The organism is Amycolatopsis sp. NPDC049688, assembly GCF_040674975.1.
Classification (GTDB): Bacteria; Actinomycetota; Actinomycetes; order Mycobacteriales; family Pseudonocardiaceae; genus Amycolatopsis.
The window spans coordinates 56,905-169,052 of the sequence record NZ_JBFANY010000006.1 but is presented as its reverse complement, the minus strand read 5'-3'; the positions used below and the strand labels follow the sequence as shown (position 1 = coordinate 169,052).

Here is a 112,148-nt window from a genome sequence, read left to right as displayed (position 1 = left end):
TCAACTACACCCTCTACACCGACAAGGGCGAGCAGTACACGGGCGACTCGGAGAAGTCCCTGGTGGAGGCCGTCGTCAAGGGCCAGGCCCAGCCCGCCACGCCGTACGACGGGAAGGTGATGGCGGCGGCCCGTCTCGCCGCGAACGGCGACGTCGACCAGGCGAGGGTCGCGATGATCACCGCGTCCGACAACGCCCTGGGCATCGGCTTGAGCCCCGCCGAGGCCGACAAGGCCTGGGCGGCCGCCCAAGCGGAGACCGCGGAGCTGTTCCGCAAGATGGGCAAGCCGGTTCCCGCGCCCAAACCGCGTCCGACGGGCAAGGACCTGGAAAACCTGATCGGCAACCACCTGTGGAGCAACGCCCAGCACGCGCTGTTCGCCAACGCCGCCGATGCGGAGGTCCGCGCGGGCGTGCTGAAGCTGTACGCGACCATCCCGGACATGGTCGTCGGCAAGACCGACGTCGACGGCCAGGCCGCGCTGACCCTCACCGCGCCCCCCGCCATCCTGGACGGCGGTGCGGACGTCCTCACCATCAACGCCGGCAACGGCCTGCCGATCCGGGAGGAGATCACCGCGGCCGGATCGTCCAAGCGTTACGTGGTGAACTACAAGTCCCTCCGCGTGACCCTCGCCGACGTGGCCGCGGGCAAGATCTGATCCTCGTACCGGGCTGTCCGGGGAGGGCCGGGAGCATCCCGGCCCTCCCCGGCACCGATGCGCCGGTGCAGGCGGTTCCTCTGGGCCGGCGTCGTGGTCTCGACGATCGACTCGCGGACCAGGTCGGGGGTGAAGCGGAACGAGAACGGGTCGTCGGGAGCAGGGGCGAGCAGACCGACGGTGCCCAGCGGTTCCAGGCGGTCCAGCAGGGTCGTGACGTCCAAGCCGGCGGCTTCGGCGAGGCGGTCGAGGCCGACCTCGGGGCCGATGAACGCGGCGAGCCGGAGGAGATCGCGGGAGTCCTCGTCGAGGGCGGTCATGCTGTCGCGGACGATGTCGTGCACGGTGGGAGGCACGCCGGTGCCTTCGGCGAGCGATCGGGACAGTTCCCGGACGTAGAACGGGTTGCCCCCGGTGCGTGCGTGGAGGTCCCGAGCGGCAGCCGGACCGGGGGCCTTGCCGGTCTCGCGGCGGACCAGCTCGGCGACCTCGCCCTCGCCGAGCGGGCCGAGCCGGATGCGGCGGTGCCCGGGCACGCGACTGGCCGCGGCGAGCAGGCGCGCCAGCTCCCCGTGGTGGCGGGGTGCATGATCGCGGAGCGCGCCGATGACCACGACACCCCGGGGCGTCCGTGCCGCCAGATGACCGAACAGCCGCAGTGACGGAAGCCGGCGTGGATGAGCCGGGCGGCGACGCCGTTCCAGCCCGAGGCGTCGGCGAACGCACCGTGCACGAGCACCACGGTGGGCTTCGGCGAGCCGGGCCGTGGACGTGCCTGCGCGGCGGGCGCGCCGAACACGGCGCCCGCCACGGCAACGGCGGACCCGGCCAGCAGGCTTCGGCGAGTTGTGGTCATCGGTGTGCACCCCTTGGTGTCCGTCGTTCGCGGGCAGCGACCGCGGATCAGTGTGGAACCGGGCACTTGACGGACACTGAACGAATCCGGACGGCGGACGCCTTCGCCGTTCCCTCTTCGTCAAGTGCGCCGGCCTAGCCTCGGCAATTCGTCCTTCGCCTCCGAGGAGAACCGCCATGCCCACTCCCACGGTCGTGCTCATCCACGGCGCCTTCGCCGACGCGTCCAGCTTCGCCCGCGTGATCCCCGAACTGCTCGCCGACGGCATCCCGGTGGCCGCGCCGGCGGTGCCGATGCGGTCGCTCAGGGGCGACGCTGCCTACATCGCCTCGGTCGTCCGGCAGATCGACGGCCCGGTCGTCCTCGTCGGACACTCCTACGGCGGCGCGGTGATCACCGTCGCCGGTGTCGAAGAGAACGTGCGGGCGCTGGTCTACCTCGCCGGTTACGCCCTCGAGGAAGGCGAAAGCCTCGGCGAGCTGCAGGGCCGGTTCGCCGCCTCCGACCTGGCCGCCGCCCTGGTGACGACGTCGTTCCCGATCGAGGGAGCGGAGCCGGGCACCGACGTGTCGGTCGACGTGGCGAAGTTCCCGGCGATCTTCGCCCACGACATCGACCCGGACGTGGCGAAGGTGCTCGCGGTCTCGCAACGCCCCTTGGCGGCGGCGGCGTTCGCGGAACCCGCCCCGGCGGCGGCGTGGAAGACGAAGCCCGCCTGGGGTGTGGTGTGCGCAGCGGACCACACGATCAATCCCGAGGTGGAACGGTTCGGCTACCAGCGCGCGGACATGAAGCAGGTCGAGCTGGACTCCTCACACCTGGTGATGCTGTCGCATTCGAAGGCCGTCGCGGACGTCATCCGCGAAGCGGTCCGATCGGCCGGCTCCTGAGCTCCGAGCGCATCGCGTGCCGCAGTTCCCGGGTGTGAGCAGGCGATCCGGCCTGTCCGAGAGGACAAGGGGTGTCAAGGGGCCGCCTCGCCGGCCGGCGTGGGCGGATCCCCTTGACACCCCGGTTCCGCTGAGTTGCGCGGCGGTCACCAGGACACGGGGCCGAGGCGATCGATGAAGATCCCGGTCGGTCCGTCGGCGTCGATCGTCGCGAGCTTGATGATCGGGTCGGTGCCCTCGGTGACCGTCAGCTGGCCGGTGTGGTGGTTCATGTCGGTGGCGGCGAACTTGCGGTTGGCGACCTCACCGGGGGTGATGGCGTTGAACTTGATGTTCGGGAACGCCTGGGCGTACCGGACGGTGATCATGTTCAGTGCCGCTTTCGACGAGCTGTAGGCGAGCTCGTGCATTTTCGAGGCGGGCTGCGTCGGATCGGCCATGACCGCGAAGGAACCCACGGCGCTGGACACCATCACCACCCGCGGGTTGTCCGCCGCCTCCAGCAGGGGGAGGAACGCGTGCGTGACCCGGACCGGCCCGTACACGTTGGTGTCGTAGACGGAATGGATCTCCTCGGCCGTCGCGTCCGCGGGTGGGACGGCGTTCCCCGGTGCGCCGGCGTTGTTGATCAGCACGTCCAGCCGGTCGGTGTGCTTCCGCACGAGCCGGACGGCGTCGGCCACCGACTCCTCCGAGGTCACGTCCAGCGGGACCATGACCACGTTCGCGCCACCGGCGGCCAGCTTGTCCGCGGCCGCCTGGCCGCGGCCTTCGTCCCGTGAACCGAGGAAGATCGTCCAGCCCTGCTCCCCGAGCCGCCGGGCCGCTTCGAAACCGAGTCCCTTGTTGCCTCCGGTGATCAGCACCGAGGTCTGTTCCTTGTTCGTCATGCCCACCAGACACCGCTTTCCGTTCGGCTGTGACCACCTGTGAGCGGCCTCACAACAGGTCCACAGCCTTGGCCAGACCGGGGTCGCGGCCCGCGGAAAGGTCGGCCGCGGTCACCGGTGCGTAAAGATCGGGCGCCACCCCGATGGCGTCCACGACCTGCTTGTTCGCGGCGAGCTGGTGGTATTTCGGCAACAGCAGGCTGGTTCCGTTGTCGAGCTGGTAGGCCCATGCCGGACCGGACACCGCACCGGCGGTGCGGGTGCCGACGAGCGTGCCGAGTTTCAGGTCCTTCACCGCGCTGCCGAACACCTCGCACGCCGACGCGCAGCGGCGGTCGGTGAGCACGACGAACGGCACGTTGAGCAGTTTCACCGAGTCGTCGGTGCGGTTGGGTGTGCACCTGTCCCGCACGTCACACCAGTAGCCGATGGTCTTGCCGTGGGTGAGCGCGCCGAGCAGCGTGCCGGCCGCCTCCAGGGTGCCGCCACCGTTGCCCCGCAAGTCCAGGATCACCCCGCGCAACTCGGTCTGCGCACGCAGACCGGCGACGGCCGAGAGCACCTGGCCGGCCAGCTCCGGAGCCATGCTCGGCAGGGTGACGTAAGCGATGTTCCCGTCCACCAGCCTCGACTCGACCGTGCGAGGCGGCGGCCGGTGGGGGGCCGCGGTCACCGTGGCCGTGAACGTCTCACCGGTGGCCGGACGGTGGGCGGTGAGCTTCACGACCGCGCCCGGCCGGGCTTTGAGGAGCGACGACAGCACACCCGCGTTCAGGATCCCGCCGACGAGAAGCGGCGCGCCGTCGACAGCCAGGATCTCGTCCCCCCGCTTGATTCCGGCGGCCTCGGCCGGACCTCCGGCAGCGATCCCGTTGACGTACATCGGCCCCGTGGCCGCCGGGTCGACGTCGCCGGACGCGGCGATCCCGGAAAGCGTCAGCCCCACCGGATTCTCGCTGGGCGCGCCCAACCACCGGGCGTGGTCGTCGTTCAGCGCGGCCACCATGGCCTGGATGGCCGCGGCGCCGATGGCCGCGCGCGCCGCGTCGTCCGGCAGCGCGTTCACGATCCGTCGGTACACCTTGCCGAACGCCGCCCAGTCGGCGTCCCTCCGCCCGGTGAGCGCCGGCAGCGTGGCGTCGGGCTGGTCGAGCCGACGGTGTTGCATTTCCCGGGTGATCGCGGCGAACGCCGGTACCAGCAGGGTGCGGCTGTCCAGCACCGGCCCGCTGTAGTAGTTGTCGAAGATGCAGGAGTACGCCTGCCCGACCGTGGTGACCGCGGCCGGAGCCTGTTGCGGCGGCGGTTGGCCCTGCGCGGGCGGAGCGCAGGCCGCGAGCCGTTCGGTTTCCGGGCCGGCCGTGCCCACCCCCGTACCCGCGAGCGTGGCCGCGACGGCCAGTGCCACCGTGGCCGCCGCGAGTGCGCGCCATCTATTGTCCACGAGAAACTCCGTCCGTGTCGGGGAAACGTGGTGCCGGTTTTACGCAGGCAGCGGTTTCGGCAAGGTTTCGGACGAGGGCCGGCAAGCCATGAAACCGCGCCGAAACCGGCCGGTCGGGATACTGGGCGGCGTGCGGGTTCTGGTGGTGGAAGACGACGAGGAGATGGCGCTCACGGTGGCCGCCGGGCTGCGCCGGGCGCGGATCGCCGTCGACGTGGCACTCGACGGCGCCAGTGGCCTGGAACGGGCGCTGTGCAACGACTACGACGTGATCGTGCTGGACCGGGACCTGCCCGCACTGCACGGCGACGACGTGTGCGCGGAGCTGATCGCGGCCGGGTGCCGGTGCCGGATCCTGATGCTGACCGCGGCGGCCACCACTGAGGACCTGGTCGACGGGCTCGGGCTCGGCGCCGACGACTACCTGCCCAAGCCGTTCGACTTCCGGGCGCTGGTGGCGCGGATCGGGGCGCTGGCGCGGCGGGCGCACCCCGCCGTGCCGCCGGTCCTGCGGCACGGTGACCTGGTCGTCGACACCGCACGACGGCGCGCCACGCGCGGAAACCAGCCGCTGGACCTGGCGCCGAAGGAGTTCGGTGTGCTGGAACTGCTGCTGGCGGCCCAGAGCCGGGTGGTGTCCGCGGAGGAACTGCTGGAACGGGTGTGGGACGAGGCGACCGATCCGTTCACCAACGCCGTGAAGATCACGGTCAGCCGGCTGCGGGCGAAACTCGGCGAACCGGCGGTCATCGAGACGGTCGCCAAGAGCGGGTACCGGATCTGATGCGCTGGACTGTGCGGCTGCGGCTGACCCTGCTGTACGGCGGGCTGTTCCTGGTGTGCGGCGTCGGCCTGCTGGCGGTCACCTACTTCCTGCTGCGGCGGGCGGTGAAGCCGAGCGACGTGTGGTTCCTCCAGCTGTTGCCCGGCAGTCCTCCGGCACCGGGTCCCCTGGGACCGCCGGCCGCCGGCGAGGCCGGGCAGGTCGCCGAGCAGGCGCGGCGGGCACTGGCGGCGCAGCGGGAGGAGGTGCTGCACCAGCTGGTCGTCCAGTCCGCGATCGCGCTCGCCATCACGGTGGTGCTCGCGCTCGTGCTGGGCTGGTGGGTGGCGGGCCGGATCCTGCGCCGGCTGCAGACGATCACCACGGCGGCCCGGGACATCTCGGCGACCAGCCTGCACCGGCGCCTCGCCCTCGCCGGCCCCGCCGACGAGCTCAAGGAGCTGGGCGACACCTTCGACGAGCTGCTGGGCCGGCTGGAGGCGTCATTCCGGGCGCAGCGCCAGTTCGTGGCCAACGTGTCGCACGAGCTCCGCACGCCGCTGGCCCGCCAGCGCGCGATCGGCCAGGTCGCGCTGGACGACCCCGACGCCACGGTGACGTCGCTGCGTGAGGCGCACGAACGCGTGCTCGCGGCCGGGGTCGAGCAGGAACGGCTCATGGAGGCCATGGTCACGCTGGCCCGCGGGCAGGTCGGCATCGACGTCCGGCACCCGTTCGACCTCGGCGAGGTGACCCGCGACGTCGTCCACGCCCACCCGTCCGGCCGGGTGACGGTCCACGCCGGGATCGAGCCGAGTCCGGTGTCCGGCCACCGCGCGCTCGCCGAGCGCCTGGTGGACAACCTGGTGGACAACGCGATCCGGTACAACGTCGCGGGAGGGACGGTGGAGGTGTCGTGCCGGGACGGGGTGCTCACCGTCGCCAACACCGGACCGGTCGTGCCGGCCGACGCAGTCGAGCGGCTTTTCCAGCCGTTCCACCGTCTCGGGCCGGCCCGCACCGGCAAGGGTCTCGGGCTGGGCCTGTCCATCGTCCGGGCGGTCGCCACCGCCCACGGCGCGTCCGTCGACGCCGCCGCGCGTCCGGACGGCGGGCTGGCCATCATCGTGGCCTTCCCCCATGCCGGGCCGCGATGACGGCGACGACCACGGGTGGCCCGAAGAGGCGGTGCCACCCCGGGGACGGGGTGGCACCGCCCACGGTCAGCTTCCCGCGGCGCAGAAGGTGTCGTCCGGCCGCTTCCCGCTCACCAGGTACTCGGTCACGATTGAGTTCCCGCACTTGCCGGTCGTGAACAGGTAGGCCCCGTGCCCGCCCTGGTCGATCGTGATCATCCGGGCGCGCTCCCCGAACGCCGCGCGCAGCTTGCGGGCCCCGGACAACGGCGTGCCCGGGTCACGCCGGTTCTGCACCATCAGCACGTTCGCCGGGCCGTGGCCGGTGATCCGCACCCGCGGCTCGGCCGGCGGAGCCCAGTACGCGCACGCCGAGATGTTCGCGGTCGCCGCGCCGAGCAGCGGGTACCGGATCCGGTCGACCGCGACGTTCAGCTGGTAGCTCGCGATCGAGCGCGGCCACGCCGAGTCGCCGCAGATCACCGCGAACCGGGACGCCAGCAGGTTTTCCACCCCGGTCACCGGTTCCGCCGGCGGTTTCGGGGCCCGGCCCTGATCGAGCCCCTGCCAGTCCTCGGCCAGCTTCGTCAGGTCGGTCGAGTACAGGCCTTCGAACGTCAAGCCGCGGAAGACCGAGCCCGTGACGCCCTCGACCGGGGTGCGGTCCAGCCGCGCGGCCAGCTCGTGGAACTTGGCCGTCACCTGCGCGGGCGTCGTGCCGAGCCGGTACTCCGGGTGCTTCGCCGCGAACGCCGCGAAGTCGGGGAACCGGTCCTCCATGCCCCGCCCGAAGCCGCGCATCGCGTCGATGTCGTACCCGCCCGGCCCGAGGTTGCTGTCCAGGACGATCCGGTCGCTGCGCTCGGGGAACAGCGTCGTGTAGACCGCGCCGAGGTAAGTCCCGTAGGACGCGCCCAGGAACGACACCTTCGGCTCGCCGAGCGCCGTCCGGATGCGGTCCATGTCCCGCGCGGTGTTCGCCGTGGTGATGTACGGCAGCATCGATCCGGTCTTCGACCCGGCGCACTGCGCGGCTTCCCGCTTCGCGAGCGCGGCCTGCTTCACGACGTCGGCCGGGCTGTTCGGGTAGGGCAGGTTGCCGACCGCGATCTGCTCCGGCGTCAGGTCGCACGTCACCGGGGTGCTGTGCGCGACCCCGCGCGGGTCGAACCCGATGATGTCGTAGGCGTCGAGCACGTCCTGCGGCATCCGCACGAGCTTCAGCAGCTGCGGGTAGTCCAGGCCACCGCCGCCGGGACCGCCCGGGTTGGTCAGCAGCACGCCCCGCCGTTTCGCCGGGTTCTTGCTCGGCAGGCGCGACACGGCGATGTCGATCGCGCGCCCGTCCGGATCCCGGTAGTCCAGCGGGACTTTCATGGTCGTGCACTGCAGGTCCGGTGTCGGGAACGCCCCGGCGCGGCACGGTCCCCAGTCCAGGGTGGTCGGTGCGGCGGACGCCGCGGGGACGGCGGTCGTCGCGCCGAGCACGGCGATCGCAGCCACCAGCAAGGCTTTGCGCATCGGAATTCCTTTCGTTCGCGCCGCGCTCAGCGGCGCGGTTCCCAGCGGAAGAGCCGCGTCGCCAGCACGACCGCGACGAAGACCCAGGCCAGGGTCGGGGCGAACAGCAGCAGGGAGTCGGCGGCCGGTTTCCCGCCGTTCCACGCGTCGAGCACGAGCTCGGCCGCCGAACCGCCGGGCAGCAGGCGCTTGAGCAGCGTGAGCTCGCCGGTGCCGGTGAGGCCGACCCAGCCGGCCACGGCGATCACGCCGACGCTGATCGGCAGCGTGGTCACCTGCGCGTGTTCCGGCGAGTTCGTCAGCCCGGCCGTGGCCAGGCCCAGCGCGAGCATCATCACCACGGTGGCCACGACGGCGGCGGCCAGCAGCAGCGGGTTCGCCGGCTTCCCGGTGACCACGGCCAGCACCGCGAGCAGCACGGCGATCTGGACCACCGCGATCGCGGTGACCGGCAGCAGGAGCCCGCCGAGGATGCCGGCGTCGCCGGCCGCGGTCGAGCGCAGCCGCTTGAGGAACAGGTTCTGGCGGCGGGCGGCCAGCGTCGTCACCGTCGTGGTGTAGAGGCCGATGCCCAGCACGAAGAACAACGTCAGCGTCGCGATGTAGCCGAGGCTCCCCATCTCGGCGAAGACGTCGTGCCGGGCGATGAAGAACGCGCTGAGCGCGGCCGGCAGCACCAGCGCGGTGACCAGCACGAGCCGGTTGCGGAAGAGCTGGAGCAGCTCGCCGCGAGCGATCGTCAACATGGGCTTCTCCTCAGGAGTGTTCGATGGCGCGGAAGACGTCGTCGAGCCGCGTCGGCCCGGCCTGCAGGTCGAGCAGCTCCACGGCCTGGTCCTGCGCCCAGGCGAGCAGCGTGTGCAGGTCCTTCTGCAGGCCGAAGGTCTCGACGAGGAACTTGCCGTCCGCACCCCGCGTGGCGAGCAACGGCGGCGACGGCGCGTCGGCCGGGAGTCCGAAGTGGATGGTCGCGGGCAGCGTCCGGGTCAGCTCGGCGACGGTGCCTTCGCGGTGAAGGACGCCCTGGTGCATGAGCCCGATGCGGTCGGCGCGCTGCTGGGCTTCCTCGAGGTAGTGCGTGGTGAGCACGACCGTGGAGCCGTCCTCGCGCAGCCGGTCGACGGCGTCCCACAGCGCGTCCCGCGACTGGATGTCGAGGCCGGTGGTGGGCTCGTCGAGGAAGACCAGCTCGGGCGTGCCGTAGACGGCGGTGGCGAAGTCGAGCCGCCGTTTTTCCCCGCCCGAGAGCTGCCCGACCTTGGTACCCGCCTTGCCGGTGAGGCCGGCCACGTCGAGCACGCGCCCGACGTCGTCGTGCCGTCCGGTGAGCCGCCCGACCAGCCCGACGGTCTCGCGCACGGTCAGGTCGGCGGAAAACCCGCTCTCCTGCAGCATGATCCCCAGCCGCGGGCGGACGGCGGCGCGGTCGCGGGGGTCCTTCCCGAACACCCGGACAGCACCTGAGCTGGGCGCGCGGTGGCCTTCGACCGTCTCCAGGGTCGAGGTCTTGCCGGCGCCGTTCGTGCCGAGCAGGGCGTACAGCTCCCCGCGATCCACTTGGAACGAAAGGTCTTTCACGGCGGGGAAGCCGCCGTAGGTGAGGGTGAGGCGATCGACGTCGATGACCGGTGTCGTGGACATGCCCCGGATTCCAGCGTGGATCGCCGCGGCCCGGCAGTGCGGCGGCGTCATTCGGATACGTGACGTGGTGTCACTGGTGCGGCCCGCTCAGCCGGATACGCTCGGCTGGTGGAGGTGCCGACGATCACGCGCAGGACGTCCTGGACCGGCGGGAAGGTCCAGGAACGGCTGCGCCGGCTGAACCTGATCACGACCGTCCCGCCGCTGGCGATCGTCGGGGTGCTGTTGCTGCTGCTGACCGCCCGGACCTGGTGGCACGTCGTGCTCCAGGTCGTCGGGCTGGTCGCGGCGCTGGCGACCGCCGAACGCTGGACCGCGGGCGACTACCTGCGCGTCGCGCGGCCGAGCCTGGCCGTCACCGCGGTGGTGTCGCTGGCCGGGTCGCTGACCGACGACACCGCCGCGTTCTTCAGCCTGTCCGTCGTGGGGTCGTACCTCATCCCGCCGCTGCCCCGCCACCGGCTCGCCGCGCTGGCCGGGCTGACGGTGCTGATCGTGGCCCTGGGCGCGACGAACGCGCTCGTGCACGACGACCGGATCGGCTGGCGGCTGTTCCAGTTCGCCGCCGTGCCCGCGGCCGCCATGCTGGTCTCGACCGCCTTCATGTTCGTCAGCCAGCGCTTCTTCGACCTGATCGCGGAGCTCGAGCAGTCTCGCGAGCGCGAAGCGGACCTCGCCGTCACGAGGGAGCGGGTGCGCTTCGCGTCCGACCTGCACGACATCCAGGGGCACACCCTGCACGTGGTGAAGCTGAAGGTGGCGCTGGCCGAGAAGCTGCTGGACCGCGAACCGGATCGGGCGCGCGAGGAACTGCGTGAGGTGCACGACCTGGTCGGGGAAACCATCGTCCGGACCAAGGAACTCGCCTACGCCCAGCGGCGGCTGAACCTGTCCGCCGAGCTCGAGAACGCCAAGAACCTCTTCGAGGCCGCGGGGATCCACGTCCGCGTCACCCGCGAGTCCGAAGTGGACAACGCCGCGGGCGAGCTGCTCGGCCAGGTCCTGCGCGAGACGACGACCAACATCCTGCGGCACGCCGAAGCCCGCCAGGTGGGGATCACGCTCACCCGGCGCGGGATCGCGATCGTCAACGACGGCGCCCCGGACACCGGCCCGCTTGAGCTCGGCGGGCTCGCGGTGCTCCGGCAGCGCTTGGCGGAGCACCGCGCCGAGCTGGAAGTCTCGCACTCCGGCGGCCGCTTCCGCACCGCGGCGGCCTTTCCCGCGCCGAAGGAGGCCCGGCGATGACGACGGTGGTGCTCGCCGACGACGAAGCCCTCCTCCGCAAGGCACTGGCCGCGCTGCTGCCCCTGGAAGGCGAGATCACGGTGCTGGCCGAGGCCGACGACGGCGAGACGGCGATCGCGGCCACCCTCGAACACCGGCCGGACGTGCTGGTCATCGACCTCGAGATGCCCCGCGTGGACGGACTCGGCGCGGTCGAGGAGATCCGCCGCGCCCGGCCGGAGCAGGTGATCCTCATGCTGACCCGCCACGCCCGCCCCGGCGTGCTCCGCAAGGCGCTGAAGCTCGGCGTCCAGGGTTTCGTCAGCAAGGCGGCGGAACCGGCCCACATCACCTCGGTGATCAAGACCCTGCACGCGGGCAAGCGCTGGATCGACCCGGACGTCTCGGCCCTGGCCGTCGTCGACGACTGCCCGCTGACCGACCGCGAGCTGGACGTCCTGCGCGCAACCCGCGAGGGATTTTCGGTGGCCGACATCGCCGGGCAGCTGCACCTCGCGGAGGGCACGGTCCGCAACTACCTGTCCAACGCGATGCAGAAGACCCAGACCCGCACCCGCCACGAAGCGGCCCGATACGCCCGTGAGCACGACTGGCTGTAGCGGACAGCCAGGAAAGCGGCAACGAGCGGCTCAGGAACTTCGATGCGCGTGCCGGAGGTTCAGCCCTCCGCGGCCCAGCGGCGGACGGCGAACCGGCTGCCGTTCCGGCGGACTTCCGCTGCGCCCGGTCCGGCGAAGTGGGCGGGGATGACGAGCTCGCCGGTGTCGGCGGCGCGTTCGAGGGTCGCGCGCCGGGTGGTTGCGGCTTGCCGTGGGTCTTCGCAGAAGCAGCTGCTGTGTTCCGGGGCCAGGATCTGGGCCGGGCTGTGCAGCAGGTCTCCGACGAACACCGCCCGGTCCGCGCCGGAGGACACGCGCAGGACCGACGAGCCGGGGGTGTGGCCCGGGGCGGCTTCGAGGATCAGGTTCCGGTCGAGGCGGTGGCGGTCTTCCCACAGTTCGGCCCGGCCGAGCACGGGGGCGACGCTGTCGGCGTAGACCAGCAGGCTGCCTTCCCGGCGAAGCTGCTCGTGCGGGGTGCGCGGGGTGGGGCGGCGGTGGGAGTTGGCCGGGTCGAAGTACACCTGGTCGACGCGGGGGATGAGGTAGGTGGCGCGAGGGAAGGTGGGCACCCAGTCGCCGTTGCGGAGCTCGGTGTTCCAGCCGACGTGGTCGTAGTGGATGTGGGTGTTGACGACGACGTCGACGTCCTCCGGCCGGACGCCGGCCGCGGCCAGCCGCGCGAGGAAGGGAGTCGAGAGGTGGTCGAACAGGGGGATCTGCGGCCGGTGCCGGTCGTTGCCGACCCCGGTGTCGACCAGGATCACCCGGCCTTCGCTGCGGAGCACCCAGGTCTGCACGGCTCCGCGGTAGCCGCCGGTCTCGGGGTTCCAGTGGTCGGGAGCGAGCCAGCCGGCGTTGCCGGTCCACAGCTCGGGCGGGCTGCCGGGGATGATCGTGCGCGCCGGGGCGATCTCGCCCTGCCACTCGACGACCTTGGTCACTTCGACGTCACCGATGTGCATCACACCAGGCTAGGACGCCCAGCTGAGCGTTTCCATGCGTGATCTGCTTGCTTTGATGCTCGATCGTCTCAGAGCTACGCTTTCGGCGTGGACGTGCTGAGTGACGCGATCGCCGCGGTGCGAGTGGGGCAGCCCACGTCGAACCGGCTGCAGGCCGGTCCGGACTGGTGCTACCGCTTCGCGCCGTACGAGGGTGCGGGTTTCCATGTGCTGCTGCGCGGCAGCGGCTGGCTGCTCCCGGACGACGGGGAGCCGGTGGCGCTCGGGCCCGGCGACGCGATCCTGGTGCCGCACGGCAGCGCCCACGTCCTCTCCTCGACGCCGGACGCGGCCGGCGCGGTGCCGTTCGAGACGGCGGTGGCCGAGCCGGCGGGCCGCACCGAGTTCCTGTGCGGGAAGTACCGGCTGTCCCACGCTCGGCGGCACCCCCTGCTGGCGAGCCTGCCGGAGCTCGTCCACCTGCCGGCCGAGATCGGGCGGCACCCCGAACTGCGTGCGGCCATCGACCTGCTCGGTGGCGAGGTGAGCGAGCGGCGGCCGGGCGCGACCACGGTCCTCACCGCCCTGCTGGACCTGCTGCTGGTCTACCTGATCCGGGCCTGGCTGGCCGGCCACCCGGACACGGGCTGGCCGCAGGCGTTGCGGGACCCGGAAGTCGCGGCCGCGCTGGAAGCCCTGCACGAGCACCCCGAAGCGCCGTGGCGGATCGAAGACCTGGCCGCCCGGGTGGGCCTGTCCCGGGCCACCTTGGCCCGCCGCTTCGCGGCGCTGACGGGTCAGCCGCCGATGACGTACTTGACCTGGTGGCGGCTGACGACGGCGGCACGTCTGCTGCAGGAGACCGACCTGGCCTTGCCGTCGATCGCCGGGAGGGTCGGTTACACCTCGACGTTCGCCTTCTCGCACGCGTTCAAGCGCCGGTTCGGCATCGCGCCGGGCGGTTTCCGGGGCGTCCACCGGCACTGATCGGTGCGCCTCGGCACGTCGGTGCGGCCCCGGTTCCGGAACACCGGCCCGGTCGGCTGTGGACGGACTGGCACACTCGGGCGGTGATCCTCGGATACGTCCTCGCCGTGCTGGCCGCCGTCGCCTCGGGTAGCGGTTCCATCCTGGAGTCGGCCGGGGTCCGGCGGGCCGGTGCCTTCGGCGGCTCGCCTCAGGACCTGGTCGCGCTGCGCCGGCAGCCGCTGTACTTCCTCGGGGTGGGGGTCGATCTGCTCGGGTTCGGCTTCGCCGCCGCCGCCCTGCATCGCCTGCCGCTGTTCCTGGTCCAGTCGGTGCTCGCGTTCAGCGTCGGCGTGACCGCGACGATTTCGGCGATCCTCGGCGTCCGGCTGGCCGGCGCCGGGTGGGCCGCGCTGGGGGTGGGGGCGACCGGTTTGGTGCTGCTCGGCCTGTCGGCGGATCCGGGCCCCGCGCGCCCGTTGCCGCCCGGCTGGCAGTTGCTGCTGGTGGGAGTGGCGGTGGTGATCGCGGTGATCGCGTTCGTCGCCCAGCGCACGGACGGCCGCTGGTCGCCGATCGTGCTGGGGTTCTGCGCCGGGCTGGGGTTCAGCACCGTCGGGATCGCCGCGCGGACGCTGGAGGTGTCCGGGCCGGTCTGGCACCTCGCCCTGGCACCGGCGCTGTGGGCGATGATCGCCAACGGGCTCGTCGCGGCGGTGGCGTTCGCGATGTCCCTGCAACGCGGCCGGGCAACCGCGGTCACCGCGATCATGTTCACCACCAACACGGCGGTGTCCTCGCTCATCGGCGTGGTGGTCCTCGACGACCGCGTCCGCGAGGGCTTCACAGCCGCAGCAGCGGCGGGGTTCGTCCTGGCTGTCGCCGGGGCAATCGGCACCGCGCATTACGCGGCCGCCCACCGAGCGGAGCACAGTAATTCTGCTGCGTGAGCGAAGCCGGCGGCTACCTGGTCTTCGGTGAGCAGGCTGCACGGGTCGGTGTCGAATTCGGCCAGGTCGAGGGCTTGTCGACCTGGTCCAGGGGCAGCGGCGCTGCGGTCTGCGCGGGGGCGGGTGGCTATGTCAGCACGCGCTCGGGTGCCAGCGGGCCGCACCCGCTGAGCAGGCTCACCGACGCGAGTGCTGCGCAGCCGAGCCTTCGCATTCTCATACGGGGGCCGCTGACGGGTCGATACGCCGTTGCTTTTCGTTGTGCCGGTCCGCCGGCGGGGCGTCGTCAGAGGCCGAATTCGTGGGTGATCCAGGTGAGGATCGTGCGGATGATGCCGGAGACAGCACCGGTGATGAGGACCTGGCTCAGACGTTCCACGGGCGAGCACCGCGTGCGACAGCGGCGAGCCCGTGCCCACCGGTTCCGTCCCCCGCACCTCTGCGATTCGCGGTGACGCCAACGACGGTATACGAGCCGAAGAGTTCCCATCATGTGCCCCTGTTCGGCTGGCGCTGGTACCGGAGTGCCGGTGATCGGCTCGCTACGAGCCGATCACCGGCACTCCACCTCCCCCATTCCCCCCCCGCTCTGTGGCTTGTTCTGTCGGCGCTGGTTCCGCTTGGTGTGGTGGACGGAGATGCGGCTCCGAACCGGCCGACCGGTGGCGGCCGCAATCGGAGCGTGGTGAATCTTGCGGGTGGTTGCCATGCCTGTGTACGGCGTGTGGGTTGTTCAGTGTCCGCTGCTGGACTCTGGACAACGGTCGCTGAACAATGGCGGCGGAGGTGGTGGCCTTGCCGCGTGGCGAGCGGCCGCTGGAGGGCGGGGACGGCGTGGTGCTGCGGTTCGCTCGTGACCTGCGGTTGTTGCGGGAGAAGGCCGGGCGGCCAACGTATCGGGAGCTTGGCGGGCGGGCGCACTATTCCGCGGCGGCGCTGTCGGAGGCGGCCGGCGGCCGCAAACTGCCCACCCTGTCGGTGACGGTGGCCTACGTCGCTGCCTGCGGCGGCGATACGGCCGAATGGGCGACGCGGTGGCGGGCGGTCGCGGCCGAATTGGCCGCGACGAACACCGAACCGTCCGACACGAATGACGAGGCACCGTATCTGGGCTTGGCCGCATTCGAGCGGGAGGACGCCGACCGGTTCTTCGGCCGGGACGAACTGGTCGCCGACCTGGTGAAGAAGGTGACCCGGCACCGGTTTCTCGGAGTTTTCGGACCGTCCGGTTGCGGCAAGTCCTCGGTGCTTCGTGCGGGATTGGCCGCACACCTGGCCGCCGGGCGCGAAGAGGACGATCCTCCGGTCGTGGTGTTCACTCCCGGGGAACGCCCGTTCGAGGAATGCGCGGTCCGGTTGGCGCGGTTCCTCGGGGAAGCGCCGGGAGTCCTGCGGGAAGAATTTTCCGAAGATCCGCGTAATCTTCATCTGCGTATTCGCCAGGCTGTAGTCGACACCGCTGCCGAAACCGATGTCGTGCTGATCGTCGACCAGTTCGAGGAACTCTTCACCTTGTGTGGTGACGAGTCGCAGCGCGGGCGGTTCATCGACGCGCTGGTGACCGCCGCGACCGACCCGGCCGGCCGGGCCAGGGTGGTGCTCGGTGTCCGGGCGGACTTTCTCGAACATTGCGGGCGCCATCACCGGCTGGTGTCGACCCTGTACGACGCGCAGGTCCTGGTCGGCCCGATGAGCACTGATGAGCTCCGTCGGGCCATCGTCGGACCGGCCGAGCAGGCTGGGTATCGGCTGGAAACGGCCCTGGTCGCTCGGTTGGTCGGGGATGCCACCCGCCAAGCCGGGATGCTTCCGCTGGTCTCGCACGCTCTGTTGCAGACGTGGCTGCGTCGCCAAGGCGCGGTCATGACCGTCGCCGGCTACGAGGCAGCCGGGGGTATCGAGCACGCGCTGGCCCGCAGCGCCGAACAGACCTACCAGGCGCTCGATACCAGCCAACAGCACATCGCCCAGCGGATCTTCCTCCGCCTTACGGCTTTGGGCGAAGGCACCGAAGACACCAAACGCCGAACTGCCCGGGAGGAGTTCGGCATCGGTGACCCCGACACCGTCGTGGTGCTGGACACGCTGGCGCGGGCGCGGTTGATCACGCTGGGGGACGACAGTGTGGAGATCGCGCACGAGGCGCTCATCCGGCACTGGCCTCGCCTGCGCACCTGGCTGGCCGACGACCGTGACGGGCACCGGATCCACCGGCGGCTCACCGAAGCCGCTGCCGAGTGGGACCGGCACGAGCGGGACGCCGGCCTGCTGTACCGGGGAGCACGTCTCGATACCTGGGAAGAGCGCCCGACCAGCCCGCTCAACGACCTCGAGCGCGCATTCCTGGACGCCGGCCGCGACGCCGTGGAACGGGAACGCCGGGCTCGGCGGCGCCGGGTCCGGTTCACCGTCGGTGGTCTGAGCACGGCCACTGTCATCGTGACCGTCCTCGCGGTGGTCGCGCTGGTGATGGCTGCTCGGGCTGATGATCAGCGGAAGCTGGCGGTGGGCCGTCAGCTGGTCACTGACGCCCGAGCGCAACTCCAGGTCGATCCCGAACTCGGCTTGCTGCTGGCCCGCGAGGCGTACCGCACCGCGCCGTCCGAGGACACCGAAGCCGTGCTTCGGCAGGCCACCATCGGCTCGCACATCCGTACCACGCTGAGCAGAGGCGGGTCTTCCGGTGCGGTCTTCAGCCAGGACGGGAAGCACGTCCTTACCAGCGACTTCGACGGCACGCTCCAGGTGCGGACCTGGGATACCGAACACGGCGCAGGAGCCACGACGCAGACCCTGCGCGCCGACGGATCGCCGTTGTCCAGTCCGGTGTTCAGCTCGGACGGCCGTCGGATCGCTGCGGTCGGCTTCGAGGGCTTGTGGGTGTGGGACTGGGGGCAGGTCCTGGCCGGAGGAGCGCAGCCGATGTTGCTGCGCAGGAGCGTCGACCTGCCGTCTCAGCGGGGCAGGATTGCGCTCAGCTCGGATGGCCGACGTGTGGCCAGTGCCAATCACGACGGGACCGTCCGTATTTGGAACGCAGCCGGCGACGATCACCCTGCTGTGCTCCGTGGCCACGACGGTCACGTTTTCGACGTGGCGTTCAGCCGCGACGGGAGGTGGCTGGCCAGCGCTGGAGAGGACGGCACAGTCCGGCTCTGGAACCTCGCCGACGGCGGGAGTCCGGCGGTGTTCCGTGGCCACGAGGGCGCGGTGGATGCGGTGGCGTTCAGCCCGGACGGCCGCCACCTGGCGTCAGCGGGTGCCGACGGCACGGTCCGGGTATGGGACCTCGCCCGTACGGCGGACGCGGTGGTGCTCGGCCGACATGACGGCGGCGCCTTCGACGTGGCCTACAGCCCCGACGGGCACTCGATCGCGAGCGCCGGCCACGACGGCACGGTGAAGATCTGGAATGCCGATCTTGCTGCCGAGCCACTGGTGTTGCGGGGGCACCTCGGGTCTGTCGGGTCTGTCGCGTTCAGTCCCGACGGGCACTCCGTCGCAAGCGCCGACAATGACGGGACGGTCAAGATCTGGGACCTCGACGAGGTCGTCGACCTGACGGTGCTGCGTGGTCAACGCGGACGTGCCGTCAGCGTCGCGGCCGGCCAAGACGGGCGCGTGGTGGTCAGTGGGGGCCAGGACGGAACGGTCTGCCTGTGGGACGTTTCTGTCAGCCGCGCGCCGATCTTGCTGGCCGGCAACACCAAACCGGTGGTTCACGTGGCCATCAGCCCGACCGGGCGTCAGGTCGCTGCTGTCCACGAGGACGGCACCGTCGACATCTGGAAAACCGGGCAACCTGCTGCGCCGATTCGGCTGAGGGAACCGTCCTCCGGCAGCCTGGTGGTGCGGTTGGCTTTCAACGCGGACGGCAACCGGCTTGCCGGCGTCGCCGAGGCGTACATCGCGTACGTCTGGAACACCCCCGAAAGCTCATCCGCTCAACCGGTTCCGGAAACAGTTCTCATTGGTGGTGCGGCGTCCTGGTCCACGCTTCGTTCCGGGTGGTGGAGTCCCGATGGACGTCGCTTTGCCACCCTCGATGGCGGAAGAATCCTGCTTTGGGACCTCGAAGCCCGAGGCAGTCTCACCGCGTTGCCCCGCGACGTCCGACGCCCCCGGACGCTGGCCTTCAGCCGTGACGGAGCCCACCTCGCCGTCGGATCCGATGACGGCACCCTCCACCTCTGGAACGTCGCAGACATGGCCAAGAGCGCCGGCCCGGTCGCATTGCACGGCCGTCACCAGGACGCGGTCCGAGGCGTGACCTTCAGCCAAGACGGTCGCCTGCTGGTCACCGTCGGCCTTGACGCCACCGTCCGTTTCTGGGAAACAGCCGATGCCAGTGAACCGCTGGTACTCAGTGGGTTCCGTGCCGCCGCATCGACCGTCGCTTCACTCGCTGACGGTCGATATGTCACCACACATGACGACGGCACCATCCGAATCTGGCGCTGTCCCGCCTGTGGATCCATCACAGAAGTCCTCGCTCAGGCGAACCGCCACATCACCCGGGAACTCACCTCCGAAGAACGCCGGAGGTATTTACCCTCAAGCGAAACCTGACCGGCTCCGGCACCAGTGTTCAAGGCCGCTCATCGATGCCGGAACTGTTCTGCTGATCCCAGGGGCGCGGCCGGCGAGCTGGAGAGAGCCGGCGCCGTCACAGTCGTGATGCTGTCCGGATCAGCTCGGCGAGGACGCGGGACCGGCTGTGCGCCGGCCAGACGATGTGGGTCGTGACCGGCGGAGCGTCGCGCAAGGGGACGGCCGCGTGCTCCTCCCACAGCCACGTGCGGGCGGACTCGGGGAAAACCGCCACCGTGCGGCCGAGGGCGATCAGCTGGGCCAGCTGGGTTTGGTCGTGGATTTCGGGTCCTGGGCCGGGCTGGTAGGTGCCGTTGCCGGCCCAGCGGGCGAGCGGAAGATCGGGTACGTCCGCGATGTCGTTGAGGGACAACGTTTTCCGCTCGGCCAAGGGGTGTCTGGCGGGCAGGATCGCCACCTGCGGCTCGGTCATCAGTGCGACGCTGTCGAACCCGGTCAGTGAGTTGTACGGCGTGTGCATGAGCGCCACGTCGGCGCGGCCGTCGCGCAGCATCTCCTCCTGCTCGCACGTTCCGCTCGGCAGGACCTCGATCTCGGCGGCGCCGGGCTCGGCCGCGTAGGCGTCGAGGAGCTTGTTCAGCAGTTCGTGGAACGCGCCCGCCTTCACCGCCAGCACCAGCCGGTCGCGGGAGCCGTCCTGGTTGCCGGCGCGGCGGGTGCGACGGACCGCGGCGGCCGTCGCGTCGAGCGCCACCCGGCCCTCCTGCAGCAGGATTTCCCCGGCGCCGGTCAGCGAGACACCGCGGCGGTTGCGCTCCAGCAGCGTGACGCCGAGACGCCGCTCGAGCTGCTGGATCGCCCGGGACAACGGGGGCTGGGCGATGCCGAGGCGCTCGGCGGCCCGGCCGAAGTGCAGTTCGTCGGCGACGGCGATGAAGTACCGCAGCTCACGGGTCTCCACAGTGTCCATGCCACAGCGTAGCCGGCTGTGATACCTCGCGAGTATCACAGTGCACCGGATCGGTGTTGGCCGCCGCGCCCGCAGGCGGGTGAGGATCGACGGCATGAGCACTGATCAACTCGAACTTTCCCTGCCCGGTGGCACCTGGTCCCTGGGCGAGCTGACCGTGACCCGGTTCGGCTACGGTGCCATGCAGCTGGCCGGCCCCGGGGTCATGGGCCCGCCCGCCGACCGCGAAGGCGCATTCGCCGTCCTGCGCAAGGCCGCCGACCTCGGCATCACCCACATCGACACCTCCGGCGCCTACGGCCCGCACATCACCAACGAGCTGATCCGCGAGGCGCTGCACCCCTACCCCGAAGAGCTGCACATCGCGACCAAGGTCGGCGCACGCCGCGACGAACAGGGCGGCTGGCCCCCGGCACGGCAGCCGGCCGAGCTGCGCCGGGCCGTTCACGAGAACCTGGAGACCCTCGGCGTCGAGCGGCTCGACCTGGTCAACCTCCGCCTCGGCAACGCGCAGGGACCGCAGCCCGGCTCGCTCGCCGAGGCGTTCGAAACCCTGGTCGAGCTCCAGCGTGACGGCGTGATCCGGCACCTCGGCGTGTCCAACGCCACGCCGGAGCAGGTCGCCGAAGCGCGGGCGATCGCGCCGATCGTATGCGTGCAGAACGCGTACAACCTCGCCCATCGGCACGACGACGAGCTGATCGACGCCCTCGCGAGCGACGGCATCGCCTACGTGCCGTTCTTCCCGCTCGGCGGGTTCAGCCCGCTGCAGTCCTCGGCGCTGTCGGCCGTCGCCACGCGAACGGGCACGACGCCGATGTCGGTCGCCCTGGCCTGGTTGCTGCACCGCGCGCCGAACATCCTGCTCATCCCGGGCACCTCGTCGGTCGAACACCTGACCGAGAACGTCGCGGGCGCGGCAACCACCCTGTCCGCCGACGATCTGGCCGAGCTGGACCGAATCGGCCGGCCGTGATGACGCGCCAGGTCCTCTCGGGCAACGTCTTGCGGATGGACGGCGCGAGCGACCGGCCGGTCGCTCGCGCCGAGCGGCGTTGGTGCAGCAGACATGGCCAGGCTGTCAGCGTTCGCTCATCGGCGTGACCGGCCGTTGGTGTGGGGGCGAGGCGAAGGCGCTCATGGCCGCGCTGGCGCTCGCCGGCATCACCGGCATGTACCTGCGTCAAGTCCGGCAGGCGGGGATCCTCGGCTTCCTCGGCTACGTCCTGTTCGCCGCCGGCTACCTGCTGATGTTCGGCATCGAGGTGGTCGCTGCCGCCGTCCTGCCCGTGCTGGCACCCACGGCGCCCGGCTACGTCGCCGATGTCCTCGCTGTCGCCTTCGGCGGCACCGCCATCCATGGCATCGGCGGCATGCAGACCGTCATCGCGGTCAGCTCCGTCGGCTATCTCGCGGGTGGGTGCCTGTTCGGCATCGCGTTGTTCCGGGCGCGCGTCCTCGCCCGGTGGGCGTCGGCGCTGCTGGCCGCGGGCACCGTCGCCACGGTCGCGCTCGCGGTGCTCCCGGAGTCGTTCAACCGGCCGTTGGCCGTTCCGACCGGAGTGGCGTTGATCGGCTTGGGCATCTCGCTGTGGCGGGCCCGGCCGGCCACGGGCAGCGACAACTCGGCGCCTCCCACTGTCGAACACGCCGCCGCGCAATGACCACCCGGCAGCCGGATGCCGCGCTTCCGAATGATCGTTTCTACGGCTCACCTGTCGATCGGCGGCATGACAGTGCGTTCAGGGAAGCGGCTCCGTGCGACATGGTGGTTCGGTGTTGGTTCATGTGGAGAGGCGCACAGGCCCAGCCCGGTGCCGCCGTGGCCGCGCTGCCGAGACGCGTCGAGCCGCTCGAAGATCCGCTCCCGGTCGGCTTCCGCGACGCCGGGCCGGTGCACTGAGGGGGGCTTTGAATGCCGGAGGGGAATCCGCTCGTTGCGCAGGCGCGCCGATGGGATTGGGAACCGGGAAGCTTCAAGCCACTGACGCAAACCGAACGCAGCCAGGTGGCCGGCGCGCCGCAATCCCGGGTGGACGAACGGTTCTGCTCGATCATCACCGACCTGGTCGGCGCACCCAGCGAGTTGATCGACGTTTCCGGGAACATCGCTTGGCGGGCGGGCTCCACCATCTGGGGCCGCGCGCTGACGGAGCCCGCAGCCGGACCGTCGACGCCATTGCGGTTCCCTGGTCAGTATTTCGACGCCGAGACGGGGTTGAACTACAACGTCCACCGGTACTACGACCCGGACACCGGCCGGTATCAGAGTGCGGATCCGCTCGGACTTCTTCGACAGGCACGGCCCAGAGGTGACCCAAGGCATCGAGTACCAGTACCGCAGGATGAACGACGAGATGTCCGCGCTGCCGGAGGATCGCAACCACTGGATCCGCGACATCGGTGACGATCCGCACGCGCTGGCCGATTACTTCGCGGGTTTCAAGGGGAAGATGACCCACGTGGATGCCGAGACCGGGGCACTGGTGACCTATGACCGGGCGCGTGGCGTGCTGATCGTGGAGAAAGGCGGCATGATCCACGGGTATCACTAGGTACACGGCGAGAACATGATCGACCGGGTGAAGGTGAAGCGCGGGACGCCGAATTCCGTGGAGCTCACGCGGCAGCAGGTCCGGCTGGCCGTGGAGGCGCTGGCGCTGGTGGAAACAGATGTCCCGCTGGTTTCGGCGGTGCGGGTGGGTGTCGAGGTCGCCGTTGTCCGGGAGCTGTGGGAACGGTTGCAGCGGGCGGTGCGTGAGTACGACGAGGCGCCGCGGTCTCGCCGGATGACGATCGCACTGTCCGATGTGGAACTGCACGTCGTGCACACCGCGCTGGTGCTGGCGCCGCGGATCGTGGCTTCCGAGGAGGCGTTCCACATCCGGACAGGGGCTTTCAAGGAACAGATGTCGTCCTTGGCCGACGGCCTCATCGCCGGCGTGCACGCGGCTGAGGTCGGGTAGCCACGACCACTACGTGGGTAGCACGCGGGCCGAGCTACTTCGGTCACGCTGGGAACGGCGCCCGTTGTGAGGAAACCCGGTGGGTTCACCCGCCGGGCGAGCCCAGGAGCAACCGGAAGACCGCGCCGACGCCTGCCTGACAACGATCGCTTGACTTCCAGCGGGGCATCAAGCTCGCCATCGGCCACCGAGCAGCAGATGCCTCTCGCAAGGTCGTCGTAGCCAGTGCGGGGTGACGGCCAGAACAGGCACTGACCGCTTCAGCCGACCCGAAAAACCGGCCAGCCGATCTCGGTGCGCCACGCCGCGGGATCGCCGGCGTCACGAGGGCCGACAACGTAGACCTCCCGCACCGGCCCCGGCCACCGACATCGCGTTCTCCACCACCCAGGTCCCCAGTTCGCCGTAGGTGACCTCGACGCCGTCGTGCTCGCCGACGTGGGTGGTGACGGCCAGTTCCGCGGCCGGAAGAACCACCGGGTGCACGCGTCCGGTGCGAGGCGGCGCCGCGGTCGGCAGGTAGACGAGCGCGTGACCGCGTTCCTGTTCGAAAAGGGCGTTGTCGTAGCAGCCGCCCGGTGGTCCGGTCACGGCGGTGCCGACGGCCGCCTCCAGTTCGGCCATCGCGCCGGCGAACCAGGTCTCGACGTCGCCGTGCCCGACCACGGCCTCCACCGCCGCGACCGTCCGGGCGGGTTCCGCACGCAGCTCGACGTCGATCGGCGCGGGGTCGGGCCGGAGCAGGCGCCGCAGCGACACGACCGCGGCCCGGGTGCGGTCGAGCACGTCCTCGAGGCGTTGCAGGTGGTCCGCGACCAGGGCCGCCCGCACATCGGGGTCAGGGGTCCGCAGGATGCGCTGCACGTCGCTCAGGGGGACGTCGAGTTCGCGGAGCCGGTGGATGACCTGCGCGGTCGGGATCTGGTCGACGCCGTAGTAGCGGTAACCGGTGGTCTCGTCCACCACGGCGGGCTCCAGCAGGGCCGCCTCGTGGTACCGGCGCAGGGTGCGCACGCTCAAGTGGGTCAGCCGGGAGAACTCGCCGATGCTCAGCACCCCTCCATTCTGGACTCTCTCCCTGGGGGAGGGTCCACGGCTTGACCCTCCCACGTCGCGAGCTCACACGATGGGCTCATGACACAGCACACCGATTTCCCGTCCGATCTGCTCCCGGCCAGCGTGCGCGGGTTCTTCGCCGCCCACGTCGTGCGCGACGCAGACACCGCCTTGTCGTTCCTCACCGAGGACGCGGTCATCGTCGACCAGGACGAGACGTTCCGCGGACGAGAAGAGGTCCACGCGTTCCTGCGGGACGCCGGGTCCGAGTTCGAGTACACGACCGAGCAGATCGGCGCTCACCGCGTCGACGACGCCCACTGGGTGGTGACCGTGCGGCTCGAGGGCACCTTCCCGGGTGGCGTCGCCGAGCTCGACTACCGGTTCACGGTGCGGGACGACCTCATCGCCGAGCTCGTCATCGCCAACCACGCAGCCTGACCTACGCCGACTTCAACGGAGTAAGAAATGTCTGGTTCACATCGTGATCGTCTCGACGGTCGCCGGGCCCTGGTCACGGGCGGTTCCAAGGGCTCGGGCAAGGCCGTCGTGGAGAGGCTGCGGGAGATGGGTGCCGACGTGTACGTGACGGCGCGAACCATGCCTGACGGGTACGAGTACCCCGACCGGTTCATCGAAGCGGACGTGACGACGATCGAAGGCACCGACGCGGTGGCCGATCGCATCGCCGAGACCGGCGGCGCACTCGACATCCTGGTGCACGTCGTCGGAGGTGCGTCGACGCCGGCCGGTGGATTCGCGGTCATCACCGATGATCAGTGGCTCACCGAGCTGAACCTCAACTTCCTGGGAGCGGTGCGGCTCGATCGGGCTCTTCTCCCGGCGATGATCGAGTCCGGGGCGGGGGTGGTGGTGCACTTCACCTCGATCCAGCGTGAACTGCCCCTGTACGACGCGTCCCTGGCGTACGCAGCAGCGAAAGCCGCTCTGCGCACGTACAGCAAGGGGCTCGCCAACGAGGTCGCGCCGCGCGGCGTGCGGGTCAACGCGATCAGCCCCGGCGGGATCGAGACCGAAGCCTACGAGAGGTTCGTGGATCGGATCGCCGAGGGCAACGGGATCACCCGTGAAGCAGCCAAGCAGACCATCTACGACTCTCTCGGAGGAGTACCGCTGGGACGATTCGCGAACACCGCGGAAATCGCGGACCTCGTCGGGTTTCTGGTCTCGGACCGCGCTTCGGCGATCGTGGGCGCCGAATACGTGATCGACGGCGGAACTGTTCCGACGGTCTGAATCAGGAGAACCGATGACTACGCAAGCCGTTGCCCGGTCCTCCGCCCTGCCGGTCGGACCACCACCACCCTTCGATCCGGAGCTCGCTCCCGTCGTCGAGATGCTGACCAGCCTGCGCCCACCCGACGCGTACCGTTCGGACAACATCGCCGAGATGCGCAAGCCCGTTCCCGGGGTGGAGCCCCCGACCGACGAGATCCTCGCGCGCGGTGGCGCCTACAGCGTGGAGGAGCGGACGGTGCCCGGACCGGACGGGGCACCGGACATCTCGCTCCTGATCTGTTTCCCGAAGCATGCGGCGGCCCCGGCCCCGGCGATCTACCACCTCCACGGAGGCGGCATGATCGTCGGGGACAACCGGTTCGGCCTGGCCGAGATGGTGAACCTGGCCGAACCGCTGGGGATGGCCGTGGTCTCGGTCGAGTACCGGCTCGCACCCGAGACACCCCATCCAGGTCCCGTCGAGGATTGCTACGCCGGCTTGGTGTGGCTGTCGGATCACGCCCCCGAACTCGGTATCGACCCCGCCCGCATCGTCATCGGCGGTGCGAGCGCGGGCGGCGGCCTCGCGGCAGGTGTCACCTTGATGGCACGCGACCGCCGCGGCCCGGCCATCCTGGCCCAGTTGCTCCTGTCACCGATGCTCGACGACCGCAACGACTCACCCTCTGCACAGCAGATGCGCGGCGTCGGTATCTGGGACAGGTCCTCGAACGAGACCGGATGGAACGCGCTCCTCGGCGACGGCGTTCGCGGAGGACCGGACGTGTCTCCGTACGCTGCCCCTTCCCGGGCCGCAGACCTCTCCGGCCTGCCGTCCACGTTCATCGACGTCGGGTCGGCCGAAACGTTCCGGGACGAGGACGTCGCCTACGCAAGCCGCATGTGGCAGGCGGGCGGCCACGTCGAGCTGCACGTCTGGCCTGGCGGGTTCCACGGGTTCGACGTCGTGGTTCCCCAGGCCGTGCTCTCGCAGGACGCCATCGCTGCTCGAATGGCATGGATACGCCGCCAGCTGGGGCGCGTCTGACTATGCCTTCGTCGGGGTGACCTCGGTAGGAAAGACGTAGCTCGACGATCTTGAGCACCGCTGGCACGTCACCGCCAGCGTCGTCACCGAGCGTGGCCGGCGGTTGGTGCCTGACGCCGGTCGACCCCTCGTCGCCACGGTGGGGGGACATCGGTCGGCCGGCCCCGCGAGAGCAGCAGGAACACCGCACCGACCCCCATATCGAGGGCGGGGTGGTGCTCCGGTTCTGCCCCACGAGCGCAAGATCGCGCCGCGAGCCGACCACCGAAGATCGAACCCGGAACGCAGAAACCCCTTCGGTTCAGCCCAGAAGGCTGAACCGAAGGGGTTTCTTTCGATGTGGAGCTAAGGGGACTCGAACCCCTGGCCCCCTCACTGCCAGTGAGGCTCGATCATGGTCCTGACCTGCGGCGATGGAGAATCGCCTGATGAAATGATGCGCTTGATCGCCGTTGCAGGCAACTGTGTGTTGTTGAGTGCAGTTGTGACAGGGGGTTTGCCCCAGCTGTGCCCCAGTGAAATTGGTGAGAGGACCGCCCGCGTTCGTTTCGAACAACCATGCGGTCGGCACATGACGGTGGGCAGGAGCCAGCCGAGCGGGATCAAAATCGAGCAGCGCCGTGTAGACGGAACCTGCACTGACGAGCTATGTCGGTGGTTCGGCCGGTCCCCGCGTTGAGCTGCCGAGCGCCGCTTGTCGAGGCGCACGCTCTACGGCATGAGGGTGAACTCCTCATGCCGTGGAATCGGCGTGTCCGGTAGCGGTTGGCCGTGGCGCGCGACCAGTGTCGTGCTGCGGTCGACGAGAGCCCTCGACGACGGGCTGCCTTCGGGCCGGGGGATTACGGTGTCGAGACGAGCTCGACCCGACGGTTGCGCTTACGGCCCGCCGGCGTGTCGTTGGTGTCGACCGGCTCCGACTCGCCGCGCCCGGACGCGTGCAGCCGTCCCGCGAGCGACGCGTCCGCCGCGACGAGAACCGCGACCACGGCGTGCGCCCGTCGTTCCGAGAGCCTCTGGTTGTACTCGTCGGTCCCTCGGGAGTCCGTGTGCCCGACGATGTTCGTCGAGGGTCTCGCCCGCAGCGCCGGCAATGTGGCGGCCAACGCCGATCGGGCTTCGGGGCGCACTGTCGCCGAGTCGAAGTCGAACAGCAGGTCACCGGTCAACGTGGGGAGTGGCGGTGGCGGTGGCGGGGGTGGAGGCGCGGGCACCCAGCGGTGCTGCACGCGCCAGTGCCACCACATGTACTGGGTCGCCTGGCCGCTCAGAACCGCCAATTTGGCGAACTGCCCGAACGACTTTCGGCTCATCTCGTTTTGCATCCAGATGTTCACCGTCGCGGTCCCGGCGGCCTGGTCGATCGCGTCGACCGTCGCGCGCAGGACGAACGACCCGATCGCGCACGTGTGCAGCTCCCACGTCTCGATCCGCGGGAGCGGGAGCGGCTGCCACGGGTTGCGGCGCGCGGCCTCCCCGGCGAGGTACGGCAGGAACGCGTTGCTGCACGTTGTCGGGTCCGTGCCCGGAGGGTTGTTGACGGGGTTCGACGCTGCAGCGGGGTCGTGGCCCGTGGTGCCGGGGCGCCACCCCGGCGTCGTGCGGTGCCTGGCGGCCCAGTCCGTCGCGTTCTGCTCGAGGTGGGTCAGGAGCCACGCCTGGCCGTCGATCACCGGCTGCCACCCGCGGACGAGGACGGTGTAGGGGTCGGTCTCCTCCATGACCCAGACCTGCGGAGAGGAGAACGGCGAGAAGTACTCGTCGAGGATCGGGCCGACGGTCGTCCGCTGCACCACGGGAGCAGACCCCGCGGCCGTCTGGGCGCGCTGGACGGTTGCCGCGCCGGTCGCCTGGCGGTGCGCGGCCGGCGTGGCGGGCTCCACCTCCGCGGACGCGTCCTCGGCACGGCACGGACACTCGTTGGGTGGGATCGAGCCGCACCGCTGCACGGAGGCCGCTGAAGCGCCGGTCAGCGCCGCGACGCTGCCGGCCACCGCGGCGTTGCCTGCCGCGCGCTGCAGCTGCAGGAGCGACGCGCGACGCAGCGCCGCGAGTGGGGGGAGGTTTCCGCGGGGCGAGGGCTGCTCGACGACCGGCAGCGGTGCTCGCGCTGCAGGCGCGCGGGTGGCCAGGGGCTCGGTTCCCGCCTCACTCTGCGGTTGGGCGGTTCGCAACGTCATGGGACGGCCTCTCACACAGTCACTCCATGGTGGCACCCGCGTGGGTGCTGCGCCGGCACCCAGAGGGCAGCCATTCGTGCGCAAGCACGGGGCCCTTCGGGCAGCGAAGCTCGACGTGAGCGAGTCCGGGTTCCGTGGCGCTGGCGGCCCGCGACCGGTCGAGCGCCTGCCGGCGGCACGGATGCGGGTCGCCGACGCGGACCCTGCGGCAGCAGCGCCTAACCTCCGCTCATCGGCATGAGGGCGCACTCAGGGCGGCGCACGGCTGCCGGTGGTGACATGCGGTGTTTCGGTGTGACAATACCGCTGTGCTCGCACCATTCGGAGAGCTTTCGGACGTGGCCAAGGCCGTCCTGGTCATCAGCGCCGGCGCCTTTGCGACGGGCGAACTTGTGCAGGCGTTCCGCAGGCGCCACGACGCGAAACTCGTCGATGTCCGCGCGGAGGTCCTCTTCCGTGTGATGTTCTTCGTCGCGATTCTGCTCTGGCCGGTCGGTCGCGCGGTTTGTCCGGCTGCCGGCATCGGCGGAGCGTGGCTGTTCCCGCTCGAGACCGCGATCGTGTGGCTCGGGCTGCTCCTGCGCTGGTGGTCTTTCGTCAGCCTGGGAAAGTTGTTCACCGTAACAGTGCGGACGAACGAGCAACAGCTCGTCGTGGACCGTGGTCCCTACCGAGCCCTGCGTCATCCGAGCTACACCGGCCTGCTGCTCATCTTCTCCGGCGGCGGCCTGATCGCGGGCAACTGGGTCAGTGCTGCGGGTGCCCTCGCGGTGTTGCTGGTCGCGTTGATCTACCGCCTCCGCATCGAGGAACGTGCCCTCGAGGAAGCACTGGGCGATCACTACCTGCGGTTTGCCGAGAACCGGGCCCGGCTCGTTCCCTTCGTGTGGTGATCTGATGACAGATCGCCCGCTCGTCGGCATGAGCGGACGTGCTCACCGACGGCCGATCAGTGGTGTTCACTGCTGTGAAACATACTGTGATTTATGTCGGTGCTGGTGCATGACGCCGCGCACCGCCGAGAATGGCTCCTGTGGCATCGACTCGCTCGAACCTTGAGTTTCGGTACTCCACAGCTTCGAGCGGTGCATCCGATATATCAGTGCCGTGCAAGTAGCTCTTTCCCTTCCAGTGTACTCCAAAGGCCCGGGCGGGACCTTCGCGGTAGAGTCCGACCAATTGCGGCGGGCCACCCGTAGAAGGATCGTTTCCGGAAAGCAACGCGTCGCAGAAGGCGCTGAATACCGCACGGCTCGTTCGATCCTGTTTGAGACCGTCGGGTTTGACCCATCTGCGGTAAGCTTGCTGAAGTTCCGTGCGGCCACTGCCGAGAAATTCGATCTTAGAGCTGGTTTCTGGGATTTCGAGGGCAGTGGCTGTCCACCGGTTGCTTCCGGCTGGCAAGCGCAGGAGTTGAATTCCGAATTTGGACTCTTTCACTCCAGTGCCTACCCTTGTGCAGTGAACTACCTCACTGTCCAATCGGACACCGGTAGGCGCGTCTCTCCAAGCTGCCTGAATTAGATTGAGTGCGCGCTCTTGAGCGTTCTCGATCGAATCCTGCTGTCGAGCTTCATCTAGTTGAGCTGCCACGGTTGGAAGTGCGAGGGCTGGGAATAGAACGTCGCCGACAAAGCCCATGATGTTTGGGCTCACTGTAGTCGCGTAAGTTTTACGTGCATAATTCCATCGAGGTGTGCCACTTGAACCCGAGGGCCAACTGATCCGACTGTCGCTCGCAATATAGATTGCGGCGGGTCCACGAGAATCCACCGCTATCCAGGCGGCAAGGCTGGTCAATGCATCTCCTTGACAATCGGGGCCCGTAGGTGATCAGATCATGCTGCAACTCCGGGGGCCTCCATCACAAGGGGGCGGCGAGGTGCCCACGGTGGTCTCCTGACGGGGGCCTGCAATCCGTGCCTCCGGTCTTCGAGGTGTCGGGCCGAGTCGTTCCAGGTCCGGCACCTCACCGGACCTCTCATCGGCAAACGCGGATGTTCAAGCGAGGGCGTGACGCTCGGAGAAAGCTGCAGCCAGATGGCAACTGCAATCTCTGTCACGCGCAGAGATGGGCGCGCGTTGCCCGTCGTCGAGAACCCTTTCGAGCACGTTGGCGGGCTCGACCGCAATGACCTTCTGCTGTCACGGGCAGAGGTGCAGCCGGGGCCAGCGCTGGCGAACGCCGACTAGGTCGGGTCAGGTCGGTGAGCCGCATCGCTAGGTGCGACCCAACTCGAGTGATCTTGAGCTAGATCTCCCGACCGCCGACACGGGCTCCGCCGCGGTCCGGCTGGAGCGTCGCGTTGCTTGGGCCACTCGTATGGGTGAACTCCTGCGTCAGAAAGTGCCTGCAGGTAACTGTTCTCGGTTCCGGCGCAACGAACAGGCGCTCAACCGCGAGCCGAAGCTATCTTCAGAGGCGTACGTATCGCACGGCCTGGCCTCCGCAGCATGACCGGATCACCGCCGGAGTCAATTCCACCGGCGCATCCTGAAAGAAGCGGCGCACCGCCGGCGTCGAGACCTGCGGCTGCGCTTGCTGGTCGGGCTGCTCGCCGTGGTCGCCGCGACGCTCCTTTCCCGCGTGCGCCCCGCAGCTCACCAGCCCATGCTTGTCGTTCAGGCGTGTAACGCTGCGCCTGGAGCAATCCGACACTCTGTTGGATGAACACTCCTTCACCCGCCCGTGAACCGCCGCACGCCGGCGGATGGGCACGGACGCCTGGACGGATGTGATGGACGGATACCACATGCGATCGCACGCCACGGACCACGAGCAGCGCGAGGATGGAAGAAGTCGGCGGTCACGTGGAGTTGTGCCGGCCGACGGGAGTCCGGGTGCCGAGCAGCTGATCCGGTTACAGCAGACGGTCGGCAATGCCGCGGTGTCAGACATACTCAATGTGCAACGGCAACGTCACCGATCCCGTCGGGGCAGTGTTCAGCTGATTGGTGTCACGGTTCTGTGGCGTGCCAGCAACGTATTTGTGCAACAAGGTCCGACCTGTAGCGCGGCGTCGGTGGTCGCGGAGCTCGCGATCCGCGACAACGACCGCGCCGACCCGCAGCACCACCTGATCGGCAGAGCAATGGCCAGCGTCGCGGCTTACGCAAACGCCCACCGGGCGCAGATGCTTCCGGCGTTGGAGCGATTTATCATCGATGGCTCGAACCGACGCGGTGAACGACTGGAGGACCAGGTGATCCGCCAAGGCGCCGCGCATCTGCTCACAAGCCGGGTCCTCGACCCTTTGGCGGGAACCGGCGGTCCGGTCGGCGATCGGGCTGCCGCGTTGGCTACGCTCAGCCAGGCCCTGTTCTACGCCTTCTTGAGGCCTGACGGGCAGCCGCCTTCCACGGCCGAGGTTGGTCGCATGCTTCAAGCTATCGGCTTGCCTCAACCGACCGGCGGTGCAGTCGACAACATCAGGTTCAGCCGGTTCGATGAGATTTTCAGCAACAGTCTGACGGTGACGCTGCCACCAGGTGCCGCGGTCCGCACCACATGGTGGGTTCGCCGCAGGGACAATGCCCACGTGCGGCACGTGTTCACCGTCGGCCGGCGACGGTCGTCCGGCAGCTATTACCTGTATGACCAAGGCGTGGGTTATGGCAGGGAAAGCGCTGACCTGGCAGACCTACGCGCCGCGGTCATGGCTGACATTCGAAATGGCGACTACTGGCTGGCAACATTCCAGGTCACGCCCGAGTTTGACGGTGAAGCCAACTTGATTCCAGCCTCGCCTCCGTGACAGGTTCAGCGCCGAGCCAGCGGTATGAACTGCTGGCGGAGGGTGTGGTGCTGCTCGACGATGCCGTCCAGGACGCCAAGCGGTTGTTCGTCGTGTCGGGGGTGTCCCTATGACGCTGCTATGTGGCGTCAAGGGATTGCAGGCGCGGTGCTGTGGTGTTACTGGAGAGTGCGGAAGAGCTGGCGGGCGATGATCCGTTTGAGGCAGCGTTTGACCTCTCGGAGGGTCTTGCCTTCGGCCAGTCGGCGGGTGATGTAGGCGCGGGTCGCGGGGTCGATCCGGCTGCGGGTGAGCACGATGGTGTGGACTGCTCGGTTGAGTTGACGATCGCCACCTCGGTTGAGGCGATGGCGGTTGGTCAGGCCTGAGGAGGCGGGGATCGGTGCGGCGCCGGCGAGGCTGGCGAACGCGCGTGCACGGTCCGGGACACGCGGGGGCAGGAGATCGCCGCCGCTTGTGGTCAGCTGGCCGCTGAAGGCTGATTTTTGTTTCAGTGATGGAGAATTTGTCGTGATGTATGCCCCCAGCCTGCTGGACCCGGCTGCGGAATCGTTGAAGCTGACCGACTTCACCGGCGCGACGGACTTGGCCCGTGAGGCGCGGACGTTGCTGAGTGAGCGGTTCAGCTCGGTGACGTTCATGTACGTGCTGATGCGCGCGTTCGAGGTGGAGTACGCGGCGGCGTGTGACGCGGCGCGCTGGCACGAGTTCCACGGCGGCCGCGGGCGTTGTCGGATGCCGACCTGGAGAAGCTGCTCGCTCCCTGGCTTGGCCACTGAACGCGGATGTGTCCTACACACGTGACGCGACGAATCGGATCACCCGCACTACTTCCGGATCTGACCCGGCTACCGAATCTGGCTGCGCATCTGCTCGGCCATCCGCTCCAGTTCGGCTGTCGCCGCGGGCGAGGCGACGGCGAGCCCGCTGTAGGCGGCCGTCGGGCTTCGCAAGAAGCGGCGCAGCATGGCTACGAGCAGTCCCTCCGGCAACGTTCGCAACGCAGCGAACGCACGGGGGACCGGTGGCGTCGGCATGGTGGCGAGGTTCTGCCGCATGACGCGGACCATGCTGCGGACCGCGGCCGGGTCGCCGGCCAGCACTCCCGGGCCGCCCGCCGTGTGCACCGCCTGCTCGAGGGGTACCGCGAACGCGGCGTGCGTCTTGAGCCAGGCGTCCATCCGCGGTTCGGCCCTGGCGTTGATCCCGGCCGTGCGGAAGGTCCGGACGATCCGGTCCACTCTCGGGGTGGTCCGGCCGTCGGGTTCGCCGATCGGTACCGGGGTCAGGCGGGTCAGGACAGTGGCCGCGCGGTAGCGGACCACGTCGCCGTCCATCGTGCCGCCGTCCGTGGGGAAGCCGAGCAGTACCCGCTCGTGGCCGATCGCCGCGCCCAGTGGCTCCGCGCCGGCCGCCCAGTTGAGCAGGAACAGCACGTCGCCGGCGACGGCGGTGATTGACCGCAGCACCTCGTCCACCTGGTGGGTGCGGACGAGGACGGCGATCAGGTCGTACCCGCCGGCCGGGCGCTCGACCACCGGCACCGGTACCCGCCGGACCACCGGGCTGTCTTCCTCGGCGAGCTGCACGCCGTGCCGGCGCAGGGCGGCCAGGCGCTCGCCACGGGCGACGAGCGAGACGTCGTGCCCGGCGTCGTGCAGGCGCGCGGACAACAGGCTGCCGGTGACGCCGGCGCCGTACACGAGCACTTTCATGGCCGCCCTCTCCTGTGCGGGGATGTAACTCATACGTTCGTTTGAATCGAACGTCTGTATAGTACGCCGGGTGGCCGACACCCGTACCCAGATCCTGGACGCGGCCGAACGGCTTTTCGGCGAGCGCGGTTTCCACGGCACCTCGGTCCGCGCGATCACCGAGCTGGCCGGGGCGAACCTCGCCGCCGTCGGATACCACTTCGGCTCGAAGGCGGAGCTCCTGGCCGCCGTCGCCCGCCGCGTGATCGAGCCCATCAACGCCGCGCAGAACGCCGAGCTCGACCGGCTGCTCGCCCGGACTCCGGACCCGCCGGTCGCCGATCTGGTGGCGGCGTTCGTGGGGCCGCTGTTCGACGGGATGCCGGACGGCGACGAGGGCGGCGCCCGAACATCCCGGCTGATCATGACGATCCTCGGCGATCCGGCCGAAGAGGTCCGCGCCTGGACCGGCGCCGCCGAGGACGCGGTCCGCGACCGCTACGTGGCCGCCTTCGGGCGGGCGCTGCCCGGCCTTTCCCCGGAGGAGCTGGGGTTCCGGATGCGGGGAATTCTCGCCGTGGCGGCCGTGGACCGCGCCGAGGTCCACCACCGGCCCGTCCCGGGCTGCCCGGCTCCAGTGCCGGGCGAGGCGGCCCGGCGCTGGGCGATCACGTTCCTGGCGGCGGCGATGAGCGCGCCACCGGCCGGGACCTGACGCTCGCGGGCCGGCGCTGTGGACCGTGCGGCCGGGCGGCGCCGGTGGAGTAGCGTGCACCGTGCGGGACACCCGCGGCCGGGAGATCGGCGTCGTTTTTCGTTTCGGTGATGGAGAAATTGTCGTGATGTATGCCCCCAGCCTGCTCGACCCGGCTGCGGAATCGTTGAAACTCGTCGACTGCAATGGCGCGACCGAGGTGGCCCGTGAGGCCCGGACGCTGCTGGGCGACCGGTTCAGCTCGGTGACGTTCATGTACGTGCTCATGCGGGCGTTCGAGGTGGAGTACACGGCGGCCCGGGACGCCGCGCGCTGGCACGAGTTCCACGGCGGCCCGCGGGCCCTGTCGGACGCCGACCTCGAGAAGCTGCTCGCGCCCTGGCTGACGCCCGCCTAGGTTGCGAAGCCCGGCCGAGGTCTGCCCGTCGGGGCTTCTCGGGGCGGACTTCCGGGCACCACTGCGGTACGGCGGCATCCGTGAACAACCTGATTCCCTTTCCGGCGTCTTCGGAGACAAAAGCTGCGAAAGGGGAACGGGAATGGGATTCGCTGCCGAGAAAACAAGCAAATTCGCCGTTGTTGCCGGAGCATTCGCCGTCACGGCGCCGCGCCGGGCGGTGACGTCGACTGCAGCCGGCTCGGCGGTCAGGTCGCGGCGCCCGGGCGGTCCGAGATGGACCTGATCGCGGTGGCCGCCACCGACGGGACCACGCCGGGCTGCACCGAAGCGTTCAACGTGATCACCGAGTACTACGCGAAACTGCCGCAGGCCGAAGGCCCGGGCGAGCGCGTCCTCGAAGTCCGGGGGAAGTGGACCTGCGCCCGCCAGGCGGGGGCCGCCGGCAGCCAGGGCGCCGTGGTCTGCGGCGTGCCCGGCAGCTCCCTGCAGCTGGAAACCAGGCCCTCGGCCGCGCCCGTCCTCAAGTTCCCGAACACGACGCAGACCGTGGAGTTCACCGGGTACGACACCGGGGTGCGGATGGTCCGGTTCCAGCTGGTCACCCGCCGGCCGGGTGGCCCGGACAACGGCCACTACGTGCCGGTCGACGGCAAGACCTACCGGCTTCCGCTGCAGCCGGGCGGCACGGTGCTCAGCGCGGCGAGCCTGTGCCCGGCCGGATCGGTCACCATCGACGGCCAGGGCTACGGGAACGGGCCGTGCAGCCAGGAACAGCTGCTCCGGCAGCTGCAGGACGGGACTTCGGTGCTCGCGCGGATCAGCGTGGACGGCAACGACCGGATCGCCACGGTCAAGGAGATCTACCAGCCCTGACGGCCGAACTGCCCATCCGGGCGGTGAAATCCGCCCGTTCCGGCGCCTTCATCCGCGTGCCGCGGCTCCTGCTCTGCTCGTAGCGTGAAGAGTCGTGGGTGGGCGAGAGACCGCTAAGGGCGACAGCTCGGCTCCCGATCACCCCCTGCGGTCCGGAGGCGGGCGGGAACGCCGGCAGTCCGACGCCGTCCCCGCGGCGCTGCCCGGCGATGCTGCGCGCCTGAGTCCGGCCCACGTCCTCGGGCTGCAGCGGCTCGCCGGCAACCGGGCTTCGTCTTCGCTGCTGACGCCCGTGGTGCAGCGGCAGGAAGCCGGCACGGTGAGCCCGCCGGCGCCGTCCCGCGAGCCCGTTCCGGCCGAACCCGTGCCGCCGGCCCCGGCGCCGCCCGCGCCGGCACCTTCTCCGGCCGCGCCGCCCCCGGCGCCGGTGGCGGACCAGGCGCCGGCCGAGACGCCGGTGCAGGAGCCCACCGGGCCGGAGCAAGCGGCGCCGGAGCCCCCGGCCGTCACCGAACAGGGGCCCGGCCCGGCCGCGGGCGTCTTGGCCGGGTTTCGAGAACGCATCGAGGCACTCCGCGGCCGCCTCGGTGAGAGCGCCGAGGCGCGCAAGCGCGAAATCCGGCGGTACGCCGACGCCGAAAAGCTGAAGCTCACCGACGCCGTCACCGCGGAAGCCCGGGGTGTCGACACGGCCTACGCCGACGCGATCGCCGCCGTCGGCCGGAGCTTCGGGGACGCCCGGGACGCGATCACCGGGCAGCGGGACGCCAAGATCCGAGCGGCGCGGGAGGCCGCCGACAACGGTCTCCGGACCCTCGACGACACCGTCGCCGCGAAGCAGCGTGCCCTGCGTGACGCCGCCGGGGAGAACGCGACCGCCGCCACCGGCTTCGGAACCGAAGAAGCCCAGCGCGCGGTCGGCACCTCGCGCGTGCTGGCCGCCGACGCGGTCGCCGTCGGGGCGCGCAAGGCCGCCGAGCTCGCTCCGCACAAGCGTGGCGACCTGAGCAGCCGTGAGGCGCGGGAAATGGCCGGGCAGCTCGCTTCCGACCTCGTGAAGAACGGGACCGACCTCGCCGCGTCCGCGCGGCAGGATGCCGGCGCGCTGGCCGCGAAGTTCCGCAAGGAGGCCGAAGACGGCGCCGCGAAGTTCGGTGAGTCCAAAGTGGACGCACGGCGGAAGATCGAGGGGACGCGCGACACCGCCGTCCGGGACCTCACCGAACTGGCCAGGGAACCCCTGGCCCAGCTGGAAACCCGGGCGAACGACCTGCAGCGGGACCTGCGGGCGCAACGGCAGGACGCCGCCGCGCAGGTGCGGGCCGCGGCCGGCGCCGGGGTGCGTGGGATCGACACCGCCGCGCAGACGGCGACGCGGAAGGTCGACGACGAAGCCGCCGGTGCGCGGCGCAAGCTCGACGACACCGCGACCCAGCTCGCCGGCCGGCTCACCGGCGTGAGCCGCCGCGCCGCCGAGCGCGTCGTCCACCGCGCCGAAGGGGACCTCGCCGCCGCCGTCGACGCCTTCGACACCGCGATGGGGAAGTTCGCGACCGACACCAAGACGGCCTTCGAGGGCGGCTCGGCGCAGGTCGGTGCCCAGGTCTCGGCCCAGGCGAGCCGGCTCGTGACGCCCGTGAACGACGCCGCGACCCGCTATGCGGACACCGCCGCGAACTCGGCCACCGAGACCACGCGGGCCATCGACGACCGCGCGGGCCGGGCCGCCACCGACATCGGCGACGTCGTCACGAAGGTCGGCGACGAGCTCCAGAAGACCGTCGACACCAGCCGTCGTGATTGGACCGATCAGCTCGGCCAGGGCAAGACCGAGATCACCGCCAAGGTCGACAAGGGCCTGGCCGAAGAGCGCAAGCAGGTGACCGGGCTCGCGGCGAAGATCGACGAGCGCGCCAAGGAAATCGAAGAGGAGAGCTGGCTTTCGCGCGGCCTGAAATGGCTGGGCGGCGTAGTCGTCGGGTTGCTGAAGGCCCTCGCCATCGCCGTCGTGGTGATCGTCGCCGTCGTCCTGGTCGTGCTCGTGGTGGCCGCGGTCGTCATCGGCATCGCCTACGCCATCGGCGGGCTCGCTGCGGTATTCGCCGTCATCGGGTTCGTGATCGCGGTGGCGGAGGCGCTGGCCGGCGTCGCCGCCTTCCTCCTCGTGCTGGCGGCCGCGGCGATCGTCCTGCGCGCGTTGTGGCTGATGTACAAGTCGTTCACCAAGGACGGCCTCACCGACTTCGAACGCGGCGAGCTCTTCGGCGAGGCCCTGTTCGACATCCTCACCGTGGTCTTCGGCGAGGAGATCGCGAAGTGGTTCGGCGAGTGGTTCAAGGGCCTCGAATTCGCGGGTGAAGGCGGTGAACTGGCCGAGCTGCGCAAGCTCGTGCCGGACGAGGAACTCCTCAACCGCTTGCTCAAGGCAGTCAACGGCGACGCGAAGGAGGTCAAGGCCCTCCTCGGCCTTGTCGGCAACGACGGCGCCAAGCTGGAAGAACTCCTCGTCCTCACCGGCAACGACACGGGGAAGCTGCGGGAGCTGGCCGGCCTCGCCGGCGGGGACGGGACACGGGCGATCGGGCTCGTCCGGAAGGCCGAGGGCAACGCCGAGCGGGTGATCGAGCTGCTGCGGGCGGAACACGACGTCGCCAAGGTGGAGGCGGCCCTCGACGCGGCCGCGGACCTGCGCCGCGCCGGCGTGCCCCCGGCCCGGGTCGACGCGATGGACGCCGGGCGGTTGCGCGCCGCCAAGGACCTCCTGCCGGCGGTGGGCAACGACGGGCGCAAGCTCGACGAACTGCTCACGCTGGTCCACGACGACCCGGCCAAGGCCGCCGACCTGGTCCGGAAGGCGAACGGGGACGTCGACCGCACCCTGGCGTTCCTGCGGAACGCCGGCGGGGACGTCGCCAAGGCCGAAGCCGCGCTCGACACGGCCGTCGAGCTGGAGCGGGCCGGGATGGACCGCGCGTTCGTCGACGCCTTGACCGCCGACGACCTGGCGGCTGTGAAGAAGCTGCTGCCGCTGGCCAACCGGGACGGCGCGGCGTTGCAGCGCGTGCTGAACCTGTGCGGCAAGGACCTCGCGCGGGCCGAGCGGTTCCTGAAGGCCCTGCCCGGCCAGCCGGCCGACCTCGAGCGGCTCATCGGCGAGGCAGGCACTGCCCCGCCGGCGGGGTCCGGCGCCGACCGGATCGCGCGGGTGCTCGACCGGATCGGCGAGGGGCCGCACTCGCTGCCACAGTTCGAAGCCGAGGTGCGGGCGCAGGTGAAGATCGACACCAAGATCCTGCGCGGTGAGGTCAATGCGGGCGGCAAGCTCATCGGCGGCCACTCGCCGGAGATCCTCACCTCGCCCGACTTCCGGATCGTCGGCACGCCCACGACGAACGCGGACGGCACCGTCGTCGCCAAGTTCCGGAAGGTCCTCAACCCCGGACCGCCGGAGGTGCTGTCGACGCCGAAGAAGAGCACCCTCGCCCCGCGCGGCTGGACCGACGCCGACGTCCTCGCCGCGGGTGACCAGGTGGCCCGCACACCCGCGGTGCAGACCCGGATCTCCGACCACGCGACCCTGCACACGGGCACGGTCAACGGCGTCGACTGGGTCGTGATCAAGGACGCGAGCGGCCGGGTCACCTCGTCGTTCCCGACCGGCGGACAGGCCTTTACGCTGTGAAAGTGATCCGGGACGACCTCGAGCGGCTGCTCCGCCGCGACTACCACCCCGACTACTGGGCGGACGACGTCGCCGGGCGGGCGGCGGAGGTGGTCGCGAAGCTGGAGCCGGCGGACTGGGCCTGGCTCGGTGCGGCGTGGCCGTCCTGGCCGGCGGCGCACCAGCGGCAGCTGGCCGACGCGCTGGCCGGAAGCGGCCCGGCGGGGTGGCCGATCCTGACGGCCCTGCTGCGTTCGGCCGACGCAGAGGTCGCGATGCAGGCCGCGGAAGCTTTGCAGCCGGACCCGGCATGGCCCGGCGACGAGTCCCTGGAGCCGGACCTGCGCCGGCTGCGGGACGTCGTGGAGCCGGAGCTGGCCGACATCCCGGAGGACCTCATCCGCCGCGGGCGCACCGCTCGCTGACCGGCGTCTCGAGCGCGGTGAGCCTGCGTCGCGAACGCGTCACCCGCAGACCGCAGAGAACTCTTTGCAAAGAATGCTCTGTGGTCTAGGGTAAGCGCATGACGGAGGACCGCCGGGATCAGGCGTCGCGACCGCTCGACGCCCGGATGCTCCGGGCCCTGGCCCACCCGTTGCGGATGCGCATGCTCGAGTTGTTGCAAGCGGACGGCCCCGCGACGGCGACCGGCCTGGGCAAGCGGGTCGGTGAAAGTTCGGGGACCACCAGCTGGCACCTGCGGCTGCTGGCCGACGCCGGCCTGGTCGAAGAGGACAGCGAACGCGGGAACAAACGGGAACGCTGGTGGCGGTCGGTCCAGAGGGCGACCCGCATGCGAGCCGCCGACTTCATCGACGACCCGGACCTCGCCGCGCCGCTGGACATGTTCTTGCGATCGGTGATCGAGCAGCGCTACCAGGCCGAGTCGCAATTCGCCGGCGAACTCCCGCGGTGGATGGACCAGTGGCACGACAAAGCTGTTTTCACCGACGCGCGGCTTTCGCTCACACCCGAAGAGGCGGCGGCGATGAGTGCAGAGGTCGACGCGGTGATCGACCGCTACCGCCGGGATGCGCGGCCGGGCGACCACAACGTGATCGCGCACTGGTCAGCGTTCCCGCGGCAAACGCAACCAGAGAAACCGGATGCAGCAACGTCCGGCTGAGGGGACAAACATGGTGCACTTTCTCATGGCGGAAGACCTGGTCCGCGAACGCGAGACGGAACTGCGGCGTGCTGCAGTCCATGCGAAAAGCCTTCGGCGGCAGGGAACACGGCGGCAACGTCTCGGATGGATCCTCATCGAAACCGGCCTGAAACTGGTGGCGAACAACGCCTCACCCGCGCGCCACACCATCTGATTCGACCACGAAAATGATTTGCGCGGTTCGCGCTCAGGCAAGGGCTTCCCGGACGACTTCGCACAGCGACGCGCGCAGCGGCGAACTCCCGCTCACCGGGTCGCTCGGTCCCTGGCTCAGCACCAGGTTGAGGTTCGCGCTGCCGTCGCCGGTGACCGGGTAGCCCGGGCTGCCGAGGCCCGCCGCCGGTTGCCACCAGCCGTGCTGGCCGCACACCACCGCCGGGTCGAGGTTGACGTTGAACTTCGCCCGGGCGCGGATGCTGCCCTGCGGGGTCTCCAACCGCACCCAGTCGCCGGCGGTGATGCCGCGGGCCGCCGCCGTCTCCGGGTGCAGCTCGAGCTGGGGGTCCGGGGCGGACTTGCGCAGGCTGGTGACCGCGCGGTGCTGGGTCTCGCAGAAGAACAGGGACTTGGCGCAGGTGAGGATCAGCGGGTAGCGGGCCGCCAGGTCCGGTCGCGAAACCGGGCTGAGCGACGGCTCGTCGTAGCCCGGCAACGGCGGGTAGCCCTGCCGCAGCAACGTCTCGGAATACAGCTCGACCACGCCGGAAGCGGTGCGGAAGCCGCGCTGCTCGTACTTGCGGTGGACCGTCCGCAGCGGCAGGCGGATTCCCTCCGCGGCCGCCCGCAGCTGCTCGAGCCCGAGGCCGGTGGGCGCGAGCTGGTACCGCCACGCCGCCTCGACGTCGCCGCCGAAGAAGTGCTCGCCCAGGCCGAGCGCGACCGCGAGGTCGAAGATGATCCGCAGGTCCGGACGCGCTTCGCCGCGCGGGGCGACCAAGCGGCGTCGCAATTGGACGGTCGACTGCGCGGCTTGGCTCGTCTCGAAACCGATCCGCAGCGCTTCGGCTTCCCACGCGCTCGTCGCCGGCAGCACGATGTCCGCCTGCTGGGCGGTCGGGTTCATGAACAGGTCCGTGTGCACGAAGAAGTCCAGCGCGCCGAGCGCGTCGCGGCCCCGCGCGCTGTCGCCGTGGGCCAGCACCAGGTTGGCGCCGAAGTTGACCAGCGCCCGGGCCCGGTACGGGACGCCGTCCAGCGCCGCCCGGTAGAAGTCCTCGCCGGTGACGAACTCGAACCGCGCCGGGCCGAGCGGTCGTTCGGCGGCGCCGATGGTCTTGGCGCGCTGCCCGGGCGACAGCAGCTGCGCGCCGTCGACCGGGTTCGACGGCACGGGCGTGAACAGGACGTTGCCGCCCGGGACGTCCAGGCACCCGGTGAGGGCGTACAGCTGGCCGATGGCGCGGACGGTCTGCGTCGCGTTGCTGTGCTGTTCGAGGCCGCTCCAGGTGTAGAACGCCACCGGCCGCGCTTCCCACAGCAGCCGCGCGACGGCGGTGATCCGGCCGGCGGGCACGCCGGTGATCCGCTCGGCGACGTCCGGGGTGAACCGCGCGCAGCTCTCGGTGATCAGGTCCCAGACCCGGCGGGTCGCCACCCCCTCCGGCGCCGGCGCGCCGGGAGCCACCAGTTCCCCGGTGTCGCCCCGGACCTGCCAGGTCGCATTGGTCCACCGCTCGACGAACGACGTGTCGTACCAGCCGTTTCCGATCATCTCGCGGGTGATCGCCAGCGCGAGGGCGGCGTCGGTGCCGGGGCGGACGCGCAGCCACTGGCCGGCCTTGCTCGCCAGGCCGGCCCGCCGCGGGTCGACGACGACGAGCTCCGCCCCGCGCCGCAGCGCCGCCGTGGTCGCGGTGGCGTGGGCGAGCCGGGACACCGACGGGTTGTACCCCCAGTAGAGGATGCAGCCGGCGCGCTCGAGGTCGGGCAGGTAGGCGCCCGGCACCGGTTCGCCCCAGGTGTACGTCGTGGCCAGGTGACGGCCCCAGCCGCACAGTTCCATGTAGCTGACGAGGTTGGGGCTGCCGAAGGCCCGCCGGAGCCGGGTCAGCCAGTCGACGGAGTCGGACATGGCCGACGTCGACGGCGACGCCGTGCCGAACACGACCGCTTCCGGCCCCGACTCGGCGGCGATCGCGGTCAGCCGCGACGCGACGGTGTCCAGTGCTTCGTCCCAGCCGATGCGTTCCCAGCCGGGGTCGGCCGCGCCCTTGGGCGCGGTCCGGCGCAGCGGGTGCAGCAGCCGATCGGGGTGCGCGACGATCTCCGGCGCGGCCTTGCCCTTGACGCAGACGGCCTGCCCGGTCGGGTGGCCGGGCAACGGCTTGAGGGCCAGCAGGCGTCCGTTTTCGACGGTGGCGGTGGCCCCGCAGCGGGACACGCACAGCGGACAGAACGTTGCCACTTCACCGGCCATCGGCGCACCTCCCGTGGCGCATCGAAGTCCCATCCTCGCACCGGCGCCGCCGATATTCGATGGCGTTCATGAAGCACGCGCGGTTAGGTCGGTCCCCATGGTGCCCCTGCACGGTACGTGCGACGAGCGGTTTCCCGAGGTGCGCAACGCGCTGGCCGAGTCCCTCGCCAAGGACGACGTCGGTGCGTCGGTCGCCGTGTTCCTCCACGGCGAGCCCGTGGCGGATCTCTGGGGCGGCTACGCCGACGCCGCCCGGACTGTCCCGTGGGAACGGGACACCGTCACCAACGTCTGGTCCACCACCAAGACGATGATCGCCCTGTGCGCGCTCGTGCTCGCCGATCGCGGGCAGCTCGACCTCGACGCGCCCGTCGCCGGGTACTGGCCGGAGTTCTCCGCCGGCGACGTCCTCGTCCGGCACGTCCTCTCGCACACTTCCGGCCTGCCGACCTGGGACACGCCCATCACCACCGCGGACCTGCGCGACCCGCCCAAGGTCACCGCGCTGCTGGCCGCGCAGACGCCGCGGTGGGCGCCCGGCGAGGTCGCCTGCTACCACGCCCTCACGCAGGGGTACCTGCTCGGCGAGGTCGTCCGGCGGGTCACCGGGAAGACCATCGGGGCGTTCTTCGCCGCCGAGGTGGCCGGGCCGCTGGGGGCCGACTTCCACATCGGGCTGCCCGCGGCGCACGACGGCCGGTTCGCGCCCGCCATCGCCCCGCCCGGGGGCTTGACCGTGCCGCCGCCGACCGAGCTCTTCGAAATCGTCCCCAACCCGGAGATCGTTCCCGAGGAGACGAACGACGTGGCCTGGCGGCGGGCCGAGATCCCTTCGGGGGCCGGCTACGGCAACGCCCGGTCGGTGGCCGCGGTCCAGTCGGTGCTCACCTCCGGCGGGGGAGGGCTGCTGTCGCGGGCCGGGTGCGAGCGGGCGCTGGAGGAGCAGTACCACGGGCTCGACTACGCCCTCGGCGTGAAGATGCGGTACGGCCTCGGCTACGGCGTCAGCGGCCGGACGTGCTTCTGGGGCGGCATGGGCGGTTCGCTGGTGTTCAACGACTTCGACGCCGGCCTGACCGTCGCCTACGTGATGAACCAGATGCTGGACGCCATCGTCGGCGACGGCCGGGGCATGACCATGGTGGCCGCGGCCTACGACGGCCTGGGCTAGCGCCGGGACGTGCGGCTGCCGCTGCTGCGACGGCGGCCCCGCGCCTTCCGGCTCCTCTGCGACCTCGCGAAGTTCAGCCGGGCTGAGCCGGCGCCCACAGGCCGTCCGCGTCGCCCGCGGCCAGCCGGCCGCGGTACACGCCGATCTTGCGGTCGATCAGGGCCAGGTTCTCCTGCAGCTCCGCCAGCCGGGCCAGCACGTCGGCGCGGTGCTCCTCCAGCAGGGCCAGCCGCTCCGGCTCGTTGCCGCGGCCGGCGGCGACCAGCTCCGCGTACCGGCGGATCGTCTTGATCGGCATGCCGGTGGCGCGCAGCTTGGTGCAGATCTTGATCCAGTCGAGGTCCAGCTTCCGGTAGCGGCGGCGGCCGCCGGTCGTGCGGTCGACCTGCGTCACCACCAGGCCCGCGCGTTCGTAGTAGCGCAGCGTGTGCGCGCTGACGCCGGTGCGGCGGGCCGCGTCCGCGATGGTCAGCCCCTCGGCCGGGATCGGCTTGACTTCGAGCACGCTCTAAATCCTAGCGTCGAAATCATGAACGTTCCGACCCCCGGCCGTCCGGGTCTCGTGCTCGCGATCTGCTGCGCCAGCATCGTCGTCGTGGTGATGGACATCTCGATCGTCACCGTCGCCCTGCCCGCCATCCGCCGTGACCTCGGCGCCTCCGTCTCCGGCCTGCAGTGGACCGTCGACGCCTACACGCTCGTGCTGGCCGCGTTCCTGGTGCTCGCCGGGTCGGCCGCCGACCGGTTCGGCCGCAAGCGCGTTTTCCAGTGCGGGCTGGCCGTCTTCGGCCTTGGATCCCTGCTGTGCAGCCTCGCGCCGGGCATCGGCTGGCTGGTCGCGGCCCGCGCGCTGCAGGCCGCCGGCGGCACCATGCTCAACCCGGTCGCGATGGCCATCGTCGCCACCACCTTCCCCGTGCCGGCCGAGCGCGCCCGCGCGATCGGCGTGTTCGGCTCGATGTCCGGCCTGGCGCTCGCGCTCGGCCCGATCCTCGGCGGCGCGCTGGTCGACGGCTTCGGGTGGCGCGCGGTCTTCTGGGTCAACGTCCCGATCGTCGCCGCCGCGCTCGTCGCCACCGCGGTGTTCGTGCCCGAGTCGCGGGCGCCGCGGGCCCGCCGCTTCGACCCGGTGGGGCAGGTTCTCGTGGTCGTCGTGCTCGGCAGCGTCGTCTACGCCCTCATCGAAGTGCATTCGCTGGGCTGGACGTCGCCGTGGATCCTCGGCCTGTTCGCCCTCGCCGCGCTCGGCGTGCTGGGGCTCCTGCGGCACGAGCCGCGCCGCGCCGATCCGCTGCTCGAACTGCGCCTGTTCCGCAGCGTTTCCTTCAGCGGAGCGATCGTGATGGCGGTGTTCGCGCTCTGCGGGTTCGGCGTGTTCCTGTTCGTCACGACGCAGTACCTGCAGGACGTCCGGGGCATGACCCCGCTGGCGGCGGGCCTGTGCCTGCTGCCGGTCGGCGTGCTCGTCCTGGTCCTGTCCCCGCGCACCGGCCGGTTCGTCGGCACGCGCGGGCCCCGGTGGCCGCTGGTCGTCGCGGGGGTCGCCCTCGCCGCGGGCGGCGCCGCCTCGGCGGCCCTCGGGCCGGCCACGCCGCTGCCCGTCGTGCTCGCGACCTTCCTGCTGTTCGGCGTCTTCCTCGGCACGGTGAACCCGCCGATCACGAACACCGCCGTCTCCGGGATGCCGGGGTCGATGGCCGGGGTCGCCGCGTCGCTGGCCTCCGCCGGCCGGCAGACCGGGACGACCCTGGGGGTCGCACTCTCGAGCGTGGGACACGGCGTGTGGTGGGTGGTCGCCGCGCTCGGCGCCGGCCTGCTCGCCTTGGCGCTGGTCAGCACCGGACGGCGGGCGGCCGCGACGGCCGGGCGCGCGGCGGCGTTGTTCGACGAGCTCAGCCTCCCGCGACCGACGGGATGATCTGCACCTCGGCGTCCGCCCGCAGCACCGTCTCCGGGCCACCGCGGTGGCGGCACTCCTCGCCGTCGACGTAGAAGTTGACGTACCGGCGCAGCCCGGCCTGTTCGTCGCGCAGCCGCCGTTCCAGCGCCGGGTACCGCTCGGCGAGCACGTCCAGGAGGCGGCCGAGGGTGGCCGGTTCGGCGACCTCGACGGCGAGCCGGGACTCGCCGCCGGCCTTCTCCCGCAGCGTGCCGGGCAGCAGCACGGTGATCCGCACGGTCACACCCTCGCGGCGCGGACGGTCAGGACGTCGGGCAGGTGCGCCGCGACGAGCTGCCAGCTGTCGCCGTCGTCGCGGCTGGCGTAGACGTCGCCGGTCCGCGTGCCGAAGTACACCCCGGCCGGGTCGGCGTCGTCGGTGCACATCGCGTCGCGCAGGACACCGGCCCAGTAGCCGTCCGGCAGGCCCGGTCCGAGTGCTGCCCACGACTTGCCGGCGTCCTCGCTGCGGTACACCCGGCACCGGCCGTCCGGCGGGAACCGCATCGCGTCGGCGACCAGCGGGAACGTGTAGATCACCTCGGGCCGGTCCGGGTGCACGACGATCGGGAAGCCGAAGTCGCTGGGCAGCCCGTCGGCGATCGACTGCCAGGTCGCGCCGGCGTCGTCGCTGCGGTAGACGCCGTGGTGGACCTGCGCGAACAGGCGGTCCGGCTCGGCCGGGTGCCGCGCGACCTTGTGCACGCACTGGCCGTATTCGGGGTAGGGGTCGGGCACGTGGACCGCCTTGATGCCCGTGTTGCTCGCTGCCCAGGACTCGCCGCCGTCGCCGGTGCGGTAGACGCCGCCGGTGGACATCGCCACGGTGACGCGGGCGGGGTCGGTGGGGTGCGGCAGCACGGTGTGGACGGCCTTGCCGCCGCCTCCGGGCGTCCAGTGTTCCCGGTGCGGGTGGTCCCACAGGCCGCGGACCAGCTCGTAGGTGCGGCCGCCGTCGGTGGAGCGGAACAGCGCGGACGGCTCGGTGCCGGCGTAGACGACGTCCGGCTCGCTCGCCGGGCCCGGCACGAGCTGCCACGCCCTGGCGAGGGACTCGCCGGTGTCCGGCGGGAACGCGATCGGCGCGTGGTCCGGTTCGGCCCAGGTCGCGCCGAGGTCGTCGCTGGTGGCGACGCTCGGCCCGAAGTGCTCGCTGGTGACCCCGGCCAGCAGCCGCGGGGTGGCGCGGCGTGTGTCGATGCCGACCGCGTACACCTCCGTCATCGGGTGGTGCGGGCCGGTCACCTCCCACGTCGTCCGGTCGTCCGTGCTGGTCGCCAGCCACAGACCCTTGCGCGTGCCGATCGCGAGCAGGACGGTCATCGGGCACCTCTCCGTGGTGATGCAGGTCACAGGTACTCTGCCGCAAAAATCTCCCCGGGGAAATGTCGAACGGCCGTCGGGTGCGTTCGACGCGGGGGTGAAGGCCGGTCAGCGCGTCCGGGAACGCACCGGACCCCGGCCGAACACACAGGGAGCACGCCATGCGGTTTCTCATGATGCACCGGGTCGACGAGCACGACCCGAAGTCGTGGAACCCCAGCCAGGAGTTCATCGCGACGATGGGCGGGTTCATCCAGGAGTCGGTGGAGAAGGGCATCCTGATCACCGCGGAGGGCGTCCACCCGACGGAGAAGGGCGCGCTGGTCCGCAAGCCGCGCGGCGCCGCGATCCGCGTGACCGACGGCCCGTTCGCCGAGGCCAAGGAGGTCATCGGCGGGTTCGCGCTGATCAACGCGGCGGACCGGGCGGAGGCCGTCGAGTTCGCCCGGCGGTACGTGGAGCTGTTCGACCAGGACATCGAGGTGGAGGTCCGCCAGGTCGTCGAGTTCGAGGACCTGCCGACGCAGGACTGAGGGCGTCCGGTGGCGCTAGGCTGGCCGCGAGCGGCTCTCGGGGGGTTGAGCGATGTTCCTGGTCACCGGCGCCACCGGCAACGTCGGCGCGGAAGTGGTTTCGGCACTCGCGGCGGCGGGCGCCCCGGTGCGGGCGCTGGTGCGCCGGCCGGACGCGGTGCTGCCGGGCGGGGTCGAGGCCGCCGTGGGCGATCTCAATGCTCCCGACGGCCTCACGGACGCGCTCAAGGGCGTCGAAGGCGTCTTCCTGCTGCCGGGCTACGACGACATGCCGGGCATGCTGGCGCGGGCGCGCGAGGCCGGGGTGCGGCGGATCGTGCTGTTGTCGGGCGGCTCTGCGGCGCTGGCGGACATGGGCAACGCCGTCTCCCGCTACATGACGCTGGCCGAGCGGGCGGTGCGGGAGTCCGATCTGGACTGGACGTTCCTGCGGCCACGCGCGTTCATGGCGAACGCCCTGCGCTGGCTGCCGCAGTTGCGCGCGGGCGACACCGTGCGCGTCCAGTTCCCGCAGGTCGCGGCGGCGTGCATCGACCCGGCCGACATCGCGGCGGTGGCGGCGCTCGCCTTGGCGGGCGGGCACGAAGGCCGGATCCACGAGCTGACCGGGCCGGTGGCGATGCGGCCGGCGGAGCAGGTCGCCGTGCTGGCCTCGGTGCTCGGCCGCGACCTCCGGTGCGTGGAGCTGTCGAACGCCGAGACGCGCGCGGAGCTCGAAGCGAGCCTGCCGCAGGAGTACGCCGACGCGTTCTGGAGCTTCTACGCCGACGGGACGCTGGACGAGGCGACGGTGTTCCCGACGGTGGCCGAGGTGACCGGCCGCCCGGCGCGGACGTTCGCGGAGTGGGCCGAAGCGCACGCGGACGCCTTCCGGTGAAGCGGTGAAAGGCCGCCGCCGGTGGCTGGGCGCCGCGGTCAGCCTGGTCGCGCTGCTCGGCGCGGTCACCCACCTGATCTGGCCCGGCCTGAAGATCGACGCCATCACGGTGCTGCTCATCGTCGTGGCGCTCGTGCCGTGGCTGGGCGAGCTGCTGGAAAGCATCGAGCTGCCGGGCGGCTGGAAGGTCAAGTACCGCGACCTCCAGGAGCGGCAGGACGCGCTCGAGCGCACGACCGCCGAAGTGAGCAGCACCGCCCAGGCGGCGCTGGGCGCCGCCCGGGGTGAAGACCTCCCGCCGACGATGGAAACGGTCCGGCTGTTCGCCGAGGAGTACCGGCGGCTGCGCGCGACACCCCGGCAGCCGGCGCGCACCGCCGAGCTGGATCGGCTGTTCGGCACGATGGTGACCGTGCTCCCGCGCGTGCCGGGCTTCGACCCCGTGCGCGCCTTCGACGACGACGAGGGCGGGATCCGGCTCGCCGGTTACGCCCTGCTCTACGGACGACCGGATCCCGCGTTGCTCGAAGAGACGGTGCGGGCCCTCGGCCGCGAATCCACCGCGTTCATCCAGTACTGGGCCATCCGCACGGTGGCCGCCATGCTCGAACGCGCGGATCCGGCCGACGTGCCCGAAGAGGTCTTCGACGTGCTGCAGGAGCTGTTCGGCCGGCTCCCGCGCAACAGTTCGCGGCACGAACAGCTCGGGCGGCTCCTCGGCTCGCGTCGCTACGGCTGAGCATCCGCGCCACCGTCCCCTGGACGGCCGTTGTGCTTCCCCGGCGGTGCGGCCAAGGTGGTTCCGGCGGCCGACGAGGAGGGCGGAGTTGAGCGGAGAGCACGGGTCCTGGCCGGACCTGTCCGCCGTGCTCGCCGTCCTGCTCGCCGTGCCCGTCGTCGCCAGCAGCCTGCTTGTGCTCGGGCTCGCCGGGAAACTCGCCTGGCCCGGGTACTTCTGGGTGGTGCCCCTCGCCTGGGTGCTGGCGGGCGGGATCACCTTCGTGCCCGCCTTCGAACACTTCCTGCTGCCGCTGACCTTCGGCATGCGGCGGCCGACGACGCGGGAGCTCGCGCGGCTCACCCCCAGCTGGCAGGCCGTCTGCGTCGCGGCCGGGGTGGACGGGGACCGCTACCGGTTGTGGGTCGACCGGTCGCGTGAACTCAACGCCTTCGCCGCCGGCGGCCGGACCGTCGCCGTCACGCGGACCGCGCTGGAGCTGCCGCCGCCGAGCCTGGAGGCGATCCTCGCCCACGAACTCGGCCACCACCTGGCCGGGCACACCCGGATCTCGCTGTACGTCTGGTGGCTGGAGCTGCCGGCCCGGCTCCTGACCCGCCTGGTCCGGCTGCTCGCCTTGGCGGTGCCGTACGTCGGGCGCGCGTTCGCCGCGTTCGGGCGGTCGGTGGCCGTGCTCGTCACCGTGCTGCTGACGCTGGGCATCCTCACCGCGCTGGCCTTCCTCGACCCGTGGCTGCTGCTGGCGCCGCTGCTCGGCCCGGTGCTCGCCTGGTCGAAACGGCTCGGCGAATACCGCGCCGACCTGGTCGCGGCGCGGCTGGGCTACGGGCCGGAGCTGATCACGCTGTTCCGGGAGTGGATCCGGGCGGGCGGCGGCGGCGAGCGGCGGACGTGGGCGCGGCTGCTGGCCGGGCACCCGGCCCACGTCGACCGGATCAAGCGGCTGCAGGACCGCGGCTTCCGGGCCTGAGGGATTTTTCTGCGAAGGTGTGTCCAAGGGGCCGGCCGCCGTTCGTAGTCGTGGCGTACGGCAACCGAGCCAGTGGAGGATCCCGTGAAGTACCTGATGCTGATCAACGCCAGCCTGAACGCCGAGGGCGAGGCCGTCGGCGGCTGCACGCCCGAGGGCTGGCAGCTGTTCTACAAGGAGATCCAGGAGGCGGGCGTCTACTGCTACGGGAGCCCGCTCGCCGACTTCACCACGGCCACCACGGTCCGGGTCGGCGACCGGGGCGAGCGCGTCGTCACCGACGGCCCGTTCGCGGAGACCCGCGAGGTGCTCGGCGGGTTCTTCGTCGTCGACGTGCCGGATCTCGACGTCGCCCTCGACTGGGCGGCGCGCTGCCCGGGGTCGCAGGACGGCGGGTCGATCGTGGTGCGGCCGCTCGCCGACTACGTGGGCTGACGCCTGTGACGGGGCGGGCCGGCGCGTCGGTCGAGGCGGTGTTCCGGGAGGAGCGCGGGCTGTTGCTCGCCGCGCTCGTCCGGCGGTTCGGCGATCTCGACCTGGCCGAAGAGGTGACGTCGGAGGCGATCGAAGCCGCGCTGGTGCGCTGGCCCGCCGAGGGGGTGCCGCCGAAGCCGGGCGCCTGGCTGATGACGACGGCCCGGCGCCGGGCGGTCGACCGGCTGCGCCGCGACCAGGCCTACGCGGCCCGGCTCGCGGTGCTGCAGGTCGAGGCCGAACGCGCGGCGCCCACCCCGCCCGCCGACGACGGCGGGCTCCCGGACGAGCGGCTCCAGCTGTTCTTCACCTGCGCCCACCCGGCGTTGTCCGCCGAGGACCGCACGGCGCTGACGTTGCGCTGCCTGGCCGGGCTGACCACGCCGGAGGTGGCGCGGGCGTTCCTGGTGCCGAGCGCGACGATGGGGAAGCGGATCGTGCGCGCGAAGAACCGGATCCGGACGTTGCGCATCCCGTTCCGGGTCCCGGACGCCGGCGAGCTGCCCGGCCGGCTGCCGGGCGTGCTCCAGGTCGTCTATTCGATCTTCACCGAGGGGTACGCGGCCAGTTCGGGCCCGTCCCTGCAGCGGCTGGACCTGGCGGAGGAGGCGATCCGCCTGGCCCGCATCCTCCGCCGGCTGCTGCCCGGCGAGCGCGAGGTGGCGGGCCTGCTGGCGCTGATGCTGCTGATCCATGCGCGCCGGGAGGCCCGCACGGACCCGGAAGGTGCCCTGGTGCTGCTCGACGACCAGGACCGCACCCGCTGGGACCGCGCGATGATCGCCGAGGGAGCGGACCTGGTGGTGCAGGCGCTGTCCGGCGGCCCACCGGGCTGGTACGGCGTCCAGGCGGCGATCGCGGCCCTGCACGACGAGGCCCCGGACGTGGCGGGCACGGACTGGCCGCAGATCGTGGCGTTGTACGACGTGCTGCGCGGGCTGGCACCGTCGCCGGTGGTGGAGCTGAACCGGGCGGTGGCGGTGGCGATGCGCGACGGCCCGGCCGCGGGACTGTCCCTTTTGGACGCCCTGGCGGCCGAGCCGAGGCTGCGCGGGTACGGCCCGTTTTCGGCGGCCCGAGGGGATTTGCTGTCCCGCCTCGGCCGCAACGCGGAAGCGGCGGCGGCATACCGGGAGGCGTTGTCCCTGGCCGGAACCGAGCCGGAGCGAGCTCATCTGCGCGCGCGGCTGGCTGAGGTGGAGGCTGCGAGCGAAGAGCGGTGAGGCTGCGTGCCCCGCGGGCGGCCGTGCCCGCCCGCGGGGCACGGCCGGGCGTGACTTGCCGCAAGGGCGTGGGGCGGCGGGCGAGCCTCGCGCAAGGGCGCGGGACGGCAGGCGTGACTTGCCGCAAGGGCGCGGGGCGCCCTCGGCCGGAGAGCCGGGCCGCTTCTCCGCTGCAGCCAACCGAAACTGTCGGTGGCCCCCGGTAAGCTGGATACCGGGGGCCGGAGGCCTACGCAGCCCGCAGCGCCGCCACCGCCGGCGCGAACATCGTCGCCTTGATCGCGCCCAGCGTCCCGCGGTCCTTCCCCGCTAGCGCCGCCACCCGCTCACGAGCCACCTTCAGCACGTCTCCCTCGCCCGCGACCTCGTCGACCAGACCGATCTCGGCCGCCTCCAAGCCGCCGAACCGCCGTCCCGTCGTCATCGACGCCACGGCCGCCGACGGCGTCAGCTTTCCCTGGATCAGCGCCGCCATCCCGGGGGTGAAGGGGATGTTGATGTCCGCCTCCGGGAAGCAGAAGTAACCCCGGTCCGCCCGCATCACGCGGAAGTCGTGCGCCATCGCCAGCATCGCGCCCGCGCCGAACGCGTGGCCGTTGACCGCCGCCACCGTCGGGACCGGCAACGTCAGCACCCGCGCGAACAGTTCCTGCACCTCCGCGACGTACGCGGAAGCCTGATCGCCGTGGGCGGTCAGCCATTCCAGGTCCAGGCCGTTCGAGTAGAACTTGCCGCCACCGGTGGTCACCAGGGCGCCCTCCACACCGTCCAAAAAGGAATGGACGCGCTGCAGGCAGTCCGGGGAGAACCGGTTTTCGTCGGCGCCGAGGTCCAGCACGGAAACGGTCACGGTCGGTCCTTTTCTCGAGGGGGCACGGTCAGCACGGCCCGCACGGCGGCGGCCAGCCTCGCCCGCACCAGGGGGTCGGTGATGTCACGCCGGAAGAACGCGGTCGGCAGGTCGACCACGCACGTCGTGATCACGTCGACGGCCAGGCCGTCGCCGCGGTCCCACAGCTGCCGGGCGAGCCGCACCAGCAGCGCGACCAGGCGTTTGTCCACCGCGTGCAGCTCGTCGGCCAGTGCGTCGGGCAGTTCGGGCCCGAACAGCCGGTCGCCCCGCACCTTGAGCAGCATCCGCGCCCCGTCCGGCCGGATCGACGCGAACGCGGCGGGCGCATCGGCTGCCGCGACGACCGCTTCCACCGGCGAAGCCGCTTGGTCGACCAGCGACGTCTGCAGGTCGAGGAACGCCGTCGCCGCGCGCAGCCAGACCCGGGCCAGCACGGCGCTGAGCGACCCGAACGCGTGATAAATCGTCCCGTTCGGGACACCGGCAGCCGCCGCCAGGCCACGCACCGTCACCTCGGCGGACGAGGCGACGAGCCGCTCGGCGACGTCGAGCAGCGCGTCGAGGTCGTGGACGCGGGGGCGGGGCATGCGGCGACCGTAACAGAACACGTGCTCCAAAACCAGGGCGGTAAGCTGCGCCCGTGGAGATCTGGATCAACCCGGCGTGCTCGAAGTGCCGGTCGGCGGTGTCGATACTGGACGAAGCGGGCGCGGAGTACACGGTGCGCCGCTACCTCGAAGACCCGCCGACCGCGGTGGAACTCGAAGCCGTCCTGAAGCGCCTCGGCCTCGAACCGTGGGACATCGCCCGCACCACCGAGCCGGTCGCGAAGGACCTCGGCCTCAAGACGTGGGGCCGCACCCCGGACGACCGGTCCCGCTGGATCGACGTCCTGGCCGAGCACCCGAAGCTGATCCAGCGCCCGATCATCACGGCCGACGACGGCACGGCGGTCGTCGCCCGCGACCCCGAAACGGTGCGGTCGGTCCTTTAGGGAATCTCGTCGGTCTTCGCGAGCAGCGGGACGTCCAGCGGCACCGTCTCCGGGTACTTGAGCCCGGCGCCGGTGTTGAGCACGACGACGTCTTCGCCGCCTTCGAGCCAGCCTGACTCGCGAAGCTGCCGCAGCGCGGCGAAGCACGCGCCGCCTTCCGGGCAGACGAAGGCGCCTTCGCGTGCGGCCAGTTCCCGTTGCGCCGCAAGCAGTTCCTCGTCCGTGACGGCGACCGCGGTGCCGCCGGTCGCGTACACGGCGTCGAGCACGAGGAAGTCGCCCAAAGCCTTGGGCACGGTGATGCCGAAGGCGACCGTCCGCGCGTCCGGGAACGGCTCGCTTTCCCGCGCCCCGCGCGAAAAGGCGGTGACGATCGGCGCGCACCCGGTCGCCTGCACCGCCACCAGCCGCGGCAGCGGACCGGAAACCCAGCCCAGCGCGCGCATTTCCAGCAGGGCCTTGTGGATCCCGATGATGCCGACCCCGCCGCCGGTGGGGTAGAGGATGACGTCCGGCAGCCGCCAGCCGAACTGCTCGGCGATCTCGTACCCCATCGTCTTCTTTCCCTCGATGCGGTACGGCTCCTTCAGCGTCGAAACGTCCTGCACGCCCGGACGGCGCGGAACCGCCGACGCGACGAGTCGGCCCGCGTCGCCGATGAGCCCGTCCACCCGGTACAGCTCGGCGCCGGCGGCGACGCACTCGTGCATGGTGATCGGCGGCGCGTCGGCCGGCATGGCGATCAGGCTCGACATCCCCGCGCGCGCCGCGTACAGCGCCCACGCCGCGCCCGCGTTGCCGTTCGTCGGCATCGCGATTCCGCGGACGCCGAGCTCGGCCGCCCGCGAGACGCCGACCGCGGCGCCGCGCGCCTTGAACGTGCCCGTCGGGACCAGCCCTTCGTCCTTCATCCACAGGCGGGACAACCCCAGCTCACGGCCGTAACGCGGCAGCCGCAGCAACGGCGTCATGCCTTCGCCGAGGCTGACGACGTGCTCGGGCGAGCGCACCGGCAGCACCTCGTGGTAGCGCCACAGCGTCGGCTCGCGCCCGGCGATCTCCTTCGGCGTCACGGCTTCACGGACGCCGTCGAGGTCGTACCGGGCGAGCAGCGGCGCGCCGGCCGGGGAGAGGCCCTGGACGGTGTCGGCGGTCACGGATTCGCCGGTTCGCGAGCACTCGAGGTGGCTGAGGAAGGAATACGGCACGAGATCGATCGTAGGTCCTAAGGTGAGGGCATGGACGCGCTGCGGGTGTGCCTGTACGTCTTCGCCGGGGTGACCGCCGGCACCTGGCTGGTGTCCGTCCTGACCAGGGAGTACTCCTGGGTCGACCGGATCTGGTCGATCGTGCCGGTGGCCTACGCCGGGATCTTCGCGGGTGCCGCCGGGTTCGCGGATGCGCGGCTGGACGTGCTGTTCGCGCTGGTCACGTTGTGGGGGATCCGGCTGACCTTCAACTTCGCCCGGAAGGGTGGTTACGCGCCCGGCGGCGAGGACTACCGGTGGGCCGTGCTGCGCGAGCGGATGGCGCCGTGGCAGTTCCAGCTGTTCAACTTCTTCTTCATCTCGCTGTACCAGAACGTGATCCTGCTGCTGATCACGCTCCCGGCGCTGACGGCGCTGGAGCATCCCGGTGGTTTCGGGGTCGCGGATGTCGTCGTCGCGGTGGTGTTCCTCGCCTTCCTCGCCGGGGAGACCGTGGCCGACCAGCAGCAGTGGGAGTTCCACCGGGAGAAGCACGCCGGGCGGGCGCCGACGCGGTTCCTGCAGGCCGGGCTGTTCCGCTACTCGCGGCACCCGAACTTCTTCTTCGAGCAGGCGCAGTGGTGGGCGGTCGCCGCGTTCGGGGTGGTCGCGGGCGGTCTGCAGTGGACGGTCGTCGGCGCGGTCCTGCTGACGCTGCTGTTCGTCGGCTCGACGCGGTTCACCGAGAGCATCACGAAGTCCCGGTACCCGGAGTACGCGGACTACCAGCGGCGGACCTCGGCCGTGGTCCCGTGGCCGGTCCGCGGATGACGGCCGTCGCCGCGCTGCAACTCGCCACCGGCGTACCGCTCGCCCGGATCCTGGCGTTCGAGGACGAGATCCGGTGCCTCGGCTTGGTGGTGCTGCCGGAGGCGGTGCTCGGCGGCTACCCGGGCCGGACCCCGTTCGTGGAGTACTTCCACGCGGCCGTGACGGTGCCGGGCCCGGAGACGACGGCACTGGCCGGCCTGGCGTCCCGGACCGGCGCGTCGCTGGTGGTGGGCGTCATCGAACGCGACGGCTCGACGCTGTACAGCACGGCGGTGTTCATCGACCCGGACCTCGGGCTGGTGGGCAAGCACCGCAAGCTGGTGCCGACGGCGCGGGAACGCGTGTTCTGGGGCCGCGGCGACGGCTCGACGCTCCCGGTGATCCCGACGGCGGCGGGCCTGGCGGGCGCGGCGATCTGCTGGGAGAACCACATGCCCCTGCTGCGCGCGGCGATGTACGCGAAGGGCGTGCAGATCTGGTGCGCCCCGACGGCGGACGACCGTGACGTCTGGCAGGCGTCGATGCGCCACATCGCGGACGAAGGCCGCTGCTTCGTGGTTTCGGCGTGCCCGTACGAGACCGGAGGCGACGACCCGTTCCGCGGCGGCAGCGTGATCGTCGGCCCGACGGGTGAGGTCCTGGCCGGCCCGCTGCGGGACGGCGAAGGGTTGATCACGGCGGAAATCGACCTCGACGAGCTCGTGGCAGCGCGCAAGAGCCTCGACGTGTCGGGGCATTACGCGCGCCCGGACGTGTTCGAGCTGACGGTGGACGAGCGGCCACGGGACGGCGTCACCTTCCTGCGGTGACGCCGTCCCGCGCGACGCTCACACTGCCGCGCGGCCGCCGTCCACCGGCAGGATCGCGCCCTGGACGAAGCTCGACTCGGCGGTCACCAGGAACGTGATCGCCGCCGCGATCTCCTCCGGAGCCGCCACGCGGCCCGCCGGGCCTGCCGACGCCAGCTCGTCCAGGCCGTCGCCGAAGACCGATGTTCCCTCCGTGCGGGTCGGGCCCGGGCTGACCGCGTTGACCCGGACGCCCGACGGCCCGAACTCCGCCGCCCACGCCTTCGTCATCAGCTCCACCGCGGCCTTCGACGCGCCGTAGACCGCCATGCCCGTCATCCCCCGGAGCGCCACCATCGTGGACACGTTCACGATCGCGCCGCGGCCGCGCGCCGCCATCTCGGGCGCCAGCGCGGCGACGAGGAAGAACGGCGCCTTCACGTTCGTCGCGAACACCGCGTCGAAGTCCGCCTCCGGGAAGTCCGCGGTGGGGCCGGTCGGGAAGATCCCGGCGTTGTTGACCAGCACGTCGATCGGCCCGCCCACCTCGCGCGCCCGGTCGGCCAGGGCCCGCGCCGACGCGGCGTCCGTCAGCTCCGCCGCCACGAAGTCGGCCTTGCCGCCGTTCGCGCGGATCGTCTCGACGACCTCGGCGCCGCGGCCGGCGTCCCGGCCGGACAGCACCACGTGGGCGCCCAGCCCGGCCAGGGCCACCGCCGTCGCGCGGCCGATGCCGCTCGTCCCGCCGGTCACCAGTGCCGTCGACCCGGACAGTTCTGCACTCATCGTTCAGCTCCTTCGAAATCCGCTTTCGAAGAGTGCAAGCGTCCGCACCGGGAAAGGACTTCCGGCGAAGGGTTCGGCCCTGCTTATACCCCCGATCCGGTTCGCCGATGGTCTTCCAGCGCCGCGACGAACTCCGCGACGTCCCGCCGCCGCGACGTCGCCGGCCACACGGCCCAGGTCCGCCGGACGATCGGGTTCCCGGCCAGCGGCACCCACCGCACGGTGTCCGGCAGCGGGTACGGCCACTCGGGCGGCGCGAACGCGTACGCCCCGCCCGCGCTGACCGCCGGGATCTTGAGCTCGACGATCAGCCGCTGCTCCTCCGGCACCTCCGGGCCGACGTCGAGGCCGTGGCTGCGCAGGATCGCCGCCAGCTCGTCGTACCACGCCGGGCTGCCCGCGCGCGGGAACGCGAACCACTCCAGCCCGGCCAGCGCCTCCAGCCGGACCGGTGAGCCCAGCTTCTCCGCCACGTCCGCGGCCAGCAGGACGCCGACGTCCTCGGTCACCACGAGCGTCGCGTCCAGGTCGGGCCCGGCCGGGCGCTCGCGGACCAGGCCGACGTCGAGCTCGCCGGCCCGCAGCGCGGCCACCTGCGCCACCGACGACAGGTGCCGCGCCTGCACCCGCGTGTCCGGCAGCCGCGCGAGCGCCGACGGCAGCAGGTCCGGCGGCAGTTCCAGGGGGACGCCGACGCGCAGCACGCCGCCGCCGGCGCTCGTGTGCCGGGCCATGGCCGCGACCGCCTGGTCGTGGCGGGCCAGCACGGCGCGGGCCTCGCCGAGCAGCGTCGTCCCGGCGTCCGTCACCTGGACACCGGTGCTCGTGCGCACCAGCAGCGGGACGCCGAGCCGCCGTTCCAGCGCGGTGATCGTCTGGGACAGGGCAGGCTGGCTGACGTGCAGCTGCCGGGCCGCCTTCGACATCGCGCCCGCCTCGACGACCGCGACGAACGCCCGCAACTCCCGGATCTCCATCAGCCGCTCCACCGGATCGGCAGCGACTTGAGGCCGTTCTGGAAGTTCGACCGCAGCCGCACGGGCTCCCCGGCGAGCTCCACGAAACCGAGCCTGTCGAGCACCGCGTCGAACATCGCCCGCATCTGGACCCGCGCGAGGTGCGCGCCGAGGCAGAAGTGCGGGCCGTGGCCGAAGGTGAGGTGGTCGTTCTGGGTCCGGCCGACGTCGAAGGTGTCCGGGTCGGGGAACACCGACGGGTCCCGGTTGGCCGACGAGAACCAGACCACCACCTTGTCCCCGGCGGCGATGTCCACATCGGACAGCCGGACCTCGGAAACCGCGGTGCGCCGGAAGTGCATGACCGGCGTCCACCACCGCAACATCTCTTCGACCGCCGACGGCAGCAGGGACCGGTCCGCCAGCAGCCGGCGGTATTCCGCGGGGTGGGAGAGCAGCGCGAGCAGCCCACCGGGCAGGCCGTTGCGCAGGGTTTCGTTGCCCGCCACGGAAAACAGCCAGAAGAGGTTTTCGAACTCGGCGAGCGAGACGCGCCCGCCGTCGTCGCCGACGTGCTGCATCAGGTTGCTCATCACGTCGTCGCCCGGGTGCTCCCGCTTGTACTCGCCCAAAGCGTTCGCGTACGCGTAGAGATCCGGCATGCCCGCGCGCGTACGTGGATCCGGCATCGACCCGTCCGGACCCGGCGACGGCCGGACGGCGAGCGCGGCCCGGGCGAGCTCGCTGACCTCGGAAACGGAAACCGTCGAGCTCACCGCGTATTCGGCGTCCTGGTAGCCGATCACCCGGTTGCTCCAGTCGTACATCAGCCGCCGGTCCTGCTCCGGCACGCCGAACACCCCGGCCAGGGTGCGCAGCGGCAGATCGGCGGCCACCTGCGCGAAATCGCACTCGCCGCGATCCGCGACCGCGTCGACGAGTTCCCGCGCCCAGCTCTCGATCTGCGACGTCAGCTTCGCGACCGCGCGCGGGGTGAACGCCTTCGTGAGCAGCCCGCGCAGCCGGCCGTGCTCCGGCGGGTCCATGTTCAGCATCATCCGGCGTACGTACGCGAGGTCCGCCGCGTCCCGGATCTGCGTCCCGCCGAGCCGCGAGGAGAACACTCCCGGGTCGCGCAGCACCCGCCGCACCTCGGCGTGCCCGAGCACGGCCCAGAAGTCGTCGACGCGCACCACCGGGCCGGCGCGCCGCAGCCGCGCCAGCTCGTCGTACGGGACCCCTCGCACGTAGGTCTCCGGATCGGTGATCGTCACGGGCCCGACCCTAGCCGCGCCCACCGACAATTTGGGAAGCTGCGCGGATGGACACGCTCAACATGCGCATCGGCGGCAAGGGCGAACCGGCCGTCCTCCTCCTGCACGGCCTCGGCGCGACCGGTGCAGTGTGGAACCATTTCGCCGTCCAGCTCGACCGCCGCGTCCTGGTGCCCGACCTGCCCGGCCACGGCCCGTCCGCACCCCTGCCGCACTACAGCTTCGCCACTCTCGCCGAGGCGGTCGCGCGGGCGCTGCCGGACGGCGGGCCGCTGATCGTCGCCGGCCACTCGCTCGGCGGCGTGCTCGCGCTGGAACTGGCGTCCGACCGCTACGACGTCGAGGTCGCCGGGGTGCTGGCTCTCGGCGTGAAGGTCGAGTGGAGCCAGGACGACCTGAACCGCGCGGCCTCGTTCGCGGCCAAGCCACCCCGGGTGTTCGAGACCCTGGCGGACGCCGAACAGGCCTACCTGAAGGTGTCCGGGCTGCTCGGGATCGCGCCCACCGACCCGGCCGGGCTTCGCGAGACCGAGGGAGGCTGGCGCCTCGCGATGGACCCGGCCGCGTTCGGCCTCGGCGCACCGGACATGCCGGCCCTGCTGGCCGGGGCGCGCTGCCCGGTCGTGCTCGCCGCGGGGGAGAACGACCCGATGAGCCGTCCGGAGCAGCTGCGGGCGCTCGATCCCGACGCCGTCACGCTCCCCGGGCTCGGGCACAACGCCCACGTCGAAGACCCGGCCGCGGTGCGTGCCCTGCTGAAGCGCTTCGGCGTCTGAAGGTCCGGGTGCAGCCGTCGTACCCCACGCGACGGCTGCTCCTCGAACCCCTCGCCACCACCGGACACGGCACAGCCTAGGAAGGCGTGGTGGACGTGCGCCTGTACCGCGGCCCCGCGCCGTCGTCACCCTCGGTACCTGCGGAAACGGTTATCTTCGCCGATCGGTGGTACATCTCGGGCGGCACGATCGTGATGCTGGAGAGGTACGTTCCGCCAGGGGGACGCCGGAGAGGACGCCTGTGGACGAAGGCCCGTCGTTCGCCGGATGGCTGCGCGACCGGCGTGTGCTCGCCGGGCTCACCCAGGCCCAGCTCGCCGAGCGCGCCGGACTGAGCCTGCGCGCGGTGCGCAACGCCGAACTCGGCAGCGTCCGGCGGCCCCGGCCGGAGACCGAACGGCGGTTGCGGGAAGCGCTCGCCGAAGCCCCGCCGGAACCGGTGCGGATCGGCGTCCTCGGCCCGCTGACGGTGACGCGCGGGACCGAGCCGGTGGAGATCGGCGCCGAGAAGCAGCGCCTGCTGCTCGCGCTGCTGGCCCTGCAGCCGAACCGGACCGTCCGGCGCGAGGACCTCGTCGACGTCGTCTGGGACGAGCCGCCGTCGTCGTGCCTGGAGCTGCTCCACACCTACGTCGCGCGGCTGCGGCGGGCGCTGCGTCCCGCCGACCTCATCGCCACGGACAAGGGCGGCTACCGGCTCGCCGCCGGGGAACAGGAACTTGACCTGCTGGAGTTCGAAGCGCTCCTCGCCCGCGACGCCCACCGCGAGGCTCTCGGGCTCTGGCGCGGCCCCGCCCTCGCCGATCTCGGACGGCTCCGCCAGCACCCGGCCCGGCTCGCGATCGCGATGCGGCGCGCCAAGGCCGTGATGGCCTACGCCGAGACCGCCGATCCGGAGGATGCGGCGGTACAGCTGCGGGTGCTGACGGCCGAGGAGCCGTTGAACGAGTCGGCGCACGCCAAGCTGATGCTCGTGCTGGCCGCGTCCGGCCGCCAGGCCGTCGCGCTCGGCGTGTACGACGAGGTCCGCCGCCGGCTCGCCGGTGAGCTGGGCATCGAACCCGGCCCCGAGCTGCGCGCAGCCCACCGCCAGGTGCTGCGGCAGGACTTCCCGGAGCCGCCGTCCCGGGTGCCGGCCCAGCTGCCCGCGGACGTGCCCGGCTTCCGCGGCCGCGCCGCCCAGCTGGCCGAGCTGGACGCCCTGCTGCGTCGCGAAGAAGGCGACACCGGCGCGCGCATCGCCGTGCTGTCCGGCACCGGCGGGGTCGGCAAGACCGCGCTCGCAGTGCACTGGGCCCAGCGGTCGCCCGAGGAGTTCCCGGACGGGCAGCTCTACCTCGACCTGCACGGCTTCGGCACGGTCCGGCCGGTCGACCCGGGTGACGCGCTGTCCGGCTTCCTGCGTGCCCTCGGCGTCCCCGGCGCGGACATCCCCGCCGAACCGGAGGAGCGCGCCGCGAAGTTCCGCACCGCGCTCGCCGGCCGCCGGATGCTGTTGCTGCTGGACAACGCGGGCTCGGTCGGGCAGGTCCGGCCGCTGCTGCCCGGCTCGCCGTCCTGCCTGGTGCTGGTGACCAGCCGGGACGCGCTGCCCGGGCTGGTCGCCCGCGACGGCGCGCGGCGGGTGCTCGTCGACCTGCTCACCGAAACCGAAGCCCGCGACCTGCTGCGGGCGCTGCTCGGCCGGCGCGTCGACGCCGAACCCGGCGCCACGGAAGCGTTGATCGGGTATTCGGCCCGGCTGCCGCTGGCCCTGCGGCTCGTCGCGGAGCTGGCGCTGAGCCGTCCGGGCGAGCGGCTCGCCGCCCTGGCCGCCGAGCTGGCCGACGAACGGCGGCGGCTGGACCTGCTCGACGGCGGCGGCGACCCGCTGACCGCGGTCCGCGCGGTGTTCTCGTGGTCCTACCGCCACCTCGCCCCGGCCGCCGCCCGCGTGTTCCGGCTCTGCGGCCTGCACCCGGGCCGCGACCTGACCCCGCCCGCGATCGCCGCGCTCGCCGGCGTCCCGCTGCCGGAGGCGGAACGGCTGACCGGCACTCTCGTGCGGGCCCACCTCGCGCAGCAGACCGGCGAAGACCGCGTCCAGCTGCACGACCTGCTCCGCGTCTACGCCGCCGAGCTCGCGGCCGAGGACCCCGCCGAGAGCCGCGAAGCGCAGGCGCGGCTGTTCGACTTCTACGTTTCCTCGGCCGGGCAGGCGATGGACGTCGTCCTGCCGCAGGAACGCCACCTGCGGCCGCGGGTGCCGGAACCCGACGTGAAGGTGATCGACGCGCAGGCGTGGCTGGAGGCCGAGCGGCGCAACCTGCTGGCGGTGGCCGCGCACGCGACGCGGCACGGGTGGCCCGAGCACCTGCGGCTGCTGTCCGGGATCCTGTGGCACTACCTCGACGTCGGCGGCTACCACGAGGAAGCGCTGGTCCTGCACACGCACGCGTCGGCGCTGGCCCACCACGCCGGCGACCGCGCGGCCGAGGCCGAGCCGCTCATCCTGATCGCGCTGGGCCACTGGCGCGTCGGCCGCTCGCGGGAAGCGTTGCGGTACCTGGAGGAGGCCCTGGTCCTCGCCCGCGAGACCGGCGACCGGCGCACCGAGATCCACGCGGTCAACACCCTCGGCCTGGTCTGCCGCGCCCTGGGCCGCTTCGCCGAAGGCATCGGGTACTCGACCGAAGCACTGGCGCTGGCCCGGAAATCCGGCGACCGCACGAGCGAAGGCCTGGTCCTGGTGGTGCTCGGCTGCACCTGCCGCGGCATCGGCCGGTACGGCGAGGCCATCGGCTACCTCGAAGAGGCCCTCGCGCTGGCCCGCGACATCGCCGACCGCACGAGTGAGGGATACGCCCTGGTCAACCTGGCCGACGCGATGTCGGCGCAGGGCCGCCACGACGAAGCCGCCCGCGTCCTGGAAGAAGGGCTGGAGCACCTGCGCGCGATGGGCGTCCGGGTGAGCGAGGGGTACGCCCTCGCCATCCTCGGCGACATCGAACACGCGCGCGGCCGGTACGCGGAAGCCGCAGTGCACCTGGAGCGTGCCCTGGAAATCGCGCAGGAGACCGGAAGCCCGACCAACCGCAGTGTCGCGCTGAAGCACCTGGGCGACGTCCGGCTGGCGCAGGGCTTCCACGCGGAAGCGGCTCAGCACCTCGACGAGGCGCTGAGCCTGGCCCGCGAGTGCGGTGACCGGGGTGTCGAATCCCGCGTGCTCAACAGCCTCGGCCACCTCGCCGCCGCGCGCGGCGCTTCCGCGGACGCGCTCGGATACCACCGCGAAGCCCTGGCCGTGGCGGGCAAAACGGGGTGCCGTCCCGAACAGGGCCGGGCGCACTGCGGGCTCGGCGAGGTCCACAGTGGACTCGGTGCTCCGGAGGCCGCGCGCGAGCACTGGGAACGCGCGCTGGCCTGTTACGCCGGGGAATGCGTGCCCGGCGCCAACCGGGTCCGGAACCACCTGACGGCCTTGGAACGCGTCGCCGGCTGACGGGGTTCGAGGGCGGCGAGGTCGCTCCGGACGCGTTGGAGGTCCCGGTCGACGAAGTTGGTGCTGCCCGCCGGCCGCCTGGTGATCATGCGTTGCTCCCGGTGGCCTTGAAGAACGCGTAGTGGAAGGTCCCGTCCGGACCGGCGGTGCGGTGCAGGTCCGCGACGCCGCGGGCCCAGCCGTCCGCGGTGGCGAGGCCGCGCGCGACGGCCGTCTCGCCGACGCCTTCGACCATCGCCGTGAACGTGTCGCGGGTGAACCCGGTGACCAGCCCGGGCCGGGAGCTGTCGGCGTAGACCGTCCGCGGTTCGACCGTGACGCCGGCGAACCCGGCGCCGGTCAGCAGCGGGTGCAGGCGCCGGCCGATGAGCGCGTCCCCGCCGGCGTCGGCCTGGAGGCGGACCAGGCAGTCGATCGCGGCCTGGGCGTGCTCGCTGCGCGGGTGGAAGAACGCCGATCCGTGGTCGCCCTCGACGACCGTGATCGTGCCGCCCGGCCGCAGCAGCGTCTTCAGGTGCGCCAGGGCTTTCTCCGGCTCCGGCAGGTGTTCCAGCACGAAGCAGACGAAGACGTGGTCGTACTCGCCGTCCAGGTCGAACAGGTCGGCCCGCCGGAACTCGACGCCCTCGACCCGGGTTCTCGCCTGCCGCAGCGACGCTTCGGAGACGTCGACCGCGGTCAGGTGCGCGCCGGGGCTGCGGGCCACGAGGTGGACGGTCTGGGCGCCGACGCCGCAGCCGGCCTCCAGCACGCGGCTGCCCGCGGGGTAGGCCGTCCCGGCGTGCAGGAGCTCGGCGAGGGTGTCGGCCTGGTCGCCGAGGCGGCGGGTCTCGGGTTCGGTGTATCCGTGCACGTAACCGGTGTCCATGGGACCAGCGTCCTGCGACAATGGCTCGATGGACAGAGCCAAAACACCGCTCTCCGAGGGGTCCATAGGGTCGGACTTCCTGCAGCTCGACGTCCGCGAGGCGCCGCCGGGCGGGCTCGCGGACTGGCTCGCGGGGCAGCTGCGCGCCGCGGTCGCCGACGGACGGCTGCCGGTCGGTGGCCGGCTGCCCGCGTCCCGGGTGCTGGCCGCGGAACTGCGGGTGTCGCGGGGCGTGGTCACCGAGGCGTACCAGCGGCTGATCGACGACGGGCACGCGGCGGGCCGCGGCCGGGCGGGCACGGTGGTGGTCGCCGCACCGGTGCTGCCGCCGGACCCCTCGCCGGACCGGCCGTCGGCCCGGGTGATCACGGCCCGCCCGGGGGTGGAGGTGTTCGAGGCCGTCCGCGCGGCCCCGGCCCGGATCGACCTCACGCCCGGCGTCCCGGATCTGACGGCGTTCCCGCGTGCGGCGTGGCTGCGCGCCGAACGGGCGGTGCTGGACGAGCTGGAGCCGGCCCACTTCGGCTACGGCGACCCGCGCGGGGCGCCGTCGATGCGGCTGGCGGTTTCGCGCTGGCTGGCGCGCAACCGCGGGATCCGCGCCGACCCGGGCGAGATCATCGTGGTCGCGGGGGTGGCGCAGGCGCTGACGCTGGTGGGGGAGGTGCTGCGGGCGCACGGCGTCCGGTCGGTGGCCGTCGAAGACCCGGGTTCCCTGGGCGCCCGGCAGCACCTGCACCACTGCGGCCTGGAGACACCGCCGGTCCCGGTGGACGACGACGGCGTGCGCGTGGCCGAGTTGGCGGCCCCGGCGGTGCTGCTGACCCCGGCCCACCAGTTCCCGACGGGCGTGGTCCTGGGCGGCGAGCGCCGCCGCGAGCTGATGCAGTGGGCGGCCGGCGGCGGCATCGTCCTGGAGGACGACTACGACGCGGAGCACCGCTACGACCGGGCGCCGGTGCCCGCGGTCCGGTCGATGCTGCCGGAGGTCTGTTACATGGGCAGCGTGTCGAAGCTGCTGGCCCCGGCCCTGCGCGTCGGCTGGCTGCTGGCGCCGCCGCGGTTCTTCGCCGATCTGGTGGCGGCCAAGCGGTTCGCGGACCTGGGGAACGCGGTGCTGGCGCAGCTGGTGCTGGCCCGGCTGATGGAGACGGGCGAGCTGGAGCGGCAGCTGCGGGTGGTCCGGGCCCGCCACCGCCGCCGCCGGGACGCGATGATCCGCGCGCTGGCCGCCGACCTGCCCGGCGCGGTGGTCCACGGCGCGGCGGCGGGCCTGCACCTGACGGTGACGTTCGACGGCGACGTGGACGACGTGGCGGTGGCGGCGGCCGCGCTGGCGGAGGGGGTGAAGGTCCAGCCGCTGTCGTGGCACCGGCAGGAACCGGGGCGGCCGGGGCTGGTGCTCGGGTACGCGGCCCGGACGGCGACGGAGATCGCCGAGGGCGTCGCGGTGCTGGGCCGGTTGGTAAAGACTCCACAAAGGACAGTCAAGCGACTGTGATCATGCTCTCCCAGGCGTTCCGCCGCGTTGGTTGCCATACGCAAGCAAGTTGCTTAGCCTAGCTAAGGGACTTTGCGAGCAGAGAGGTTGCACAGTGGCGCAACGCCGGACGTATTCGATCGCGGAACTGGGGCCGCGGTACAAGTGGATCGCGTTGTCCAACACGACGCTGGGCATGCTGATCGCCACGATCAACTCCTCGATCGTGCTGATCGCGCTGCCCGACATCTTCAAGGGCATCGGCATCAACCCCCTGGAACCGGCCAACACGAGCTACCTGCTGTGGATGATCATGGGCTTCCTCGTGGTCACCGCGGTGCTGGTGGTGAGCTTCGGCAGGCTGGGCGACATGTACGGCCGCGCGAGGATGTACAACCTCGGCTTCGCCGTCTTCACCGTTTCTTCCATCATGCTGGCCGTCACCTGGTTCGACGGCGACGCCGCCGCGTTGTGGCTGATCGGCTGGCGGATCGTGCAGGGCGTCGGCGGCGCCTTCCTGATGGCGAACTCCTCGGCGATCCTCACCGACGCCTTCCCGGCCAACCAGCGCGGGCTCGCGCTCGGCATGAACGGGGTCGCGGCCATCGCGGGCTCGTTCCTCGGCCTGGTCGTCGGCGGGGTGCTCGCGCCGGTCGACTGGAACCTGATCTTCCTGGTGTCCGTGCCGTTCGGCGTGATCGGCACCGTCTGGGCCTACCTCAAGCTGCACGACACCGGGGTCCGCAAGCACGCGCGGATGGACTGGTGGGGCAACATCACCTTCGCCGTCGGCCTGATCGCGGTGCTGGTCGGCATCACCTACGGCATCCAGCCCTACGGCGACTCGTCCACCGGCTGGACCAGCCCGATGGTGCTCAGCTGCCTCATCGGCGGTGCCGCGGTGCTGGTGGCGTTCGTGATCATCGAGTCGAAGGTCGACAACCCGCTGTTCCGGCTGTCGCTGTTCAAGATCCGCTCGTTCACCTGGGGCAACGTCGCCAACCTGACGGCGTCGCTCGGCCGCGGCGGGCTGCAGTTCATCCTGATCATCTGGCTGCAGGGCATCTGGCTGCCGCAGCACGGCTACACGTTCGAGCAGACGCCGCTGTGGGCGGGCATCTACATGCTGCCGATGACGGTCGGCTTCCTGCTGGCCGCACCGACGTCGGGCATCCTCGCCGACCGGATCGGCAGCCGCCTGCTCGCCTCGGGCGGCCTGTTCATCACCGCCGTGACGTTCCTGCTGCTGATCGTGCTGCCGGTGAACTTCGACTACTGGGCGTTCGCCGCGATCCTGCTGATCAACGGCATCGGCATGGGCATGTTCTCCTCGCCCAACCGCGCCGAGGTGATGAACAGCCTGCCGGCGGACGCGCGCGGCTCCGGCGCGGGCATGATGACGACGTTCCAGAACGCGGCGATGGTCCTGTCGATCGGCTTCTTCTTCAGCCTGATCATCTCCGGCCTGTCGAGCAGCCTCCCGTCGACGATGCACGACGGCCTGGTCGCGCACGGCGTCCCCGAGGCGGCGGCGGCCCAGGTGGCGAACCTCCCGGCGGTGGCGGTGCTGTTCGCGGCGTTCCTGGGCTACAACCCGATCCAGCAGCTGCTGGGCGGCCAGCTGTCGGCCCTGCCGCCGGACCAGGCGTCGTTCCTGACCGGCCGCAGCTTCTTCCCGAACCTGATTTCGGGCCCGTTCCAGTCCGGTCTGGCGGTGGCGTTCGGCTTTGCGATCGCGGTCTGCCTGATCGGCGCCGTGGCGTCGCTGCTGACGAAGGACGCGCGCCCGAAGAACCGCGAGTCGGTGGGCGAGGAACTGGCCGCGGTGGCGGGGGAGTCGGGCACCGGGCCGAGCGAATTGGTGTCGCCGTCCAGCGAACGCTGAAGGTAGTTTCGGAAGCCGGGTGCCGTCGGGGCACCCGGCTTTTCCGTCAGGGGGAGTGGTGGAGCGGGATGAGCTGGCCGCGCTGCTGACGGGTCGCGAAGGCGTGTTCGCGCTGGCTCGCTCGGCGCTGGATTCCGGGGCCAGGCTCATCGGCACCGACCGGCCGGGGGTGGCCGAGTCGTACTGGCGGATCTTCCGCCGCCGGGAGCGGCACACGCACCGGACGGGCCAGGCGTCGGCCGGGTTCGCCGACGCCGTCGCCGACCTGGAAGCCTGCCCGGAACGCGAGCTGTACCTGGTGTTCGTCGACGACCGCCCGGCCGGCGGCTACTGGTTCTCCGTGTTCGTGACCCCGGACCGGAGCCGTGTGGTCGCCTGCTTCGGCGTCGGGAAACCCTAGACCGTGGCGAGCGCGGGCTCGGTCACTTCGGCGACCGGCGTGATCTTCTTCGCCCGGCGCCGCGCGATGATCCGGCGGCCGACGTCGATCATCGGGACTTCGACCCAGCGGTAGAGCAGGTCCGCCGCCAGCAGCCCGGCGACCGTCACGGCGACCGCGGTGAGCGTCCGGTGCGGCGCGAACTGCGGGATGGCGCCCGCGAGGGCCAGCGCGACGACGCCCTGCATGAGGTAGAGCGAGTACGACCGCTCGCCGACGAACCGCATCGGCCGCCGCGAGAGGCCCCAGGCCAGCGGCCCGCCGCCGGCGACCAGGGACGGCACGAGCAGGGCCACCAGGAGGATGTACCCGGTGCCGGTGATCGAGCCGCCGTCGTCGTGCAGGAACCCGGCGATCTCACCGAACCGGGTCTGCACTGCGATCAGTGCGGCGGCGACCACGAGCCCGGTGACCGGGTGGGTGAACACCCGCAGCGCGGCGAAGCCCTTGCGGTGGTGCAGCACGATCGCCAGGGTGCAGCCGATGAGGATCGGCGAGTACGCGCCCGCGTAGGGCATGAAGGGGATCAGGGCGAGCATGATCGCGACGAGGCCGACCGCGAGGCTCAGGCGCTTCACGAAGCCGAGCGCACCGAGGCCGAACGCGAGCAGCGGCCACACGAGGTAGAACTTCTGCTCGACGCCGAGGGTCCAGGCCTGGCCGAACAGGGCCATCTGGTGGTACTCGCCGACGAAGGCGACGTTCCACGGCAGCGCGGACACGATGCCGCTGTGCCGCAGCCCCAGCCCGCGGAAGTAGGCGAAGACGACGACCACGCCGATCACGACGTAGTAGACGGGGAGGATCCGGAACGCCCGGCGGATGTAGAACTCCGCCAGCGAGACGCGGCCGGCGCGGTCTTCCTCGCGCAAGGCCAGCGTGGTGATCAAGTAGCCGGAGAGCACGAAGAACAGGTGCACCCCGATCCAGCCGTTGGCCCGTTCCCAGTTGGGACCGCCGTAGTGGAAGACGACCACGAGCACGGCGGCGACGGCGCGGACGCCGTCGAGGGCCGGGAATCTTCGGGTCGCCAGGTACTCGTCGTGCGTCATCATCGCGTGATCCCCCCACGAAGCTCAGCTGAGAACCCGCACACTGTAATCGGGCGATCCCGGCAATCGCTCGTCGGGGGACCTATGGGGCGATACGCACGGTTCCGGCTCGGCCGGAGCGAGCAAAGCCGAGCTACCAGCCGACCGTGGCTCGCTGGATCTTCACCGGCTTCGCCGGCGCCCCGTCCAGCGGCCCGTTCGGGTCGGTCGGGATGATCCCGTCGGCGACCATCCGGTCGATGGCGGACATCCCCCGGATCACCCGCCCCATCACCGAGTAATGGGCCGGGATGTTCGCGAACGAGTGCACGATGAAGAACTCCGACCCATTGGTCCCCGGTCCCTGGTTCCCCATGGCGATGGTCCCCCGCGGGTACGTCTCGGCTCCGGAGACCTCGTCCGGGAACTCGTACCCCGGCCCGCCCTTCTCCACCTCGTAGATGTCCCCACACTGGAGAACACCGAGACGAGCGGAGTCGGAAAGCCGCCAGCACCGGGACCGGTCGTAGAACCGCTGCAGAACCAGCGAAACCATGTTGTGCACCGCGCAGGGCGCGGCCCCGCCGCGATCCAGCCGAACGGTCACCGGCCCGTAGTTGAACCGGAAAGTCACATCGACGGTCCCGCGGGTCGACGCCAGCGGCAACGGACGCACCACCGGCCGCGCGGCAGGGTTGCCGGGGGTCGGCGTGAACGTGCACCGGACCAACGGCACCGAAGCCGACGCCGGAGCGGCAGGCACCACCAGTGCACCCAGTACAGCGAGCAGAGCCAGTCCCCAGCGCAGCTTCATGCCGGGGACGTTAGCGAAAAACCGGCTACTTGCGCCAGGCGGTGCGCTGCTTGCGGATGTCGAGCACCAGCAGCAGGATCAGGAACAGCGACAGGCCGATGAGCCAGACGTTCTCGGTGTTGTTCTCGTGGTTGCCCTTGATCATCACCAGCAGGATGATCGCGCTGACCCAGCCGGCGATGCGGGTGGCCTTCGGGAACGAGCCGTGCCAGCCCCAGGCCGCGGACGGCTCGTCGCGCGGGTCGACCTCGGGCCGCCTCTTCTCGACCGCCTTGCCTGCCACGATGAACTCCTCAAACCCCGTGAACCTCGGACTCGCCGATGATCCCACACCTCCGGGTGCGCCGCGGAGACGCCCCGCGCGACAATGACCGGCGATGACTACCTCGCGAAGCGTTCTCGTGCTCGGCTCCACCGGGTCCATCGGCGTGCAGGCCCTCGACGTCGCCGCGCGCAACCCGCACCTGTTCCGGGTGGCCGGGATCGCCGCGGGAGGCGCCGATCCGGCCGCGCTCGCCGCGCAGGCGATCGCCCACGGCGTCGAGGCCGTCGCCGTGACGAAGGCCACGGCCGTCGAAGACGTCCAGCTCGCGCTGTACGCCGAAGCGCAGAAGCGCGGGTACGCCCAGGGCGAGTTCAAGCTCCCGAGGCTCTTCGCGGGCTCCGACGCCGTCACCGAACTCATCGACGCTGTGCCGGTCGACACCGTGCTCAACGCCCTGCCGGGCTCCCGCGGCCTCGAGCCGACGCTCAAGGCGCTCGCCACCGGCGCCACCCTCGCCCTGGCCAACAAGGAGTCCCTCATCGCCGGCGGCCCGCTGGTGCTCGCCGCGGCCAAGCCCGGGCAGCTCGTGCCGGTCGACTCCGAGCACTCCGCCATCGCGCAGGCGCTGCGGGCCGGCAGGGAAAGCGAGGTCGCGCGGCTCGTGCTGACCGCGTCCGGCGGCCCGTTCCGCGGCCGCAAGCGCAGCGAGCTGGCCGGGGTCACGGTCGAGCAGGCGATGGCGCACCCGACCTGGTCCATGGGCCCGCTGATCACGATCAACTCCGCCACCCTGGTCAACAAGGGCCTGGAGCTGATCGAGGCGGCGCTGCTGTTCGGCGTCGCGCCGGAGAAGATCGACGTCACCGTGCACCCGCAGTCGATCGTGCACTCGATGGTGACCTTCACCGACGGCTCGACGATCGCCCAGGCCAGCCCGCCGGACATGCGGCTGCCGATCGCGCTCGCGCTGCACTGGCCGGACCGCGTCCCGGATGCCGCCCCGGCGTGCGCCTGGGACAAGGCCGCGACCTGGACGTTCGAGCCGCTGGACGACGACGCCTTCCCGGCCGTCGAGCTGGCCCGGCACTGCGGCACCGCCGGCGGCTGCCTGCCCGCCGTCTACAACGCCGCGAACGAGGAGCTCGTGTCCGCCTTCCTCGCGCAGAACACCAGCTTCACGTCGATAGTGGACACTGTGTCCGAGGTGGTGGGAGCCGCCGACGAATGGCGTCGCGAACCACGCGACGTGGAGGACGTACTCGCGGCCGAGCGCTGGGCTCGTGCGCGGGCCGGTTCGATCATCGAGGGGAAGTAGCGGGTGCTCGCCTACATCATCGGTGTGGTGCTCTTCGCGCTGGGGATCTGTGTCTCCGTCGCACTGCACGAGGCCGGCCACATGCTCACCGCGAAGGCCTTCGGGATGAAGGTCCGCCGGTACTTCGTGGGCTTCGGCCCCACGGTGTTCTCGTGGCGCCGCGGCGAGACCGAGTACGGCCTGAAGTGGATCCCGCTCGGCGGGTTCTGCGACATCGCCGGCATGACCGCGCTCGACGAGGTGACCCCGGACGAGGCGCCGCGCGCGATGTGGCGGTTCAAGACCTGGAAGCGCACCGTCGTGATGTCGGCCGGGTCGATCACCCACTTCATCCTCGGCTTCGTGGTCCTCTACCTGATGGCCGTGACCATGGGCCTGCCGAACCTGAACGCCGGCCCGACCGTCCCGGTGCTGGACTCGACCTCCTGCGCCCGCCCGACCACGTCGAAGGCCGAAGCCGAAGCCCAGGCCAGCGCCCCGTGCCCGCAGGGCGCCCTGACCCCGGCGGCTTCGGCGGGACTGCGCCCCGGTGACAAGGTGCTCGCCGTCGGCGGGAAGCCGGTCGCGACCTGGGACGAGATGCTCACCGCCGTGCAGGCCACCAGCGGCCGGACGGTGTTCGAGGTGCAGCGCGGTGACCAGCAGCTCTGGCTCGTGGTCGACGTGCCGAAGGTGCAGCGCTGGAGCCCCTCCGGCGTCAAGGACGTCGGCATGATCGGCGCCGCCCCGAAGGTGGAGTCGCCGACCGTCCAGTACGGCCCCCTCGCCGCGGTCGGTGCCACCTTCGACTTCACCGGGACGATGTTCGCCGAGACCGCGCAGCGGCTCGTCCAGTTCCCGGAACGCATTCCGGCCGTGGTGACCGCGATCTTCGGCGGCGAGCGCGACCCGAACACGCCGGTCAGCGTGGTCGGGGCCAGCCGGATCGGCGGCGAGGCGGTCGAGCGGGGCGTCTGGGTGCTGTTCTTCTTCCTGCTGGCCAGCCTGAACTTCTTCATCGGCGTGTTCAACCTGCTGCCGCTGCTGCCGCTCGACGGCGGGCACATCGCGGTGGTCTGGTACGAGCGCGTCCGCGACTGGATCCGCGCGCGGCGGGGCAAGGCGGCGGGCGGTCCCGTCGACTACACGCGGTTGTCCGGGATCACGATGGCCTTGGTGCTGGTCGGCGGCGCGGTGACGCTACTCACGGTCACCGCGGACATCGTCAACCCGATCCGGATCGGCCAGTGAGGTCCACGGAGAGGTGACGGCCCGGCCGGGGCCGCTCACCCCGGCCGTAATGCTGCTCACCGTGACGGTTGACATGGTGAAGGTAGCCCAGTAGGGGTCGGTACGCTGGAAGCCGTGACCGTCGCACTCGGTATGCCCGCCCTGCCCCCGCCCGTCCTGTCCGAGCGCCGCAAGACCCGCCAGCTCCAGGTGGGTTCGGTCGGTGTCGGCAGCGACCACCCGATCTCCGTCCAGTCGATGACGACGACGCTCACCTCCGACGTCAACGCGACCCTGCAGCAGATCGCCGAGCTGACCGCCGCGGGCTGCGACATCGTCCGCGTGGCGTGCCCGTCGGCCGACGACGCCGAGGCGCTGCCGGCGATCGCGAAGAAGTCGCAGATCCCGGTGATCGCCGACATCCACTTCCAGCCGAAGTACGTCTTCGCCGCGATCGAGGCCGGCTGCGCCGCGGTGCGCGTGAACCCGGGCAACATCCGGAAGTTCGACGACCAGGTCAAGGAGATCGCCCAGGCGGCGAAGGACCACGGCACGCCGATCCGGATCGGCGTCAACGCCGGCTCGCTCGACAAGCGGATCATGGACAAGTACGGCAAGGCGACGCCGGAAGCGCTGGCCGAGTCGGCGCTGTGGGAGGCGTCGCTGTTCGCCGAGCACGACTTCCACGACATCAAGATCTCGGTGAAGCACAACGACCCGGTGGTCATGGTGCGCGCCTACGAGCTCCTCGCCGAGCAGTGCGACTACCCGCTGCACCTCGGCGTCACCGAGGCCGGCCCGGCCTTCCAGGGCACGATCAAGTCGGCGGTCGCGTTCGGCGCGCTGCTGCGCCAGGGCATCGGCGACACGATCCGCGTGTCGCTGTCCGCGCCGCCGGTCGAAGAGGTCAAGGTCGGCATCCAGATCCTGCAGTCGCTGAACCTGCGGCCGCGGAAGCTGGAGATCGTGTCGTGCCCGTCGTGCGGCCGGGCGCAGGTGGACGTCTACACGCTCGCCGAGCAGGTCACGGCCGGGCTCGAGGGCATGGAGATCCCGCTGCGCGTGGCCGTCATGGGCTGCGTCGTCAACGGCCCGGGCGAGGCCCGCGAAGCCGACCTCGGCGTGGCGTCGGGCAACGGCAAGGGTCAGATCTTCGTCAAGGGCGAGGTCATCAAGACCGTCCCCGAGCACGCCATCGTCGAGACGCTCATCGAAGAGGCCATGCGCATCGCCGAGGAGGCGGGCGAGTCCCTCGGTGAGGGTGCGCCGGTGGTCACCGCCGGCTGATCTTCGGGGGTCCGGGTGGCGAAGCCCCCGGCCCGGGGCGGAGCCCCGGATGTCACAGCTGATTTGCTGCCGGACGACGTCCTCGAGGCGTCGTCCGTGGTGGCCAACCGGGCGATGAACCGCGAGCGCCGGCTGGCCGGCCGGGACGGCTACTCGCGCGTCCTCGGCTTCGACATCCCGGGCCTGCCGGCGGGGGCGCGCTGGCTCGACCTCTGCTGCGGCAGCGGACGGGCGCTGCTGGACGCGGCCGAGGCCCGGCCGGACCTGGACATCACCGGTGTCGACCTCGTCGGGTACTTCGCCGCGGCCGGGCCCGTGCGGTTCGTGACGGCGTCGATCACCGCGTGGCGGCCGGCGGGCCGGTTCGACCTCGTGACCTGCGTGCACGGCCTCCACTACGTCGGCGACAAGCTCGGCGCGCTGCTGCGGGCGGCGTCCTGGCTGAGCGACGGCGGCGTGTTCGTGGCCAACTTCGACATCGCCGGGATCCAGACGCCGGGCGAAACGCGCCGGGTCCTGCGGGCGCTGCGCGAAGCCGGCTTCGAGTACGACGCGCGAAGCCACCGGATCCGGCGTGACGGCCCCTTCGCCGGCACGCTGCCCTTCCGCTACCTCGGCGCGGACGACCGGGCCGGCCCCAACTACACGGGCCAGCCGGCGGTCCACTCGTACTACTCAGCCCTGTAGGTGGTGCTGGGCGGCGTCGCGGATCTGCAGGCGGACGTTCTCCAGCGCGGCCGCGACCTCGTCGATCTGCTGCGAAGCGAGCTGGATCGCGCCCTGGATCGCGGTCGCGGTGGACGTCTCCCCGAGCAGGCCGAGCACCTGGGCCTGCAGGTCTTCGAGGTCGCTCTTCGTGGCGAGCGCGATGCCGGTCGGCACCTGGTCGGCGAGCAGCTCCAGCTGCTGCGCCTGCTCCTGGATCGTCATTCGGGTGGTTCCTTCCGCGGTGGGGACGCGCCCCTCCGTGTTATCAGACCCGGGAACTGTCGGTGGTGACGATTACGCTCGCACTCGTGAGCGTGACCTGGGCCATTCACCAGCCGCACCCCGTGGTGCGGCCCCTGGTCACGCGCTACGTCGGGTACGCGCAGGACGACGTGACGCTGGCCGTCCACCGCGGGCTGCCGTCGCGGCACGTGACGCTCGTCATCAGTCTCGCCGGGCCGGTGCGGATGGCCGGGCGGAGCCTGCAGGCGCTGGTCGGCGGCCTGCACACGCGCGCGGTGCCGATCCGGCAGGACCGCGTGCAGGAGGGGCTGCAGCTGGAGCTCGACCCGCTGGGCGTGCGCACCCTCTTCGGGGTCACGGCGGCGGAGCTGAGCGGCGAGGTGGCCGACCTGGCGGAGTTCGGCCTCGGCTCGCTGCCGGACCGGTTGCGGGAGCTGTCCTGGCCCGAACGGTTCAGGCTGCTCGACGACGTCCTGGCCGCCCGGGCGGCCGACCCGGTGGCCCCGCCGGCCGAGCTGGGGGAGGCGTGGCGCCGGCTGCGGGGTGCGGACGGGCAGGTGCGTGTCGCGGAGCTGGCGGAGGAGGTCGGCTGGAGCCGGCGGCACCTCGGCGAGCGGTTCCGCACGGAGCTCGGGCTGCCGCCGAAGCAGGTGGCGCGGGTGCTGCGGTTCGAGCGGGCCACGCGGCAGCTGCGCCGGGGGCACGCGGACCTGGCGTCGCTGGCGGTGGAGTGCGGGTTCTACGACCAGGCGCACCTGACGAACGAATGGCGGGCGCTGGCCGGCTGCACGCCGGGCACGTGGATCGCGGAGGAGCTCCCGTTCCTCCAAGACCAGGAGCCGGAGGTGGCGCGAAGCTGACGGCATGACAACACCTGAAGCGAACGTGTGGCCCGCCCTGCGCTACGACGACGCCCCGGCGGCGATCCGCTTCCTCGTCGACGTCCTCGGCTTCACCGAAGCCCTGGTGGTGCCCGAGGGCGACCTGGTGGCCCACGCGGAGCTGCGCTGGCCGGAAGGCGGCGCGGTGATGCTGGGCAGCGTCCGCCCGCCGGACGGCGTCCACGACACGATGAAGCCGGGCACGGCGGCGGTGTACGTGGTGTCGGACCGCGTGGACGAGGTGTACGGGCGCGTGCAGGCGGCCGGCGCGGAGATCACGGCCGGGCTGACCGACACCGAGTACGGCTCGCACACGTTCAGCCTCCGCGATCCGGAGGGCAACGCGTGGACGATCGGCACCTACCGCGGCGCGGCCTGACCGGCCCATAGCTCTTCCGGGACCGTTCGCGTCCCGGGACGAGCCGTGGGCGACGTACCCGGCGCTCCGGCCGGCCGCGCCGACCTGGGCGCTTCATCTCACCGTGTCGACAGTCTCGCGTTCCGTTTACCGCCCGGATCTGGCACCCTGGAGCCCGTGTTGCGGCTTGCAGGTGCACGGCTGCTCGATGATCGGGACTATCCGGCGGTCCGTGCCGCGCTGGCCGCCGACCCCGTGGGCAGCTGCATGGTCAGCGCCCGGGTCGAGGCGGCCGGTCTCGACCCGTGGCGGCTCGGTGGTGAGCTCTGGGCCGCCGACAGCCGTCCGGTGCGCGCCGGACGGCTCCAAGGGCTGTGCTTCTCCGGGCCCAATCTGATCCCGCTGAAGGGCAACGCCCCCGCCCTGCGGTCCTTCGCCGACCGCGCCCTCCGGCGGCAGCGCACCTGCTCGTCGCTCGTCGGCCCGGCCGAGCAGGTCCTCGGCCTGTGGGACGAACTCGAAGACGAGTGGGGCCCGGCCCGCGAAGTCCGCGACGACCAGCCGCTGATGGCGCTGGACAGCACCCCGCTCGTGGCCGCCGACCCGCTGGTCCGGCCCGTCCGGCCGGACGAGCTGGAGCGGTACCTGCCCGCGGCCGTCGCGATGTTCATCGAGGAGGTCGGGGTCGACCCGCGCAGCGGGGACGGCGGCGCCAGCTACCGCGCCCGCGTCACCGAGCTGATCGGCGCCGGGCGCGCGTTCGCCCGCTTCGAGAACGGCGAAGTCGTCTTCAAGGCCGAGATCGGGGCCATGTCGGCGACCGTCGGGCAGATCCAGGGCGTGTGGGTGCACCCGGACCGCCGGGGCGACGGGCTCGGCACCGCCGGCACCGCCGCCGTCGTCAACCGGCTCGTCCGGGGCCTGGGCCGGACGGCCAGCCTCTACGTCAACGCGTTCAACACTCCGGCCCTGGCGGCCTACCGCAAGATCGGCTTCAAGCAGGTCGGCCAGTACGCGACGGTGCTGTTCTAACCACTCTTCCGTGGCGGTGTTTCGAGGCCGGGACACCCGCTCTGACCAGGCATCATCCGGCCATGAGTGCACGTCGACGCGGTGCTCTCGCGGTGCTGCTGCTCGTCGCCGCGACCACGGCCGGGTGCTCGGGCGACGGTCCCGGGGACGCCCTCTCCGCCTTCCTGGACGCCGTCGCGTCCGGGGACGTCGCCACCGCCGCGGCGAACACCGACTCGCCCGACGCCGCGAAGACCGTCCTGAGCCAGGTCCGCGGCGTGCTCGACCCGGAATCGCTCGACGTCGACGACGAAGAGGTGAAGCAGCCGGACGGGGACGTCGTGACCGCCGGCTACCGGCTCACCTGGCACCTGCCGCACGGCCGCACCTGGTCCTACCGCGCCGACGCCCAGCTGCGGGCGGCCGAAGGCGGCTGGCAGGTGCACTGGCAGCCGACGGTCGTGCACCCGCAGCTGGCCGTCGGCCAGACCCTCGGCATGCTGCCGCAGCTGCCGGAGACGGCGCCGGTGCTCGACCGCGACGGTGTGCCGCTGATGCGCCCGCAGACCGTGATCGGCGTGGTCGTCGACCCGCAGAAGACCGGCAACGCGAGCGCCGTCGCGGGCTCGCTGGCGAAGGCGCTGCACCGGTACGAGCCGTCGGTCACCGGCCGGTCGGTGCTGGACGGGATGAGCAGGACCAAGCCCGGCGACGCCTACCCGGTGATCACCCTGCGCGCCGGGGACTACCAGCGCGTCAAGCCGGTGATCTACGACCTGCCGGGCGTCCGGTTCGCCAGCCAGGAGCGGCTGCTGCCGGTCACCCGCGGGTCCGGGCAGCAGGTGCTGCCGGGCATCCGCACGCTGGTCGAGCAGCAGCTGGCCGGCGCGGCGGGCTGGCGGATCGTCACCCGCGACGTCACCGGGGGCGAGGTCTCCGAGCTCAAGGCCGAGCCGCCGCGGGTCTCGCCCGCCGTCACGAGCACCCTCAGCACCAAGATCCAGGCCGCCGCCGAGAAGGCCCTCGAAACCGAGCCGTACTCCGCCGCGCTGGTCGCGATCCAGCCGTCGAGCGGGGACATCCTCGCCGTGGCGCAGAACGACGCCGCCGACGAGGAGGGCTCACTGGCCCTGTCCGGGCGCTACCCGCCGGGGTCGACGTTCAAGATCGTCACGGCGGCGGCCGCGCTGGCCACCGGCGACGTCGACGCCGGCAGCCCGGTCGACTGCCCCGGCGTCACCACGATCGAGAACCGCGTGGTGCCGAACGAAGGCCACTTCGACCTGGGCCGCGTGCCGCTGAAGACGGCGTTCGCGCGCTCCTGCAACACGACCTTCGCCCGCCTCGCCGCCGGCCTTCCCGGCCCGGCGCTGACCGGCACCGCCCGCTCGTTCGGCATCGGCGCCGACTTCGTGGTCCCCGGCCTGACCACCGTCACCGGCGACGTCCCGGCCAGCGATTCGGCCGTCCAGCGCGCGGAAAACGGCTTCGGCCAGGGCCGGGTGGTGGTCAGCCCGTTCGGCATGGCCCTGGCCGCGGCCACCGTGCAGGCCGGGAAGGTGCCGACGCCGTCGATCGTCAAGGGGATGCCGGCGAGCACGCGGAACGTCGGCGACGCGCCGTCGGAGGAGGTGCTCGACGCGCTGCGCGGGATGATGCGCGAGGTCGTCACGACGGGCACTGCGACCGGGCTGCGGGACATCCCCGACGTCGCGGGAAAGACCGGCACCGCCCAGTTCGGCGACGGCTCGCACTCGCACGGCTGGTTCGTCGGCTACCGCGGCGACCTGGCGTTCGCCGTGCTCCTGACCGATGCCGGGTCGTCCAAGCCTGCCGTGCAGGCCGCCCACCGGTTCCTGGCGGGGATCGGCTGAGCGGGCCGTCGTAAGGTGGAGGCATGTCCGTTCGTGCCCCGCTCGTTCCCGGCGTCCAGACGCCGCGCCGCCCCGTCCCCACCTCCATCGCCCGTCCCGAGTACGTGGACAAGCCGGCGCCGAAGCGGGACACCGGCAACGGCGTGCGCACGCCCGAGGTGATCGAGAAGATGCGGGTCGCGAGCCGCATCGCGGCCCAGGCGCTGGAGGAGGGCGGCAAGGCGGTCAAGCCGGGTGCCACCACGGACGACATCGACCAGGTGGTGCACGAGTTCCTGCTCGACCACCACGCCTACCCCTCTACGCTGGGCTACCGCCGCTTCCCGAAGTCGTGCTGCACCTCGCTCAACGAGGTGATCTGCCACGGCATCCCGGATTCGACGGTGATCGAGGACGGCGACATCTGCAACATCGACGTGACGGCCTACATCGGCGGCGTCCACGGCGACACGAACGCGACCTTCCTGGCCGGCGACGTCTCCGAGGAGGCACGCCTGCTGGTGGAGCGCACCCGCGAGGCGACCATGCGGGCGATCAAGGCGGTCCGGCCGGGCCGTCAGCTGAACGTGATCGGCCGGGTCATCGAGTCCTACGCCAAGCGGTTCGGCTACGGCGTGGTCCGCGACTTCACCGGCCACGGCGTCGGCCCGGCGTTCCACACGCCGCCGACGATCCTGCACTACGAGGAGCCCTCCGTCGACACGATCATCGAGGAGGGCATGACCTTCACGATCGAGCCGATGATCACCCTGGGCACCATCGACTACGACATCTGGGCCGACGACTGGACCGTCACCACGAAGGACAAGAAGTGGACGGCCCAGTTCGAGCACACCCTCGTGGTGACGGCCGACGGCAGCGAGATCCTCACGCTGCCCTGAGTCAGTGGCTGGTGGCCTTCTTGTAGCAGCGCACCGAAAGCGGCACGAAGACCACCAGCAGCACCGCGATCCACAGCACCGAGGCCAGCAGCGCGTGCTGCATGGGCCAGACGTCGCGCGGCGGCAGCGCCGCGCTCGTGTTGCCGAACAGTTCGCGTGCGGCCTGGGTGACCGCCGAGACCGGGTTCCAGTCCGCGATCGCCCGCAGCGGGCCCGGCAGCCGTCCGCTGTCGACGAACGTGTTGGCCAGGAACGTCAGCGGGAAGACGACCACCATCGAGACGTTGTTGAACACCTCGGGTTTGCGCACGGCCAGGCCCAGCGCGCCCATCACCCACGACAGCGCGTAGGAGAACGCCAGCAGCAGGACGATCCCGCCCAGCGCCTCCGGGACGCCGGTGTGGATGCGCCAGCCGACCAGCAGGCCGACCAGGCCCATGATGAGCAGGCTCGCCGTGCTGAGGATGAGGTCGGCGGTGGTCCGCCCGATCAGCACCGCGGCCGGGGACATCGGCAGCGAGCGGAACCGGTCGATGATGCCCTTCTGCAGGTCGTCGGTCAGCCCGTAGCCGGTGACGATGCCGCCCATCGCCACCGCCAGGGTGAAGATCCCCGGCAGCATGAACTCGCGGTAGGACAGGCCCGGGATGTCGATCACGCTGCCGAACACGTACCCGAAGAGCAGCACGAACATCACCGGCGTGAACACGAGGGACCCGAGCAGGTCCAGCGACCGGAAGATCTTGATCGAGTTGCGCTTGGCGACGGTCACGCCGTCGGTGACGGCCATCTGCACCGCGTTCATCACACGGCCTCCTTCGCGGGTTCGGCCGTCTCGTGGCCGGTCAGGGTGAGGAAAACGTCGTCGAGGGTGGGGCGGCGGACGCCGACGTCGCGGACGTCGACGCCGTCGGCGGCCAGCAGCGCCAGCGCTTCGGTAAGCGCTTTCGCGCCGTGGGTCACGGGCACGGTGAGCCGGAAGCCCTCGGCCTTCGGCTCGCCGCTGGCCAGCCGGGCCAGCGTCCGCTGCGCCACGACGACGTCGTCGTGCGTGCCGACGGTCAGCTCGATCCGCTCGCCGCCGACGAGGTCCTTGAGCTCGTCGGCGGTGCCGCGGGCGATCACGCGGCCGTGGTCGACGACGGCGATGCTGTCGGCCAGCCGGTCGGCTTCCTCCAGGTACTGGGTGGTCAGCAGCAGCGTGGTGCCGCCTGCGACGAGCTCGGTGATGACGTCCCACAGCTCGGTGCGGGCCCGCGGGTCCAGCCCGGTGGTGGGCTCGTCGAGGAACAGCACCGGCGGGTTCGCGACCAGCGCGCCGGCCAGGTCGAGCCGGCGCCGCATGCCGCCGGAGTAGCCCTTGACCGGGCGGTCGGCGGCGTCGGCCAGGCTGAACCGGGCCAGCAGTTCCCGGCCGCGCGCCTTCGCCCGCTTGGTGCCCAGGTGGTACAGCCTGCCGACCATCTCGAGGTTCTCGGCCCCGGTCAGTTCCGGGTCGACGGCGGCGTACTGCCCCGACGCGCCGATGTGCGAACGCAGCTCGGGCGCGTCCTTGACGACGTCGAACCCGGCGACCGTCGCGCGGCCCGCGTCCGGTTTCTGCAGCGTCGTGAGGATCTGGACGGTGGTGGTCTTGCCGGCGCCGTTCGGCCCCAGCACCCCCAGCACCGTGCCCTCCGGAACGCGCAGCGACATCCCGTCGAGCGCGGTGACCTTCCCGTACTTCTTGACCAATCCCTCGGCCACGATGGCGTCCGGCATGGATTTCCCCTGTCTGTGTGGAGTTTCAGGCCCGGCGGATGACGATGTCGCCGGTGTAGGAGTGGGCCTTGACCTCGACGGTCTCGGTGCTGCCGCCCGGCCCCTCGGACGGCGTGAGCGTGTTGCGCACCGATCCGGTCAGCGAGTTCAGCTCGAGCCACGCGGCGCTGCCCTCGCGGATGCCGATCTCGATCTCGCCGACGGCGGTCTCGAGGACGACCCGGTCGCGGATGACTTCGCCGAGCCGGATGTCCCCGGCGGCGGTTTTCGCGTTGACCCCGGCGTGGGCGCGGTCGACGAGGATGTCGCCGTTGGCGGTGCTGACGCGCAGGTCGCCGGTCACCTCGCCGACGCGGGTCTCGCCGTTGGAGTTCTTCAGCACGGCCGTGCCGTCGATCTCGCGGATCCGCAGCTCGCCGGAGCCGGTGCCGACCTCGGCGTGCCCGGTGGCCCGGTCGACGAAGACGTCACCGGTCGCGGTGTTCGCTTCCAGCCGCGAGGTTTCGTCGAGGTGGATGTTGCCGACCGACGTCTTGAGCCGGCTGTCGCCGAGGCGGCCGGTGACGTGGAAGTCGCCCATCGCGGAGGTCGCCCTGACGCGGGAGCCGGCCGGCAGCTCGACCGTGACGTGCAGCGCGCCGCCCTTGCCCCACAGTTTGGTGGTGTACTTCGGGCCCTTGACCAGCAGCTCGCCGTCGGCGAACTCGACGCGGGTCTTGGCGGCGGCCTTGACGTCCTCGGTGTCGCCGGGGTCGGCCGGCTGGACCTCGACGGTGGTTTCGGTGCGGTCGCCGGCGACGATCCGGACGTCGGCCACACTGACGTCGAGCGTGGCCGTGATCGGCTCGGGGGTGGCGAAAAACGGCATGGCTGCGCCCTCCTGGGGTGCGTTGAGAGTGTTTCAGCTGGTCAGGGCAGGCGGGTCAGTGAACCCAGCCGGTGTACTTCTCGCCGTAGACGGACCGGCGGTGCGGGGGCCGGCTCGCGTCGGCGCCGAGTGCGGTGCTCGCGGCCCGGACGAGCCAGGCGTTGATGGACAGCCGCTCGCGGCTCGCGGCCTCCTCGACCCGCTGCTTCAGCTGGTCGGGGAGCCGCAGGTTGATCCGGGAGACGGCGCCGTCGTCGGCCTCGGGCGGCGGCGGGGCCTCCGCCGGAGCCGGTTCGGGCGCCGTGGGCACGGAAACCGCGAATTCCGCTTCGCGGCGGCGAAGGCGTACTTCGACGGAGCCGGGAGCGAGGTCGCGGGTGATCTCGTCGGCCGCGGCCGACAGCGCGTCGAGCAAGGTGAGCCGGATGGCGGACGCCAAGGGGGAGGCCAGCCGCCCGGCCAGGGCGACCGCGTCCTCCCCGGCCGCCTCGGCGGCTACCGCGAACTCGCGGCGGAGGCTGTCCACGAAGGGCGTCAGGTCCATGGCACTAATGTGGCACCACGGTGGTGCCACGACAACCCTGAACTGGCACCCTTAAGGGTCTTCGATAGGTGAATCTGCAGGTCAGGCCGGTTCGATCCGTTCCAGGAGCTCGTCGAGGAACCCGCAGGCCTCGGCGGCGGCGCGGTCCGGATCCCGGTCGGCGATGGCCCGCGCGAGGCCTTCGTGGCCGATCTCCGGCGCGTGGTCGACGCCCGGCGTGATGCGGGACGTCGTCGCGATGCTCGCCGCGATGACTTCCGTCAACCCCCGGTAGAGCTCGGTCAGCAGCCGGTTGTGCCCGGCACGGACGACGGCGCAGTGGAACTCGGCGTCCGTGCGGGCGAAGTCCTGCCAGCGGCCGGCGCGCAGGTCGGTCTCGCGGCGGGCGAGCAGGGCGTGCAGCTCGGCGACCTCGTCCTCGGTTCGTTCGATGGCTGCGAGCCGCGCACCTTCCACTTCCAGGGTCCGCCGGACCTGGAGGACTTCGCGCAGCTCCGAGCCGCAGAGCCGGCGGATCGCGCCGGACACCTCGCTGGTGGCGCGGACGTAGGTGCCGTCGCCCTGCCGGACCTCCAGGAGCCCGGTGTGCGCGAGCGCGCGGACGGCTTCGCGGACGGTGTTGCGCCCGACGCCGAGCTGTTCGACGAGCTCGGTCTCGGTGGGGATGCGTTCGCCGATCGGCCACTCGCCCTGCGTGACCGCGGTCCGCAGCTGCTCGATGACCTGGTCGACGAGGCCGGCCCGGCGCGTGGTGGCCAGAGGCACAGGATTATCCCTTCATCCAATCATCCTACGTATGCGATAGTAGCGGGCATGCGCGTCGAACACCGTGAACCCGGACTGGACGGTACCGCCGAGGTCCGGACACCGGGCGTGGTCGCCGCCGGGGCGCTGCTCGCGGTCGCTGTGGTGCTCACCGCCCTGAACCTGCGCCCGGCCATCACCGGGGTCGGGCCGATGCTCGCCGAAATGCGCGCGGACCTGGGCACTTCCGTGGTCTGGGCCGGGATGCTCACGACGTTGCCGACGCTCTGCTTCGCCGGTGCCGGGCTGGCCGCACCCCTGCTCGCGCGCCGGGCCGGGGTCGGGGCCGCCATCGCGATCGCGCTGGCCGCCCTCGCCGCCGGGCTCGTGCTGCGCGTGCTCGACGGCCCGGCCGTGGTGCTCGGCGGCACGCTCGTGGCCACCGCCGGGATCGCCCTGATCAACGTGCTCATCCCGGTCGTCATCAAGGACTCCTTCCCGGCGCGCATCGGCGTGCTGACCGGTGTCTACACCGCCGCGCTGCAAGGTGGCGGCGCCCTGGGCTCCGCCGTGACACCGCGCCTCGGCGACGCGCTCGGCGGCTGGCGCCCGGCCCTCGGCGCTTGGGCGGTCCTCGCCGTCGTCGCGCTGCTGGCCTGGATTCTCGCTTCCCGCGGCACCGGCCGCGCACCGCGCCCCGCCGACGGCGCCGGGGGCGGCCGGTCGCTGCTGGGCAACCGGCTCGCCTGGATCGTCACCGGCTTCTTCGGCCTGCAGGCGTTCTACGCCTACGCGGCGATGGGCTGGTTCCCCCAGGTGCTGATGGACGCGGGCGTGCCGCGTGACGACGCCGGGCTGCTGTTCGGCCTGGTCTCGCTGATCGCGGTGCCGATCAGCCTGGTCGTCGCGCCGATGGCGGCCCGGCGGCGCGGCCAGAGCCCGTGGATCGTCGGCCTGAGCGTGTTCGGCGTCGCCGGGACCACCGGGCTGATGCTGGCGCCGTCGTGGTCGCCGCTGCTCTGGAGCATCCTCGTCGGCCTGGGGATGAGCGTGTTCTCGCTCGGCCTGACGGTGATCGCGCTGCGCGCGCGGACCGGCGCGGACACCGCCCGCCTGTCCGGCATGGCGCAGGGCTTCGGCTACCTCTTCGCGGCGCTCGGGCCGTTCCTGTTCGGCCTCCTGCACGACGTGGCCGGCGGCTGGACGGTCCCGCTCGGGATGCTCCTCGGCCTGCTCGGCGTCCAGATGGTGTTCGGCGCCCTCGCCGGCCGCCACCGCTTCGTCTGATCCCTGGCTTGCTCAGTCCAGAGGCAGGTTCAGCAGCGCGTTCTCGATCAGCTCCGGCATCGCCGGGTGGATCCAGTACTGGCCGCGCGCCATGGACCGCGCGTCGAGGCCGAAGCTCATGGCCTGGATGAGCGGCTGGATCACCGAGGACGCCTGCGGGCCGATGATGTGCGCGCCGAGCAGCTGCCCGGTCGCCGGGTCGGCCAGCAGCTTCGCGAAGCCGGTGGTGTCCTCCATCGCCCAGCCGTACGCGATCCCGGCGTAGTCCTGCTTCGAGACCACATAGGACACTCCGAGTTCGCGCGCCTTCTGCTCGGTCAGCCCGACCGACGCGACCTGCGGGTGGGTGAAGACCGCGTGCGGCACGAACCGGTGGTCGGCGGTGATCCGCTCGTCCGGGTGCAGCAGGTTGTGCTGCACCACGCGGGCTTCGTGGTTCGCGACGTGCTTCAGCTCGTGCGGCGACGACAGGTCGCCGAGCGCGTAGATGCCCTCGACCGCGGTTTCCTGGTGGTCGTCGACCACGACGTGCCCACTGTCCATTGTGGTCACACCGGTGGCGGCGACGTCCAGCAGGTCCGAGTTCGGGCGGCGGCCGGTGGCGATCAGCAGGACGTCGCCCTCGACGGTTTCCGCGCCCTGCGGCCCCTCCAGGTCCAGCGCGACGCCGGTTCCGGTCCGGCGGGCCCGGACGGTCTTGCGGTCCAGGCGGACGTCGAACCGTTCGGCGGCCAGCTCGGTGAACCGCGCGCTGACGTCCTCGTCCTCCGAGCGCAGCAGGCGCCCGGAGCGGTTGACCAGCGTCACCTGCACGCCGAAGGACGCGAAGACGTGCGCGAACTCGGCCGCGATGTACCCGCCGCCGAGGATGACGATGCGCTCCGGGAGCTCGTCGAGCCGCATCACGGTGTCGGACGTGTAGTAGCCGACGTCGTCGAGGCCGGGGATTCCCGGGATCACCGGACGGCCGCCCGCGGCGAGCACGAACTTGTCGGCGGTCAGCACCTCGTCGGGACGCCCGTCGGCGAAGCTGACCCGCAGTTCCTTGTGCCCGGTGAAGCGGCCGGTGCCCTCGTACACGTCGACGTTCGCGTTGTCCTCGTGGCTGCGGCGGTACTCCGCGCCGCCCGCGGCGATCGGGTCGATGCGGCCGAAGATCCGGTCGCGGATGTCGCGCCAGCGCACGCCCTTCAGCTCTTCGTCGACGCCGTACTTGGCGCTGTGCGAAGGCGTGTACGCGACGTCGGCGGCGTAGACGAACATCTTCGTCGGGATGCAGCCGACGTTCAGGCAGGTACCGCCGAAGACGCCCTTCTCCACGATCGCCGTCTTCTTGCCGGCGAAGCCGGGGCCGAGGATGGAGTTCCCCGATCCCGTCCCGACGATCACCAGGTCGTAGTGGGGCACTGCATCCTCCGCGAGTCCGTGTCCGGTCGGTCCACCCTAGCCAACCGCCACCGCGAAGCGGGTGTTCCCTGTTGTGCTTAACGTCGTATTACGCGGTCAATGGCCGGTCGCGGTGAAGTGCATCCGGTCGGCCGGATCGTGCCAGTTCCCGCCCCAGCTCCACCCGATCGCCGCGAACGCGCGCACGGTCGCGTCGCCGGGCAGCACCATGCCGGGCCGCTTGCGGGAGCGGTCGAGGTACGCCGAGGCCAGCTCGGGCAGCACGAGATCGCCTTGCGTGTACGGGTTGCAGAACGGGTTGACGTCCACGGCCAGCCCGTAGGCGTGCGCCGACCAGGTCGTCTGCCCGCGCGCCGGGCGGCAGACGAACGCGCTGGTCGAGTTGCCGTCCCCGGTCGGCGGCGCGGTCAGCTCGGCCGGTCCGGTGACGCGCAGCTCTTCGAGCGGGAAGTGCGCCGCGAAGAGCTGCCCGAAGACCTTCGTGATGCCTGCCGCGCCGGAGACGTTGACCAGCATTTCGCCGGTGTGCGCGCGGCCGTCGAAGCCCCAGAACGACATCGTCAGGTAGCGGAGGTCGCCGGCCTTGACCGGGCAGGCGGGCTGCCAGGTGCTGCGCGCGAGGACGCCGGCGGGCACGGCGCTGATCGTCGACGCGTAGGCGTTGCCCGCCGGCGGCGGAAGCACGTCTTTTGTCGGAAGTGCCCGGTTCACCAGTTCGGGTGGCGTCGGCTCGACCTCGCCGAAACCGTCGGGACGGCGGGGGAGCGGATGGGCACCCACCTGCCAGGTGACGGCGGCCGGGCCGGACGTCGGCGGCGGCGCGGCCGCGGTGGTCGCCGTGACCGTCGTCGGCGCAGGTGCCGGCGGTGGGACGGGCGGCGAGCACGCGGTCACGGCGAGAGTCAGGACCGCTCCCGCCGCCGTCGCTGCCCGCCGCATCCGGCCAGCTTGGCAGAAACGTGCGTTCGGCGCGGACTCCACCCGTTCCAGTGACACCGTTTTGGGCCCCTTCGAATTAGGGTAATGAGCGCACGTCGTTCACGCACCGGAGTCATCCGGGTGCCGAGTGCTTTGCTCCGTGCTGTGCCGAAGAGGAGAACGTCCCATGGCCGTGAAGTCCCGTCGATCCCTGCTGTTCGCGAGCGGTGCGCTCCTCGCGGCCGCCGCGGTCGCCGTCCCGGTCGTGGCCGGCACGGCGGCGGCGGACCCCGGTTCCGGCACCCAGGCGCGGATCGTCGGCGGCAACCAGGCCTCGATCGCCGACCACCCGTACACGGTGTACCTGACCGACGCGGGCGGCAACCAGTTCTGCGGCGCGGTGATCGTGAGCTCCGTGGCGGTCGCGACGGCGGCGCACTGCGCCAAGGCGGTCGCGAAGCAGGACATCCGCGTGGTGGCCGGCCGCGAAGACAAGCGCACCGACGAAGGCCAGGTCCTGGGCGTCTCGAAGGTCTGGGTCGGCGAGGGCTACACCGACCCGACCGAGGGGGCGGACATCGCGGTGCTGACCGTCCGCGGCCAGCTCGACTACCGGCCGGCGAAGCTGCCCGCGAAGGACGACAAGCAGGTGTACGCCACAGGCACCCAGGCGACCGTGCTCGGCTGGGGCCGCATCGCCGACGGCGGGGACCGCTCCGACTACCTGCGCAGCGCCCAGGTCCCGCTGGTCTCGGACAGCGAATGCCGCTCCGACTACAACGTCTACGACCAGCGGAGCATGGTGTGCGCGGGCTACCGCGACGGCGGCATCGACGCCTGCCAGGGCGACTCCGGCGGCCCGCTCGTGGTGGGTGACACGCTGATCGGCATCGTCTCCTTCGGCGACGGCTGCGCGAAGGCGGGCAAGCCGGGTGTCTACACGCGCGTCTCGGCGTACGCCGATGACGTCGAGGCCCAGGCCAAACCGCGCCTCCTCGGCTGAGCGTGCTAAGCAGGGGTATGCCGACCCTGCACGACGCGACCGGTCCGGAGCTGACCGCCGCCCAGCTGCACGACATCCTCCGCCTGCGCGTCGACGTGTTCGTCGTGGAGCAGAAGGCCGCGTACCCCGAGCTCGACGGCCGTGACCTGCTCCCGGACACCCGTCACCTGTGGTTCGCGGACGCCGGCGGCGTCACGTCCTACCTACGGGTCCTGCTTGACCCGGACGGCGTCCGCCGCATCGGCCGCGTCGTGACGGCGGCCTCCGCCCGCGGCCAGGGCCTGGCGGCCCGGCTGATGGACGCGGCTCTGACCGTCCCGGGCGAGTACGTCCTGGACGCCCAGACGTACGTCCAGGGCTTCTACGCACGCTACGGCTTCGTCGCGGAAGGCGCGGAGTACCTCGACGACGACGGAATCCCGCACATCCGCATGCGCCGCCTCCCGTGATCAGAGCGTCGACACGCGTGATCGGCGCGACGACACGGCGGACGCCACCCGGCCGCATCGTGTCGGCTCCTCAATCACGCGTGTCGACCCTGGAATCACGCGTGTCGGCTTTCCGAGCACGTCCGGTACGGGCTCAGCCGAGCGCACCCCGCGGCGCGGTCGCCGTGATCACCTTCACCGCACGGTCCACATCGGACTCCGTGAGGTCGGCCCGCGCGGTCAGCCGCAGCCGTGAGATCCCGTCCGGCACCGACGGCGGCCGGAAGCACCCGACCCGGATGCCCTGCTCCGCACACGCCGCGGCCCACGCGACGGCCGTCTCCGCCGAGGGCGCCTGGACCGAAATGACGGCGGCGTCCGGCAGGCTCGCCTTCAACCCGGCCGCCTTCAACGACATCGCCAGGTTGCCCGCGTTCTCGACGACCTTCCCCGCCAGCCCCGGCTCCTCCTTCAGCGCGTGCAACGCCGCCAATGCGGCCGCGGCGCTCGCAGGCGCCAATGCCGTGTCGAAGATGAAGCTGCGAGCCGTGTCGACCAGGTGCTTGATCACCCGACGCGGTCCCACCACCGCGCCGCCTTGCGCGCCGAGGGACTTCGACAGCGTCAACGTCGTTACGACGTCGGGCGCGCCCGAGAGCCCGGCCGCGTGGACCGCCCCGCGGCCGCCCTCGCCCAGGACGCCGAACCCGTGCGCGTCGTCGACCAGCAGCGCCGCGCCGTGCGAACGGCAGATTTCCGCCAGCTCACCGAGCGGCGCGAGGTCGCCGTCGACCGAGAACACCGAGTCGGTCACCACCAGCGCCCGCGGCTTGCGCCGGGTCGCGAGCGCGTGCTTGATCGCCGACGGCGTCGAGTGCGCGACCGCGGCCACGTCGGCCCGCGACAGGCGGCAGCCCTCGATCAGCGACGCGTGGATGTACTTGTCGGTGACGATCGCCGATTCGGCGCCGGACAGGGCCGTCACCGCGCCGAGGTTCGCGGCGAAGCCGGAGGAGAACACCAGCGCCGCCTGCGCGCCGCAGAACCGGGCGAGCTCCAGCTCCAGCTCGGTGTGCAGCTCGGTCGACCCGGTGACCAGCCGTGACCCGGTCGACCCGGCGCCCCAGCGCAGCGCGGCGGCCGCGGCGGCCCCGGCGACCCGCTTGTCCCGGGCCAGCCCGAGGTAGTCGTTGCCGGCCAGGTCCAGCTCGTCGGCCTGCGCGGGACGCGGCCGCAGCTGCCGCACGAGCCCCGCGTTCGCCCGCTTCTCCGCCTCGGCGTCGAGCCAGTCGAAAACCTCGTCGGGCGGGGGCGTCGGCGGCGTAGTCACGTCCCGCAGTCTCCCACCCGGCCCCGTCGCCACCGCCAAGCGGGCCCGCAAACGCCGGAAGCCCCGGACCGCGCGGTCCGGGGCTTCCGAAGGGAGATGATCAGCTGTCGTAGCCGCGACGCGGGCCACGGCTCGGGCGGCCGTAGCCACCGCCGTTGCCCGAACGGGGCTGACGGCTGCGGCCGCCGAAGCCACCGGAACGGCCTTCGCGGTCGCCGCCGCGGTAACCACCGCGGTCGCCGCCACGCTCGCCACCGCGGTCACGGTCGCCGTAGCTGCGCTCGCCGCGGTAGGAACCGCCGCGCTCGCCGCCCCGCCCGCCGCCGAAGCCGCGGTCACCGCGAAAGCCACCGCCGCCGCGGCGCGGGTTCTCGCGCCGCCGCTCGACGACCGGCTCGCCGCTGGGCTCCTGGGCACCGGTGATGCGGGACAGCTCGGCGTCGCCCGGGCGGACCGTGGTCGACTCCGCGCGCACGCCGGCGCGGTCGGTCAGCCGGCGGACCATCCGGCGCTGATCGTGCGTCGCCAGCGTGACGACCACACCGGACGCCCCGGCGCGGGCCGTGCGGCCGGCGCGGTGCAGGTAGTCCTTGTGGTCGGCGGCCGGGTCGACGTGCAGCACCAGCGAGATGTCGTCGACGTGGATGCCACGCGCGGCGACGTCCGTGGCGACCAGCACCGGGGTGTGGCCTTCCTTGAAGTCGGCGAGGACGCGGTTGCGCTGCCCCTGCGTCTTGCCGCCGTGCAGCGCCGCCGCGTGCACACCCTGCTCGCGCAGCCGCTCGGTGAGCCGGTCGACGTGGTGCTTGGTGCGCACGAACATGATCGTGCGGCCCTCGCGGGCGCCGATCTGCGTGATGACGTCCTGCTTGTCCTGGTGCGAGACCTGGAGCACGTGGTGGTCCATGGTCGTCACGCTCGCGGTCGACGGCGCGACCGAGTGCGTGACCGGGTCGGTCAGGTACTGCTTGACCAGGCGGTTGACGTCACCGTCGAGCGTCGCCGAGAACAGCAGCCGCTGCCCGCCCGGCGGGGTCAGATCCATGATCTCGCGGACCTGCGGCATGAAGCCCATGTCCGCCATCTGGTCGGCCTCGTCGAGGGCGATGAAGTTGCAGTCGCCCAGGTGCGCGGTGCCCTGTCGGACGTGGTCCGACAGCCGGCCCGGGGTGGCGATCAGCAGGTCGACGCCGCGGGACAGGGCGTCCGCCTGGCGGGCGAAGGCCATGCCGCCGACGGCCGTGCGGCACCACAGGCCGAGCGACTTGGCCAGCGGGGTCAGCGAGTCGGCGACCTGCATGGCCAGCTCGCGGGTCGGGACCAGGATCAGCGCGCGGGGGCGCTTCGGGCGGGCCTTGCCGCCGTCGAGCCGGGCCAGCATGGCCAGGCCGAAGGCGAGGGTCTTGCCGGAACCGGTCTGGGCGCGGCCCAGCACGTCCCGGCCGGCCAGCGCGTCCGGGATGGTCGCGGACTGGATCGGGAAGGGGCTGTTGATGCCCGCGTCGGCCAGGGCGCGCAGCAGCGGCTCCGGCAGGCCCAGCTGGGCGAAGGTCTTGGTGGCCACAAGCTCGACCGCGTCGTCGCGCAGCATGTCCCCACCGGCCGGGCGGGTGCGCGGCTTGCGGTCGGGACGGTCCGCGTGCGCGGACGTCGAGGAAGGGCCGGAGTTGAACGTGACGGTCACAAATGCCTCTCGGACGTGGTTCGTCGCAAGGGAGGCCCGGGCTGCCCGCGCGCAGGCAGGGCAAGATGGTGTGCGATGGGCGTTCACAGGGACGGACCCGGCACACCGTGTCATCGCTTGCCGACACTGCGCGCCGCTTGGGTTACGGATCACCGCGAGCCATTCGGTTGGCTTTGGAGGCGACGGACACCAACTCATCCACGCCGCCGGTTGCGGTCTGTGTTCACTGTACCCGAGGCGGAGCCGGTCCTGCGCATCGAGGTCACCGGTTGTGGGCGGCGTCGCAGGCGTGTTCCGCACCACAGCCGCGACGCCGCCGCGGAATCAGGTCAATCCGGCCGCGGAAACGAGCTCGGCCAGCAGTTCTCCGGTGTTCGTGACGTCCTCGCCGAGCCCGCGCCCGTGGAACCAGCCGGCGAGGTTGCGCACGTCCCTGGCCAGGAATTCGACGCCGCCGGGGTTGGCCACGACGTCGACGACCTGGGGCAGGTCGATCACGACCAGCCGGCCCCGGTGCACCAGCAGGTTGTACGCCGAGAGGTCGCCGTGCGCGAGCCCTTCGGAGGCGAGCAGGTCGAGCGCCGCGGTCGCCTGGAACCACAGGTCCCGCAGCTCGTCCGGGCACGGGCGGACCTGGGCCAGCCGGGGCGCGGCGGTGCCGTCGTCCTCGCCGAGGAACTCGAGCAGCAGCTCGGTTCCGTTGCGCTGGACGGGGTACGGCACCGGCGCGCCGAGCGTCCACAGGCGACTCAGCGCGGCGAACTCCGCCACCGCCCACTGTTCGGCGATGAGGTTGCGGCCGAACGCGCTGCGCTGCGCCATCGCGCGGTTCTCGCGGGAGCGGCGCATCCGCCGTCCTTCGAGGTAGCCCGCGTCGCGGTGGAACAGCTTGTGTTCGTCGCTGCGGTACCGCTTCGCGGCGAGCAGCGCGCCCGGCGTGCCGGGCAGGCCCCGCCGCAGCAGGTGGACGTCGGCCTCCTTGCCGGTCTTGAGGACGCCGAGGTCGGTGTCGACCGCGGCGAGCTCGGTGACGACCCAGTCCGGCCGGGGGAGTGGGCCGTGTTCGGCGTCGTCCCAGGTGGACCAGCGGTCGGCGCCGTCGGGCAGCTGCCGTTCGGTGTAGGCGTCGTCGCGCAGTTTCGCGAGCCGGACGCGTTCGCTTTCGGTCAGCCGTCCGCGGCGCGTGGGTTCGGGTTCGTCGAACCGCCCGCGCCGCCGCGAACGCGCTTCACGGCGGCGCTGGGGGTTGTCGTCGAACAGGTCTGAATCTTCGAAGTCGTGCTGGCGCACTGGTGGGTTCTCCTCGATCAGGGATGCCCCACCGGGCGCGTGGTCAGCCTCGGGGGGCGGGTGGGTGAGGGCGCGAAAAGGCCCGGACAGTCATCACGTCAGGCACCTCCCGTTCTCACGCACCGGCTCCCTGCCGGCTCGCGCCCAGGATGCCGGACCGGCCCGGCGCCGGGCAACCGGATTTCCGCCGAGGCGGCGCGAAAGGAGTATTTGTGACGTTTCCTTGAATTCGCCCCGGCGGCGTGGTCACGATGAACGGGCAGGCAGACCGAGGAGGGGCGGATGAACACCTACGACGTGGTGATCGTCGGAGGCGGGCACAACGGCCTGGTCGCGGCCGCGTACCTGGCGCGGGCCGGCCGGTCGGTGCTCGTGCTCGAACGACGGGGGGAGACCGGTGGCGCCGCCGTCTCGTTCCGCGCGTTCGAGGGCGTGGACGTCCGGCTTTCGCGCTACTCGTACCTGGTCAGCCTGCTGCCGAAGAAGATCGTGGCCGACCTCGGCCTCGACGTGGAGCTGCGACGGCGCCGGATGTCGTCCTACACCCCGTCGGGCGGTTCCGGTCTTCTTGTCGACACGGGTGACGCCGACCGGACGGCGGCGTCGTTCCGCGCGGTCACCGGGTCTGCTTCGGACTACTCGGCATGGCGGCGGTTCTACGAGCTGACCGGGCGCGTCGCCGGGCGCGCGTTCGGCACGCTCACCGAACCACTGCTGTCCGAAGTGGACTTCCGGGCGCGGATCGGCGACGCCGAGGCGTGGTCCCTGCTGTTCGAACGGCCGATCGGCGAAGCGCTCACGTCGTGGTTCGGCGACGACACGGTGCGCGGCGTGGTGCTCACCGACGCGCTGATCGGCACGTTCGCCCCGGCGGACGGCGAGGACCTGCGCCAGAACCGGTGCCTCCTCTACCACGTGATCGGCAACGGCACCGGCGACTGGGACGTCCCGGTCGGCGGCATGGGCGCGGTCACCGGCGCGCTCGCGGCGGCCGCGTCCGCGGCGGGCGCGCGCCTGCTCACCGGCGCCGAGGTGCTCGCGGTCGACCCGGACGGCGAGGTGCGTTACCGGCGTGACGACACCGAGTTCGCCGTCCGGGGCGGCCACGTCCTCGCCAACGTCGCGCCGGCGACGCTGGCAGGGCTGCTGGGCGAACCGCCTCCGATCCGGCCGGAAGGCGCCCAGCTCAAGGTGAACATGGTGCTGACGCGGCTGCCGAGGCTGCGTGACCCGGACGTCGATCCGGCCGAGGCGTTCGGGGGCACCTTCCATGTCAACGAAACCTTCACCCAGCTGGAGGCGGCGTACCGCGAGGCGGCCGCGGGCAGGATCCCCACGCTGCCGCCCTGCGAGATCTACTGCCATTCGTTGACGGATCCGTCGATCCTCGGCCCGGCCGAACGCGCGGCCGGCACGCACACCCTCACCCTGTTCGGCCTGCACATGCCGGCGCGGCTCTTCGAGGGGCGCAACGAAGAGGCGCGTGAAGCGGCGTTGCGCGCGACGCTGGCTTCGCTGAACAGCGTGCTGGCCGAGCCGATCGAGGACTGCCTGCTGTCCGGGCCGGACGGAAAACCCTGTGTGGAAGCGAAAACCCCGCTGGACCTGGAAGCCGAGCTGGGTCTGCCGGCGGGGCACATCTTCCACCGGGACCTCTCCTGGCCCTTCGCGGAGGACCCGGCGCAAGCCGGCCGCTGGGGCGTGGAGACACCGCACGAGCGCATCCTGCTCTGTGGCGCGGGAGCGGCGAGAGGAGGTGGTGTCAGCGGCATTCCCGGCCACAACGCGGCGATGGCGGTGCTCGGCGCGGGGTGATCCGGGTCAGGCGTCGTGTTCGGTGCACAGACACGCGACGCCCGGCTCGATCCACTCCCGCCCGGCCCATTCCGGGTGGCGCTCGACGAGCAGCGAACGGACCTCGGCGGTGATTTCGTCCACGCCCATCGCCGAGTCCCGCCGGTGCCAGGTCTCGTCCCGCAGTTCCCGGAGGTAGGCACGGACGTCGGTGAGCACCGCCCCGCCACCGACCTCTCCGTGCCCGGGAACCACCACCCGGTGCCCGGCGGCGGCCAGCCGGTCGAGGACCGCCAGCCAGCCGACGCCCGAGACGTCGGTGTCGTGCGGCGGGAACCACGGGAAGATCGCGAACTGCCCGGTCTCGGCCAGGTCGCCGGTGAACAGGACGCCGGCGTCCGGGACCTCCACGACCTGGTCGCCCTTCGTGTGGCCCCGGCCGGTGGGGCGCAGCCGGACGGTCCGGCCACCGAGGTCGAGGTCGTACCCGCCGTCGTAGACGACGTCGGGTTCGGGCAGGCGGACGCCGTCGAGGCGGCGCGCGATCACCTCGCCGAGGCCCCGGAACATCTCCAGGTAGCCGGGACCCTTGGTGACCAGGTCCTCGGCCTGGCCGCGGTTGACCAGGTACGTGGCTTCGCCGTCGAACACCTGCGCGCCGAACGCGTGCTCGGGGTGGAAGTGCGTCGTGGTCAGGTACAGGCGGCGGCCCTTCGCGACTTCGCGCGCGAAGGCCAGCACCTGCTCGGCGTTGGCGGTGCCGATGCCGGTGTCGACGACGAGGATGGCTTCGGTGCCGCCCACGACGCCGATGTTGGGCACCAGGTCGACCCGGTCGTTCGGGATCACCAGCAGGTCGGGGGCGATTTCCCGGGCGCCGGTGACGCGCACGGCGGGGTCGGTCAGTTCGGTCATGCCCCGATTCCACCGCCGGCCGGGTGCGGCCGTCCAAGACCGGTTCGGTGGCGCCGATACCGGGCGAATATCGTCGCCGGTCATGGAGCTGCGCACGCTGCGGTACTTCGTCGCGGTCGCCGAAGAACTCCACTTCGGCCGGGCGGCCGCGCGGCTGCACATGAGCCAGCCGCCGCTGAGCCGGGCGATCAAGCAGCTGGAGACCGACGTCGGTGCCGTGCTGCTGCTGCGCTCCGCCGCGGGGGTCACGCTGACCCCGGCGGGCGTGGCGCTGCTGGCCGAGGCGCGGGTGCTGCTGGACCAGGCCGACCGGGCCCGCGTGCGCGTCGCCACGGCGGCGGGCGCGCCCACGCTCACCGTCGGCCTCCTCGGCGACGGTGCCGACCCGGGTGCGGCCCGGCTGGCCGACGCGTACCGGCGGGCACACCCGGAGGTCGAGGTGCGCGTCCGCGACACCGACCTGACCGACCCGACGTGCGGACTGCGCGCCGGGCTGGTCGACGTCGCGCTCACGCGCGGGCCGTTCGACGAGACCGGCCTGACGGTGCACCGGCTGCGGACCGACCCGGTGGGTGCGGTCCTGCGCGCCGACGACCCGCTGGCCGGCCGTGCCCTGCTGTCCGTGGCCGACCTGGCCGGACGGCGCTGGTTCCGGTTCCCGGACGGCACCGACGCGCGCTGGCAGGCGTACTGGCACGGCGGCGAACCCCGCGAAGGGCCGGTGGTGCGGGCGGTCCAGGAGTGCCTGCAGGCCGTGCTGTGGAACGGGACGGTCGGGCTGATGCCCCTCGGGCACCGCCCGCCGGGTGAGCTGGTCGTGGTGCCGCTGTCGGGAATGGCCCCGAATCCGGTGGTGGTGGCGTGGCGCGACGCCGACGCCAACCCGCTGATCCGCTCGTTCGCCCGGATCGCGACGGCGGCCTACCGCGGCTGAGCGCTCCGGCCGAGGTTCAGACCACCGGCGGCCGGCGGACGTCGTAGAGGTCCCAGTCCAGCTGCCAGAACGCGTCGATGCCGTGCTCGCGGATGTATTTCCGCTCGGTGTCGTGCACCGGGTAGCAGCCGGCGATGCTGACCGGCGCGCCGCCGATGTCGATCAGCGTGTACTGGTGCGCGTCGAGGCCCGCGGGCGCCGAGACCGCGAACGCCGTCATCGCCGACTCCGGCGCGATCGGCTGCCCGAAGTCGATGGTGTCGCCGTAGACGAACGGGCAGGTGCCGCGCAGCTGCTCGGCGAGGTAGCCGATGGCCAGCGCCCAGACCGGGTCGTCGGACCGGACGCTGATCCACAGCTCCGGCTTCACGCCGTGCCAGTCGGGGTGGTCGGCCAGGGAAAGGCCGTAGGTCGCGCCGGTCAGGTAGCGCGGTTCGGGTTCGTCGGCGTAGACGAACGCGATGACGTCGTCGAGCCCGGCCCGGGTCGACGGGATGGGCTGCAGCCGGGGCTGCGAGGTCCCGGTCAGGGTGTCGAGATGGGCGAGATACCGCTCGGCACGGCTCGGCATGGCGCGCAGCATACGACCGGCCGGCCCCGGGCGCGGTCAAGGCCGTTGGCCCGGGCGCGGCAGGATCGGGCAGGGTGGGGAGCATGCGAGTGCTCGTGATCGGCAGCGGAATCGGCGGCGCGGCGACGGCCTGGCATCTCGCGGGCCGCGGCGCGGAAGTGATCGTGGCGGACGCGGCGCGACCCGGGACGGCGACCGAGGCCGGCGCCGGCATCGTCAGCCCCTGGACCTCGCGCTGGAACGACGCGCTGTACCCGCTGGCGGCGGCCGCCGGCCGGTACTACCGGGAGTTCACCGCGGAGCTCGGAGGATCGTCGTTCGAGGTCGTCGGCGGCATGGTCGTCTCGGCCGACGACGCCGAGCTGGCCGAGACGCAGGAGCGCCTGACGTCCCGGGCCGCGGACGCTCCCGAGCTCGGCGACGTGCGGCGGCTCGATCCCGCGCAGGCCCGCGAGCTGTTCCCGGCACTGGCGCCGGAGCTGGGCGCGGTGCACCTGACCGGCGCCGGCCGCGTCGACGGGCACCTGCTGCGCCGCGCCCTGCTGACGGCCGCCGAGCGCCGGGGCGCGACGTTCGTCGAAGGCGAGGTCGCGTTCCGCGCCGACGGCACGGTGGCGGCGCCGGACGGCCCCCTGGAAGCGGACAGCGTCGTCGTCGCGGCCGGTGCGTGGAGCCGCGAACTGCTGGCCCCGCTGGGGATCGACCTCCCGGTGACGCCGCACCGCGGCCAGATCAGCCACTTCGACCTGCCGGGCACGGACACGGCGGCGTGGCCGGTCGTGCTGCCGCGCACCAGCCACTACCTGCTCGCGTTCGGCGGCGGGCGCGTCGTCGCGGGCGCGACACGCGAGGCGGAGTCCGGCTTCGACTACCGCGTCACGGCCGCCGGCCAGCGCGAAGTGCTGGAGAACGCGCTGGCGGTGGCGCCCGGCCTCGCGGACGCGACGCTCGCGGAGACCCGCGTCGGATTCCGCCCCGGCACCCCGGACGGGCTTCCGGTACTGGGCCTGCTCCGGCCGGGTCTGGCGGTGTCGACCGGCTTCGGCGCGGGCGGGCTGACGAACGCGCCGTTCGCGGGCAAGCTCGTCGCGGCGCTCGCGCTGGGCGAGGACCCGGGATTCGACCTGAGCCCGTTCGCCCCGGACCGGTTCGGCGGCCTCAGCCCTCGGTGACGAGGTCCAGTGCGTGCTCGCCGGCCCGCTCGACGACCAGGCCGGCCTTGGTGATCACCTTGACCAGCTGGTCCACAGTGGACGGTTCGGCCCTGGTCGCCGCCAGGACGTGGGCCAGGCGGCCCTTGTACGCCTTGTTGAAGTGGCTGACCGTCACCCGCTCGCCGCGGGCGTTCTCGGTGACGACCCGGACCGTCACCGCGTCCGGGCGCAGCTTCGCGAACGCCGAATAGGTGCCCGAGCGCAGGTCGACGACCAGGCCCTCGACCGCCTGCAGCACCGGCTCGAGGACCGGCTTCCACAACCCGCGGACGGTGCCGAGCGAAGGCAGCGAGTTGCCGCCCGAGAGCCGGTACGCCGGGATCGGATCGGTCGCCGAAACCACGCCGAACAGCGAAGACGTCACCGCCAGCCGCCGGTGCGCCTTCTCCAGCCCGGCCCTGGTGAAGCTCTTGACGTCGAGCGCGTCGTAGAGGACGCCGGTGTAGCGGCGCAGCGCCGGCATCGTCGGCGACGTCCACAGCTGCGCATTGCGCGTGACCTCCCCGGCCTGGCGCTCGGTGAGGCCGAGGGCGGCGATGCTGGCGGGGACGTCGGCGGCCAGCTCGACCAGCGCGTCGGCGAGCTTCGCGCGCGTCGAGTTCAGTTCGGGGAAGGACAGCGCACCGAGGTCGAGCGCGCCACCGCGGCCGCCGTCGGCCTTGGTCTCGGAAGGGGGGAGCAGCACCAGCACGCCCCGAGCGTAAATCGGGGTGCACGGGCGCCGCCGTCCGGCCTAGCCTCCGGGCATGGACCTGACCTGGCGCCCGCTGACCCTCGCCGACGCTGCTGCTCTCGCCGAGCTGTACGCGGCGGCCGAAGAGGTCGACCGGACGGGTGAGCACTTCAGCACGGAGGACCTCCGCGAAGAGCTGGCCGGGCCCAACATCGACCTGCCCCGCGCCACGGTGGGCCTCTGGGCGGGCGACCGGCTGGCCGGCTACGGCCTGGCCCGCCGTCGCGACGCCGCGGACCCGGTGCACATGATCCGGCTTCAGTCGGTGGTGCACCCGGAGTACCGGACCGACGCCGTCGGCGCTCGCCTGGCGGAGTGGTTCGAGCGCACGAGCCGCGAGGTCCACGAGCGCACGTTCCCGGGCGCGCCGCTCGAGCTGCACCACGGCAGCCACGAGAACGAGCGGTGGATCGCGGGTGTTCTCACCCGCGCGGGCTACCGGCACGGCCGCACGATGGTGAACATGCGCGTCGGCTTGGCGGACCTCCCGCCCCAGCCGCCGCTCCCGGACGGCTACGAGGCGGTGCCGTTCGCGTTCGAGTACGACCTCGCGGTGCTCGACGCCCGCAACGACACGTTCGCCGACCACTGGGGCAGCACGATCTACGACCCGGAGGCCTGGCGTCACCTGGTCACGGGGTCGAAGGACTTCCGCCCGGACCTGTCGTTCCTGATCGTGGAGGACGACAAGGTGCTGGCGTTCGTCCTGAGCCACCATTACGAGTCCGAAACCGAGGCGACCGGCATCCGCGAGCTCTACGCGACCTGGGTGGGAACGCGCGGGATGCTGCGCGGCCGGGGGATCGCGTCGGGGTTGCTGGGGCACACGCTGCGGGCGGCGAAGGACGCGGGCTTCGACCGGTCGGCCCTGAACGTCGACGTCGACAATGCGCACCGCGCCCTGGGCGTTTACGAGCGCTGCGGATACCGCGTCGACGACGAATGGCACGTGTACGTGCTGTCGTGAATGTCGTCAGGGTTCCACGACATTGAGTAGTTCCGCACCGTTCACGAACCTCCGCAGCTGTTCCGCGACGAGCTTCTTCGCCCGCGGGTAGAACGACGCCGACCCGCCGGCGATGTGCGGCGTGATGATCACCCCGGGAACCGTCCACAGTGGATGGTCGGCGGGCAGCGGTTCCGGATCGACGACATCGAGCCCGGCTCGCAACCGCCCGGTCCGGGTCTCGGCGAGAAGGGCACCTGTGTCGACGGCCGTACCGCGCCCGACGTTGACGAGAAGGGCGTCGTCGGGCAGGGCGGCGAGCTGTTCGGCGCCGATGAGACCGCGCGTGCCTGGGGTGTCGGGCAGGACCAGCACGACGATGTCGGCTTCCGGGAGCAGAGCGGCCAGTTCCCCGACCCCGTGAACCCCCTCATCCGGCCGAGGACGGCTGGCCACCCGCGTGACCACGGCCTCGGCGGCGACGAGCTGCCGTTCGATGGCCTGCCCGATGGACCCGTACCCGACGAGCAGCACCCGGCTGTCGGCCAGGGAACGGGTGTGTTCGCGCTCCCACGAGCCCCGGGCCTGCTGCGCGAACCACCGGGGCAGATCCCGCTGAGCGGCATGAATGAGGGCAAGAGCATGCTCGGCGACGCTCAGATCGTGCAGCCCCCGCCCGTTGGCGAGCCGCACGCCCGCGGGCAGCAGCGGAACAAGCGCTTCAACCCCGGCGGACAGCGACTGCACAACCCGCAGCGACGGCAGCTCCTTGATCAGCTTCGGCGGCTCGGGCCCCCGGTCGTAGGGCAGCACGTAGAACTCGACATCCCCGAGATCACGCGGCGGCGAGCCATCACCGTCGTAGTAGGCGGCCGCAACTCCCGCCGGCACCTCGATATCGGTCCAGGGCAGAAGCACGCGAGCACTCATGCCGCCTTTCTACCCGCTACGGCGCCGACCAGCCGCCCAGGCGGCGCACCGAGCCGCCGGCGGCCGCGCCGGAGTGCCAGCCCGGGGCACGCCGGTGCGAAGCCGCGCTGAACCCATCGGTGGCCGCGCCGGGCCGCTCGCTGGTGTGCCGCCGGCCCGGACACGCTGGTGCCGGAGCCGCGCTGAACCACTGGCGGCCGCGCCGGGCCGGCTCGCTGGTGTGCGGCCCGGACAGGCTGGTGCGGATCCGCGCTGAACTCACTGGCGGCCGTGCTGAACCTTTGGCTGCCGCGCCGGACCGGCTCGCCGGGATGCCGACTTGTGCGCCTACGGTCCGATCGTCGCCGCGCGGACGCTGCCGGCCCGGCTGCCGGAGCCAAGGCAGTCGCCGCCTGGCCGGCGGAAGCCGGTCACCTGGCCGCCACCTCGCCGGCCCGCGCGCGCCTGCCATGCCTGCGCATCCGCCGCCTGCCCTCCGTGTGCCGCTGTCGCCCGGCCTGCGGAAGGCCGGCAACGGCCGTTACCCCTCGGCCCGTGCCCACCGGCCTTCCCCGGCCAGCCGCCGCCGACCCTCAGCCCTCCCTCAGTGCACCGCCTCCGAAACGCAGAACTCGTTCCCCTCCGGATCCACCAGCACCGTCCACGCCAGCCCGGGCACCTCGTGCTCCGCCACCTCCTTCGCTCCCAGCTCCACGAGGCGCTTCACCTCCGCCCCGCGGTCGTCACCGCCGAAATCCACGTGCACCCGGTTCTTGCCCGCCCGGGCCTCCGGTACCCGCTGCAGCCCCAGCGGGAGCCCGCCGCCCGGGGGTGGGGCGAGCACCACGAACTCGCCGTAGTCCTGGGCCACCGTCGTCTCCAGCGCCGCCGTCCAGAACTCCGCGAGCCCTCGGGGGTCCGCGCAGTCGATCGTGATCATGCCCATGTGGATCGCCATGCCCTCGAAGCTAGCGGGGACCACCGACAAAAACGGGCGGCCGAGTAACCCGTTGGAGTCACGGCCGGGGTATTGACTACCCTGAGCGGGACTTTCACACCCGCCCGGCGCAGGGAGCCCCGCAGTGATCACCAGGACTTCGTCGTTGTTCCTTCGCACGTTGCGCGAGGATCCGGCGGACGCCGAGGTACCGAGCCACCGGCTCCTGGTACGTGCCGGCTATGTCCGCCGGGTCGCCCCGGGCGGGTACTCCTGGCTGCCGCTGGGCCTGCGGGTGCTGCGCCGCATCGAGGCCGTCGTGCGCGAAGAGATGAACGCCATCGGTGCGCAGGAGATCCAGTTCCCCGCGCTGCTGCCGAAGGAGCCCTACGAGGCCACCGGCCGCTGGACCGAGTACGGCGACGGCCTCTTCCGCCTCAAGGACCGCAAGGGCGCCGACTACCTCCTCGGCCCGACCCACGAGGAGCTGTTCGCCCTCACCGTGAAGGGCGAGTACAGCTCGTACCGCGACTACCCGGTCACGCTGTACCAGATCCAGACCAAGTACCGCGACGAAGCGCGCCCCCGCGCCGGGATCCTGCGCGGCCGCGAGTTCGTCATGAAGGACTCCTACTCCTTCGACCTCGACGACGACGGCCTCGCCCGCTCCTACCAGGCCCACCGCGACGCCTACGTGAAGCTGTTCGACCGGCTCGGCCTCGAGTACGTCGTCGTGAAGGCGACGTCGGGGGCCATGGGCGGCTCGGCGTCCGAGGAGTTCCTCGCGGTCGCCGAGACGGGTGAGGACACCTACGTCCGCAGCACCGAGTCCGGGTACGCGGCGAACGTCGAAGCCGTCGTCACGCCCCCGCCGCCCGCGCAGCCGATCGAGGGCCGCCCCGAGGCGCAGGTGCACCACACGCCGAACACGCCGACCATCGAGACGCTGGTCAGCTTCCTCAACGATGCCGGCCTGGGCCGCACCTTCACCGCCGCCGACACGCTGAAGAACGTCATGCTCAAGACGCGGCAGCCCGGTGCCAAGGAGTGGGAGCTGGTCTGCGTCGCGGTCCCGGGTGACCGCGAAGTGGACATGAAGCGCCTCGAAGCGTCGCTGGAGCCCGCCGAGGTCGCGCTGCTCGACGAGGCCGACTTCGCGAAGAACCCGTTCCTGGTCAAGGGCTACATCGGCCCGAAGGCGCTGCAGGACAACGGCGTGCGCTACCTCGCCGACCCGCGGATCGTCCCCGGCACCGCCTGGGTCACCGGGGCCGACAAGGTCGACCACCACGTCGTCGACCTCCTCGCCGGCCGCGACTTCACCCCGGACGGCACCATCGAGGCCGCCGAGGTCCGCGAAGGGGACGCGTCGCCGGACGGGCAGGGCACCCTGGTCGCCGCGCGCGGCATCGAAATCGGGCACATCTTCCAGCTCGGCCGCAAGTACACCGACGCGTTCGAGGTCGACGCGCTCGGCCCCGACTCGAAGCCGATCCGGATCACGATGGGGTCCTACGGCGTCGGCGTCTCGCGGCTGGTCGGCGTGCTCGCCGAGCAGAACCACGACGACCTCGGCCTGATCTGGCCGCGCGTGGTGTCGCCGTTCGACGTGCACATCGTCATCGCGGGCAAGGACGAGACGATCGCGGCCGGCGCCGAGAAGATCGCCGCCGACCTCGACGCGGCGGGCATCGAGGTCATCCTCGACGACCGCAAGGCGACGCCGGGCGTCAAGTTCGCCGACGCGGAGCTGGTCGGCGTGCCGACCATCCTGGTCGTCGGGCGCGGCCTGGCCAACGGCGTCGTCGAGGTGAAGGACCGGCGTTCGGGCGACCGCGAGGAAATCGCGGTCGACGCCGTCGTCGACCACCTGGTCAAGCTCGTCCGGGGCTGAGATGAGCCGGCGTTCCGAAGACGCGACGCCGGGCTACGAGGACAACGAGGCGCTCCGCGGGTTCGGCGGCTACGAACCCGCGGACGCCCCGCGAGCGAAGCCGAAGCGCATCCGGCCGAAGGCGAAGCCGCTGAAGTGGCGACGGGCGCCGTGGTTCGGACTCGTGTTCATCGCCCTGGTCGCGGGCGTGCTGAACGCGCTGGGCGTCGGCAAGCAGCACCCGGCGTCGTCCTCGCCGGCGTCTTCGTTCCCGGTGGCGACGCCGTCACCGCGGGCCTCGGTCCCGGCGGTGGTCCCGGGCTGGCAAACCGTGGCGGGCCGCGACGGTTCGTACGCCTACGACGTCCCGCCGAACTGGCAGCCGGCGCCCGCCACCCAGCACGGCTGGGCCGGGATCAGGCTGATCACGAGCGCGTTCCCGGGCAAGTGCGGCGGCGCGGGCGTCACGACGGAGCCGCTGCCGGACCTCGAGGCGGCCGCACGCAAGGCCGCGACAGACCTGGCAACGGCCGCTTACGGCGGATCACCCCGGATCGGCCCGGCTTCGGACGCCCCGGTTCCCCGGGCCGACGGCACCAAAGCGCCCGGCCGGGTCGTGGTCGCCGAGGTGACCCCGGCGGAGACGGGGGAGTGCGCGCCCCGGCACGCCCTCGTGGCGGCGCTGGCGTTCGGCGGGAACTCGGGGACGTCCGGCGTGGTGGTGGCCTACGCGGACAGCGACCGTTCCGGGCGGGAGGAGCTGGAGCGGATCGTGCGCAGTTACCGGTTCGTCCCGGCGGCGAACCACTAGAGCGGACGGCTTTCCAGGCTTCGAGATCACCGGCGGTTTTGCCGCTTCCGCCGGCCGCCCGGATTCGGCAGGCTGCCAGGCATGAGCGGGGATGAGGAGAAACGGCTCGGGCGGGTGCGGGCCGTTGCGTTCGGGGTGCTGGCCGTGGCGGGGTTCGTGCTGCTCTTCGGGCCGTTGCTGGCGAAGGCCGGGATCTGGCTCGTCAAGCCGCGGGATCCGGACTGGTGGGGCGCCTCCGGGCAGTGGGTCGGCGGCATCGGCACGATCGCGGCCGTCGTGGTCGCGTTGTGGATCGCCATCCGCGACGGCCGGCTCGCGCGCGAGGACCGGCGGGAGCGCGACCTGCGTGAACGGCAGGAACAGGCCGCGAAGGTGACGGCGTGGATCGAGTACGCCGGCGGCCACGGCTACATGGTCGTGTCCAACGCGAACGCCGAGGCGGTCAACCACGTCGTCGTCTCGTTCGACCTCGTGCACAACCTGCCGATGACCGGCTCCACCCTGCACCGCGGGCCGGACATCGAGGACGACGAATACCTCTACGCCATCCTGCCGCCCGGGAAGTGGCGGATGCCGATCCGCGAGGAGTGGCGGCGCCCGGACATGACGCCGGGGGTGATGCTCGCCTTCACCGACTCGCGGAACGGCCACTGGCTCCGCCTGACCGACGGGCGGCTGATCCCGAAGGACCAGAACGTCGTCAGCAGGCGGAGGATCCGCTTCCCGCAGCGGATCAGCGTGCCCGAGAGCTACTGACCAGCTTCGCCAGCTGCCGCAGCCGGACGTCCGGCAGGTAGGCCCGGCTCAGCGCCAGCCCGATCCGCGGGAGGTCGGCCTCGTCGCGGAACGCGAGGTACAGCGGGACGTGCCGCGGCTGGAACTTCGCCTTGAACGCGTGGAGAGAGCGGAATCCGTAGTACGGCTCCATCACGCGGCCCAGCGACTCCAGCACCCGGTCCACCGGCCGCGCCGCGGAACCGGTGCTGCGGGCCAGCGGCGCACCCGACAGCGAGACGAACCGCGCGCCTTCGTCGCGGAACGCCAGGCACGCCGACGCGATGAGGAACTCCATCACCGGGCGGAAGCCGTGCGGGCTGCGGCGCATGATGTCCAGCGTCCAGCCGCCGATCGTGCCGGCGCCGGTGTGGACCGGCAGCCACGACGTCACGCCGTGAACCGTGCCCTCCGCGTCGACCGCCAGGCCGACCCGGGTGGCCGGGTCCATCGCCTCGTCGAGCCCGCCGAGGGTGAAGCCCATCTCCGGCATCGCCTTGCCGGACATCCACTCCTCCGACAGCGCCCGCACCTGGGCCAGGATCGGCTCGGGCTGGTCGGCCAGCCGGACCAGCCGGAACTCGATCTCCTGCTTGGCCGCCTTGTTCAGCGCCGACCGGACGTCCTGCCACGCCTTGCCGCGGAACTCGAGGCCGTCGAGGTCGAGCACGTTGTCCTCGGCGACCTGGACGTGCTGCCAGCCCAGCTCGCGCGTCGCCGCGACGGTGGCTTCCGTCGCCGAGAACACGCACGGCACCAGGCCGGAGTTCTCGCACATCGTGGCGAACTCGGTGACCGTGGCCGCCGCGGTGCCGTCCGGGGCGATCGGGTCGCCGAGCGCGACCGCGACGCCGGCGTGCCGTCGGTAGGCGAGGTAGGACCGGCCGTCCTCGCGGACGAAGTAGGTGTTGCGCGGCCAGGTCGTCATCCACGACAGCGTGCTGCCGCCGTGGCGCCCCAGGAGTGTGCGGGCCAGCGCCGGCCCCGGACCCTGCGCGTGGCGCCGCAGCCGGCGCCGGGACGGCACGCGGAAGGCGTGCCGCGCGGCGATCAGGACGGCCAGCTCGACCGTCCACAGCAGATTGTCCACGAAGAACAGCGGCAGCCCGGACGTGTCGTAGTCGCCGCCGAAGACGTCGGCCAGCCCGATGAGCGTGGCGACGGCGAGCCCCTGCAACGTCACGAACGCCGACAGCCCGACGGCCCACCGCCACGCGACGCGGCCGCCCTTGCGCAGCCCGTTGAGCATCGGCACCACGAGCAGGACCAGGACGCCCAGCTCCGGCGCCGACAGCGAGACGCCTTCGGTGGAGCCGAACGGGCCGTCGCCGGGGACCAGGAACATCACGATCTCGGCGACGGTGAGCAGCAGCAGGCCGGCGACCACCAGCACCCGCCACTCCCGCAGGTTGGGGCCGGCGGAGTCACCCGCCCGCCGGGCGCCCACCAGGCGCTTTCCGAGCGGAAGCGCCAGCAGGAGCGCGAAGAAGTGCACGAGGTCGGCCAGCGTTCCCACGTAGACGATCGCGACCCCGGCGTACACGCAGAGCCCGGCCCGCAGCCGCAGCGCCCACGGCGGCCGCAGCGTCGCGCTGGCGACGGCCACCGCGGCGAGCGCGCCGCCGGAGAACCCGACGTCGAGGCTGCCCGCGACCCGCTCGGCCCACAGCCAGCCCGAGTTGCGGGACAGCGCCAGGAACTGAGTCGCGACGAGCACCGCGGCGAACTGGCCGCCGATGGTCACGGCCATCGCGCGCCGCGTCCCCAGCTGCCACTCGGCGAAGCCGGCGAAGAGCGCGAAGCTGCCGACCATCGGGAGGTAGTACCACGGGATGACGGCGAAGAACGGCCCGGTGAGCATCGTCCACCACCGGCCGGCCTCCAGCGACGGCAGGCCGTAGGCGACGAACGGGAAGGCCGCGCGGTCTTCGGCGGCGTTCCAGAGCGCCCCGGTCGCGACGGCCAGCACCAGCATGGCCAGCGTGACGCTGCTGGTGAACGGCAGCCGCCGCCTCAGCACCGCGACCGTGCCGCGGATCCGTCCCCCTCCGGCGGGCTTGGCCGCCGCCACTGTTTCGGTCATGCGGAAGAGTCTCGCGGGCCGCGCCGCCCGTCACATCAGGCAAGGGAACGAGTTTTCCCCTAGGGGTGTCGTACTTTCGGCTGAGGGTTGTCCCCCTCCGAAGGACGATGTCAGCCGAGGACGGCGCGCCGGACCGCGTCGGTGTCGGTCAGGTCCGGCAGCACGGTGTGGGCGCCCTCCGCCAGCAGCTCTTCGGCGCTGTAGTGGCCGGTGGCGACCGCGACGGACACCGCGCCGTTGTCGACCGCGGCCCGGACGTCGTTCGGGGTGTCTCCGATGACGACCACTGCGTCGGCGGCGAACTCGGTGCCGTGCTTGGCCGCGGCCAGCCCGACCGCGTGCGGGACGAGGTCCGGGCGGTGCACCGAGAGCGTGCCGTAGCCGCCGATCTCCAGGTCGAGGTGCTCGTCGAGGCCGAAGGCGGCGAGCTTGTGCCGGGAGATCTCCGGCAGGTTGCCGGTGACGAGCGTCTGGACGACGGTCCCGTCGGCGGCGAACGCGGTCAGCGCCTCGGCCGCGCCGGGCAGCGCGCGGGCCGTCGCCGGGAAGGTGTGCTGGTGGCGTTCCGACTCCGCCACCAGGGCCTTGAACAGCGCCTGGATGGTCTCCTCCGCGGCTTCGAAGCCGTTCGCGGTGAGCAGGTCGGTCGTCGTGGCGCGCTCGGTCCGGCCGCCGAACACCGGGCGCACCCGGAGCGTCGCCCCGGTCGCGGCGGTGAACGCGGTCCCGTACCAGGTCGAGCCCAGTTCGGTGAAGTCCACGAGCGTGTGGTCGATGTCCCAGAGCACCAGGCGCTTCTTCGTCACGGGTCCGAGGCTACCGGCGCCACTATTCAACACGTGTTGACTTCTGGGTGGCCGGGTCGTACCTTGAGGCGTAATTCAACGTGTGACGAATAAATGGAGGCAGTGATGACCCGTCCCGCAGGGGCACTCGCCCTGGTCGCCGCCGTGGCCGGCGCCCTGGTGGCGGTGGTGCTCGGATTCCTCACCTTCGGCGCGCAGGCCACCGTCGCGCCCGACGGCGTCCCGGTCGCCGTGGCCGCGCCCCCGGAGATCGCGCAGCGCATCGCCGCGCACGGCGGCGGCCAGCTGGCCTGGACCGTCGCGTCCCCGGCCGAGGCGCGGCAGCTGCTGGAGGACAAGAAGGTCTACGGCGTGCTGGAACTCGCGCCGGGACCGGCCGCGACGGTCGTGACGTCCGGCGCGGTCAACCCCGCCGGCACCCAGGTCGCTCAGCAGGCGCTGACCGGCGCCGCGACCGCGCTGGCGGGCCCGCCGAAGCAGGAGGTGCTGCACCCGGTGGGCCTCGCGGGCCGGGTCGCGCCGCTGGCCGCGAGCGCGCTGGCCTGGATCGGCGCGCTCATCGCGGGCCTGGCGCTGACCCAGCTCGCGCGGCGGACGGGCCGCACGATCGGGGCCGGCGCGCGGTTCCTGCAGGTCGTCGGCGCCGGCGTGCTGATCACGGCGGTGGTGGCCGGGTTCTTCGCGCTGTGGGACTCGACGCTGCCGCTGACCGCGGACGTCCTCGGCTTCGTCTTCCTCGCCGCCACGGCGTTCGCGGCGCTGCAGGCGGGGCTGCTGCGGCTGCTCGGCCTACGGGCGATGGCCGTCCTCGCGCCGCTGTACCTGGTCGCGCCCGCGGTGGCCGGGCAGGTGCCGGAGCTGCTGAACCCGGCCTACCGCGCGCTGCTGTGGTCGTGGACGCCGTTCCGGTTCTCCACCGAAGGCCTGCGCAGCCTGCTGCAGGGCGTGCCGGACGCGCCCGACGTCACGACCGCGCTGTGGGTGCTCGGCGCCCTGCTCGCCGCGGGCCTGCTGGTGGCGCTGTGGCCGGGCCGGTCAGCCCGCCAGGAGGCTGAACCGCACCTTGCGGACGGGGTTGTCGAGGTTGGTGTCCACTAGGCAGATCGACTGCCAGGTGCCCAGCGCCAGGACACCGCCGAGCACCGGGATGGTCGCGTAGGGCGGCACCAGCGCCGGGAGCACGTGGTCACGGCCGTGACCCGGGCTTCCGTGCCGGTGCCGCCAGCGGCCGTCGCGGGGGAGCAGCTCGTCGAGCGCGGTCAGCAGGTCCTCGTCGCTGCCGGCGCCGGTCTCCAGGATGGCCAGTCCGGCGGTGGCGTGCGGGACCCAGACGTGCAGCAGCCCGTCGGTCGCGTCGGCGTCGCGGAGGAAGGCTTCGGCCTCGTGGGTGAGGTCGTGGACGACGGCGGTGCTGCCGGTGCGGACCTCGATCTCGGTGGAGTACATATCTCCCAGCCTAAGCTCAGGAATCGAGGTAGCGCAGCACCGCGAGCACCCGGCGATTGTCCCCTTCGGACGGTGGGAGGCCGAGCTTGCCGAAGATCGACGTCACGTACTTCTCCACCGATCCGGCCGAGAGGAACAGCTTCGCGGCGATCGCGGAGTTCGACCGGCCCTCCGCCATCAGGCCCAGGACCTCGCGTTCACGGGGGGTGAGGCCGTCGAGAGCGTCGGTCTGGCGCGTCGCCGAGAAGAGCTGGCTGACGACTTCGGGGTCGAGCACCGTTTCGCCGTCCGAGACCCGGCGCAGCGCGTCGAGGAAGTCCGACACCTCGGCGACGCGGTCCTTCAGCAGGTAGCCGACGCCGCCCGCGCGGTCGGCCAGCAGCTGGGCCGCGTACTTCGTTTCGACGTACTGGGAGAACAGCAGCACCGCGCAGCCCGGGAGCTCGCGCCGCAGGGCGATCGCCGCCCGCAGGCCCTCGTCGGTGTGCGTCGGCGGCATCCGGATGTCCACAATGGACACGTCGGGAGTGTGGCTGCCGACCGCGGCCCGCAGCGCTTCGGCGTCCTTGACCGCGGCGACGACCTCGTGGCCGCGGAAGGTCAGCAGTTCGACGAGACCCTGGCGCAGGATGGTGGAGTCCTCCGCGATGACGATCCGCATGTCGCGACCCTAGCGGGGCAGCGGCACCCGCGCGGTCACTTCGGTCGGACCGCCCGCCGGGCTGGTGACGGTCAGCTCGCCGTCGACCGTCCGCAGCCGTTCGGCGACGCCGGCCAGCCCGCCGCCCGCGACGAGCCGGGCGCCGCCGCGGCCGCGGTCGGACACGCGCAGCCACAGGACGTCCCGCTCCTCGGTGACCTGGACCAGCGTCGTCCCGCCGTGCTTGGCGGCGTTCGTGAGCAGCTCGGCGGCGCTGAAGTAGACGATGGTTTCCAGCGACGGCGGCGGCCGGCGCGGCAGGTCCACCGCGACCCGCGCGTCGATCCCGCTCGTGGCGACCAGGGTGGCGAGGGCGACGTCGAGACCCGCGTCCAGGGCGGCGGGGTGGATGCCGCGGGCGAGGTCGCGCAGCTCGGTCAACGCCTGCTTCGCGTTCGTGTGCGCCGCCGTGACCAGCGCTTTCACCTCGGGGAGGTCGACGTCGGCCAGCTCGTCCTTGGCCAGCCCGAGCTTCATGGCCAGCGCGACGAGCTGGGCCTGCGCCCCGTCGT

108 protein-coding genes and 3 pseudogenes (2 of these 111 only partly in view) are annotated in these 112,148 nt (G+C 71.8%); 63 read left to right on the top strand and 48 right to left on the bottom strand.

The annotated features are described in order from the left end of the window. Positions 1–662 carry the 3' portion of a hypothetical protein gene (locus AB0J55_RS21935; RefSeq protein ID WP_364251239.1) on the top strand. Its footprint begins 385 nt before the window's first position, so only the last 662 of its 1,047 coding nucleotides appear in the window; the start codon falls outside the window, past its left edge; the stop codon is at positions 660–662. Here AB0J55_RS21935 and AB0J55_RS21930 read toward each other — a convergent pair. Continuing rightward, the gene (locus AB0J55_RS21930; protein WP_364251237.1) at positions 611–1,276 is read right to left on the bottom strand and encodes a hypothetical protein; all 666 of its coding nucleotides are present in this window, start codon (positions 1,274–1,276) and stop codon (positions 611–613) included. The two genes, AB0J55_RS21935 and AB0J55_RS21930, sit on opposite strands and share 52 nt — an antisense overlap. 418 nt (positions 1,277–1,694) lie before the next feature. Between AB0J55_RS21930 and AB0J55_RS21925 the strand changes: the two genes are divergently transcribed. Continuing rightward, complete coding sequence (locus AB0J55_RS21925; protein WP_364251234.1) at positions 1,695–2,408, top strand: alpha/beta hydrolase; 714 nt, start codon at positions 1,695–1,697, stop codon at positions 2,406–2,408. Between the two features lie 146 nt (positions 2,409–2,554). On the opposite strand, the gene AB0J55_RS21920 is transcribed toward AB0J55_RS21925, so the two are convergent. Both AB0J55_RS21920 and AB0J55_RS21915 read right to left on the bottom strand, forming a co-directional pair. Further along, positions 2,555–3,298, bottom strand: a complete 744-nt coding sequence (locus tag AB0J55_RS21920) for an SDR family NAD(P)-dependent oxidoreductase (RefSeq protein ID WP_364251231.1) — start codon at positions 3,296–3,298, stop codon at positions 2,555–2,557. Positions 3,299–3,347: 49 nt separating this feature from the next. Next, positions 3,348–4,742 (bottom strand): S41 family peptidase, encoded by a 1,395-nt coding sequence (locus AB0J55_RS21915; protein WP_364251228.1) that lies wholly within the window; start codon positions 4,740–4,742, stop codon positions 3,348–3,350. A gap of 130 nt (positions 4,743–4,872) precedes the next feature. Here AB0J55_RS21915 and AB0J55_RS21910 point away from each other — a divergent pair, with 130 nt between their 5' ends. Together AB0J55_RS21910 and AB0J55_RS21905 are read left to right on the top strand one after the other, a co-directional pair. Next, on the top strand, positions 4,873–5,526 hold the full coding sequence (locus AB0J55_RS21910; protein WP_364251225.1) for a response regulator transcription factor: 654 nt from the start codon (positions 4,873–4,875) through the stop codon (positions 5,524–5,526). Continuing rightward, positions 5,526–6,662 (top strand): ATP-binding protein, encoded by a 1,137-nt coding sequence (locus tag AB0J55_RS21905; protein ID WP_364251222.1) that lies wholly within the window; start codon positions 5,526–5,528, stop codon positions 6,660–6,662. The genes AB0J55_RS21910 and AB0J55_RS21905 overlap by 1 nt, the downstream gene beginning before the upstream one ends. A 66-nt stretch (positions 6,663–6,728) precedes the next feature. Here the strand turns inward: AB0J55_RS21905 and AB0J55_RS21900 are convergent, their stop codons facing one another. Genes AB0J55_RS21900 through AB0J55_RS21890 form a run of 3 tightly spaced genes read right to left on the bottom strand, consistent with a single transcriptional unit; the run spans position 6,729 to position 9,803 of the window. Continuing rightward, positions 6,729–8,162 carry an alpha/beta hydrolase gene (locus tag AB0J55_RS21900; protein ID WP_364251219.1) on the bottom strand — a complete coding sequence of 478 codons (1,434 nt, stop codon included), beginning with the start codon at positions 8,160–8,162 and terminating at the stop codon, positions 6,729–6,731. Positions 8,163–8,188: 26 nt separating this feature from the next. After that, positions 8,189–8,908, bottom strand: a complete 720-nt coding sequence (locus tag AB0J55_RS21895; protein ID WP_364251216.1) for an ABC transporter permease — start codon at positions 8,906–8,908, stop codon at positions 8,189–8,191. Between the two features lie 10 nt (positions 8,909–8,918). Then, the gene (locus tag AB0J55_RS21890) at positions 8,919–9,803 is read right to left on the bottom strand and encodes an ABC transporter ATP-binding protein (protein ID WP_364251213.1); all 885 of its coding nucleotides are present in this window, start codon (positions 9,801–9,803) and stop codon (positions 8,919–8,921) included. 108 nt (positions 9,804–9,911) lie between these two features. Between AB0J55_RS21890 and AB0J55_RS21885 the strand changes: the two genes are divergently transcribed. Beyond that, on the top strand, positions 9,912–11,051 hold the full coding sequence (locus tag AB0J55_RS21885; RefSeq protein ID WP_364251210.1) for a histidine kinase: 1,140 nt from the start codon (positions 9,912–9,914) through the stop codon (positions 11,049–11,051). Continuing rightward, positions 11,048–11,650 (top strand): response regulator transcription factor, encoded by a 603-nt coding sequence (locus AB0J55_RS21880; protein ID WP_091305953.1) that lies wholly within the window; start codon positions 11,048–11,050, stop codon positions 11,648–11,650. Before AB0J55_RS21885 ends, AB0J55_RS21880 begins: the two co-directional genes overlap by 4 nt. Before the next feature lie 59 nt (positions 11,651–11,709). On the opposite strand, the gene AB0J55_RS21875 is transcribed toward AB0J55_RS21880, so the two are convergent. Further along, positions 11,710–12,615, bottom strand: coding sequence for an MBL fold metallo-hydrolase (locus tag AB0J55_RS21875; protein ID WP_364251207.1), 906 nt, complete (start codon positions 12,613–12,615; stop codon positions 11,710–11,712). Positions 12,616–12,702: 87 nt separating this feature from the next. Between AB0J55_RS21875 and AB0J55_RS21870 the strand changes: the two genes are divergently transcribed. The 3 genes from AB0J55_RS21870 to AB0J55_RS21860 all read left to right on the top strand — a co-directional run bounded on the left by AB0J55_RS21870 (position 12,703) and on the right by AB0J55_RS21860 (position 19,079). Then, on the top strand, positions 12,703–13,581 hold the full coding sequence (locus AB0J55_RS21870; protein WP_364251204.1) for an AraC family transcriptional regulator: 879 nt from the start codon (positions 12,703–12,705) through the stop codon (positions 13,579–13,581). 83 nt (positions 13,582–13,664) lie between these two features. Further along, on the top strand, positions 13,665–14,510 hold the full coding sequence (locus AB0J55_RS21865; RefSeq protein ID WP_364251201.1) for a hypothetical protein: 846 nt from the start codon (positions 13,665–13,667) through the stop codon (positions 14,508–14,510). A 774-nt stretch (positions 14,511–15,284) separates the two neighbouring features. Next, positions 15,285–19,079: a hypothetical protein gene (locus AB0J55_RS21860; RefSeq protein WP_364251198.1), complete on the top strand. Its 3,795-nt coding sequence runs from the start codon at positions 15,285–15,287 to the stop codon at positions 19,077–19,079. Positions 19,080–19,176: 97 nt separating this feature from the next. Here AB0J55_RS21860 and AB0J55_RS21855 read toward each other — a convergent pair whose 3' ends face one another. Next, positions 19,177–20,031: a LysR family transcriptional regulator gene (locus AB0J55_RS21855; RefSeq protein ID WP_364251195.1), complete on the bottom strand. Its 855-nt coding sequence runs from the start codon at positions 20,029–20,031 to the stop codon at positions 19,177–19,179. A gap of 94 nt (positions 20,032–20,125) precedes the next feature. Here AB0J55_RS21855 and AB0J55_RS21850 point away from each other — a divergent pair, with 94 nt between their 5' ends. The 5 genes and pseudogenes from AB0J55_RS21850 to AB0J55_RS21830 all read left to right on the top strand — a co-directional run bounded on the left by AB0J55_RS21850 (position 20,126) and on the right by AB0J55_RS21830 (position 22,997). Further along, entirely contained in the window at positions 20,126–21,007 is an 882-nt protein-coding gene (locus tag AB0J55_RS21850) for an aldo/keto reductase family oxidoreductase (protein ID WP_364251192.1), read from the top strand. A gap of 124 nt (positions 21,008–21,131) precedes the next feature. Next, entirely contained in the window at positions 21,132–21,695 is a 564-nt protein-coding gene (locus tag AB0J55_RS21845) for a hypothetical protein (RefSeq protein ID WP_364251189.1), read from the top strand. Positions 21,696–21,946: 251 nt separating this feature from the next. Continuing rightward, positions 21,947–22,261 (top strand): annotated as a pseudogene (locus AB0J55_RS21840) (RHS domain-containing protein); the annotation flags it as partial. Positions 22,262–22,301: 40 nt separating this feature from the next. Continuing rightward, positions 22,302–22,586 (top strand): hypothetical protein, encoded by a 285-nt coding sequence (locus AB0J55_RS21835; RefSeq protein WP_364251978.1) that lies wholly within the window; start codon positions 22,302–22,304, stop codon positions 22,584–22,586. A 15-nt stretch (positions 22,587–22,601) separates the two neighbouring features. After that, entirely contained in the window at positions 22,602–22,997 is a 396-nt protein-coding gene (locus tag AB0J55_RS21830) for a hypothetical protein (RefSeq protein ID WP_364251186.1), read from the top strand. A gap of 321 nt (positions 22,998–23,318) precedes the next feature. Here AB0J55_RS21830 and AB0J55_RS21825 read toward each other — a convergent pair whose 3' ends face one another. Next, entirely contained in the window at positions 23,319–24,053 is a 735-nt protein-coding gene (locus AB0J55_RS21825; RefSeq protein ID WP_364251183.1) for a MerR family transcriptional regulator, read from the bottom strand. A gap of 78 nt (positions 24,054–24,131) precedes the next feature. Between AB0J55_RS21825 and AB0J55_RS21820 the strand changes: the two genes are divergently transcribed. From AB0J55_RS21820 to AB0J55_RS21810, 3 genes are read left to right on the top strand one after another with little or no spacing between them, the layout of a single operon-like run. After that, positions 24,132–24,494, top strand: coding sequence for a nuclear transport factor 2 family protein (locus AB0J55_RS21820; protein ID WP_364251180.1), 363 nt, complete (start codon positions 24,132–24,134; stop codon positions 24,492–24,494). 27 nt (positions 24,495–24,521) lie between these two features. Continuing rightward, positions 24,522–25,310 carry an SDR family oxidoreductase gene (locus AB0J55_RS21815; protein ID WP_364251177.1) on the top strand — a complete coding sequence of 263 codons (789 nt, stop codon included), beginning with the start codon at positions 24,522–24,524 and terminating at the stop codon, positions 25,308–25,310. Between the two features lie 13 nt (positions 25,311–25,323). Further along, entirely contained in the window at positions 25,324–26,340 is a 1,017-nt protein-coding gene (locus tag AB0J55_RS21810; RefSeq protein WP_364251174.1) for an alpha/beta hydrolase, read from the top strand. Positions 26,341–27,182: 842 nt separating this feature from the next. Here AB0J55_RS21810 and AB0J55_RS21805 read toward each other — a convergent pair. Beyond that, positions 27,183–28,520 carry an OmpA family protein gene (locus AB0J55_RS21805; RefSeq protein WP_364251171.1) on the bottom strand — a complete coding sequence of 446 codons (1,338 nt, stop codon included), beginning with the start codon at positions 28,518–28,520 and terminating at the stop codon, positions 27,183–27,185. Positions 28,521–28,828: 308 nt separating this feature from the next. Between AB0J55_RS21805 and AB0J55_RS21800 the strand changes: the two genes are divergently transcribed. Further along, positions 28,829–29,413, top strand: coding sequence for an isoprenylcysteine carboxylmethyltransferase family protein (locus AB0J55_RS21800; RefSeq protein ID WP_364251168.1), 585 nt, complete (start codon positions 28,829–28,831; stop codon positions 29,411–29,413). A gap of 1,926 nt (positions 29,414–31,339) precedes the next feature. Further along, on the top strand, positions 31,340–32,275 hold the full coding sequence (locus AB0J55_RS21795; protein ID WP_364251165.1) for a hypothetical protein: 936 nt from the start codon (positions 31,340–31,342) through the stop codon (positions 32,273–32,275). A 158-nt stretch (positions 32,276–32,433) separates the two neighbouring features. On the opposite strand, the pseudogene AB0J55_RS21790 reads toward AB0J55_RS21795, so the two are convergent. Further along, positions 32,434–32,685: pseudogene (locus tag AB0J55_RS21790) on the bottom strand (transposase); the annotation flags it as partial. Between the two features lie 103 nt (positions 32,686–32,788). On the opposite strand from AB0J55_RS21790, the pseudogene AB0J55_RS21785 reads away from it, so the two are divergent. After that, positions 32,789–33,054, top strand: a pseudogene (locus AB0J55_RS21785) (hypothetical protein). A 69-nt stretch (positions 33,055–33,123) separates the two neighbouring features. Here AB0J55_RS21785 and AB0J55_RS21780 read toward each other — a convergent pair. Further along, positions 33,124–33,990: a 2-dehydropantoate 2-reductase N-terminal domain-containing protein gene (locus tag AB0J55_RS21780; protein ID WP_364251162.1), complete on the bottom strand. Its 867-nt coding sequence runs from the start codon at positions 33,988–33,990 to the stop codon at positions 33,124–33,126. A gap of 70 nt (positions 33,991–34,060) precedes the next feature. Here AB0J55_RS21780 and AB0J55_RS21775 point away from each other — a divergent pair, with 70 nt between their 5' ends. The 7 genes from AB0J55_RS21775 to AB0J55_RS21745 all read left to right on the top strand — a co-directional run bounded on the left by AB0J55_RS21775 (position 34,061) and on the right by AB0J55_RS21745 (position 40,940). Beyond that, complete coding sequence (locus AB0J55_RS21775) at positions 34,061–34,684, top strand: TetR family transcriptional regulator (RefSeq protein ID WP_364251159.1); 624 nt, start codon at positions 34,061–34,063, stop codon at positions 34,682–34,684. Between the two features lie 127 nt (positions 34,685–34,811). Next, complete coding sequence (locus AB0J55_RS21770) at positions 34,812–35,081, top strand: hypothetical protein (protein WP_364251156.1); 270 nt, start codon at positions 34,812–34,814, stop codon at positions 35,079–35,081. A gap of 276 nt (positions 35,082–35,357) precedes the next feature. Beyond that, positions 35,358–35,957, top strand: coding sequence for a hypothetical protein (locus tag AB0J55_RS21765; RefSeq protein ID WP_364251153.1), 600 nt, complete (start codon positions 35,358–35,360; stop codon positions 35,955–35,957). A 94-nt stretch (positions 35,958–36,051) separates the two neighbouring features. Then, positions 36,052–39,639 (top strand): EndoU domain-containing protein, encoded by a 3,588-nt coding sequence (locus tag AB0J55_RS21760; protein WP_364251150.1) that lies wholly within the window; start codon positions 36,052–36,054, stop codon positions 39,637–39,639. Between the two features lie 2 nt (positions 39,640–39,641). Further along, on the top strand, positions 39,642–40,043 hold the full coding sequence (locus AB0J55_RS21755) for a hypothetical protein (RefSeq protein WP_364251147.1): 402 nt from the start codon (positions 39,642–39,644) through the stop codon (positions 40,041–40,043). A gap of 98 nt (positions 40,044–40,141) precedes the next feature. Continuing rightward, a complete protein-coding gene (locus tag AB0J55_RS21750) occupies positions 40,142–40,744 on the top strand; it encodes a winged helix-turn-helix domain-containing protein (RefSeq protein ID WP_364251144.1) in 603 nt (200 codons plus the stop codon). A 10-nt stretch (positions 40,745–40,754) separates the two neighbouring features. Continuing rightward, positions 40,755–40,940 (top strand): hypothetical protein, encoded by a 186-nt coding sequence (locus tag AB0J55_RS21745; RefSeq protein ID WP_364251141.1) that lies wholly within the window; start codon positions 40,755–40,757, stop codon positions 40,938–40,940. A gap of 33 nt (positions 40,941–40,973) precedes the next feature. On the opposite strand, the gene AB0J55_RS21740 is transcribed toward AB0J55_RS21745, so the two are convergent. Then, a complete protein-coding gene (locus tag AB0J55_RS21740) occupies positions 40,974–43,202 on the bottom strand; it encodes a molybdopterin-dependent oxidoreductase (protein WP_364251138.1) in 2,229 nt (742 codons plus the stop codon). Between the two features lie 97 nt (positions 43,203–43,299). Between AB0J55_RS21740 and AB0J55_RS21735 the strand changes: the two genes are divergently transcribed. Then, the gene (locus AB0J55_RS21735) at positions 43,300–44,373 is read left to right on the top strand and encodes a serine hydrolase domain-containing protein (RefSeq protein ID WP_364251135.1); all 1,074 of its coding nucleotides are present in this window, start codon (positions 43,300–43,302) and stop codon (positions 44,371–44,373) included. A 73-nt stretch (positions 44,374–44,446) separates the two neighbouring features. Here AB0J55_RS21735 and AB0J55_RS21730 read toward each other — a convergent pair whose 3' ends face one another. Next, positions 44,447–44,878 carry a MerR family transcriptional regulator gene (locus AB0J55_RS21730; protein ID WP_364251132.1) on the bottom strand — a complete coding sequence of 144 codons (432 nt, stop codon included), beginning with the start codon at positions 44,876–44,878 and terminating at the stop codon, positions 44,447–44,449. 24 nt (positions 44,879–44,902) lie between these two features. Here AB0J55_RS21730 and AB0J55_RS21725 point away from each other — a divergent pair, with 24 nt between their 5' ends. Next, positions 44,903–46,291: an MFS transporter gene (locus tag AB0J55_RS21725; protein ID WP_364251129.1), complete on the top strand. Its 1,389-nt coding sequence runs from the start codon at positions 44,903–44,905 to the stop codon at positions 46,289–46,291. On the opposite strand, the gene AB0J55_RS21720 is transcribed toward AB0J55_RS21725, so the two are convergent. Further along, positions 46,266–46,550, bottom strand: coding sequence for a ubiquitin-like small modifier protein 1 (locus AB0J55_RS21720; RefSeq protein ID WP_364251126.1), 285 nt, complete (start codon positions 46,548–46,550; stop codon positions 46,266–46,268). The genes AB0J55_RS21725 and AB0J55_RS21720 overlap by 26 nt on opposite strands. A gap of 2 nt (positions 46,551–46,552) precedes the next feature. Then, entirely contained in the window at positions 46,553–47,635 is a 1,083-nt protein-coding gene (locus AB0J55_RS21715; RefSeq protein WP_364251123.1) for an exo-alpha-sialidase, read from the bottom strand. Positions 47,636–47,796: 161 nt separating this feature from the next. On the opposite strand from AB0J55_RS21715, the gene AB0J55_RS21710 reads away from it, so the two are divergent. The 6 genes from AB0J55_RS21710 to AB0J55_RS21685 all read left to right on the top strand — a co-directional run bounded on the left by AB0J55_RS21710 (position 47,797) and on the right by AB0J55_RS21685 (position 52,451). Further along, positions 47,797–48,168: a YciI family protein gene (locus tag AB0J55_RS21710; protein WP_364251118.1), complete on the top strand. Its 372-nt coding sequence runs from the start codon at positions 47,797–47,799 to the stop codon at positions 48,166–48,168. Positions 48,169–48,220: 52 nt separating this feature from the next. Beyond that, a complete protein-coding gene (locus AB0J55_RS21705) occupies positions 48,221–49,045 on the top strand; it encodes an NAD(P)H-binding protein (protein ID WP_364251115.1) in 825 nt (274 codons plus the stop codon). Between the two features lie 4 nt (positions 49,046–49,049). Continuing rightward, positions 49,050–49,784, top strand: coding sequence for a hypothetical protein (locus AB0J55_RS21700; protein ID WP_364251112.1), 735 nt, complete (start codon positions 49,050–49,052; stop codon positions 49,782–49,784). Positions 49,785–49,872: 88 nt separating this feature from the next. Continuing rightward, complete coding sequence (locus tag AB0J55_RS21695; RefSeq protein WP_364251109.1) at positions 49,873–50,754, top strand: M48 family metalloprotease; 882 nt, start codon at positions 49,873–49,875, stop codon at positions 50,752–50,754. Between the two features lie 84 nt (positions 50,755–50,838). Beyond that, a complete protein-coding gene (locus tag AB0J55_RS21690; protein WP_364251106.1) occupies positions 50,839–51,189 on the top strand; it encodes a YciI family protein in 351 nt (116 codons plus the stop codon). 5 nt (positions 51,190–51,194) lie between these two features. Continuing rightward, the gene (locus AB0J55_RS21685) at positions 51,195–52,451 is read left to right on the top strand and encodes a DUF6596 domain-containing protein (protein WP_364251103.1); all 1,257 of its coding nucleotides are present in this window, start codon (positions 51,195–51,197) and stop codon (positions 52,449–52,451) included. Positions 52,452–52,680: 229 nt separating this feature from the next. On the opposite strand, the gene AB0J55_RS21680 is transcribed toward AB0J55_RS21685, so the two are convergent. Both AB0J55_RS21680 and AB0J55_RS21675 read right to left on the bottom strand, forming a co-directional pair. Further along, positions 52,681–53,301 (bottom strand): enoyl-CoA hydratase/isomerase family protein, encoded by a 621-nt coding sequence (locus tag AB0J55_RS21680; RefSeq protein WP_364251100.1) that lies wholly within the window; start codon positions 53,299–53,301, stop codon positions 52,681–52,683. Continuing rightward, a complete protein-coding gene (locus AB0J55_RS21675) occupies positions 53,298–53,891 on the bottom strand; it encodes a TetR/AcrR family transcriptional regulator (protein WP_364251097.1) in 594 nt (197 codons plus the stop codon). Before AB0J55_RS21675 ends, AB0J55_RS21680 begins: the two co-directional genes overlap by 4 nt. A 53-nt stretch (positions 53,892–53,944) precedes the next feature. Between AB0J55_RS21675 and AB0J55_RS21670 the strand changes: the two genes are divergently transcribed. Then, a complete protein-coding gene (locus AB0J55_RS21670; RefSeq protein ID WP_364251094.1) occupies positions 53,945–54,298 on the top strand; it encodes an arsenate reductase family protein in 354 nt (117 codons plus the stop codon). On the opposite strand, the gene AB0J55_RS21665 is transcribed toward AB0J55_RS21670, so the two are convergent. Then, positions 54,295–55,506 carry a threonine synthase gene (locus AB0J55_RS21665; protein WP_364251091.1) on the bottom strand — a complete coding sequence of 404 codons (1,212 nt, stop codon included), beginning with the start codon at positions 55,504–55,506 and terminating at the stop codon, positions 54,295–54,297. The two genes, AB0J55_RS21670 and AB0J55_RS21665, sit on opposite strands and share 4 nt — an antisense overlap. A gap of 30 nt (positions 55,507–55,536) precedes the next feature. Here AB0J55_RS21665 and AB0J55_RS21660 point away from each other — a divergent pair, with 30 nt between their 5' ends. Further along, complete coding sequence (locus tag AB0J55_RS21660) at positions 55,537–56,316, top strand: DUF1295 domain-containing protein (RefSeq protein WP_364251089.1); 780 nt, start codon at positions 55,537–55,539, stop codon at positions 56,314–56,316. After that, a complete protein-coding gene (locus AB0J55_RS21655) occupies positions 56,313–57,125 on the top strand; it encodes a carbon-nitrogen hydrolase family protein (protein WP_364251086.1) in 813 nt (270 codons plus the stop codon). The genes AB0J55_RS21660 and AB0J55_RS21655 overlap by 4 nt, the downstream gene beginning before the upstream one ends. An 18-nt stretch (positions 57,126–57,143) precedes the next feature. Here the strand turns inward: AB0J55_RS21655 and AB0J55_RS21650 are convergent, their stop codons facing one another. The 3 genes from AB0J55_RS21650 to AB0J55_RS21640 all read right to left on the bottom strand — a co-directional run bounded on the left by AB0J55_RS21650 (position 57,144) and on the right by AB0J55_RS21640 (position 60,120). Beyond that, entirely contained in the window at positions 57,144–57,890 is a 747-nt protein-coding gene (locus tag AB0J55_RS21650) for an SDR family oxidoreductase (protein WP_364251083.1), read from the bottom strand. Between the two features lie 83 nt (positions 57,891–57,973). After that, a complete protein-coding gene (locus AB0J55_RS21645) occupies positions 57,974–58,867 on the bottom strand; it encodes a LysR substrate-binding domain-containing protein (protein ID WP_364251080.1) in 894 nt (297 codons plus the stop codon). Then, complete coding sequence (locus AB0J55_RS21640) at positions 58,867–60,120, bottom strand: cytochrome P450 (protein ID WP_364251077.1); 1,254 nt, start codon at positions 60,118–60,120, stop codon at positions 58,867–58,869. Before AB0J55_RS21640 ends, AB0J55_RS21645 begins: the two co-directional genes overlap by 1 nt. Before the next feature lie 47 nt (positions 60,121–60,167). Between AB0J55_RS21640 and AB0J55_RS21635 the strand changes: the two genes are divergently transcribed. Both AB0J55_RS21635 and AB0J55_RS21630 read left to right on the top strand, forming a co-directional pair. After that, positions 60,168–60,896, top strand: a complete 729-nt coding sequence (locus AB0J55_RS21635; RefSeq protein WP_364251075.1) for an alpha/beta fold hydrolase — start codon at positions 60,168–60,170, stop codon at positions 60,894–60,896. 241 nt (positions 60,897–61,137) lie between these two features. Then, positions 61,138–64,377, top strand: coding sequence for a tetratricopeptide repeat protein (locus tag AB0J55_RS21630; RefSeq protein WP_364251073.1), 3,240 nt, complete (start codon positions 61,138–61,140; stop codon positions 64,375–64,377). Positions 64,378–64,462: 85 nt separating this feature from the next. Here the strand turns inward: AB0J55_RS21630 and AB0J55_RS21625 are convergent, their stop codons facing one another. Next, on the bottom strand, positions 64,463–65,245 hold the full coding sequence (locus AB0J55_RS21625; RefSeq protein ID WP_364251070.1) for an L-histidine N(alpha)-methyltransferase: 783 nt from the start codon (positions 65,243–65,245) through the stop codon (positions 64,463–64,465). Between the two features lie 28 nt (positions 65,246–65,273). On the opposite strand from AB0J55_RS21625, the gene AB0J55_RS21620 reads away from it, so the two are divergent. The 3 genes from AB0J55_RS21620 to AB0J55_RS21610 all read left to right on the top strand — a co-directional run bounded on the left by AB0J55_RS21620 (position 65,274) and on the right by AB0J55_RS21610 (position 69,010). Beyond that, a complete protein-coding gene (locus AB0J55_RS21620) occupies positions 65,274–66,746 on the top strand; it encodes a PLP-dependent aminotransferase family protein (RefSeq protein WP_364251067.1) in 1,473 nt (490 codons plus the stop codon). Between the two features lie 94 nt (positions 66,747–66,840). Next, positions 66,841–68,610, top strand: coding sequence for an MFS transporter (locus tag AB0J55_RS21615; protein ID WP_364251065.1), 1,770 nt, complete (start codon positions 66,841–66,843; stop codon positions 68,608–68,610). Between the two features lie 58 nt (positions 68,611–68,668). Further along, on the top strand, positions 68,669–69,010 hold the full coding sequence (locus AB0J55_RS21610; protein ID WP_364251062.1) for a hypothetical protein: 342 nt from the start codon (positions 68,669–68,671) through the stop codon (positions 69,008–69,010). Here the strand turns inward: AB0J55_RS21610 and AB0J55_RS21605 are convergent. The 3 genes from AB0J55_RS21605 to AB0J55_RS21595 form a co-directional block, all read right to left on the bottom strand. Then, positions 69,007–70,104, bottom strand: a complete 1,098-nt coding sequence (locus AB0J55_RS21605) for an acyltransferase (RefSeq protein ID WP_364251059.1) — start codon at positions 70,102–70,104, stop codon at positions 69,007–69,009. The genes AB0J55_RS21610 and AB0J55_RS21605 overlap by 4 nt on opposite strands. 130 nt (positions 70,105–70,234) lie before the next feature. Continuing rightward, positions 70,235–70,894 carry a peptidylprolyl isomerase gene (locus AB0J55_RS21600; RefSeq protein WP_364251056.1) on the bottom strand — a complete coding sequence of 220 codons (660 nt, stop codon included), beginning with the start codon at positions 70,892–70,894 and terminating at the stop codon, positions 70,235–70,237. A gap of 25 nt (positions 70,895–70,919) precedes the next feature. Continuing rightward, positions 70,920–71,177: a DUF2631 domain-containing protein gene (locus tag AB0J55_RS21595; RefSeq protein ID WP_354822738.1), complete on the bottom strand. Its 258-nt coding sequence runs from the start codon at positions 71,175–71,177 to the stop codon at positions 70,920–70,922. A gap of 94 nt (positions 71,178–71,271) precedes the next feature. Here AB0J55_RS21595 and dxr point away from each other — a divergent pair, with 94 nt between their 5' ends. The 4 genes from dxr (at position 71,272) to AB0J55_RS21575 (ending at position 75,657) form a co-directional block, all read left to right on the top strand. Continuing rightward, entirely contained in the window at positions 71,272–72,474 is a 1,203-nt protein-coding gene (gene dxr, locus AB0J55_RS21590) for a 1-deoxy-D-xylulose-5-phosphate reductoisomerase (protein ID WP_364251051.1), read from the top strand. Between the two features lie 3 nt (positions 72,475–72,477). After that, positions 72,478–73,704 carry a site-2 protease family protein gene (locus AB0J55_RS21585; protein ID WP_364251048.1) on the top strand — a complete coding sequence of 409 codons (1,227 nt, stop codon included), beginning with the start codon at positions 72,478–72,480 and terminating at the stop codon, positions 73,702–73,704. 114 nt (positions 73,705–73,818) lie between these two features. Then, complete coding sequence (gene ispG, locus AB0J55_RS21580) at positions 73,819–74,970, top strand: flavodoxin-dependent (E)-4-hydroxy-3-methylbut-2-enyl-diphosphate synthase (protein WP_364251045.1); 1,152 nt, start codon at positions 73,819–73,821, stop codon at positions 74,968–74,970. Between the two features lie 15 nt (positions 74,971–74,985). Next, the gene (locus tag AB0J55_RS21575) at positions 74,986–75,657 is read left to right on the top strand and encodes a class I SAM-dependent methyltransferase (RefSeq protein ID WP_364251042.1); all 672 of its coding nucleotides are present in this window, start codon (positions 74,986–74,988) and stop codon (positions 75,655–75,657) included. Here AB0J55_RS21575 and AB0J55_RS21570 read toward each other — a convergent pair. Further along, positions 75,646–75,900: a hypothetical protein gene (locus AB0J55_RS21570; RefSeq protein WP_003057586.1), complete on the bottom strand. Its 255-nt coding sequence runs from the start codon at positions 75,898–75,900 to the stop codon at positions 75,646–75,648. The genes AB0J55_RS21575 and AB0J55_RS21570 overlap by 12 nt on opposite strands. A gap of 86 nt (positions 75,901–75,986) precedes the next feature. On the opposite strand from AB0J55_RS21570, the gene AB0J55_RS21565 reads away from it, so the two are divergent. From AB0J55_RS21565 to map, 5 genes are all read left to right on the top strand, one after another. Next, entirely contained in the window at positions 75,987–76,781 is a 795-nt protein-coding gene (locus AB0J55_RS21565) for an AraC family transcriptional regulator (RefSeq protein WP_364251039.1), read from the top strand. 4 nt (positions 76,782–76,785) lie between these two features. Continuing rightward, complete coding sequence (locus AB0J55_RS21560; protein WP_364251036.1) at positions 76,786–77,181, top strand: VOC family protein; 396 nt, start codon at positions 76,786–76,788, stop codon at positions 77,179–77,181. A 156-nt stretch (positions 77,182–77,337) separates the two neighbouring features. Continuing rightward, positions 77,338–78,192, top strand: a complete 855-nt coding sequence (locus AB0J55_RS21555) for a GNAT family N-acetyltransferase (RefSeq protein ID WP_033261790.1) — start codon at positions 77,338–77,340, stop codon at positions 78,190–78,192. Between the two features lie 62 nt (positions 78,193–78,254). Further along, positions 78,255–80,045: a penicillin-binding transpeptidase domain-containing protein gene (locus AB0J55_RS21550; protein ID WP_364251032.1), complete on the top strand. Its 1,791-nt coding sequence runs from the start codon at positions 78,255–78,257 to the stop codon at positions 80,043–80,045. 23 nt (positions 80,046–80,068) lie between these two features. After that, entirely contained in the window at positions 80,069–80,926 is an 858-nt protein-coding gene (map, locus tag AB0J55_RS21545; protein ID WP_364251029.1) for a type I methionyl aminopeptidase, read from the top strand. A gap of 1 nt (position 80,927) precedes the next feature. Here map and AB0J55_RS21540 read toward each other — a convergent pair whose 3' ends face one another. The 5 genes from AB0J55_RS21540 to AB0J55_RS21520 all read right to left on the bottom strand — a co-directional run bounded on the left by AB0J55_RS21540 (position 80,928) and on the right by AB0J55_RS21520 (position 84,864). Then, positions 80,928–81,731 carry an ABC transporter permease gene (locus tag AB0J55_RS21540; RefSeq protein ID WP_364251026.1) on the bottom strand — a complete coding sequence of 268 codons (804 nt, stop codon included), beginning with the start codon at positions 81,729–81,731 and terminating at the stop codon, positions 80,928–80,930. After that, on the bottom strand, positions 81,731–82,687 hold the full coding sequence (locus tag AB0J55_RS21535) for an ATP-binding cassette domain-containing protein (protein WP_364251023.1): 957 nt from the start codon (positions 82,685–82,687) through the stop codon (positions 81,731–81,733). Before AB0J55_RS21535 ends, AB0J55_RS21540 begins: the two co-directional genes overlap by 1 nt. A gap of 25 nt (positions 82,688–82,712) precedes the next feature. Then, positions 82,713–83,555, bottom strand: a complete 843-nt coding sequence (locus tag AB0J55_RS21530; protein ID WP_364251020.1) for a DUF4097 family beta strand repeat-containing protein — start codon at positions 83,553–83,555, stop codon at positions 82,713–82,715. 55 nt (positions 83,556–83,610) lie between these two features. Continuing rightward, positions 83,611–84,099 carry a hypothetical protein gene (locus AB0J55_RS21525; protein ID WP_364251017.1) on the bottom strand — a complete coding sequence of 163 codons (489 nt, stop codon included), beginning with the start codon at positions 84,097–84,099 and terminating at the stop codon, positions 83,611–83,613. Between the two features lie 81 nt (positions 84,100–84,180). Continuing rightward, complete coding sequence (locus tag AB0J55_RS21520; RefSeq protein WP_364251014.1) at positions 84,181–84,864, bottom strand: FadR/GntR family transcriptional regulator; 684 nt, start codon at positions 84,862–84,864, stop codon at positions 84,181–84,183. A 48-nt stretch (positions 84,865–84,912) separates the two neighbouring features. Between AB0J55_RS21520 and AB0J55_RS21515 the strand changes: the two genes are divergently transcribed. Further along, a complete protein-coding gene (locus AB0J55_RS21515) occupies positions 84,913–86,130 on the top strand; it encodes an MFS transporter (RefSeq protein WP_364251012.1) in 1,218 nt (405 codons plus the stop codon). 12 nt (positions 86,131–86,142) lie between these two features. Here the strand turns inward: AB0J55_RS21515 and AB0J55_RS21510 are convergent, their stop codons facing one another. Together AB0J55_RS21510 and AB0J55_RS21505 are read right to left on the bottom strand one after the other, a co-directional pair. Next, positions 86,143–87,537 carry a mycothione reductase gene (locus AB0J55_RS21510; RefSeq protein ID WP_364251009.1) on the bottom strand — a complete coding sequence of 465 codons (1,395 nt, stop codon included), beginning with the start codon at positions 87,535–87,537 and terminating at the stop codon, positions 86,143–86,145. Between the two features lie 96 nt (positions 87,538–87,633). Next, entirely contained in the window at positions 87,634–88,476 is an 843-nt protein-coding gene (locus AB0J55_RS21505) for a M15 family metallopeptidase (RefSeq protein WP_364251006.1), read from the bottom strand. A gap of 166 nt (positions 88,477–88,642) precedes the next feature. Here AB0J55_RS21505 and AB0J55_RS21500 point away from each other — a divergent pair, with 166 nt between their 5' ends. Then, on the top strand, positions 88,643–89,458 hold the full coding sequence (locus AB0J55_RS21500; protein WP_364251003.1) for a serine protease: 816 nt from the start codon (positions 88,643–88,645) through the stop codon (positions 89,456–89,458). Positions 89,459–89,475: 17 nt separating this feature from the next. Then, complete coding sequence (locus AB0J55_RS21495) at positions 89,476–89,907, top strand: GNAT family N-acetyltransferase (RefSeq protein ID WP_364251000.1); 432 nt, start codon at positions 89,476–89,478, stop codon at positions 89,905–89,907. A gap of 133 nt (positions 89,908–90,040) precedes the next feature. On the opposite strand, the gene AB0J55_RS21490 is transcribed toward AB0J55_RS21495, so the two are convergent. The 3 genes from AB0J55_RS21490 to AB0J55_RS21480 all read right to left on the bottom strand — a co-directional run bounded on the left by AB0J55_RS21490 (position 90,041) and on the right by AB0J55_RS21480 (position 94,190). Continuing rightward, a complete protein-coding gene (locus AB0J55_RS21490) occupies positions 90,041–91,216 on the bottom strand; it encodes an 8-amino-7-oxononanoate synthase (RefSeq protein WP_364250997.1) in 1,176 nt (391 codons plus the stop codon). A 100-nt stretch (positions 91,217–91,316) separates the two neighbouring features. Next, positions 91,317–92,900, bottom strand: a complete 1,584-nt coding sequence (locus AB0J55_RS21485; RefSeq protein ID WP_364250994.1) for a DEAD/DEAH box helicase — start codon at positions 92,898–92,900, stop codon at positions 91,317–91,319. Between the two features lie 324 nt (positions 92,901–93,224). Beyond that, positions 93,225–94,190: an RIO1 family regulatory kinase/ATPase gene (locus AB0J55_RS21480; RefSeq protein ID WP_364250991.1), complete on the bottom strand. Its 966-nt coding sequence runs from the start codon at positions 94,188–94,190 to the stop codon at positions 93,225–93,227. Between the two features lie 282 nt (positions 94,191–94,472). On the opposite strand from AB0J55_RS21480, the gene AB0J55_RS21475 reads away from it, so the two are divergent. Further along, positions 94,473–96,005, top strand: a complete 1,533-nt coding sequence (locus AB0J55_RS21475; RefSeq protein ID WP_364250988.1) for an NAD(P)/FAD-dependent oxidoreductase — start codon at positions 94,473–94,475, stop codon at positions 96,003–96,005. Between the two features lie 6 nt (positions 96,006–96,011). On the opposite strand, the gene AB0J55_RS21470 is transcribed toward AB0J55_RS21475, so the two are convergent. Beyond that, positions 96,012–96,899: an MBL fold metallo-hydrolase gene (locus tag AB0J55_RS21470; RefSeq protein ID WP_364250985.1), complete on the bottom strand. Its 888-nt coding sequence runs from the start codon at positions 96,897–96,899 to the stop codon at positions 96,012–96,014. A gap of 82 nt (positions 96,900–96,981) precedes the next feature. Between AB0J55_RS21470 and AB0J55_RS21465 the strand changes: the two genes are divergently transcribed. Further along, positions 96,982–97,833: a LysR substrate-binding domain-containing protein gene (locus AB0J55_RS21465; protein ID WP_364250982.1), complete on the top strand. Its 852-nt coding sequence runs from the start codon at positions 96,982–96,984 to the stop codon at positions 97,831–97,833. Between the two features lie 16 nt (positions 97,834–97,849). Here AB0J55_RS21465 and AB0J55_RS21460 read toward each other — a convergent pair whose 3' ends face one another. Then, on the bottom strand, positions 97,850–98,404 hold the full coding sequence (locus tag AB0J55_RS21460; protein WP_364250979.1) for a suppressor of fused domain protein: 555 nt from the start codon (positions 98,402–98,404) through the stop codon (positions 97,850–97,852). An 83-nt stretch (positions 98,405–98,487) separates the two neighbouring features. Here AB0J55_RS21460 and AB0J55_RS21455 point away from each other — a divergent pair, with 83 nt between their 5' ends. Further along, entirely contained in the window at positions 98,488–99,576 is a 1,089-nt protein-coding gene (locus AB0J55_RS21455; RefSeq protein ID WP_364250976.1) for an FAD-dependent oxidoreductase, read from the top strand. On the opposite strand, the gene yaaA is transcribed toward AB0J55_RS21455, so the two are convergent. Continuing rightward, entirely contained in the window at positions 99,563–100,309 is a 747-nt protein-coding gene (yaaA, locus tag AB0J55_RS21450; RefSeq protein ID WP_364250973.1) for a peroxide stress protein YaaA, read from the bottom strand. The genes AB0J55_RS21455 and yaaA overlap by 14 nt on opposite strands. Positions 100,310–100,364: 55 nt before the next feature. Between yaaA and AB0J55_RS21445 the strand changes: the two genes are divergently transcribed. After that, positions 100,365–101,318: a GNAT family N-acetyltransferase gene (locus tag AB0J55_RS21445; RefSeq protein WP_364250970.1), complete on the top strand. Its 954-nt coding sequence runs from the start codon at positions 100,365–100,367 to the stop codon at positions 101,316–101,318. Between the two features lie 6 nt (positions 101,319–101,324). On the opposite strand, the gene AB0J55_RS21440 is transcribed toward AB0J55_RS21445, so the two are convergent. The 3 genes from AB0J55_RS21440 to AB0J55_RS21430 form a co-directional block, all read right to left on the bottom strand. Continuing rightward, entirely contained in the window at positions 101,325–102,227 is a 903-nt protein-coding gene (locus tag AB0J55_RS21440; protein ID WP_364250967.1) for a 2-hydroxyacid dehydrogenase, read from the bottom strand. Between the two features lie 16 nt (positions 102,228–102,243). Next, a complete protein-coding gene (locus AB0J55_RS21435; protein ID WP_364250964.1) occupies positions 102,244–102,489 on the bottom strand; it encodes a hypothetical protein in 246 nt (81 codons plus the stop codon). 321 nt (positions 102,490–102,810) lie between these two features. After that, positions 102,811–103,164, bottom strand: coding sequence for a VOC family protein (locus tag AB0J55_RS21430; RefSeq protein WP_364250961.1), 354 nt, complete (start codon positions 103,162–103,164; stop codon positions 102,811–102,813). 124 nt (positions 103,165–103,288) lie between these two features. Between AB0J55_RS21430 and AB0J55_RS21425 the strand changes: the two genes are divergently transcribed. The 3 genes from AB0J55_RS21425 to AB0J55_RS21415 all read left to right on the top strand — a co-directional run bounded on the left by AB0J55_RS21425 (position 103,289) and on the right by AB0J55_RS21415 (position 106,583). Continuing rightward, a complete protein-coding gene (locus AB0J55_RS21425) occupies positions 103,289–105,037 on the top strand; it encodes a proline--tRNA ligase (protein ID WP_364250958.1) in 1,749 nt (582 codons plus the stop codon). Between the two features lies 1 nt (position 105,038). Further along, positions 105,039–105,827 (top strand): hypothetical protein, encoded by a 789-nt coding sequence (locus tag AB0J55_RS21420; protein ID WP_364250955.1) that lies wholly within the window; start codon positions 105,039–105,041, stop codon positions 105,825–105,827. A gap of 81 nt (positions 105,828–105,908) precedes the next feature. Continuing rightward, positions 105,909–106,583 (top strand): hypothetical protein, encoded by a 675-nt coding sequence (locus tag AB0J55_RS21415; protein WP_364250952.1) that lies wholly within the window; start codon positions 105,909–105,911, stop codon positions 106,581–106,583. Here the strand turns inward: AB0J55_RS21415 and AB0J55_RS21410 are convergent. Next, on the bottom strand, positions 106,561–108,684 hold the full coding sequence (locus tag AB0J55_RS21410) for a DUF2156 domain-containing protein (RefSeq protein ID WP_364250949.1): 2,124 nt from the start codon (positions 108,682–108,684) through the stop codon (positions 106,561–106,563). The genes AB0J55_RS21415 and AB0J55_RS21410 overlap by 23 nt on opposite strands. A gap of 110 nt (positions 108,685–108,794) precedes the next feature. Beyond that, positions 108,795–109,490, bottom strand: a complete 696-nt coding sequence (locus AB0J55_RS21405; RefSeq protein WP_364250946.1) for a haloacid dehalogenase-like hydrolase — start codon at positions 109,488–109,490, stop codon at positions 108,795–108,797. Positions 109,491–109,595: 105 nt separating this feature from the next. Here AB0J55_RS21405 and AB0J55_RS21400 point away from each other — a divergent pair, with 105 nt between their 5' ends. Beyond that, a complete protein-coding gene (locus AB0J55_RS21400) occupies positions 109,596–110,588 on the top strand; it encodes an ABC transporter permease (protein ID WP_364250943.1) in 993 nt (330 codons plus the stop codon). Here AB0J55_RS21400 and AB0J55_RS21395 read toward each other — a convergent pair. The 3 genes in view from AB0J55_RS21395 to AB0J55_RS21385 are tightly spaced (at most 16 nt apart) and all read right to left on the bottom strand, a layout consistent with a single transcriptional unit that may run on beyond the window. Then, positions 110,526–110,936: a secondary thiamine-phosphate synthase enzyme YjbQ gene (locus AB0J55_RS21395; protein ID WP_364250940.1), complete on the bottom strand. Its 411-nt coding sequence runs from the start codon at positions 110,934–110,936 to the stop codon at positions 110,526–110,528. The two genes, AB0J55_RS21400 and AB0J55_RS21395, sit on opposite strands and share 63 nt — an antisense overlap. A gap of 16 nt (positions 110,937–110,952) precedes the next feature. After that, complete coding sequence (locus AB0J55_RS21390) at positions 110,953–111,597, bottom strand: response regulator transcription factor (protein ID WP_364250937.1); 645 nt, start codon at positions 111,595–111,597, stop codon at positions 110,953–110,955. A 9-nt stretch (positions 111,598–111,606) separates the two neighbouring features. Further along, positions 111,607–112,148 carry the 3' end of a sensor domain-containing protein gene (locus AB0J55_RS21385; RefSeq protein WP_364250934.1) on the bottom strand. The gene runs 748 nt beyond the window's last position, so the window shows 542 of its 1,290 coding nt (coding positions 749–1,290); its start codon lies off the right edge, out of view; its stop codon occupies positions 111,607–111,609.

Excerpts from the sequence above, each read along its gene's own strand:
- AB0J55_RS21470 (WP_364250985.1), bottom strand. The coding sequence starts at position 96,899 with ATGACCGAACTGACCGACCCCGCCGTGCGCGTCACCGGCGCCCGGGAA.
- AB0J55_RS21625 (WP_364251070.1), bottom strand. The coding sequence starts at position 65,245 with ATGGACACCGGTTACGTGCACGGATACACCGAACCCGAGACCCGCCGC.
- AB0J55_RS21675 (WP_364251097.1), bottom strand. The coding sequence starts at position 53,891 with ATGCCCCGCCCCCGCGTCCACGACCTCGACGCGCTGCTCGACGTCGCC.
- AB0J55_RS21620 (WP_364251067.1), top strand. The coding sequence starts at position 65,274 with ATGGACAGAGCCAAAACACCGCTCTCCGAGGGGTCCATAGGGTCGGAC.
- AB0J55_RS21860 (WP_364251198.1), top strand. The coding sequence starts at position 15,285 with ATGGCGGCGGAGGTGGTGGCCTTGCCGCGTGGCGAGCGGCCGCTGGAG.
- AB0J55_RS21525 (WP_364251017.1), bottom strand. The coding sequence starts at position 84,099 with ATGGACCTGACGCCCTTCGTGGACAGCCTCCGCCGCGAGTTCGCGGTA.
- AB0J55_RS21475 (WP_364250988.1), top strand. The coding sequence starts at position 94,473 with ATGAACACCTACGACGTGGTGATCGTCGGAGGCGGGCACAACGGCCTG.
- AB0J55_RS21445 (WP_364250970.1), top strand. The coding sequence starts at position 100,365 with ATGGACCTGACCTGGCGCCCGCTGACCCTCGCCGACGCTGCTGCTCTC.
- AB0J55_RS21515 (WP_364251012.1), top strand. The coding sequence starts at position 84,913 with ATGCGCGTCGAACACCGTGAACCCGGACTGGACGGTACCGCCGAGGTC.
- AB0J55_RS21400 (WP_364250943.1), top strand. The coding sequence starts at position 109,596 with ATGACCCGTCCCGCAGGGGCACTCGCCCTGGTCGCCGCCGTGGCCGGC.
- dxr (WP_364251051.1), top strand. The coding sequence starts at position 71,272 with ATGACTACCTCGCGAAGCGTTCTCGTGCTCGGCTCCACCGGGTCCATC.
- AB0J55_RS21645 (WP_364251080.1), bottom strand. The coding sequence starts at position 58,867 with ATGGAGATCCGGGAGTTGCGGGCGTTCGTCGCGGTCGTCGAGGCGGGC.
- AB0J55_RS21780 (WP_364251162.1), bottom strand. The coding sequence starts at position 33,990 with ATGAAAGTGCTCGTGTACGGCGCCGGCGTCACCGGCAGCCTGTTGTCC.
- AB0J55_RS21875 (WP_364251207.1), bottom strand. The coding sequence starts at position 12,615 with ATGCACATCGGTGACGTCGAAGTGACCAAGGTCGTCGAGTGGCAGGGC.
- AB0J55_RS21850 (WP_364251192.1), top strand. The coding sequence starts at position 20,126 with ATGAGCACTGATCAACTCGAACTTTCCCTGCCCGGTGGCACCTGGTCC.
- AB0J55_RS21925 (WP_364251234.1), top strand. The coding sequence starts at position 1,695 with ATGCCCACTCCCACGGTCGTGCTCATCCACGGCGCCTTCGCCGACGCG.
- AB0J55_RS21650 (WP_364251083.1), bottom strand. The coding sequence starts at position 57,890 with ATGAGTGCAGAACTGTCCGGGTCGACGGCACTGGTGACCGGCGGGACG.
- AB0J55_RS21395 (WP_364250940.1), bottom strand. The coding sequence starts at position 110,936 with ATGTACTCCACCGAGATCGAGGTCCGCACCGGCAGCACCGCCGTCGTC.
- AB0J55_RS21500 (WP_364251003.1), top strand. The coding sequence starts at position 88,643 with ATGGCCGTGAAGTCCCGTCGATCCCTGCTGTTCGCGAGCGGTGCGCTC.
- AB0J55_RS21890 (WP_364251213.1), bottom strand. The coding sequence starts at position 9,803 with ATGTCCACGACACCGGTCATCGACGTCGATCGCCTCACCCTCACCTAC.
- AB0J55_RS21605 (WP_364251059.1), bottom strand. The coding sequence starts at position 70,104 with ATGATGACGCACGACGAGTACCTGGCGACCCGAAGATTCCCGGCCCTC.
- AB0J55_RS21535 (WP_364251023.1), bottom strand. The coding sequence starts at position 82,687 with ATGCCGGACGCCATCGTGGCCGAGGGATTGGTCAAGAAGTACGGGAAG.
- AB0J55_RS21735 (WP_364251135.1), top strand. The coding sequence starts at position 43,300 with ATGGTGCCCCTGCACGGTACGTGCGACGAGCGGTTTCCCGAGGTGCGC.
- AB0J55_RS21830 (WP_364251186.1), top strand. The coding sequence starts at position 22,602 with ATGATCGACCGGGTGAAGGTGAAGCGCGGGACGCCGAATTCCGTGGAG.
- AB0J55_RS21495 (WP_364251000.1), top strand. The coding sequence starts at position 89,476 with ATGCCGACCCTGCACGACGCGACCGGTCCGGAGCTGACCGCCGCCCAG.
- AB0J55_RS21905 (WP_364251222.1), top strand. The coding sequence starts at position 5,526 with ATGCGCTGGACTGTGCGGCTGCGGCTGACCCTGCTGTACGGCGGGCTG.
- AB0J55_RS21570 (WP_003057586.1), bottom strand. The coding sequence starts at position 75,900 with ATGACGATCCAGGAGCAGGCGCAGCAGCTGGAGCTGCTCGCCGACCAG.
- AB0J55_RS21740 (WP_364251138.1), bottom strand. The coding sequence starts at position 43,202 with ATGGCCGGTGAAGTGGCAACGTTCTGTCCGCTGTGCGTGTCCCGCTGC.
- AB0J55_RS21725 (WP_364251129.1), top strand. The coding sequence starts at position 44,903 with ATGAACGTTCCGACCCCCGGCCGTCCGGGTCTCGTGCTCGCGATCTGC.
- AB0J55_RS21895 (WP_364251216.1), bottom strand. The coding sequence starts at position 8,908 with ATGTTGACGATCGCTCGCGGCGAGCTGCTCCAGCTCTTCCGCAACCGG.
- AB0J55_RS21705 (WP_364251115.1), top strand. The coding sequence starts at position 48,221 with ATGTTCCTGGTCACCGGCGCCACCGGCAACGTCGGCGCGGAAGTGGTT.
- AB0J55_RS21655 (WP_364251086.1), top strand. The coding sequence starts at position 56,313 with ATGACGGCCGTCGCCGCGCTGCAACTCGCCACCGGCGTACCGCTCGCC.
- AB0J55_RS21635 (WP_364251075.1), top strand. The coding sequence starts at position 60,168 with ATGGACACGCTCAACATGCGCATCGGCGGCAAGGGCGAACCGGCCGTC.
- AB0J55_RS21715 (WP_364251123.1), bottom strand. The coding sequence starts at position 47,635 with ATGACCGTCCTGCTCGCGATCGGCACGCGCAAGGGTCTGTGGCTGGCG.
- AB0J55_RS21900 (WP_364251219.1), bottom strand. The coding sequence starts at position 8,162 with ATGCGCAAAGCCTTGCTGGTGGCTGCGATCGCCGTGCTCGGCGCGACG.
- AB0J55_RS21745 (WP_364251141.1), top strand. The coding sequence starts at position 40,755 with ATGGTGCACTTTCTCATGGCGGAAGACCTGGTCCGCGAACGCGAGACG.
- AB0J55_RS21420 (WP_364250955.1), top strand. The coding sequence starts at position 105,039 with ATGAGCCGGCGTTCCGAAGACGCGACGCCGGGCTACGAGGACAACGAG.
- AB0J55_RS21750 (WP_364251144.1), top strand. The coding sequence starts at position 40,142 with ATGACGGAGGACCGCCGGGATCAGGCGTCGCGACCGCTCGACGCCCGG.
- AB0J55_RS21410 (WP_364250949.1), bottom strand. The coding sequence starts at position 108,684 with ATGACCGAAACAGTGGCGGCGGCCAAGCCCGCCGGAGGGGGACGGATC.
- AB0J55_RS21855 (WP_364251195.1), bottom strand. The coding sequence starts at position 20,031 with ATGGACACTGTGGAGACCCGTGAGCTGCGGTACTTCATCGCCGTCGCC.
- AB0J55_RS21440 (WP_364250967.1), bottom strand. The coding sequence starts at position 102,227 with ATGAGTGCTCGCGTGCTTCTGCCCTGGACCGATATCGAGGTGCCGGCG.
- AB0J55_RS21880 (WP_091305953.1), top strand. The coding sequence starts at position 11,048 with ATGACGACGGTGGTGCTCGCCGACGACGAAGCCCTCCTCCGCAAGGCA.
- AB0J55_RS21530 (WP_364251020.1), bottom strand. The coding sequence starts at position 83,555 with ATGCCGTTTTTCGCCACCCCCGAGCCGATCACGGCCACGCTCGACGTC.
- AB0J55_RS21765 (WP_364251153.1), top strand. The coding sequence starts at position 35,358 with ATGGACCTGATCGCGGTGGCCGCCACCGACGGGACCACGCCGGGCTGC.
- AB0J55_RS21540 (WP_364251026.1), bottom strand. The coding sequence starts at position 81,731 with ATGAACGCGGTGCAGATGGCCGTCACCGACGGCGTGACCGTCGCCAAG.
- AB0J55_RS21600 (WP_364251056.1), bottom strand. The coding sequence starts at position 70,894 with ATGAAGCTGCGCTGGGGACTGGCTCTGCTCGCTGTACTGGGTGCACTG.
- AB0J55_RS21550 (WP_364251032.1), top strand. The coding sequence starts at position 78,255 with ATGAGTGCACGTCGACGCGGTGCTCTCGCGGTGCTGCTGCTCGTCGCC.
- AB0J55_RS21770 (WP_364251156.1), top strand. The coding sequence starts at position 34,812 with ATGTATGCCCCCAGCCTGCTCGACCCGGCTGCGGAATCGTTGAAACTC.
- AB0J55_RS21390 (WP_364250937.1), bottom strand. The coding sequence starts at position 111,597 with ATGCGGATCGTCATCGCGGAGGACTCCACCATCCTGCGCCAGGGTCTC.
- AB0J55_RS21430 (WP_364250961.1), bottom strand. The coding sequence starts at position 103,164 with ATGGCGATCCACATGGGCATGATCACGATCGACTGCGCGGACCCCCGA.
- map (WP_364251029.1), top strand. The coding sequence starts at position 80,069 with ATGTCCGTTCGTGCCCCGCTCGTTCCCGGCGTCCAGACGCCGCGCCGC.
- AB0J55_RS21815 (WP_364251177.1), top strand. The coding sequence starts at position 24,522 with ATGTCTGGTTCACATCGTGATCGTCTCGACGGTCGCCGGGCCCTGGTC.
- AB0J55_RS21460 (WP_364250979.1), bottom strand. The coding sequence starts at position 98,404 with ATGCCGAGCCGTGCCGAGCGGTATCTCGCCCATCTCGACACCCTGACC.
- AB0J55_RS21465 (WP_364250982.1), top strand. The coding sequence starts at position 96,982 with ATGGAGCTGCGCACGCTGCGGTACTTCGTCGCGGTCGCCGAAGAACTC.
- AB0J55_RS21710 (WP_364251118.1), top strand. The coding sequence starts at position 47,797 with ATGCGGTTTCTCATGATGCACCGGGTCGACGAGCACGACCCGAAGTCG.
- AB0J55_RS21560 (WP_364251036.1), top strand. The coding sequence starts at position 76,786 with ATGACAACACCTGAAGCGAACGTGTGGCCCGCCCTGCGCTACGACGAC.
- AB0J55_RS21810 (WP_364251174.1), top strand. The coding sequence starts at position 25,324 with ATGACTACGCAAGCCGTTGCCCGGTCCTCCGCCCTGCCGGTCGGACCA.
- AB0J55_RS21820 (WP_364251180.1), top strand. The coding sequence starts at position 24,132 with ATGACACAGCACACCGATTTCCCGTCCGATCTGCTCCCGGCCAGCGTG.
- AB0J55_RS21455 (WP_364250976.1), top strand. The coding sequence starts at position 98,488 with ATGCGAGTGCTCGTGATCGGCAGCGGAATCGGCGGCGCGGCGACGGCC.
- AB0J55_RS21415 (WP_364250952.1), top strand. The coding sequence starts at position 105,909 with ATGAGCGGGGATGAGGAGAAACGGCTCGGGCGGGTGCGGGCCGTTGCG.
- AB0J55_RS21660 (WP_364251089.1), top strand. The coding sequence starts at position 55,537 with ATGGACGCGCTGCGGGTGTGCCTGTACGTCTTCGCCGGGGTGACCGCC.
- AB0J55_RS21505 (WP_364251006.1), bottom strand. The coding sequence starts at position 88,476 with ATGCGGCGGGCAGCGACGGCGGCGGGAGCGGTCCTGACTCTCGCCGTG.
- AB0J55_RS21920 (WP_364251231.1), bottom strand. The coding sequence starts at position 3,298 with ATGACGAACAAGGAACAGACCTCGGTGCTGATCACCGGAGGCAACAAG.
- AB0J55_RS21805 (WP_364251171.1), bottom strand. The coding sequence starts at position 28,520 with ATGACGTTGCGAACCGCCCAACCGCAGAGTGAGGCGGGAACCGAGCCC.